The sequence below is a fragment of the Pseudomonas sp. KH_024_B2 genome (assembly GCF_057839965.1).
In genome coordinates this window covers 2,774,578-2,885,808 of sequence record NZ_CM174502.1, presented here as the reverse complement: position 1 = coordinate 2,885,808, position 111,231 = coordinate 2,774,578, and the positions used below count along the sequence as shown (strand labels likewise).

General features: G+C 58.5%; 109 protein-coding genes, 2 tRNA genes and 4 pseudogenes (2 of these 115 cut by a window edge). 57 read left to right on the top strand and 58 right to left on the bottom strand.

The window, feature by feature from the left end:
- The 4 genes and pseudogenes from AC3I0A_RS13565 to arsJ all read left to right on the top strand — a co-directional run.
- Positions 1-167, top strand: a pseudogene (locus tag AC3I0A_RS13565) (monooxygenase) (its annotated part extends 7 nt beyond the left edge of the window); the annotation flags it as partial.
- A 228-nt stretch (positions 168-395) separates the two neighbouring features.
- A complete protein-coding gene (locus AC3I0A_RS13560; RefSeq protein WP_489378344.1) occupies positions 396-752 on the top strand; it encodes a metalloregulator ArsR/SmtB family transcription factor in 357 nt (118 codons plus the stop codon).
- 69 nt (positions 753-821) lie between these two features.
- Complete coding sequence (locus tag AC3I0A_RS13555; protein WP_489378343.1) at positions 822-1,826, top strand: ArsJ-associated glyceraldehyde-3-phosphate dehydrogenase; 1,005 nt, start codon at positions 822-824, stop codon at positions 1,824-1,826.
- Between the two features lie 12 nt (positions 1,827-1,838).
- Positions 1,839-3,056 carry an organoarsenical effux MFS transporter ArsJ gene (arsJ, locus tag AC3I0A_RS13550; protein ID WP_489378342.1) on the top strand — a complete coding sequence of 406 codons (1,218 nt, stop codon included), beginning with the start codon at positions 1,839-1,841 and terminating at the stop codon, positions 3,054-3,056.
- A 24-nt stretch (positions 3,057-3,080) separates the two neighbouring features.
- Here the strand turns inward: arsJ and dsdC are convergent, their stop codons facing one another.
- The 3 genes from dsdC to AC3I0A_RS13535 all read right to left on the bottom strand — a co-directional run bounded on the left by dsdC (position 3,081) and on the right by AC3I0A_RS13535 (position 6,820).
- A complete protein-coding gene (gene dsdC / locus AC3I0A_RS13545; RefSeq protein WP_489378341.1) occupies positions 3,081-4,010 on the bottom strand; it encodes a DNA-binding transcriptional regulator DsdC in 930 nt (309 codons plus the stop codon).
- Between the two features lie 76 nt (positions 4,011-4,086).
- Positions 4,087-5,439 (bottom strand): D-serine ammonia-lyase, encoded by a 1,353-nt coding sequence (gene dsdA / locus AC3I0A_RS13540; protein WP_489378340.1) that lies wholly within the window; start codon positions 5,437-5,439, stop codon positions 4,087-4,089.
- A 37-nt stretch (positions 5,440-5,476) separates the two neighbouring features.
- Entirely contained in the window at positions 5,477-6,820 is a 1,344-nt protein-coding gene (locus AC3I0A_RS13535) for a GntT/GntP/DsdX family permease (protein ID WP_489378339.1), read from the bottom strand.
- A gap of 329 nt (positions 6,821-7,149) precedes the next feature.
- Here AC3I0A_RS13535 and AC3I0A_RS13530 point away from each other — a divergent pair, with 329 nt between their 5' ends.
- From AC3I0A_RS13530 to otnI, 6 genes are all read left to right on the top strand, one after another.
- Positions 7,150-7,854: a FadR/GntR family transcriptional regulator gene (locus tag AC3I0A_RS13530; RefSeq protein WP_489378338.1), complete on the top strand. Its 705-nt coding sequence runs from the start codon at positions 7,150-7,152 to the stop codon at positions 7,852-7,854.
- A 26-nt stretch (positions 7,855-7,880) separates the two neighbouring features.
- A complete protein-coding gene (gene ltnD / locus AC3I0A_RS13525; RefSeq protein WP_489378337.1) occupies positions 7,881-8,786 on the top strand; it encodes an L-threonate dehydrogenase in 906 nt (301 codons plus the stop codon).
- A gap of 10 nt (positions 8,787-8,796) precedes the next feature.
- On the top strand, positions 8,797-10,089 hold the full coding sequence (otnK, locus tag AC3I0A_RS13520; protein ID WP_489378336.1) for a 3-oxo-tetronate kinase: 1,293 nt from the start codon (positions 8,797-8,799) through the stop codon (positions 10,087-10,089).
- Positions 10,086-10,724 (top strand): 3-oxo-tetronate 4-phosphate decarboxylase, encoded by a 639-nt coding sequence (gene otnC, locus AC3I0A_RS13515; RefSeq protein WP_489378335.1) that lies wholly within the window; start codon positions 10,086-10,088, stop codon positions 10,722-10,724. Before otnK ends, otnC begins: the two co-directional genes overlap by 4 nt.
- Before the next feature lie 194 nt (positions 10,725-10,918).
- On the top strand, positions 10,919-12,379 hold the full coding sequence (locus AC3I0A_RS13510) for a GntT/GntP/DsdX family permease (protein ID WP_489378334.1): 1,461 nt from the start codon (positions 10,919-10,921) through the stop codon (positions 12,377-12,379).
- A gap of 116 nt (positions 12,380-12,495) precedes the next feature.
- Positions 12,496-13,278: a 2-oxo-tetronate isomerase gene (gene otnI, locus AC3I0A_RS13505; RefSeq protein WP_489378332.1), complete on the top strand. Its 783-nt coding sequence runs from the start codon at positions 12,496-12,498 to the stop codon at positions 13,276-13,278.
- Between the two features lie 4 nt (positions 13,279-13,282).
- Here the strand turns inward: otnI and AC3I0A_RS13500 are convergent, their stop codons facing one another.
- Positions 13,283-14,101 (bottom strand): DeoR/GlpR family DNA-binding transcription regulator, encoded by an 819-nt coding sequence (locus tag AC3I0A_RS13500; protein WP_489378331.1) that lies wholly within the window; start codon positions 14,099-14,101, stop codon positions 13,283-13,285.
- A 187-nt stretch (positions 14,102-14,288) separates the two neighbouring features.
- Between AC3I0A_RS13500 and AC3I0A_RS13495 the strand changes: the two genes are divergently transcribed.
- The 6 genes from AC3I0A_RS13495 to AC3I0A_RS13470 all read left to right on the top strand — a co-directional run bounded on the left by AC3I0A_RS13495 (position 14,289) and on the right by AC3I0A_RS13470 (position 19,260).
- Positions 14,289-14,693, top strand: a complete 405-nt coding sequence (locus AC3I0A_RS13495; RefSeq protein WP_489378330.1) for a VOC family protein — start codon at positions 14,289-14,291, stop codon at positions 14,691-14,693.
- Between the two features lie 448 nt (positions 14,694-15,141).
- Positions 15,142-15,924 carry a transporter substrate-binding domain-containing protein gene (locus AC3I0A_RS13490; protein ID WP_489378329.1) on the top strand — a complete coding sequence of 261 codons (783 nt, stop codon included), beginning with the start codon at positions 15,142-15,144 and terminating at the stop codon, positions 15,922-15,924.
- Positions 15,925-15,981: 57 nt separating this feature from the next.
- On the top strand, positions 15,982-16,710 hold the full coding sequence (locus AC3I0A_RS13485; protein WP_489378328.1) for an ABC transporter permease: 729 nt from the start codon (positions 15,982-15,984) through the stop codon (positions 16,708-16,710).
- A complete protein-coding gene (locus AC3I0A_RS13480) occupies positions 16,707-17,423 on the top strand; it encodes an ABC transporter permease (protein WP_489378327.1) in 717 nt (238 codons plus the stop codon). Before AC3I0A_RS13485 ends, AC3I0A_RS13480 begins: the two co-directional genes overlap by 4 nt.
- Before the next feature lie 36 nt (positions 17,424-17,459).
- Positions 17,460-18,224 (top strand): ABC transporter ATP-binding protein, encoded by a 765-nt coding sequence (locus tag AC3I0A_RS13475; protein ID WP_489378326.1) that lies wholly within the window; start codon positions 17,460-17,462, stop codon positions 18,222-18,224.
- Positions 18,225-18,360: 136 nt separating this feature from the next.
- Entirely contained in the window at positions 18,361-19,260 is a 900-nt protein-coding gene (locus AC3I0A_RS13470) for a polysaccharide deacetylase family protein (RefSeq protein ID WP_489378325.1), read from the top strand.
- A 135-nt stretch (positions 19,261-19,395) separates the two neighbouring features.
- Here the strand turns inward: AC3I0A_RS13470 and AC3I0A_RS13465 are convergent, their stop codons facing one another.
- From AC3I0A_RS13465 to AC3I0A_RS13450, 4 genes are all read right to left on the bottom strand, one after another.
- Entirely contained in the window at positions 19,396-19,878 is a 483-nt protein-coding gene (locus AC3I0A_RS13465; RefSeq protein ID WP_489378324.1) for a CBS domain-containing protein, read from the bottom strand.
- Positions 19,875-20,258: a nitrite reductase small subunit NirD gene (gene nirD, locus AC3I0A_RS13460; RefSeq protein ID WP_489378322.1), complete on the bottom strand. Its 384-nt coding sequence runs from the start codon at positions 20,256-20,258 to the stop codon at positions 19,875-19,877. Before nirD ends, AC3I0A_RS13465 begins: the two co-directional genes overlap by 4 nt.
- Positions 20,258-22,816, bottom strand: coding sequence for a nitrite reductase large subunit NirB (gene nirB / locus AC3I0A_RS13455; RefSeq protein WP_489378320.1), 2,559 nt, complete (start codon positions 22,814-22,816; stop codon positions 20,258-20,260). The genes nirD and nirB overlap by 1 nt, the downstream gene beginning before the upstream one ends.
- Positions 22,817-23,319: 503 nt before the next feature.
- Positions 23,320-24,252, bottom strand: coding sequence for a LysR family transcriptional regulator (locus tag AC3I0A_RS13450; protein ID WP_489378319.1), 933 nt, complete (start codon positions 24,250-24,252; stop codon positions 23,320-23,322).
- A gap of 127 nt (positions 24,253-24,379) precedes the next feature.
- Between AC3I0A_RS13450 and lysA the strand changes: the two genes are divergently transcribed.
- Positions 24,380-25,618: a diaminopimelate decarboxylase gene (gene lysA, locus AC3I0A_RS13445; protein ID WP_489378318.1), complete on the top strand. Its 1,239-nt coding sequence runs from the start codon at positions 24,380-24,382 to the stop codon at positions 25,616-25,618.
- A gap of 145 nt (positions 25,619-25,763) precedes the next feature.
- Here lysA and AC3I0A_RS13440 read toward each other — a convergent pair whose 3' ends face one another.
- From AC3I0A_RS13440 to ribBA, 10 genes are all read right to left on the bottom strand, one after another.
- A complete protein-coding gene (locus AC3I0A_RS13440; RefSeq protein WP_489378317.1) occupies positions 25,764-27,125 on the bottom strand; it encodes a purine-cytosine permease family protein in 1,362 nt (453 codons plus the stop codon).
- A 5-nt stretch (positions 27,126-27,130) separates the two neighbouring features.
- On the bottom strand, positions 27,131-27,805 hold the full coding sequence (locus AC3I0A_RS13435) for a cysteine hydrolase family protein (protein WP_489378316.1): 675 nt from the start codon (positions 27,803-27,805) through the stop codon (positions 27,131-27,133).
- A gap of 134 nt (positions 27,806-27,939) precedes the next feature.
- Positions 27,940-28,098 carry a hypothetical protein gene (locus AC3I0A_RS13430; protein ID WP_489378315.1) on the bottom strand — a complete coding sequence of 53 codons (159 nt, stop codon included), beginning with the start codon at positions 28,096-28,098 and terminating at the stop codon, positions 27,940-27,942.
- Positions 28,099-28,175: 77 nt separating this feature from the next.
- On the bottom strand, positions 28,176-29,219 hold the full coding sequence (locus AC3I0A_RS13425; RefSeq protein ID WP_489378313.1) for an LLM class flavin-dependent oxidoreductase: 1,044 nt from the start codon (positions 29,217-29,219) through the stop codon (positions 28,176-28,178).
- Between the two features lie 54 nt (positions 29,220-29,273).
- On the bottom strand, positions 29,274-29,759 hold the full coding sequence (locus AC3I0A_RS13420) for a flavin reductase family protein (protein ID WP_489378311.1): 486 nt from the start codon (positions 29,757-29,759) through the stop codon (positions 29,274-29,276).
- A 376-nt stretch (positions 29,760-30,135) separates the two neighbouring features.
- Positions 30,136-31,290, bottom strand: a complete 1,155-nt coding sequence (locus AC3I0A_RS13415; protein ID WP_489378310.1) for an ABC transporter ATP-binding protein — start codon at positions 31,288-31,290, stop codon at positions 30,136-30,138.
- Positions 31,291-31,307: 17 nt separating this feature from the next.
- Entirely contained in the window at positions 31,308-32,117 is an 810-nt protein-coding gene (locus AC3I0A_RS13410; RefSeq protein WP_489378309.1) for an ABC transporter permease, read from the bottom strand.
- Between the two features lie 6 nt (positions 32,118-32,123).
- Positions 32,124-33,062 (bottom strand): ABC transporter permease, encoded by a 939-nt coding sequence (locus AC3I0A_RS13405; RefSeq protein WP_489378497.1) that lies wholly within the window; start codon positions 33,060-33,062, stop codon positions 32,124-32,126.
- Positions 33,059-34,084, bottom strand: coding sequence for an ABC transporter substrate-binding protein (locus AC3I0A_RS13400; protein ID WP_489378308.1), 1,026 nt, complete (start codon positions 34,082-34,084; stop codon positions 33,059-33,061). Before AC3I0A_RS13400 ends, AC3I0A_RS13405 begins: the two co-directional genes overlap by 4 nt.
- Positions 34,085-34,399: 315 nt before the next feature.
- Positions 34,400-35,509: a bifunctional 3,4-dihydroxy-2-butanone-4-phosphate synthase/GTP cyclohydrolase II gene (gene ribBA / locus AC3I0A_RS13395; RefSeq protein WP_489378306.1), complete on the bottom strand. Its 1,110-nt coding sequence runs from the start codon at positions 35,507-35,509 to the stop codon at positions 34,400-34,402.
- Positions 35,510-35,595: 86 nt separating this feature from the next.
- On the opposite strand from ribBA, the gene AC3I0A_RS13390 reads away from it, so the two are divergent.
- The gene (locus AC3I0A_RS13390) at positions 35,596-35,889 is read left to right on the top strand and encodes a DUF1330 domain-containing protein (RefSeq protein WP_489378305.1); all 294 of its coding nucleotides are present in this window, start codon (positions 35,596-35,598) and stop codon (positions 35,887-35,889) included.
- A 15-nt stretch (positions 35,890-35,904) separates the two neighbouring features.
- Here the strand turns inward: AC3I0A_RS13390 and AC3I0A_RS13385 are convergent, their stop codons facing one another.
- The 8 genes from AC3I0A_RS13385 to AC3I0A_RS13350 form a co-directional block, all read right to left on the bottom strand.
- Entirely contained in the window at positions 35,905-36,468 is a 564-nt protein-coding gene (locus AC3I0A_RS13385) for an NUDIX hydrolase (protein WP_489378304.1), read from the bottom strand.
- 2 nt (positions 36,469-36,470) lie between these two features.
- The gene (locus AC3I0A_RS13380; protein WP_489378303.1) at positions 36,471-37,223 is read right to left on the bottom strand and encodes a GntR family transcriptional regulator; all 753 of its coding nucleotides are present in this window, start codon (positions 37,221-37,223) and stop codon (positions 36,471-36,473) included.
- 89 nt (positions 37,224-37,312) lie between these two features.
- The gene (locus AC3I0A_RS13375; RefSeq protein WP_489378302.1) at positions 37,313-37,702 is read right to left on the bottom strand and encodes a carboxymuconolactone decarboxylase family protein; all 390 of its coding nucleotides are present in this window, start codon (positions 37,700-37,702) and stop codon (positions 37,313-37,315) included.
- The gene (locus AC3I0A_RS13370; protein WP_489378301.1) at positions 37,699-39,174 is read right to left on the bottom strand and encodes an NAD-dependent succinate-semialdehyde dehydrogenase; all 1,476 of its coding nucleotides are present in this window, start codon (positions 39,172-39,174) and stop codon (positions 37,699-37,701) included. The genes AC3I0A_RS13375 and AC3I0A_RS13370 overlap by 4 nt, the downstream gene beginning before the upstream one ends.
- An 86-nt stretch (positions 39,175-39,260) precedes the next feature.
- On the bottom strand, positions 39,261-39,746 hold the full coding sequence (locus AC3I0A_RS13365) for a flavin reductase family protein (RefSeq protein ID WP_489378300.1): 486 nt from the start codon (positions 39,744-39,746) through the stop codon (positions 39,261-39,263).
- Between the two features lie 12 nt (positions 39,747-39,758).
- On the bottom strand, positions 39,759-41,240 hold the full coding sequence (locus AC3I0A_RS13360; protein ID WP_489378299.1) for an aldehyde dehydrogenase: 1,482 nt from the start codon (positions 41,238-41,240) through the stop codon (positions 39,759-39,761).
- Positions 41,237-42,070 (bottom strand): alpha/beta fold hydrolase, encoded by an 834-nt coding sequence (locus AC3I0A_RS13355; protein WP_489378298.1) that lies wholly within the window; start codon positions 42,068-42,070, stop codon positions 41,237-41,239. Before AC3I0A_RS13355 ends, AC3I0A_RS13360 begins: the two co-directional genes overlap by 4 nt.
- Before the next feature lie 25 nt (positions 42,071-42,095).
- Positions 42,096-42,686: an amino acid synthesis family protein gene (locus AC3I0A_RS13350; RefSeq protein ID WP_419115685.1), complete on the bottom strand. Its 591-nt coding sequence runs from the start codon at positions 42,684-42,686 to the stop codon at positions 42,096-42,098.
- 852 nt (positions 42,687-43,538) lie between these two features.
- Here AC3I0A_RS13350 and AC3I0A_RS13345 point away from each other — a divergent pair.
- Together AC3I0A_RS13345 and AC3I0A_RS13340 are read left to right on the top strand one after the other, a co-directional pair.
- Positions 43,539-43,612 (top strand) — tRNA-Cys (locus tag AC3I0A_RS13345).
- A 194-nt stretch (positions 43,613-43,806) separates the two neighbouring features.
- Positions 43,807-43,893 (top strand) — tRNA-Leu (locus tag AC3I0A_RS13340).
- Between the two features lie 111 nt (positions 43,894-44,004).
- On the opposite strand, the gene AC3I0A_RS13335 is transcribed toward AC3I0A_RS13340, so the two are convergent.
- On the bottom strand, positions 44,005-45,186 hold the full coding sequence (locus AC3I0A_RS13335) for a DUF4236 domain-containing protein (protein ID WP_489378297.1): 1,182 nt from the start codon (positions 45,184-45,186) through the stop codon (positions 44,005-44,007).
- A 686-nt stretch (positions 45,187-45,872) separates the two neighbouring features.
- Between AC3I0A_RS13335 and eutB the strand changes: the two are divergent.
- The 8 genes and pseudogenes from eutB to AC3I0A_RS13295 all read left to right on the top strand — a co-directional run.
- Positions 45,873-46,046: pseudogene (eutB, locus tag AC3I0A_RS13330) on the top strand (ethanolamine ammonia-lyase subunit EutB); the annotation flags it as partial.
- Between the two features lie 368 nt (positions 46,047-46,414).
- A complete protein-coding gene (locus tag AC3I0A_RS13325) occupies positions 46,415-47,857 on the top strand; it encodes a hypothetical protein (protein WP_489378295.1) in 1,443 nt (480 codons plus the stop codon).
- A 12-nt stretch (positions 47,858-47,869) separates the two neighbouring features.
- Positions 47,870-48,676: a hypothetical protein gene (locus AC3I0A_RS13320; RefSeq protein ID WP_489378294.1), complete on the top strand. Its 807-nt coding sequence runs from the start codon at positions 47,870-47,872 to the stop codon at positions 48,674-48,676.
- Between the two features lie 2 nt (positions 48,677-48,678).
- Positions 48,679-50,301: a hypothetical protein gene (locus AC3I0A_RS13315; RefSeq protein WP_489378292.1), complete on the top strand. Its 1,623-nt coding sequence runs from the start codon at positions 48,679-48,681 to the stop codon at positions 50,299-50,301.
- 10 nt (positions 50,302-50,311) lie between these two features.
- Entirely contained in the window at positions 50,312-51,397 is a 1,086-nt protein-coding gene (locus tag AC3I0A_RS13310) for a hypothetical protein (protein WP_489378291.1), read from the top strand.
- Positions 51,398-51,631: 234 nt separating this feature from the next.
- Positions 51,632-52,507 carry a DNA/RNA non-specific endonuclease gene (locus AC3I0A_RS13305; protein WP_489378289.1) on the top strand — a complete coding sequence of 292 codons (876 nt, stop codon included), beginning with the start codon at positions 51,632-51,634 and terminating at the stop codon, positions 52,505-52,507.
- 199 nt (positions 52,508-52,706) lie between these two features.
- Positions 52,707-52,874 carry a YceK/YidQ family lipoprotein gene (locus AC3I0A_RS13300; protein ID WP_489378288.1) on the top strand — a complete coding sequence of 56 codons (168 nt, stop codon included), beginning with the start codon at positions 52,707-52,709 and terminating at the stop codon, positions 52,872-52,874.
- Between the two features lie 620 nt (positions 52,875-53,494).
- Positions 53,495-53,740 carry a hypothetical protein gene (locus tag AC3I0A_RS13295; RefSeq protein ID WP_489378287.1) on the top strand — a complete coding sequence of 82 codons (246 nt, stop codon included), beginning with the start codon at positions 53,495-53,497 and terminating at the stop codon, positions 53,738-53,740.
- A gap of 103 nt (positions 53,741-53,843) precedes the next feature.
- Here AC3I0A_RS13295 and AC3I0A_RS13290 read toward each other — a convergent pair whose 3' ends face one another.
- The gene (locus AC3I0A_RS13290) at positions 53,844-54,200 is read right to left on the bottom strand and encodes a hypothetical protein (RefSeq protein ID WP_489378285.1); all 357 of its coding nucleotides are present in this window, start codon (positions 54,198-54,200) and stop codon (positions 53,844-53,846) included.
- A 252-nt stretch (positions 54,201-54,452) separates the two neighbouring features.
- Here AC3I0A_RS13290 and AC3I0A_RS13285 point away from each other — a divergent pair, with 252 nt between their 5' ends.
- The 5 genes from AC3I0A_RS13285 (at position 54,453) to AC3I0A_RS13265 (ending at position 57,991) form a co-directional block, all read left to right on the top strand.
- Positions 54,453-54,716, top strand: a complete 264-nt coding sequence (locus AC3I0A_RS13285) for a DUF1652 domain-containing protein (protein ID WP_489378284.1) — start codon at positions 54,453-54,455, stop codon at positions 54,714-54,716.
- Between the two features lie 382 nt (positions 54,717-55,098).
- Entirely contained in the window at positions 55,099-55,311 is a 213-nt protein-coding gene (locus AC3I0A_RS13280; RefSeq protein ID WP_489378282.1) for a DUF6021 family protein, read from the top strand.
- A gap of 253 nt (positions 55,312-55,564) precedes the next feature.
- Entirely contained in the window at positions 55,565-56,467 is a 903-nt protein-coding gene (locus tag AC3I0A_RS13275; protein WP_489378281.1) for a universal stress protein, read from the top strand.
- A gap of 155 nt (positions 56,468-56,622) precedes the next feature.
- The gene (locus tag AC3I0A_RS13270; protein WP_489378279.1) at positions 56,623-56,832 is read left to right on the top strand and encodes a DUF2188 domain-containing protein; all 210 of its coding nucleotides are present in this window, start codon (positions 56,623-56,625) and stop codon (positions 56,830-56,832) included.
- A gap of 808 nt (positions 56,833-57,640) precedes the next feature.
- Positions 57,641-57,991, top strand: a complete 351-nt coding sequence (locus AC3I0A_RS13265) for a hypothetical protein (protein ID WP_489378278.1) — start codon at positions 57,641-57,643, stop codon at positions 57,989-57,991.
- 149 nt (positions 57,992-58,140) lie between these two features.
- Here AC3I0A_RS13265 and AC3I0A_RS13260 read toward each other — a convergent pair whose 3' ends face one another.
- The 6 genes from AC3I0A_RS13260 to AC3I0A_RS13235 all read right to left on the bottom strand — a co-directional run bounded on the left by AC3I0A_RS13260 (position 58,141) and on the right by AC3I0A_RS13235 (position 62,733).
- On the bottom strand, positions 58,141-58,371 hold the full coding sequence (locus AC3I0A_RS13260) for a hypothetical protein (RefSeq protein WP_489378277.1): 231 nt from the start codon (positions 58,369-58,371) through the stop codon (positions 58,141-58,143).
- A gap of 122 nt (positions 58,372-58,493) precedes the next feature.
- Complete coding sequence (locus AC3I0A_RS13255) at positions 58,494-58,709, bottom strand: hypothetical protein (RefSeq protein WP_489378276.1); 216 nt, start codon at positions 58,707-58,709, stop codon at positions 58,494-58,496.
- Between the two features lie 126 nt (positions 58,710-58,835).
- Entirely contained in the window at positions 58,836-59,924 is a 1,089-nt protein-coding gene (modC, locus tag AC3I0A_RS13250; protein WP_489378275.1) for a molybdenum ABC transporter ATP-binding protein, read from the bottom strand.
- A 3-nt stretch (positions 59,925-59,927) separates the two neighbouring features.
- Entirely contained in the window at positions 59,928-60,608 is a 681-nt protein-coding gene (gene modB / locus AC3I0A_RS13245) for a molybdate ABC transporter permease subunit (RefSeq protein ID WP_489378274.1), read from the bottom strand.
- Complete coding sequence (gene modA, locus AC3I0A_RS13240) at positions 60,609-61,376, bottom strand: molybdate ABC transporter substrate-binding protein (RefSeq protein WP_489378273.1); 768 nt, start codon at positions 61,374-61,376, stop codon at positions 60,609-60,611.
- Between the two features lie 292 nt (positions 61,377-61,668).
- Positions 61,669-62,733 carry an NAD(P)H-dependent flavin oxidoreductase gene (locus AC3I0A_RS13235; protein WP_489378272.1) on the bottom strand — a complete coding sequence of 355 codons (1,065 nt, stop codon included), beginning with the start codon at positions 62,731-62,733 and terminating at the stop codon, positions 61,669-61,671.
- A 203-nt stretch (positions 62,734-62,936) separates the two neighbouring features.
- Here AC3I0A_RS13235 and AC3I0A_RS13230 point away from each other — a divergent pair, with 203 nt between their 5' ends.
- Positions 62,937-63,395 (top strand): GyrI-like domain-containing protein, encoded by a 459-nt coding sequence (locus tag AC3I0A_RS13230; protein ID WP_489378271.1) that lies wholly within the window; start codon positions 62,937-62,939, stop codon positions 63,393-63,395.
- Here AC3I0A_RS13230 and ada read toward each other — a convergent pair.
- The 5 genes and pseudogenes from ada to AC3I0A_RS13205 all read right to left on the bottom strand — a co-directional run bounded on the left by ada (position 63,377) and on the right by AC3I0A_RS13205 (position 65,839).
- Positions 63,377-64,459 carry a bifunctional DNA-binding transcriptional regulator/O6-methylguanine-DNA methyltransferase Ada gene (gene ada, locus AC3I0A_RS13225; RefSeq protein ID WP_489378269.1) on the bottom strand — a complete coding sequence of 361 codons (1,083 nt, stop codon included), beginning with the start codon at positions 64,457-64,459 and terminating at the stop codon, positions 63,377-63,379. The genes AC3I0A_RS13230 and ada overlap by 19 nt on opposite strands.
- A gap of 89 nt (positions 64,460-64,548) precedes the next feature.
- Positions 64,549-65,229, bottom strand: coding sequence for a DNA oxidative demethylase AlkB (alkB, locus tag AC3I0A_RS13220; protein WP_489378268.1), 681 nt, complete (start codon positions 65,227-65,229; stop codon positions 64,549-64,551).
- A pseudogene (locus AC3I0A_RS13215) lies at positions 65,219-65,330 on the bottom strand (2OG-Fe(II) oxygenase); the annotation flags it as partial. The gene alkB and the pseudogene AC3I0A_RS13215, both read right to left, overlap by 11 nt.
- On the bottom strand, positions 65,309-65,479 hold the full coding sequence (locus AC3I0A_RS13210; RefSeq protein WP_489378266.1) for a hypothetical protein: 171 nt from the start codon (positions 65,477-65,479) through the stop codon (positions 65,309-65,311). The pseudogene AC3I0A_RS13215 and the gene AC3I0A_RS13210, both read right to left, overlap by 22 nt.
- 57 nt (positions 65,480-65,536) lie before the next feature.
- Complete coding sequence (locus AC3I0A_RS13205) at positions 65,537-65,839, bottom strand: DUF1883 domain-containing protein (protein WP_150644638.1); 303 nt, start codon at positions 65,837-65,839, stop codon at positions 65,537-65,539.
- 209 nt (positions 65,840-66,048) lie between these two features.
- Between AC3I0A_RS13205 and AC3I0A_RS13200 the strand changes: the two genes are divergently transcribed.
- Both AC3I0A_RS13200 and AC3I0A_RS13195 read left to right on the top strand, forming a co-directional pair.
- Positions 66,049-66,399, top strand: a complete 351-nt coding sequence (locus AC3I0A_RS13200; RefSeq protein WP_489378265.1) for a hypothetical protein — start codon at positions 66,049-66,051, stop codon at positions 66,397-66,399.
- A 24-nt stretch (positions 66,400-66,423) separates the two neighbouring features.
- On the top strand, positions 66,424-66,654 hold the full coding sequence (locus tag AC3I0A_RS13195; protein ID WP_489378264.1) for a hypothetical protein: 231 nt from the start codon (positions 66,424-66,426) through the stop codon (positions 66,652-66,654).
- Positions 66,655-66,675: 21 nt separating this feature from the next.
- On the opposite strand, the gene AC3I0A_RS13190 is transcribed toward AC3I0A_RS13195, so the two are convergent.
- Together AC3I0A_RS13190 and AC3I0A_RS13185 are read right to left on the bottom strand one after the other, a co-directional pair.
- Positions 66,676-66,960: a hypothetical protein gene (locus tag AC3I0A_RS13190; RefSeq protein ID WP_489378263.1), complete on the bottom strand. Its 285-nt coding sequence runs from the start codon at positions 66,958-66,960 to the stop codon at positions 66,676-66,678.
- Between the two features lie 146 nt (positions 66,961-67,106).
- A complete protein-coding gene (locus AC3I0A_RS13185) occupies positions 67,107-67,295 on the bottom strand; it encodes a hypothetical protein (RefSeq protein ID WP_489378262.1) in 189 nt (62 codons plus the stop codon).
- A 294-nt stretch (positions 67,296-67,589) separates the two neighbouring features.
- On the opposite strand from AC3I0A_RS13185, the gene galU reads away from it, so the two are divergent.
- The gene (gene galU, locus AC3I0A_RS13180) at positions 67,590-68,429 is read left to right on the top strand and encodes a UTP--glucose-1-phosphate uridylyltransferase GalU (RefSeq protein WP_489378261.1); all 840 of its coding nucleotides are present in this window, start codon (positions 67,590-67,592) and stop codon (positions 68,427-68,429) included.
- A 127-nt stretch (positions 68,430-68,556) separates the two neighbouring features.
- On the top strand, positions 68,557-69,915 hold the full coding sequence (gene gorA / locus AC3I0A_RS13175) for a glutathione-disulfide reductase (protein ID WP_489378260.1): 1,359 nt from the start codon (positions 68,557-68,559) through the stop codon (positions 69,913-69,915).
- Here gorA and AC3I0A_RS13170 read toward each other — a convergent pair.
- A complete protein-coding gene (locus AC3I0A_RS13170; protein WP_489378259.1) occupies positions 69,912-70,937 on the bottom strand; it encodes a DNA-binding protein in 1,026 nt (341 codons plus the stop codon). The two genes, gorA and AC3I0A_RS13170, sit on opposite strands and share 4 nt — an antisense overlap.
- A gap of 291 nt (positions 70,938-71,228) precedes the next feature.
- On the opposite strand from AC3I0A_RS13170, the gene AC3I0A_RS13165 reads away from it, so the two are divergent.
- From AC3I0A_RS13165 to ahpF, 3 genes are all read left to right on the top strand, one after another.
- The gene (locus AC3I0A_RS13165) at positions 71,229-72,161 is read left to right on the top strand and encodes a site-specific integrase (protein WP_489378258.1); all 933 of its coding nucleotides are present in this window, start codon (positions 71,229-71,231) and stop codon (positions 72,159-72,161) included.
- 133 nt (positions 72,162-72,294) lie between these two features.
- Positions 72,295-72,858, top strand: coding sequence for an alkyl hydroperoxide reductase subunit C (gene ahpC, locus AC3I0A_RS13160; protein ID WP_489378257.1), 564 nt, complete (start codon positions 72,295-72,297; stop codon positions 72,856-72,858).
- A gap of 121 nt (positions 72,859-72,979) precedes the next feature.
- Positions 72,980-74,542: an alkyl hydroperoxide reductase subunit F gene (gene ahpF / locus AC3I0A_RS13155; protein ID WP_489378255.1), complete on the top strand. Its 1,563-nt coding sequence runs from the start codon at positions 72,980-72,982 to the stop codon at positions 74,540-74,542.
- Positions 74,543-74,704: 162 nt separating this feature from the next.
- Here the strand turns inward: ahpF and gloA are convergent, their stop codons facing one another.
- Positions 74,705-75,226, bottom strand: a complete 522-nt coding sequence (gloA, locus tag AC3I0A_RS13150) for a lactoylglutathione lyase (RefSeq protein ID WP_489378254.1) — start codon at positions 75,224-75,226, stop codon at positions 74,705-74,707.
- Between the two features lie 161 nt (positions 75,227-75,387).
- Here gloA and AC3I0A_RS13145 point away from each other — a divergent pair, with 161 nt between their 5' ends.
- A complete protein-coding gene (locus tag AC3I0A_RS13145; protein ID WP_489378495.1) occupies positions 75,388-75,924 on the top strand; it encodes a DUF4946 domain-containing protein in 537 nt (178 codons plus the stop codon).
- Positions 75,925-76,130: 206 nt separating this feature from the next.
- Here the strand turns inward: AC3I0A_RS13145 and AC3I0A_RS13140 are convergent, their stop codons facing one another.
- From AC3I0A_RS13140 to AC3I0A_RS13130, 3 genes are all read right to left on the bottom strand, one after another.
- The gene (locus AC3I0A_RS13140) at positions 76,131-76,493 is read right to left on the bottom strand and encodes a histone-like nucleoid-structuring protein, MvaT/MvaU family (protein ID WP_489378253.1); all 363 of its coding nucleotides are present in this window, start codon (positions 76,491-76,493) and stop codon (positions 76,131-76,133) included.
- Between the two features lie 233 nt (positions 76,494-76,726).
- Positions 76,727-78,268 (bottom strand): EAL domain-containing protein, encoded by a 1,542-nt coding sequence (locus AC3I0A_RS13135; protein ID WP_489378252.1) that lies wholly within the window; start codon positions 78,266-78,268, stop codon positions 76,727-76,729.
- Positions 78,269-78,390: 122 nt separating this feature from the next.
- On the bottom strand, positions 78,391-79,263 hold the full coding sequence (locus tag AC3I0A_RS13130; RefSeq protein WP_489378251.1) for a LysR family transcriptional regulator: 873 nt from the start codon (positions 79,261-79,263) through the stop codon (positions 78,391-78,393).
- A 78-nt stretch (positions 79,264-79,341) separates the two neighbouring features.
- Here AC3I0A_RS13130 and AC3I0A_RS13125 point away from each other — a divergent pair, with 78 nt between their 5' ends.
- Complete coding sequence (locus AC3I0A_RS13125) at positions 79,342-80,286, top strand: DMT family transporter (protein WP_489378250.1); 945 nt, start codon at positions 79,342-79,344, stop codon at positions 80,284-80,286.
- A 260-nt stretch (positions 80,287-80,546) separates the two neighbouring features.
- On the top strand, positions 80,547-81,623 hold the full coding sequence (hppD, locus tag AC3I0A_RS13120) for a 4-hydroxyphenylpyruvate dioxygenase (RefSeq protein WP_489378249.1): 1,077 nt from the start codon (positions 80,547-80,549) through the stop codon (positions 81,621-81,623).
- A 125-nt stretch (positions 81,624-81,748) separates the two neighbouring features.
- Here the strand turns inward: hppD and rarD are convergent, their stop codons facing one another.
- The 3 genes from rarD to AC3I0A_RS13105 form a co-directional block, all read right to left on the bottom strand.
- Complete coding sequence (rarD, locus tag AC3I0A_RS13115) at positions 81,749-82,630, bottom strand: EamA family transporter RarD (protein ID WP_489378248.1); 882 nt, start codon at positions 82,628-82,630, stop codon at positions 81,749-81,751.
- 254 nt (positions 82,631-82,884) lie between these two features.
- The gene (locus AC3I0A_RS13110; RefSeq protein WP_489378247.1) at positions 82,885-83,898 is read right to left on the bottom strand and encodes an aldo/keto reductase; all 1,014 of its coding nucleotides are present in this window, start codon (positions 83,896-83,898) and stop codon (positions 82,885-82,887) included.
- Positions 83,899-84,092: 194 nt separating this feature from the next.
- A complete protein-coding gene (locus tag AC3I0A_RS13105; protein ID WP_489378246.1) occupies positions 84,093-85,403 on the bottom strand; it encodes an MFS transporter in 1,311 nt (436 codons plus the stop codon).
- Positions 85,404-85,575: 172 nt separating this feature from the next.
- On the opposite strand from AC3I0A_RS13105, the gene AC3I0A_RS13100 reads away from it, so the two are divergent.
- The 3 genes from AC3I0A_RS13100 to AC3I0A_RS13090 all read left to right on the top strand — a co-directional run bounded on the left by AC3I0A_RS13100 (position 85,576) and on the right by AC3I0A_RS13090 (position 89,327).
- Positions 85,576-86,703 carry a sugar diacid recognition domain-containing protein gene (locus AC3I0A_RS13100; protein WP_489378245.1) on the top strand — a complete coding sequence of 376 codons (1,128 nt, stop codon included), beginning with the start codon at positions 85,576-85,578 and terminating at the stop codon, positions 86,701-86,703.
- 181 nt (positions 86,704-86,884) lie between these two features.
- Entirely contained in the window at positions 86,885-88,027 is a 1,143-nt protein-coding gene (locus AC3I0A_RS13095; protein ID WP_489378244.1) for a glycerate kinase, read from the top strand.
- 112 nt (positions 88,028-88,139) lie between these two features.
- Entirely contained in the window at positions 88,140-89,327 is a 1,188-nt protein-coding gene (locus tag AC3I0A_RS13090) for a pyridoxal phosphate-dependent aminotransferase (RefSeq protein ID WP_489378243.1), read from the top strand.
- A gap of 109 nt (positions 89,328-89,436) precedes the next feature.
- On the opposite strand, the pseudogene AC3I0A_RS13085 reads toward AC3I0A_RS13090, so the two are convergent.
- Positions 89,437-89,592, bottom strand: a pseudogene (locus AC3I0A_RS13085) (NAD(P)-dependent oxidoreductase); the annotation flags it as partial.
- A 443-nt stretch (positions 89,593-90,035) separates the two neighbouring features.
- On the opposite strand from AC3I0A_RS13085, the gene AC3I0A_RS13080 reads away from it, so the two are divergent.
- Positions 90,036-90,749 (top strand): MgtC/SapB family protein, encoded by a 714-nt coding sequence (locus AC3I0A_RS13080; protein WP_489378242.1) that lies wholly within the window; start codon positions 90,036-90,038, stop codon positions 90,747-90,749.
- 53 nt (positions 90,750-90,802) lie between these two features.
- Positions 90,803-91,222: a CorA family divalent cation transporter gene (locus tag AC3I0A_RS13075; protein WP_489378241.1), complete on the top strand. Its 420-nt coding sequence runs from the start codon at positions 90,803-90,805 to the stop codon at positions 91,220-91,222.
- A 227-nt stretch (positions 91,223-91,449) separates the two neighbouring features.
- Here AC3I0A_RS13075 and AC3I0A_RS13070 read toward each other — a convergent pair whose 3' ends face one another.
- The 5 genes from AC3I0A_RS13070 to AC3I0A_RS13050 all read right to left on the bottom strand — a co-directional run bounded on the left by AC3I0A_RS13070 (position 91,450) and on the right by AC3I0A_RS13050 (position 98,612).
- The gene (locus tag AC3I0A_RS13070; protein WP_489378240.1) at positions 91,450-92,376 is read right to left on the bottom strand and encodes an alpha/beta hydrolase; all 927 of its coding nucleotides are present in this window, start codon (positions 92,374-92,376) and stop codon (positions 91,450-91,452) included.
- Between the two features lie 18 nt (positions 92,377-92,394).
- Positions 92,395-93,342 (bottom strand): choline ABC transporter substrate-binding protein, encoded by a 948-nt coding sequence (locus AC3I0A_RS13065; protein WP_489378238.1) that lies wholly within the window; start codon positions 93,340-93,342, stop codon positions 92,395-92,397.
- 152 nt (positions 93,343-93,494) lie between these two features.
- Entirely contained in the window at positions 93,495-94,136 is a 642-nt protein-coding gene (locus tag AC3I0A_RS13060; protein WP_489378237.1) for a DUF1345 domain-containing protein, read from the bottom strand.
- A gap of 200 nt (positions 94,137-94,336) precedes the next feature.
- On the bottom strand, positions 94,337-97,426 hold the full coding sequence (locus AC3I0A_RS13055) for a multidrug efflux RND transporter permease subunit (protein WP_489378236.1): 3,090 nt from the start codon (positions 97,424-97,426) through the stop codon (positions 94,337-94,339).
- Positions 97,427-97,454: 28 nt separating this feature from the next.
- Positions 97,455-98,612, bottom strand: a complete 1,158-nt coding sequence (locus AC3I0A_RS13050; RefSeq protein WP_489378235.1) for an efflux RND transporter periplasmic adaptor subunit — start codon at positions 98,610-98,612, stop codon at positions 97,455-97,457.
- 294 nt (positions 98,613-98,906) lie between these two features.
- Between AC3I0A_RS13050 and AC3I0A_RS13045 the strand changes: the two genes are divergently transcribed.
- Both AC3I0A_RS13045 and AC3I0A_RS13040 read left to right on the top strand, forming a co-directional pair.
- On the top strand, positions 98,907-99,608 hold the full coding sequence (locus tag AC3I0A_RS13045) for a response regulator transcription factor (RefSeq protein ID WP_489378234.1): 702 nt from the start codon (positions 98,907-98,909) through the stop codon (positions 99,606-99,608).
- A 4-nt stretch (positions 99,609-99,612) separates the two neighbouring features.
- Positions 99,613-100,914, top strand: coding sequence for an ATP-binding protein (locus tag AC3I0A_RS13040; RefSeq protein ID WP_489378233.1), 1,302 nt, complete (start codon positions 99,613-99,615; stop codon positions 100,912-100,914).
- Between the two features lie 108 nt (positions 100,915-101,022).
- Here the strand turns inward: AC3I0A_RS13040 and pncA are convergent, their stop codons facing one another.
- Entirely contained in the window at positions 101,023-101,700 is a 678-nt protein-coding gene (pncA, locus tag AC3I0A_RS13035; protein ID WP_489378232.1) for a bifunctional nicotinamidase/pyrazinamidase, read from the bottom strand.
- A gap of 205 nt (positions 101,701-101,905) precedes the next feature.
- Here pncA and AC3I0A_RS13030 point away from each other — a divergent pair, with 205 nt between their 5' ends.
- Together AC3I0A_RS13030 and nudC are read left to right on the top strand one after the other, a co-directional pair.
- Positions 101,906-102,718, top strand: a complete 813-nt coding sequence (locus AC3I0A_RS13030; RefSeq protein WP_489378231.1) for a crotonase/enoyl-CoA hydratase family protein — start codon at positions 101,906-101,908, stop codon at positions 102,716-102,718.
- 7 nt (positions 102,719-102,725) lie between these two features.
- Complete coding sequence (gene nudC, locus AC3I0A_RS13025; RefSeq protein ID WP_489378230.1) at positions 102,726-103,556, top strand: NAD(+) diphosphatase; 831 nt, start codon at positions 102,726-102,728, stop codon at positions 103,554-103,556.
- On the opposite strand, the gene AC3I0A_RS13020 is transcribed toward nudC, so the two are convergent.
- Positions 103,524-104,303: a TSUP family transporter gene (locus AC3I0A_RS13020; RefSeq protein ID WP_489378229.1), complete on the bottom strand. Its 780-nt coding sequence runs from the start codon at positions 104,301-104,303 to the stop codon at positions 103,524-103,526. The two genes, nudC and AC3I0A_RS13020, sit on opposite strands and share 33 nt — an antisense overlap.
- A 299-nt stretch (positions 104,304-104,602) precedes the next feature.
- On the opposite strand from AC3I0A_RS13020, the gene pssA reads away from it, so the two are divergent.
- Complete coding sequence (gene pssA, locus AC3I0A_RS13015; protein WP_489378227.1) at positions 104,603-105,946, top strand: CDP-diacylglycerol--serine O-phosphatidyltransferase; 1,344 nt, start codon at positions 104,603-104,605, stop codon at positions 105,944-105,946.
- A gap of 3 nt (positions 105,947-105,949) precedes the next feature.
- Here pssA and AC3I0A_RS13010 read toward each other — a convergent pair whose 3' ends face one another.
- A complete protein-coding gene (locus AC3I0A_RS13010; protein ID WP_489378226.1) occupies positions 105,950-107,167 on the bottom strand; it encodes an MFS transporter in 1,218 nt (405 codons plus the stop codon).
- Positions 107,168-107,465: 298 nt separating this feature from the next.
- Between AC3I0A_RS13010 and AC3I0A_RS13005 the strand changes: the two genes are divergently transcribed.
- The 3 genes from AC3I0A_RS13005 to AC3I0A_RS12995 form a co-directional block, all read left to right on the top strand.
- Positions 107,466-108,482, top strand: a complete 1,017-nt coding sequence (locus AC3I0A_RS13005) for an AraC family transcriptional regulator (protein WP_489378494.1) — start codon at positions 107,466-107,468, stop codon at positions 108,480-108,482.
- Between the two features lie 317 nt (positions 108,483-108,799).
- A complete protein-coding gene (locus tag AC3I0A_RS13000) occupies positions 108,800-110,458 on the top strand; it encodes an acyl-CoA synthetase (RefSeq protein WP_489378224.1) in 1,659 nt (552 codons plus the stop codon).
- 16 nt (positions 110,459-110,474) lie between these two features.
- Positions 110,475-111,231, top strand: the 5' portion of a protein-coding gene (locus AC3I0A_RS12995) for an SDR family NAD(P)-dependent oxidoreductase (RefSeq protein ID WP_489378223.1). 11 nt of this gene lie beyond the right edge of the window; the window shows 757 of its 768 coding nt (coding positions 1-757); its start codon is at positions 110,475-110,477; its stop codon lies beyond the right edge, outside the window.

Genomic DNA, 111,231 nt, shown 5'->3' with positions numbered 1-111,231 from the left:
TGGCTCAGCGCAACGGAAAAGCCGAGCACGTGCCAGGATTGTATTTTGTAGGTTTACCGAAACAGCGCAATTTCGCTTCGGCCACGCGGAGGGGCGTCGGGCCGGATGCCTGCCACATCCTCCCCAGCCTGACGCGCTTCATCCGCAAACAGGGTGCTGTGATGTAGGCATATTGCCCGTCAGCGCCCATTCAGCGACCGATTTACTGCAGTAATAATATATGTGTTTTTTCGAATATTTATGAGGGCTCGGAATAGTGAATGCTGTGCTTTCGCCTCTTTGAGTAGCGCATTTTGGTGTGTTGCAGCGTAAATATGCGATCCATCTAACTCTTTCCTTTACCTGAAATGCGAAAAAACCTATATTCGATAAACCATATATATTGAGTCGTCATCATGGCTGACCATCTCACGCCGACCACCGTTTTCAAATGCCTGGCCGACGACAATCGGGTTCGCATGATGCTGCTGGTCACCCGCGAGGGAGAACTCTGTGTTTGTGAGTTGACCTGCGCGCTGAGTGAGAGCCAGCCCAAGGTTTCCCGTCACCTGGCCCAGTTGCGTAACTGCGGATTGCTGGCGGATCGTCGGCAAGGTCAATGGGTTTACTACCGACTGCACCCGAACCTGCCTGATTGGGTGCACGCTGTTCTGACCATCGTGCTGCAAGCCAATAAACACTGGTTGAGCCCTGACGCAAAGCGCCTCGATGAGATGGGCGACCGCCCGGAGCGTGCCGCCGCGTGCTGCTGACCGCCCTATCGGCCGGTTCGATAGCTGAAAATCGAACGCCTCCTGACAACTGATACAGAGCACAACAACATGACTATCAAAGTTGGCATCAACGGTTTTGGCCGAATCGGTCGTCTCGCCCTGCGAGCAGCCTGGAGCTGGCCAGAGTTTGAATTCGTGCAGATCAACGATCCGGCAGGCGATGCGGTCACTCATGCACATCTGCTGAACTTCGATTCGGTGCATGGTCGCTGGCACTATCAGGCCGCTGCCGAGGGTGGCTGCATGGTTATCGACGGCAAGCGGATCAAGGTCAGCGCCAACAAAGCCATTGCCGATACCGATTGGTCAGGTTGCGATCTGGTGATCGAAGCCAGCGGCAAAATGAAGACCGTTGCGGTGCTTCAGGGCTATCTGGAGCAAGGCGTGAAGCGCGTTGTGGTCAGTGCACCGGTGAAAGAGCAGGGCGCGTTGAACATCGTCATGGGGGTCAATCATCAGCTGTTCGAACCTGCGGTCCATCGCATTGTGACGGCGGCTTCGTGCACCACCAATTGCCTGGCTCCAGTGGTCAAGGTGATCCACGAGAAACTGGGGATTCGCCACGGTGCGATCACCACCATCCATGACCTGACCAACACTCAAAGTATCCTCGATCAGCCGCACAAGGATCTGCGCCGTGCCCGCGCTTCGGGGATGAGCCTGATCCCGACCAGCACCGGCTCGGCCACGGCCATCGCGGAGATTTTTCCGGAACTGCGCGGACGCCTGAATGGTCATGCCGTGCGCGTACCCTTGGCCAACGCTTCGCTGACCGATTGCGTGTTCGAGGTCGAGCGCGTCACTACCGCAGAGGAAGTGAATCAACTGCTCAAGGACGCCTCCGAAAACGAACTCAAGGACATCCTCGGCTACGAAGAGCGTCCATTGGTGTCCATCGACTATCGTACCGATCCGCGCTCATCGATCATCGACGCGCTGTCGACCATGGTCATCAATGGCACGCAGGTAAAAATCTACGCGTGGTACGACAACGAATGGGCCTATGCCAACCGTACCGTCGAACTGGCGAAAATGGTCGGGCTAGCTGATTGACAGGGAGCAATCATGAAAGTGTTGTCAGCCCTCGCTCCAGAAGTGCGGCAGTACCTGCTCGTTACCGGTAATTACTGGGCCTTCACCCTCACCGATGGTGCCTTGCGCATGTTGGTGGTGCTGCACTTTCATGCGCTGGGCTACAGCCCGCTGCACATCGCTATGCTGTTTCTGTTCTACGAACTCTTTGGCGTGATCACCAATCTGCTCGGCGGCTATCTTGGCGCTCGCCTGGGGCTGAACCGGACCATGAACATCGGTCTGGGCATCCAGGTCGCGGCGCTGCTGATGCTGACGGTGCCCTCGGCCTGGCTGACCATCCCCTGGGTGATGGGCGCTCAGGCGCTGTCGGGGATCGCCAAAGACCTGAACAAGATGAGCGCCAAAAGCTCCATCAAGCTTCTGGTGCCCGATGGGCAACAGGGCAAGCTTTACCAATGGATAGCCATCCTCACCGGTTCAAAAAATGCGCTGAAGGGGATCGGCTTCTTTCTGGGTGGTGCCTTGCTCGCGCTGATGGGATTCAAAGGCGCGGTTCTGGTCATGGCCGCAGCTCTGGCGCTGATCTGGATCGGCAGTCTGATCCTGCTGAAAAAAGACCTGGGTAAAGCGAAAGCCAAGCCAAAATTTCGCGAAATCCTCTCCAAAAGCCGGGCGATCAACATCCTTTCAGCCGCACGGATGTTTCTGTTCGGTGCCCGCGATGTCTGGTTTGTGGTGGCCTTGCCGGTTTATCTGAGTAGCGCCTTTGGCTGGGACTTCTGGATGGTCGGCGGGTTTCTTGCGGCCTGGGTGATTGGCTATGGGATCGTGCAATCGTTCGCACCACGCATCACTGGCAAGAAACGCGGGCATGTCCCTGATGGTCGTGCTGCCTTTCTCTGGGCATTGGCGCTGGCCGGTCTACCTGCCGCAATCGCTCTGGGGTTGAATACAGGGCTATCCGAACAGGTGGTTCTGCTGGGCGGGCTGATGGTTTTCGGTGCGCTGTTCGCGGTGAATTCATCGCTGCACAGTTACCTGATTGTCTCCTACGCCAAGGAAGATGGTGTGTCGCTGGACGTGGGTTTTTACTACATGTCCAACGCCATGGGGCGCTTGATCGGTACCGTCCTGTCCGGTTGGGTTTACCAGGCCTATGGGCTGACTGCTTGCCTGTGGATTTCAACCATCTTTGTGCTGTTGGCGGCATTGATTTCCATTGCCTTGCCCCGGCATATGGGGTCTTGAGGTACCGATCATTTTCGCCGGCATTTACGTACATTCATGCAGCCAGTCAATCAATACCTGGACGCGCTTGGGTAAGGGATTGCGGTGAGGGTGGACGAGGAAATAATCGTAGCGCCCGGGCTGAGTAAAACCGCCAAAGGGCAGGATCAACTCGCCTTGATCTATTCGTCGTTGCACCAGGCACTGGCGACCGATGGCTATACCGACATTATTGATCGCCGCGGTAACGCATAAGTCGGAACGATCAAAGGTCAGGCTTTTATCCGGTAGCCACGCTTGCATGCCTTGATGCCCGGCCCACAGCTGCCACTCTGCATCGTAAACGGCGTTTTCCCAGGCCAGAGCGTCGTGCAGAAGGGTGCAGGTGCGCAGGTTTTCGGGGTTCTCCAGCAAACCATGTCGATGAGCATATTGCGGGCTGCAAACGGGGGCGATGGTTTCGCTCATCAGTTTATGGCTGACCAGTCCGGGGAACTCGCCGTTGGCATACAGCAGGGCCAGGTCGATATTCTGGGTGCGGAAGTCGATGTTGTCGTTTCCGACGCGGATATCCAATGAGATGTGAGGGTAGCGTTGGTGAAAATCGGCCAGGCGTGGCACCAGCCAGCATTGAGCGGCTGAGGGACGGGAATACAGCGCGACTGAACCGGATATTTCCGAGTCGGGTGATTGTTGCAACGCCTCCGTCAACTCCTCCATGACCCCTTGCAGAATCATGAACACTCGCTCGCCCTCGACGGTGAGCCGAACCTGGCGTGTCAGGCGTTCGAACAGGCGCAGCGACAGCGCTCGCTCAAGTCTGCCAATGCGATGGCTCACGGCACTCGGTGTCAGGCAAAGTTCTTGCGCGGCCAGGGAAAAGCTCAAGTGTCGAGCCGCCACCAAAAAAGTATGCAGGTTGGCAAACTGCGCACTATTGAGTGTGGAGCCTGGTCTGGGTGGCAGATTGAGCATCAACGTAATACTCCGCAGACGGCAGTCGGTGGGTCCGTGCCGGTATTGAGCACTGGCACGGACCGACGATCAAGGATTATTGCTGTAGCAGAAACCCCCGCCCTTTAGTCAGGTAGGCGTCCATTTCTTCGGTGGGAACCATGCTGCCCCCGGTTCCCCAAACCAGATGGGTTGCGTTGGCCAGGCGAGACTCGGTCAAGTTCAGACGCTCTCGATACCCCTGCTGTTCTTGCAGAACCCTGATCAGGCCGGGAACGCCTGCCAATGCCGAGGGTTCCAGTTTGATGCCCTCGGTTGACTCCATCAGGGCCAGTAGACGGTACATTTCTTCATCGCTTACGGTGTAGTAACCATCGATCAAGCGCTGCATCGAGCGCCCGACAAAACCGGACGGCCGACCCACCGCCAGGCCATCGGCCGCCGTGGCGTTGTCGATGCCGAAATCATAGACCGAGACCGCATCATGCAGACCCGTATACACCCCCAACAACATGCAGGGTGAGTGCGTCGGCTCGGCGAAGATGCAGTGCACGGCGTCGCCAAAAATGTGTTTGAGGCCAAAGGCGACGCCTCCAGGGCCGCCACCTACACCGCACGGTAGATAAACGAACAAGGGATGCTCTTCATCAACGCTGATGCCCGCAGTCGTTAGCTGTCGCTGCAATCTTTCAGCGGCCACTGCATAGCCCAGAAAGAGGTTGACCGAGTTTTCATCGTCGACAAAATGGCAGTGCGGATCGGACTCCGATTGTTTGCGACCCTGTTCGACGGCCACGCTGTAGTCGGACGCGTACTCCAGCACGGTTACCCCACATGAACGCAGCTTGTCTTTCTTCCATTGGCGAGCGTCGGCTGACATGTGCACGGTGGCCTGAAAGCCCAGACGCGCACTCATGATGCCGATGGACAGCCCCAGATTGCCGGTGGAGCCGACGGCGATACTGTACTGACCGAAAAAATCCCGGGCTTCCTGGCTGTCCAGTTTCGCGTAGCTGTCGCCCGGTTGAATCAGGCCAGCGGCGAGCGCCAGGTCTTCGGCATGCTTGAGTACTTCGTAAATCCCGCCGCGGGCCTTGATCGATCCGGATATCGGTAGCTGATTGTCGGCCTTGAGCCACAAGGCTCCCGTTGAAGCCAGCGGGTATTGCGATGCCAAAGCCGCCTGCAATTTAGCCAGGGGCAAGATCTCGGACTCGATGATGCCGTGACTGGCAACCGTCTGAGGAAAGGCCGACATGAGGTAAGGCGCAAAACGTTCAAGCCGGGCGCTGGCGTCAGCGATATCGGCTGCGCTCAACGCCACGTCCGTCAATGCCTGTGCCGTAGGCGCGAGGGCAGGGTTGAACCAGCTCGTTTCCTTCAGGTTCACCAGTTCGGCGATCAAGGGATGGCTTTCGCACCATGTTTCGATGGTTTTATCCAGGATCATCTTGTTACTCCAGACTTTTAATTGCAGACGGACGGGCTCACACCCAATGCGACAACAGTAGTGTCATCCCCAAGGCGACGACTGATGCGAGCACGGTACCAGCGGTAAATTTTTTCAGCGCATCACTCAGGGAGACGCCCAGGTATTCCTTGACCACCCAGAAAGCCGAGTCAGTCACGGTGGTCCAGCCGATAGCGCCGGCACCGATGGCGATCACCATGAGTTCGCGGTTTTGCCCTGGCATGGTGTCCAGGATTGGCAGAATCATGCCAGCAGCGCTGACCATTGCCACGGTTGCCGAGCCCACGGCCAGGTGCATCAGGCCGGCGACGAGCCAGGCCAGGAGGATCGGATTGATGTCCCATTGCCCCAGAGTGCTGGCGAGGACTTTGCCGACGCCACTGTCAATCAGCACGCCATTGAACGCGCCACCGGCGCCGATGATCAGCAAAATGTTCGCCAGCGGGGTGAAGCAGCTCTGGGTCAAGACCTGCAGTTGCGCCATCTGCAAGCCACGGCGCAGTCCCAGCGCCCAGTAGGCAAAGATCACCGCTATCGCCAGGGCGGTCAGGGGGTTGCCGAGAAAGGCCATCAGGCTGTACAGGCTGGAGCCTTGAGGCAGGCTCATGACAGCCAACGTCTTGCCGACCATCAACAGCAGCGGCAACAGGATGGTAAACAGGGTCAGTCCCAGGCCTGGCAGCTCTCGATGCGGACTCAGGACGCAGCGCTCATCCAGAAAAGCCTGTTGGCTAGCGGGCGCAGTGCGCGAGCAGACCAGGTTGACCCAGACCGGGCCGGCGATGATGGCGGTCGGCAAGCCGACGATCAAACCGTAGAGGATGACGGTGCCGACATCGGCGCCGAGCATCTTGGTAATCGCCATGGCGGCAGGATGGGGCGGCAGCATGCAGTGCACGGTCATCAGCGAAATGGCCAGCGGTAATCCGACATACAGGATGTTGAGGCGGGTTTCCTTGGCGACGACGTAGATCAGCGGGATCAACAAGACAAACCCCACCTCGAAGAACACCGGGATGCCTACGACGAAGCCAACCAGCATCATCGCCCATGCGGCGCGCTGTTCGCCCAGGGCATTGAGCAAAGCCTGAGCGATGCGCTCGGCGCCACCTGACTCTTCGAGCATTTTGCCGAGAATACTGCCCAGACCGATGATCGCTGCGAGGAAGCCCAGAGTGCCGCCCATGCCTTTTTCAAAGGATTCGGCAATGCCCGGCAAGGGCATACCGGCCCCGGCGCCGACGACAAAACTGGCCAGCATCAAGGCCAGGAAGGAATGAACTCTGAATTTGACCACCAGCACAATGATCATCACGATCGCTGCCAGTAGTATCAGTAATAGACCCGCATTTTCTTGCATGACGACCCCTTATTATTTTATTGCCCGCATACCTCACGGTGCGAGGGATTAAGCGTCAGCGCTGAAGGGGTTTACAAAGGATGCTTTTTCAGCAAACGGTTGATCTGATATCACCTATGGCCAGTGCAACCCACCTCGGCTGTTCCGCCGTCAGATCAGTCGCGGGTTGGGGCTAACGCGTATCCAGCCGACCCTTCTCCTGTGCTTGGCTGGATCTGATGTTAAAAAATGTTATTTTAAAAAAACACTTCACATAATTCGATCATTGGAGGATTATCTGTCCAACCTGTATGACAACCTGATAACAAGACAAAAACAGGATGGCTACGATGTTCGACAAGGTCCCGACTCACGTGCTGAGCGACAGCGTCGCCCAGCAGCTGCTGGACAAGATTGAGAACGGTGTGTTCGCCACCGGCAGCAAACTGCCCAGTGAAGCCATGCTTTCAGAAGCCTTCGGCGTCAGCCGCACCGTGGTCCGCGAGGCCATTTCCCGCCTGAAGAACGAAGGCGTGCTGCAGCCCCAACAAGGGCGCGGCATCTTCGTCACAGCCAACGCCAACATCCGCCCGCTGCGTATCGATTATGCCGAAGCCAATCTCCCCGGCAGTGTGTTTCACCTGCTGGCGCTGCGGCGTGCCATCGAGGCGGAAATCGCCTCCGAGGCGGCGCTCAATCGCAGCGAAGCCGATCTGGTGCTGATAGACGAGGCGCTGGCGCGCATCGATGAAGAGGTCGATGAAGGGCTGGACGGTGTTCGCGCCGATGTGGCGTTTCACCGGGCTATCGCTCAAGCCACGGGCAATCCTTACTTTCTCAAGACCCTGGAATTCGTCAGTCAGTACCTGGAGGCAGCCACCCGCATCACCCGCACCAATGAAGCGGGCCGGGCGGATTTCTCCCATCAGGTACATGAAGAACACCAAGCGGTAGTGGCTGCCATCCGGCTGGGCGATCCGCTCGCCGCTGGCCATGCCGCCCGCGCCCATATCTACAACGCGGCCCGCCGTCTGCGCCTTGCTGGCGTGGAATAAGCCGCTGCTTTCCTCTGGAGTCCCCCATGAATAACAAGAATGTCGGTGTTGTCGGTCTGGGCGCGATGGGCCTGGGCATTGCCCGCTCGCTGTTGCGCAGCGGTTTCAATGTGCATGCCTGCGATGTGCGTGCACAGGTGACGGAGCAGTTTGCCGGCGAGGGCGGGGTGGCGTGCTCTTCGCCCGCGCACATGGCCGCTGAGTGCGACGTGATCATTACTGTGGTGGTGAATGCCGAGCAGACCGAGACCGTATTGTTTGGCGAGGGTGGTGCCGTCGCTGCGTTGCGCCCTGGCAGCCTGGTGATCGGTTGCGCCACCGTGGCCCCGACCTACGCCGTGGATCTGGGCCAGCGCCTGGCCGGGCAAGACCTGCTGTATCTGGATGCACCGATCTCCGGTGGCGCGGCCAAGGCGGCTGCCGGTGAGATGACCATGATGACCTCCGGCCCGGCCGAGGCTTATGCCAAGGCAGATGCGGTACTCGCGGGTATGGCTGGCAAGGTCTATCGCCTCGGTGATGCCCACGGCCTGGGTTCCAAGGTCAAGATCATCAATCAGCTGCTCGCCGGGGTGCACATCGCTGCCTCTGCCGAAGCCATGGCGCTGGGCCTGCGCGAAGGGGTCGATGCCGATGCGCTTTACGAAGTGATCACCCACAGCGCCGGTAATTCCTGGATGTTCGAAAACCGCGTGCCGCACATTCTCAAGGCCGACTACACGCCGTTGTCCGCGGTGGATATTTTCGTCAAGGACCTGGGGCTGGTGCTGGATACCGCCCGGGCCAGCAAATTCCCGTTGCCGCTGTCGGCCACCGCCCACCAGATGTTCATGCAGGCTTCCAGTGCAGGCTTCGGTCGCGAGGATGATTCGGCAGTGATCAAGATTTTCCCCGGCATTGAGCTGCCGACTGCCAAGACTGAGCCTGTTTGAGGAACGCCCAATGAACCCATCCACTGCACGCCCATTGCTGGGTTGCATCGCTGACGATTTCACCGGGGCCACGGACCTTGCCAACATGCTGGTGCGCGGCGGTATGCGCACCGTGCAAAGCATCGGCATTCCGAGCCGCGAGGTGGCTGCCGGGCTCGACGCCGATGCGATCGTCATTGCCCTGAAGTCGCGCACCATTCCCGTCGCCGAAGCGCTCGAACAGTCCCTCGCAGCGCTGGCCTGGCTGCGTGAGCAAGGCTGCGAGCAGATCTTCTTCAAGTATTGCTCGACGTTCGACTCCACCGCGGCCGGTAATATCGGCCAGGTCAGCGAAGCGTTGCTGGCGGCGCTGGGTAGCGACTTCACCCTGGCGTGCCCGGCGTTCCCGGAGAATGGCCGGACGATCTTTCGCGGCCACTTGTTTGTGCAGGATCAGTTGCTCAGCGAATCGGGCATGCAGCATCACCCGTTGACGCCGATGACCGATGCCAACCTGGTTCGGGTGCTGCAATCGCAGACTAGCCTGAATGTCGGCCTGTTGCGCTACGACACCATTGCCCAAGGGGCCGAGCAGGTGCGTGGGCGAATCGCCGAGCTGCGGGCTCAAGGTGTCGGCATGGCGATCGCCGATGCCTTGTCGGACCGCGATCTGTACACCCTCGGCACCGCCTGCGCCGACCTGCCGCTGTTGACCGGCGGTTCGGGGCTGGCCCTGGGCTTGCCGGAAAACTTCCGTCGCGCCGGCAAATTGCGCGACCTCGATGCCGCGAAACTCCCGGCGGTGTTCGGCGGTGAAGTGGTGTTGGCCGGTAGTGCTTCGATCGCCACCAACGGGCAAGTCGCGGCCTGGCTCGAAGCCGGCCGGCCGGCGCTGCGGATTGATCCATTGGCCCTGGCGGCGGGCGAGCCGGTCGTGGCCCAAGCCTTGGCCTTCGCCAAGGACAATGAACAGACCGTATTGATCTACGCCACCAGCACCCCGGACGAAGTGAAGGCGGTGCAACAGCAACTTGGCGTCGAACGGGCCGGTACATTGGTGGAGAACGCCTTGGGTGAGATCGCTCAGGGCCTGCGTCAGAGCGGCGTGCGACGCTTCGTCATCGCTGGCGGTGAAACCTCGGGCGCCGTGGTTCAGGCGCTGGGTGTGCAACTGCTGCAGATCGGCGCGCAGATCGATCCGGGTGTGCCGGCGACGGTCAGCAGTACTGATGAGCCTCTGGCCCTGGCACTCAAATCGGGCAACTTCGGTGGTCGCGATTTCTTCAGCAAAGCCTTGAAGCAACTGGCCGGAGGTGCGCAATGAGTAATGAAAACGCCTTGCGCGAAGAAATCTGCCAGGTTGGCCGCAGCCTTTATGAACGCGGTTACACCGTCGGCAGCGCCGGCAATATCAGCGCGCGCCTGGACGACGGCTGGCTGATCACACCAACCGACGTCTGCCTCGGCCGCCTCGATCCGGCGACCATCGCCAAGGTCAATCTGGCCGGCGAATGGGTGTCCGGTGACAAACCCTCAAAGACATTGGCGCTGCATCGCCAGGTCTACGACCGCAACCCGAACGTCGGTGGCGTGGTGCATACCCATTCCACCCATCTGGTGGCGTTGACGCTGGCAGGTGTCTGGCAGCCGGACAACATCCTGCCGCCGCTGACGCCCTATCAGGTGATGAAAGTCGGGCCTATCCCGTTGATTGGCTACCAGCGTCCCGGCTCGCCGAAGGTCGCCGAACAGGTCGCGCAACTGGCCAACAGCGTTCGCGGCGTGATGCTCGAACGGCTGGGTCCGGTGGTCTGGGAGAGTTCGGTTTCCAGGGCCAGCTACGCCCTGGAAGAACTCGAGGAAACCGCACGGCTGTGGCTGATGAGCAATCCCAAGCCCGAGCCGCTCGATCAGGCGGCGCTGGACGAGCTGCGAGAGACTTTCGGTGCGCATTGGTAGAGCGCTGATTTTTTTAAAACGATAGAACACGACAGATAGATAACGCAGGCCCTGTCCGGGAGACGCGCAGCGACTCTCGATGGCCCCGGCTTGCCTAAAAATACAATAACAAGAGGAATTTCAGGCATGACTCGCCTTCACTGTGGCATTTTCAGCAGAACCCTTTCGTTCACCCGACGTGGAGGGCTGCTGAAATGAGCCCGTTAATCCTGATGGTTACCGCAGGGCTAGGGATCGCTCTGTTGTTGTTCCTGGTGCTCAAGTACAAGTTCCAGCCCTTCGTGGCCTTGATGCTGGTGAGCATTCTGGTGGCGCTGGTGGCCGGGGTGAAACCGGCCGATCTGGTCGCCACCATCGAAGGCGGCATGGGCAAGACCCTGGGCCATATCGCGATCATCATTGCCCTGGGCGCGATGATCGGAAGGATCATCGAGCTCTCCGGTGGTGCCGAGGCGCTGGCCAAGACGCTGATTAGCCGTTTCGGCAATCGACGCACGCCGCTGGCGCTGACGATTGCCGGGTTCATGGTCGGGGTGCCGGTGTTCTTCGAGGTCGGTGTGATCATCCTGATGCCGCTGGCCTATGGTGTTGCCCGCAGTGCGCGTAAGCCGCTGCTGGTGTTCGCGCTGCCGATGTGCGCTGCCTTGTTGACCGTCCACGCCTTTCTGCCGCCACATCCGGGTGCAGTGGCCGCTGCCAGCCAGTTGGGCGCCGACCTTGGCCGGGTGCTGATGTTCGGTCTGCCGATCACCGCGTTCCTTTGCTATGTCGGCTACCGCGTGGCCGGGCGCATGACCCGTCGGGTGTACCCGATGACCGACGATATTCGTGCCGAGGTCTATGGCCCGCATGTCACCAACGAAGATCTGGCCGCCTGGTCCAATGGCAACGGCAAGAGCGCTGAGCGAGCGGCTGTGGCCGTGTCGCACATGGGCCTGGAAGAGGCCACCAGCAGCATCGTCTCGAAGTTGCCGCCGGCGCCACCACCGGGTTTCGGTATGATCGTCAGCCTGATCGCGCTACCGATCATTCTGATTCTGCTGGGGACGCTGTCCACCTCGTTGCTGCCTGCCGAATCGGTCCTGCGCGGCATCATGACCGTGCTCGGCGCGCCGCTGGTGGCGCTGCTGATCGATACCTTGCTGTGTGCCTGGTTGCTGGGTTCGCGTCGGGGCTGGAGTCGTACTCAGGTGTCCGACGTGATCGGCTCGGCCTTGCCCGGTGTGGCCATGGTGATTCTGATTGCCGGTGCCGGCGGTGTGTTCGGCAAGGTGCTGGTGGATACCGGAATCGGCGCGGTGGTCTCCGATATGCTGCGCACCACCGGTCTGCCGGTGCTCGCGCTGGGCTTCCTGTTGACCATGCTGTTGCGTGCGGTTCAGGGTTCGACCACGGTAGCGCTGGTGACTACCGCCGGCATCATCAGTCCGCTGATCGCTACCCTCGATCTCACGGCGAACCACATGGCACTGTTGTGCCTGGCCATGGGCGGTGGCGGGTTGGCCATGTCCCATATCAATGATGCCGGTTACTGGATCTTCACCAAGCTGTCCGGGCTGAACGTGGCCGACGGCTTGCGCACCTGGACGGTGTTGACCACCTTGCTCGGTACGTTGGGTTTCGGTATTACCCTGCTGATCTGGCCGTTTGTCTAACGAAACTGTAGGAGCACGGCTTGCCGGCGATGGCGTACTTGAGATCGCCATCGTCGGAACGCCGCCCGGAGCAAGCTCGGCTCCTACAAAAAAGCCATCAATCTATAGGAGCTAACATGCCTCGTTTTGCTGCCAACCTCAGCATGCTCTACCCGGAACACGAGTTTCTCGATCGCTTTGCTGCCGCGGCCGCCGATGGTTTCGAAGCGGTGGAGTACCTGTTTCCCTACGACTTCAGCGCCCAGGAACTCAAACAGCGCTTGAGCGACAACGGCCTGGTACAGGCACTGTTCAACGCGCCGCCCGGCGATTGGGCGGCGGGCGAGCGCGGCACGGTGTCATTGCCCGGCCGCGAGAGTGAATTTCGTAGCGGTTTCGATCGCGCGCTGGAGTACGCCGCGGTGCTGGGCAACTCGCGCATCCATGTGATGGCCGGGCTGCTGCCGTCGGAAAACGATCGTCCACGGCATCATGGCGTGTACCTGGAGAACCTGGCTTACGCCACCGCGCAGGCCGCCAAAACCGGCATCACGGTGCTGCTCGAACCGATCAATACGCGGGACATGCCGGGCTTTTTCCTCAATCGCCAGGATCAGGCCCAGGCCATCTGCAAGGAAGTGGGCGCCCCTAACCTGAAGGTTCAGTTCGACTGCTACCACTGCCAGATCGTCGAGGGCGATCTGGCCACTAAACTGCGCCGGGACTTCGACGGCATCGGCCATATCCAGATCGCTGGCGTGCCGGACCGGCATGAGCCGGACCTGGGAGAAGTCAACTATCCCTATCTGTTCGAGCTGATCGACCAGTTGGGATATGACGGCTGGGTCGGGTGCGAATACCGGCCGCGTGGCAACACCTCGGCCGGCTTGCAGTGGTTGCGTGACTGGAAGGCGCGCTAACGCCCTACACGCTGCTATCGGAAGGCAACAACAGTTCGACACCCTGCTTGCGGATGCTATCGGCCGCGGCAGGGGTCAGCGCATCGTCGCTGAGGATGATGTCGAACTGCTCGAGCCCGGCGATCCGGTACATGCTGAACGTGCCGTACTTCGAACTGCTGGCCACCAGCACCACTTGCGAGGCCGATTGCATCGCGACTTGCTTGACCTCCACCTTCAACGCCGAAGGCGTGGTGAGGCCGCGATGCAAATCCCAGGAACTGGTAGAGATGAAGGCGATATCGGTGACGACCTGGCGCAAGGTGGCCACCGCCAGACCGCCCACGCACGATTGATTGGAATGATCCAGCTGCCCGCCCGTGTGAATCACCGTGACATGGGGCGCATCGATCAACGCCTGGACAATCCCGAAGTCGTTGGTCACCACGGTCATGCCCGACAGCGCCTTGATGTACGGGACGATCTCCAGCGTGCTCGTCCCCGCATCCAGATAAATCGTCATATCGGCATGCAGTAACCGTGCGGCAAGCTTGGCCATCGCCTGTTTCTGCGGTAACTCGACCACCGCCTTGAATTGATGGCTGGGCTCGCTGTGGAGCTGGCTGGCAATTCGCACGCCACCGGTGACCGAGTAAGCACGGCCTTCCTGTTCAAGCAGCGCGATATCGCGGCGGATGGTCATGTGCGAACAGTCGAACATCTCCATCAACTGATGAACGCTCAGCACCTGATGCTTGCGCAACTGGCGCAGCATCAACTCACGGCGCTGCTCAGGAATCATCGGTGCGCCGCTTTCGACGGCGATGTCCTTTTGACTAGGCATTCGAGCTCCAGAATGAAGAAAACCGCCAACAAGAGAGCGGGGCAAACATAGTAGCGAATCTGCGGTAAAGGAACGAGTTGTTGCGTAGATCAAAAGATCGTCCGAACGCGGCCCGAACCTTCGGCAGCTCCTACAATGGATAGGCGCGCGCCAGGCTTGGCGTGTGAATCACGTGGAGGATTTTGTCATGCTGATTATGCCCAACCTGTTCTTCGCCGGACGTTGCGAAGAAGCGCTGAAGTTCTACGAATCCGCTGTTGGTGCCAAAATCGAATTTATATTTTATTCCAGGGAAGCCCCGCTAGGACAGCAGATGCCCGATCCGGACAGCGTCATGCATGCCCGTTTGCGTATCGGCGATAGCCAGTTATGCGCTTCCGATGGCTGCAGTGACAACAACCCGACGACGAGAATGTCGCTGTTTGTTTCGGTAAAGGATACCGACGAAGGGCAGCGGGTGTTCGATGCGTTGGCGGTCGATGGCACTGTCAGCATGCCGTGGGGTAAAACGTTCTGGGCTGAAGGTTTTGGCATGTTGGTCGATCAGTTTGGCATCGGTTGGATGGTCAATTGTGAGCTGGCTACAGCCTGATTCGACTTTTTCGGGCAAAAAAAATCCAATGTGGGAGCGAGCCTGCTCGCGATGCAGGCAGCGCGGTTTTTCAGATGTACCGCGTCGCTGCAATCGCGAGCAGGCTCGCTCCCACAGGTTTTGCATTCGACGCTTCTTTTCTTAATTTCCCCCCCATCCTAAATTGTTACCAGACGTACCTTCACAGCGCAAAACGCTGCTCCGGTAACAGCCGCGAGCACCTTCGAAAAACGCTTCGATAATTTACCTGTCGTCTTGTAAGCCCCATTCCAGAAGGCTGTCACCTTATTTAAAGACCTTTTCGAGCGTCCACTCAACGAGTTGGCCGCTTGATTGCATATGCTTGTATGTACAAGTAAGTGTGTGTGCGTAAGAGTCTTGGCGCACGCGTTCCAGTAGCAGTACTCATGCGCCACAAGCGCTCATATTGGTTTTTAGGGATTGAATAATGAAAAAAGCATTGCTGACCCTTTCTACACTGGCGTTGTGCATGGCCGCAGGCTCCGCGCTGGCCAAGGAATACAAGGTACTGCGTTTTGGCGTTGACCCTTCCTACGCACCGTTCGAGTCGAAAGCGGCCGACGGCAGCCTGGTGGGTTTCGATATCGACCTGGGCAATGCAATCTGCGCCGAGCTGAAGGTCAAGTGCAAATGGGTCGAAAGCGACTTCGACGGCATGATTCCTGGCCTCAAAGCCAATAAGTTCGACGGCGTCATCTCCTCCATGACCGTCACCCCGGCCCGCGAGAAAGCTATCGATTTCTCCAATGAGCTGTTCTCCGGTCCGACCGCGCTGGTGTTCAAGAAAGGCTCCGGCATCGACATTGCCCCGGCATCGCTCAAAGGCAAAAAAGTCGGTTACGAGCAAGGCACCATCCAGGAAGCCTACGCCAAAGCCGTACTGGACAAGGCGGGCGTCACCACCCAGGCTTATGCCAACCAGGATCAGGTCTATGCTGACTTGATCTCCGGGCGCCTCGACGCTTCGATCCAGGACATGCTGCAAGCCGAACTGGGCTTTTTGAAGTCGCCGCTAGGTGTCGATTTCGAGGTCAGCCAAGCGGTCGACAGCGAACTGCTGCCATCCAAAACTGCGGTGGGCCTTTCGAAAGGCAACACTGAGCTCAAGGCCCTCCTGGATAAAGGTATCAAAGCGATACACGACGACGGCACCTACGCCACCATCCAGAAGAAACACTTTGGCGATCTGAATCTTTACAGCGGCAAATAATGTTCTGGCGCCCATTCGCAAGATGGGCGTTTTTTTTGACTGCCAAAGGCCTGACCCATGTTCGAAAACCTGTTACTGACTCTGGGGCTTTCCTCCTTCAGCTTGAAGGGCTTCGGCCCGTTGCTGATGGAAGGCACCTGGATGACCGTCAAATTATCGATACTGTCGCTATTGTTGAGCGTACTGCTCGGCCTGCTCGGCGCCAGTGCCAAACTTTCCAGCACCCAGCTGTTGCGTGTTCCGGCGCAGCTCTACACCACGCTGATTCGCGGGGTGCCGGACCTGGTGCTGATGCTGCTGATTTTCTACAGCCTGCAAACCTGGCTGAGTACCTTTACCGACTTCATGGAATGGGAATACATCGAGATCGACCCGTTCAGCGCCGGGATCATTACCCTGGGCTTTATTTATGGCGCCTATTTCACCGAAACCTTCCGCGGCGCGATCCTCGCCGTGCCGCGCGGGCAGATGGAAGCAGCCACCGCTTACGGCTTGAGCCGCAGCCAGCGCTTTCGCTTCGTGGTGTTCCCGCAAATGATGCGCTTCGCCCTGCCGGGCATCGGCAATAACTGGATGGTGATCCTCAAGGCCACTGCACTGGTGTCGATCATCGGCCTCGCCGATCTGGTCAAGGCCGCTCAGGATGCCGGCAAAAGCACCTATCAACTGTTCTTCTTTCTGGTGATTGCAGCGCTGATTTACCTGCTGATTACCAGCGCGTCGAACGTCGTCCTGCGCTGGCTTGAGCGGCATTATGCGTCGGGTTCCCGGGAGGCTGTACGATGATCGAACTTCTACAGGATTACTGGAGGCCTTTCCTCTATAGCGACGGTTACCACATCACTGGCCTGGCCATGACCCTGTGGTTGCTCAGCGCCTCGATCTTCATCGGTTTTCTGGTGTCGATCCCGCTGTCTATCGCCCGGGTCTCACCCAGGTTTTACCTGCGCTGGCCGGTAGAGTTCTACACCTACCTGTTCCGCGGCACACCGCTCTATATCCAGCTGCTGATCTGCTACACCGGGATCTACAGCCTTGCCGCAGTGCGCGCGCAGCCGGTGCTCGATGCGTTCTTTCGCGACGCGATGAACTGCACCATCCTCGCTTTTGCCCTGAACACCTGTGCCTACACCACGGAGATTTTTGCCGGGGCGATCCGCAGCATGGCCCATGGTGAAGTCGAAGCGGCGAAAGCCTACGGCCTGACCGGCTGGAAGCTGTACGCCTACGTGATCATGCCGTCGGCCCTGCGTCGCTCGTTGCCGTACTACAGCAACGAAGTGATCCTGATGCTGCACTCGACCACCGTGGCCTTTACCGCGACCGTCCCGGACATATTGAAAGTCGCCCGTGACGCCAACTCGGCGACCTTTTTGACCTTTCAATCGTTCGGCATTACCGCGCTGATCTACCTGAGCGTCACCTTTGCGCTGGTCGGCTTGTTCCGCCTCGCCGAACGCCGTTGGCTGGCCTTCCTTGGCCCGGCTCACCAGGCCTAGCGGCTACCTGTTTTCGTCTTGAGGATGCTTGCACCCATGTACAAACTGACCATTGAAAATCTACATAAAAGCTACGGCAGCCACGAAGTGCTCAAGGGTGTCTCGCTGAAAGCCAAAACCGGTGATGTGATCAGCCTGATCGGCGCCAGCGGTTCGGGCAAGAGCACCTTTCTGCGCTGCATCAACTTTCTCGAAACACCCAACAGCGGCGCCATGAGCCTGGACGATCAGTCGATTCGCATGGTCAACGATCGGCACGGTATGCGCGTGGCCGACGCCGCCGAACTGCAACGACTGCGCACGCGTCTGGCAATGGTATTCCAGCATTTCAACCTGTGGAGCCACATGACGGTGCTGGAAAACATCACCATGGCCCCGCGTCGGGTGCTGGGTGTCAGCAAGAAAGAAGCAGAAGATCGGGGTCGACGCTATCTGGACAAGGTTGGTCTGCCGGCCCGCGTCGCCGATCAATACCCGGCGTTCCTCTCTGGCGGTCAACAACAGCGTGTGGCCATCGCCCGGGCCTTGTCCATGGAACCGGAAGTCATGCTGTTCGACGAGCCGACCTCGGCCCTCGACCCGGAACTGGTGGGCGAAGTGCTCAAGGTGATTCAGGGGCTGGCCGAAGAAGGCCGGACCATGATCATGGTCACCCACGAAATGAGCTTCGCTCGCAAAGTGTCAAACCAGGTGCTGTTTCTGCATCAGGGACTGGTCGAAGAGCAGGGCGCTCCCGAGGACGTACTGGGCAACCCCCAGAGCGAGCGGCTGCGTCAGTTCCTCAGTGGTAACCTGAAGTAAGCATCCGTACAACACCTTTTGAGTGACTGGCCAGTCACTCAAAAGGTCAGTTGTCTGCCTGGTGCAGTTGAAGCGCCCAGTGGCCATGGTATAAGGGCTGCTTCCACGCTCTATCGATCTGGACCAAGGCACATTCATGAAGCGGATCGTCACCCTTTTATCCGCGCTCGCTATCGCAGTCGGCCTCCTCGGTTGTATCAGCCAGCCAATCGCAATGACGCCGCAGACTGCGCAGCGTTTGCACGCGCAACCCCCCATCCGTTTTCTACTGACCTTCGACGACGGTCCAAGCGCGTCCGGGTTTTACAATCCGACGGTTTCCGTTCTTGACGATCTGGTCCGTAATCCGCTGCAGTCGGGCATCAAAGCGGTGTTTTTTGTGCAGACCCGTGCGACACGGGCAGGCGGTAGTGAACTCGGCCAAAAAATCATGCGCCGTGAACATGACGAAGGTCATGTGCTGGGCTTCCACACCGCCACGCCCGGGCATAGCAATCACCGATCTCTGAGCCCGGAAGAACTGGAACAGTCGCTTACAGCAGGCAGCGCGGACATTGCAGCGATCACAGGTAAGGCACCGACTCTGCTGCGTCCGCCATTCTGGAATTACGACAAGCGTACTTTCGCCGCGTATCAGCGCCATGGCCTGCAGGTGTTGCTGACCGACCTGAGCGCCAATGACGGCAAGATATGGGGCTACAACTTCAGTCTGCGCAGACGTTCCAACATGCTGCGGCAACTATCCGAGGTGCGCGAGCGGGTCGCCGCTGGAGAGCTGCCGACGGTCGATGGCGTCATTCCGGTGGTGGTGACTTTTCACGACCTCAATCGTTACACCGCCCGGCATATGCAGGAGTATCTGCAGATCCTGCTCGACAGTGCGCGCGAGACGGGCCTGGCAACCGCCGCCAGACCTTTTTACGACGACCGGACAGCGTTGCAGCGTGCCGCCATGGCCCGCACTGTCAGCGACAGTTCCGAACCCGCGCGTTTGCCCGGGTTCTGGAACTGGTGGTGGGGTGGCGACTCGCATTAGGATTCATAGGTGGCAATCGGTCTCTGTAGGAGCGAGCTTGCTCGCGATGGACGTTAACGATAACGCGTGTTTTCTGAATAAACGCGCCGCCCTTGAGTCCATCGCGAGCAAGCTCGCTCCTACAGGGAGCAATGCTCAAGCCGTCACGCTGCGACCGTATTGCTCCATCGGGATGTCAGCCCAGTCCCCGCGAATATACTGCTCCAGTTGGCGGATCAGGTCGGCCTGCTCGGCGATGGCTTCTTTAACCAGGTCGCCAATGGACAGCAGGCCCAGCAGTTGCCCATTCTCCACCACCGGCAAGTGGCGCAGGTGGCTGTCGGTCATGATGCCCATGCAGGCCTCGACGCTTTGACGCGAATCCACCGTCACCACCGGCGCGCTCATGATGTCTCTGACGGGCGTGCCGACCGAGGAGCGTCCCTGGAGCACAATCTTGCGGGCGTAGTCGCGCTCGCTGATCACGCCCACCACCTGGCCATTTTCCAGCACCGGTAAAGCCCCGATATTTTTTTCAGCCATCACTCTCAGCGCTTCCAGCACCATCTGATCCGGACCGATGGTGTGGACCTGGTTTTGCGTGGTTTTCAGTTTCAGCAGTTGGGTAATGGTCTTCATGGGGCTTGCACTCCAATTTCCACCACGTCCCCGTTCAAGCGCACCGGCCAGACCCGCAGGCTCTGTTCCGGATACTCCAGGCAGCTGCCGTCTTCGAGACGGAAGTGCTGTTTGTACAACGGCGAAGCGATCACCAGGTCACCCTTGAGACTGCCGACGATGCCTCGGCCGATGACATTGGCGCCTGACTTCGGGTCGCGGTTGTCGATGGCGTACAGGGTTTTGTCCTGGGCATCGGGCAGGTGGAACAGCGCGACCTGGACGCCATCGTGCCAGGCGACGACGCCGGAATTGGCCACCAGATCGTGACGGCTGCACAGCGTTTGCCATTGCGCGGGGCTTTCAACGGCGTTGATACGGACGACGTTTGACTGGCTCATCAGAGCACCTCCTCGGTAACGGGAATCAGCTGGAGTTCGGTGGCATGGACCGGGCGGCGCTGGCCGCGTTCCTTGACGAAGTGGATATCCGGATCGCCGCGCTCGTCGTTGACGAAGGTGCGGAAACGCTTGAGTTTTTCCGGGTCATTGACGGCGTTGGCCCATTCGCATTCGTAACGGTCGATCACCAGTTTCATCTGCGACTCAAGCTCGGCACCCAGTCCCAGGCTGTCCTCGATGATCACCTCCTTGAGGTAGTCGAGGCCGCCTTCCAGGCTCTCGCGCCAGACCGAAGTGCGCTGCAGTTTGTCGGCGGTGCGGATGTAGAACATCAGGAACCGGTCGACGTAGCGCAGCAGGGTTTCGTCATCCAGATCCGTGGCCAGCAGCTCGGCGTGCCGCGGGCGCATGCCGCCATTGCCGCAGACGTAGAGGTTCCAGCCTTTCTCGGTGGCGATCACGCCAATGTCCTTGCTCTGCGCTTCGGCGCATTCGCGGGTGCAGCCGGACACCGCCAGCTTGAATTTGTGCGGCGCGCGCAGGCCCTTGTAGCGGTTCTCCAGGAGCAGCGCCATACCGACGCTGTCCTGCACGCCGTAGCGGCACCAGGTGCTGCCGACGCAGGATTTCACCGTGCGCAACGACTTGCCGTAACCGTGGCCGGTCTCGAAGCCGGCTTCGATCAGTTCGCTCCAGATGTCCGGCAACTCATGCAGCTGGGCGCCGAACAGGTCGATGCGCTGGCCGCCGGTGATCTTGGTGTAGAGGTCATATTTCTTCGCCACGGCGCCGAGGGCGATCAGTTTGTCCGGGGTGATCTCGCCAGCGGCGATGCGCGGGATGATCGAGTAGGTGCCGTTTTTCTGCATGTTCGCCATGAAGGTGTCGTTGGTGTCCTGCAGAGAGACCAACGACGGATCCATGATTGGTTGATTCCAGCACGAAGCGAGAATCGAACCTACCGCCGGTTTGCAGATATCGCAGCCGGTGTGACCGCGGCCGTGGCGGGCCAGCAGTTCGTCGAAACTGATGATGCCTTCCACGCGCACCAGGGCGTACAGCTCCTGACGGGTATGGGCGAAGTGCTCGCACAGGCTCTTGTCGACCGCGACGCCACGGGCGCTCAGTTCGTGTTCGAACACCTGCTTGAGCAGCGCGCTGCAACCGCCGCAGCCGGTACCGGCCTTGGTCTTGCCCTTGAGCTCGCCCAGATCGGTGCAGCCGGCGTCGATCGCGCAGCACACGGCGCCCTTGGTGACGTTATGGCAGGAGCAGAGGGTGGCCGTGTCCGGCAGCGCATCGGCGCCGAGCGTCGGAGCGCCGTCCGACAGCGGCAGGATCAGACTGGACGGATCCTTGGGTAGCTTGATGCCGTTCTGTGCGTATTGGAGGAGGGTGTCGTAATAGCTGTTGTCGCCGATCAGTACTGCGCCGAGCACGTGCTTGCCGTCGGCAGAGACCACCAGGCGGCGATAGCTGGCGCTGGCTTCGTCGATGAAACGGTAGCTCTTGGCACCCGGCGTGGTCGCGTGAGCGTCGCCGATCGAACCGACATCGACGCCCAGCAGCTTGAGCTTGGTCGACATGTCGGCGCCGGTGAAGGGTTCGTAGTGTTGACCGGCCAGTTGCGCGGCAACGTTACGCGCCATGCTGTAGCCCGGCGCGACCAGGCCAAAGATGCTGCCGTTCCAGGAGGCACACTCGCCGATGGCGAAGATGTCCGGGTCGCTGGTGCGGCAATGATTGTCGACCACCACGCCGCCGCGGGTTGCCACCTCCAGCCCGGCGCTGCGGCCGACAGCGTCCTGCGGGCGGATGCCGGCGGAGAAGACGATCAGATCGGTTTCAAGGAACTCGCCATCGTTGAAGTTCATGCGATAGGCATAGTCTTCACCGATGACGATCTCCTGGGTCGCTCGCGAAAGGTGCACGCCGACACCCAAGGCCTCGATCCGTGCCCGCAGCGCCTCGCCGCCACTGGCGTCCAGTTGTACCGGCATCAGCTGCGGGGCGAATTCGACGACATGCGCTTCCAGTCCCAGGGACTTCAGCGCATTGGCCGCTTCCAGACCGAGCAGGCCGCCGCCGACCACCACACCACGGCGGGCATCGGTGGCAGCCTCGCGGATGGCGTCGAGGTCGTCCAGGGTGCGGTAGACCAACCGTGAGTTACCCTCGGCACCGGGAATTGGCGGCACGAAAGGATAGGAGCCGGTGGCCAGCACCAGACGGTCGTAAGCCTGGCGTCCGGCGCTGGTGACCACTTCCTTGCGCTCGCGGTCGATTTCCAGCACCTGCACCCCGAGATGCAGCTGTACGCCATGGCGGGCATACAGATCAGCCTCGCCGAGGGCGAGGGACTCGGCATCCCGGCCGCCGAAGTACTCGGAGAGGTGCACGCGGTCGTAGGCACGCTGACGCTCCTCACCGAACACATGCACGTGATAGTGGGCGAGGGCACCGTGCTCGATCAGTTGCTCGACACAATGATGGCCGACCATGCCGTTGCCGATGACGACCAGTGTTTCGCTTTTGATCGGGGTGACGATAGCGTTCATAGCCTTTCCTCAGTCGAAGCCGCGCCTTGGCATGGCCAGAAAAAAACCAAAAAAAAACGCCTGGAGCCGTCTAGCAGCTCCAGGCGCCTTTGCCTGGTATTCATGGATGTCTGGTGGGTGATTAACCGAGGCCGCGTTGCCTGGTTCACCTGTCCCGCGCCTCTGGAGGCTGATGGTCGGCGATGACCACATGGGACGCCCGCTAGAGAGTTCGGCGGGAATCAGTACATGTTTATCAGAGCTAAAGCAGGTTCCATGCCAGTCTCGGCGGAACCTGTTTCGATTTCGCGGAACCGTTAGCGGCGGGTGAGTTAAAGCGCTACAACGCGGCTTGTTCATGGGCTCTTGATGACACTCATCAGCTTCACTGGGTCATCGATCACCACGCAGAATTGAACCAGAAGGGTGCGGAAAAGTTGTTGGGTGCCTTTTTTGGGGCAAGCTGATGGCGAACCCGAGCTGCCGTAGGCTGAGCGGGCCTGGCGCATAGGCTGCGTGCATCGTTACGACTCTTTAACTGGCACTAGTCTCTTATCGAGTGTACTGACGAGACTTATCGCCTCATCGCTCAACGAGTTGCAGAAGGCGTCGACGAAGATAGAGGAGGGTCGATAATCAGGCCTGATCAACATAACGCGATAGGGAATGGACACGTTGATCGGCCGAATGGCCAATCCTCTGCCTGACTCCTCCACGGCGGTCAAAGGGTTGATAATCGCCACCCCCAACTTTTGCCTGACCATGGCACAGACCGATGCGGCGTTGGTTGTTTCGATGACGGTATGTCGATCGACTCCGGCCTGGCGAAAGTGCTCATCGAGCGTCTGACGATAGATATCCAGACCCGAAAAGTTGATGAAGTCGACGCCGCGAAAGTCTTCCATTACAAGGAGCGATCGGGATAGCAAAGGGTGACCCTCTGGCAGTATGCAGACCATGTCGGAACAAAAGAGCAATTGCCCTTGTGTACCTCGAGGTACATGCTCGCCCTCGGTCAATCCGAGGTCGTAACGCTGGGCGCTGAGTGACTCTTCCAGTAAGGGTGATTCCTGTGCAGCAATGCTCAAGCCAATGCCGATATGCTGTTGCTGAAAGTGCTTGCAGACCTTGGGCAACAGCGTCTGGGAAAACAACGGAAGGCAGGCGACGCTCAGTTGGCCATGTTCGAAGCGACGGATCGACTGCGCAACGCTGTTGATTCGTTCCAACCCGATGTAGGAACGTTCAACCTCTTCGAGCAGCATAATGGCCTGAGCCGTCGGTACCAACCTCCCTCCCTCTCGATCAAACAGCCGAAGGCCAGAGATACTTTCAAGCCGCGCCAATTCTCGGCTGACCGTGGGTTGGGAAGTAAATAACAAGCAGGCCGCTGCGGTGACGCTTCCCGCCTGCATGATGGCGCGGAAGACTTCGATATGCCGTATGGAAATTGCCACACCTGGCCTCCGTCAGTTGATCAAGGCCTATATCAAAACTGAATCGACTAGCAAAGAATAGATATTTTATTGAATGCTGAATGGTCGACATGATGGCTTCTCTCTTTACTTCAGATTGAACCCCTCCATGCCCAACCATTCCGTTTTCCAGCAATTAGCCGAGACTGCAAGACAGCACGGCACCCCACTCTGGTGCTATGACGCCCAGACCATCAGGGCACGCATCGACCAACTGCAAGGCTTCGATGTCATTCGATACGCGCAAAAAGCCTGCTCCAACCTGCATATTCTCCGTTTGATCCGCGAACAAGGCGTGCGGGTCGATGCCGTATCACTGGGTGAAATCGAGCGGGCGCTGCTCGCTGGATACAGCCCTTGCGGTGACCCGGCTGGCATCGTTCTGACCTGTGATCTGTTCGATGAAGCGACATTGCAACGCGTCGTCGAACTGAACATTGAGGTCAATACCGGCTCGATTGATATGCTCCGCCAATTGGGCAAACAGTCTCCAGGCCATCGCGTCTGGCTGCGGATCAATCCAGGGTTCGGCCACGGTCACAGCCGCAAGACCAATACCGGTGGTGAAAACAGCAAGCATGGAATCTGGCATGACCAGGTTCAAGAAGCGCTCGGCGTGATTCGGCAATTCGGGCTGAAGCTGGTGGGATTGCACATGCATATCGGTTCAGGTGTTGATTACGCGCACCTTGAGCAAGTGGGCTGTGCAATGGTCTCGGCGGTGAAGGCACTCGACCACGATATCGAAGCATTCTCCATCGGTGGGGGGCTTTCCACGCCTTATCGTGTGGGGGATGAGCCGGTGGATATCCAGCGTTATGCGAACGCATGGAGCCAGGCCAAACAGGACATCGAGGCATTTCTTGCTCATCCAGTACGGATGGAGATCGAGCCTGGCCGTTTCCTGGTAGCCGAGTCAGGCTATCTGGTTACCGAAGTCCGCGCGGTAAAGAAAGTTGGCAGTCGAAATTTCATTTTGGTGAATGCCGGCTTCAATGACTTGATGCGGCCAGCCCTCTATGGCGCCTATCACCACATAACCGTGCTGGACTCCCAAGGTTTCCCGGTCGATCGCCCGGAACACCTCTGTGTAGTGGGAGGTCCCCTGTGCGAATCCGGCGATATTTTCACGCAGGATGAACAGGGTGTCACACCCCGTTTGCTACCTGAAGCGCAGGTTGGAGACTTGCTGGTGATGCACGATACCGGCGCATACGGCGCCTCTATGTCATCCAACTACAACAGCCGCACACTGTTGCCGGAAGTGTTGATCGAGCAAGGGCAAGCTAAATTGATTCGGCGCCCGCAGCCATTGTCGGACTTGCTGGCCCTGGAGTTGGGGCTTTAAAAGCCAGGTCTACTGGCATTAGCCTCAGGGTCGCCCATTTGATCGCTTTGTGGCGTGAGGTCCACAGTACTTCGACTTCCATCTATTGATCGTTCCCACGCGTGGGAACGATCAATGAGCTGTGATCAACCTCTGCGTAGTGTCTTTACGACAACTCACCAACCCTTGAAACCTGCTTGCCGAGTCTCATCAGCCAGTAATAGCTAAGGGCCGGGACTACCAATCCAACGACCCAGGCCAGGTCGATGCCCCCCAGCTGCGTGGCCAGCGGACCGACGTAGAGGGTGGTGTTCATGAAGGGGATCTCGACCAAAATGGCCACGATGAAACTGGCGCAGGCGATCCAGTTGACCCGGCCGTAGATGCCGTTCATGTCGAAGATATCGTCAATCCGGTATTCGCCTTTCCTCAGCCAATAGAAGTCGACCAGATTGATCGCCGTCCAGGGGATCAGGAAATAGCTCATGAAGAAAATGAAGTTGAGGAAGAAGGCGATGAAGTCATCCTGACTGATGGTGCACAACGCCGTGGCCACCAGGCTGATGATCAGCATGAACACGCCTCTGACCCGGGGTGTGACGCGCAGGCGGGCGAAGGGTTCGATCACGGTGATGGTCGACATGAAGGCCCCATACAGGTTGAAGACGTTGATCGACACCTGGCCATAGACGATAAACGCGAACAGCAGCAGGGCGGCCGGGCCGAACAACCCGGCGACATGGCCGCCGACATTGTTGGCGAAGTCGGGAATGGCGACGCTGAGGATCGCACCGAGGATCATCATCCAGGCACCGCCGCTGACCGTCCCTGCGTAGCTGTACCAGAACACCTGGGGCATCGACGTTTTGCTCGGCAGGTAGCGTGAGTAGTCCGCTACATACGGGGCATAGGACAGTTGCCAGGTCACGGCAATGCTCACCGCCATCAGGAATTTCGCCAGCGAGAAGTCCGTCGCCGCCCATTGCACCGCCGGGATCGGCAGGCTCAGCGCGAGCAGCGTGGCGGCGATGAACACCAACAGCGAGAGGATCGACAGCAGCTTTTGCAGCCGATGAATCAGCCGGTAGCCATACAGCGCCACCACGAAGCACAACGCGCCGATCACAAAGATATTGGCGTTGCTGCCCAGCGGACTGACAGATTCCAGGGCCTGGGCGGCCAGCAAGGTGTTGCTGACGAAGAAGCCGAGGTAGATCAGCATGACGAACAGCAACGGCAGGATCGCACCGATCACCCCGAACTGCGCGCGGCTCTGGATCATTTGCGGGATGCCCAATTTCGGTCCTTGGGCCGAGTGCGAGGCCATGAAGATCGCGCCCAGCAGCGAGCCCAGAATGATCGCCAGCGCGCTCCAGAACAGATTCAGCCCGATCACCACTGGCAACACGCCTGAGGCGATGGTGGTGATGTTCATGTTGGCGCCGAACCAGATGAAAAACAGCGAGCCGGGTTTACCGTAGCGTTCGGCTTCTGGAATGAAATCGATGCTTCTTTTTTCGATGCTCATGGCGGTCACTCCTGGCACTGAAGGCTGGATTGGAAACGGATAATGGTGTTCGCCAACTCTTCGGGTTGGTGGGCGAACAGGTCCGGCTGCCCGGGGGCGCAGCAGACGAAGTGCTCACCGCGCAGCGAACGCAGGAATTGCTCGCAGGTGAACAACTCGATGGCGTACACCCAGTTGGCCATGATCAGCAGCGCAGAGTAATGCGCGGCCCAGGTGCTGGTGGTGCAGGCATCGGTGATCAGCTGGATGCGATAGCCCAGCGAAAAGGCGTCGAAAACCGTCGTCAACACACAGACATCGGTCAGCACGCCGCTGATGATCAGGGTCTCGACACCCAGGTGTTTGAGTCGTGCGTCGAGGTCAGTCTGATGGAAGCCGCTGTAGCGATGTTTATCGATGACCTGCTCGTCCGGTCGGGGCGCCAGCGCGGCAATGATTTCTACTTGAGCGGTGCCGGCCCGGTAGCTGCTCGGACCGCCATCGTCGGCCCTCGGCTCGCCGGGAGGCAGGTCGCAACCGTCTGCCTGATTGATGTGTCGGGTGTAGAGCACCGGGATAGCGCTGCGGCGGGCAGCCGTGAGCAATGCAAGGTTATGGGCGATGACCCCCTCGAGATTTTCCAGGGTGAAGCCATCTTCCTGTTGCATGTCGATGATCAAGAGCGCGTTTTTATTATTCATGAGCAAACCTGATGAAGAGCGGGGCGCAAACGGCCGCCTCGCGGACTCGATCAAATCGAGTCGAAGCAGAGTACACAGCGACAGGGTTCGCCAGGCGAAGTCCGGTCGGGGTGTGGTTCTAACTCAGGGTGTGCTCAGGTGATTGTCTGCCAGAAGCCGTTCTGCTTGGCCGACACGCAGGCGCGCAAGCGCTTGAGATGGATGTGCGAAGAGGTCGAATCGCCGCGCAAGTACGCCAGTTCAGCGCCTGGAGCAGGGGAGCTTGCAAATGGATTGAATCGACGCTTTATCATGAAAATCGACCATGACAGGCAATGCGGATCGGATACTGCCGGACCCGGGTTGATCCGGCAGTATGGGTAACCCAGGCTTACTTGAACGCAGGCACAACGTGCTTGATGAACAGCTCCAGGGATTTCTTTTTCTCGGCGTGGGGCAGGCTGTTGTCGCACCAGAAGCTGAATTCGTCGACGCCCAGTTCCTGATAGTACTTGATGCGCGGGATGATTTCCTCCGGGGTGCCGATCATTGCGGTCTTGTGCAGGCTCTCCAGTTCGAATTCCGGACGACCGGCGAATTTCTCTTCCGGGCTGGGTGCCAGGAAGCCGTTGACCGGCACTTGCTTGTTGCCGAACCAGGCATCGAAGGTGCGGTAGAACTTCGAGATCGCCTTGGCGCCGACTTTCCAGCCCTCGGGATCATCGACCGCGTGGACGTGGGTGTGGCGCAGCACCATCAATTGCGGGCGCGGCACGTCCGGGTTGTTGTCGAGGGCGGCCTGAAACTTGTTCTTCAGGTCGAGGACTTCTTCGTCGCCCTTCATCAGCGGCGTGACCATCACGTTGCAGCCGTTGGCCACGGCGAAGTTGTGCGAGTCCGGGTCGCGGGCGGCGATCCACATCGGCGGGTTCGGTTGCTGGATCGGCTTGGGCACGCTGGTGGACGTCGGAAACTTCCAGATCTCACCGTCGTGGGCGTAGTCGCCTTTCCACAAAGCACGCACCACCGGAACCATTTCCCGCAGCGCCTGGCCGCCGGAGGAGGCAGGCATGCCGCCGGCCATGCGGTCGAATTCGACCTGATAGGCACCGCGGGCCAGCCCGACTTCCATCCGGCCGTTACTGATCACGTCCAGCAGCGCGCACTCACCGGCCACCCGCAACGGATGCCAGAACGGCGCGATGATGGTGCCGGCGCCCAGGTGAATGGTGGTGGTCTTGGCAGCCAGATAGGCCAGCAGAGGCATCGGGCTTGGCGAGATGGTGTATTCCATGGCGTGGTGTTCGCCGATCCACACGGTGCTGAAGCCGCCGGCCTCGGCCATCAGGGTCAGTTCGGTCAGGTCTTCGAACAATTGGCGATGGCTGACGCTTTCGTCCCAGCGCTCCATATGCACGAATAAAGAAAATTTCATGACGCATACCTCGGATCTTTTTGTAGTTGGCCTGTCAGGCTCGGGAATTTCGGATCAGGCAAAGGCCGGCAACGCGCCCATCTTGCCGCGGCAATACACCAGCGGGCGGGACTGTTGCTGCGGCACGATCAGGTTCTTCACCGCGCCGACCATGATCGCGTGATCACCGCCTTCGTACTCACGCCACAGCTCGCATTCGATAATCGCCGTGGCATTGCTCAGCAGCGGATTACCCAGCTCGCTGAGGGTCCACTCGATACCTTGCGCCTTGTCCTTGCCTTTGCGGGCGAAGGCATAGGCTTCATTCTGCTGCTCGCCGGAAAGCAAATGAATGGCGAAGCGCTTGTTCTTGATCAGCACCGGGTAGGAGTCGGAACTGTAGTTGGGGCAGAACAGCACCAGGGCCGGATCCATGGACAACGAACTGAACGCACTGGCCGTCAGGCCGACGATTTGCCCCTCGTCATCCAGCGTGGTGATGACCGTCACACCGGAAGGAAAGGAGCCCATGACTAGTTTGTAGACGTTCGCGTCGATCATTGGATGTTCCTCGGCAAGACGGTAGCGCTGTGCGCCTTTTTTGGATGAGTTATGTGTCTGATGGTATACCGTAATACGTCATTTGCAAGTGGTTTTTGCCTTGCGCAGACGAATGATTGTTATCGGCTGGACGGTCCCTCGTAGCAGCTGGCGAAGCCTGCGTCCGGCTGCGCAGCAGTCGTAAACCCTGTGTCCACGGTTAACCTGAAACACCGCGCTGTCTGATTTCACGACCGCTTCGTGGCCGGACGCAGGCTTCGCCAGCTGCTACGAAAAGCGTTCGAACCCCAGGCTTTCCCGCATGACAATCCATCACCCACAAAAAAAGCCAACGCCCTCGTTAAAGGGCATTGGCCAGATTTGGCAGAGAAGGGGATCAGTGCGCCCCAGCGGCCTTGTTCAAATCACTCTCCGTCCACTGGGTGTAGACACAAGCATCAGCAGTCGCCCAGCGCACGCGCACCGGATCGCCGGTCTTGAGCGGCATACCGGCGGCAGAAAGGGCTTTGACGGTCATCGCCGTACCACCGGAAGTGACCACGCTGCAGGTCTGGCTTTCGCCGAGGAACAACACTTCCGTGACGTTCGCCGACACTTCGTTCCAGCCGGCGGCGAGGGGGGCGCTGGCGGCCTGCTCGACGCTCAGGGCCAGGGCTTTTTCCGGGCGCACCATCAGCAGCACATCCTGATCGGTTTGCAGGCCGGCGGTCAGACGGATCGACAGCGGCTGGCCTTCGAAGGTTGCCACGGCATTGCCCTGGGCCTTGAGCTTGAGGAAGTTCGAGTTGCCGAGGAACGAGGCGGCGAAGGCATTCGGCGGGTTCTGATACAGGTCATAGCCGCTGCCCAGGCCGACGATCTTGCCATGACTGAAGATCGCGATGCGTTGTGACAAGCGCATGGCTTCTTCCTGATCGTGGGTCACGTAGACGATGGTGATGCCCAGGCGCCGATGCAACTGGCGCAGTTCGTCCTGCAAGTCTTCACGGAGTTTTTTGTCCAGCGCGCCGAGGGGTTCGTCCATCAGCAGGATGCGCGGCTCATAGACCAGCGCCCGGGCAATCGCTACCCGTTGCTGCTGGCCGCCGGAAAGCTGCGAAGGGCGGCGATGGGCGAACTGTTCCAGTTGCACCAGCTTGAGCATCGCATCGACCCGACGTTCCCGTTCGGCGCTGGCCAGTTTGCGAATCGCCAACGGGAACGCGATGTTGTCGCGCACCGACAGATGCGGAAACAGCGAATAACGCTGGAACACCATGCCGATGTCGCGCTTGTGCGGCGGCACGTTGACCAGCGATTTGCCGTTGACCAGGATTTCGCCGCTGCTCGGGGTTTCGAAGCCGGCGAGCATCGACAGGGTGGTACTTTTGCCGGAGCCGCTGGAGCCGAGGAAGGTGAGGAATTCACCGTCCTGGATATCCAGCGAGATGTTGTCCACGGCGGCAAAGTCGCCATAGTACTTGTTCAGATTGAGCAGGCTGACCAGGGTCTTGTTGTCCTGCTGTGCGGGGTCTTTGATCACGGCACTCATTACTTACTCCCAGGCGCTCAGGCGCTGACTTCGTTGCGCCGGCGCACAGCGGCGGCGATCACCATGACCAGCACCGACAGCGCGATCAGCAGCGTCGAGGCGACGGCGATCACGGGAGTCAGGTCCTGACGCAAGGTGGTCCACATTTTGACGGGCAAGGTTTGCAGGGTCGGGCTGGCCATCATCACGCTCAGCACCACCTCATCCCACGACACCAGGAAGGCGAACAGCGCACCGGCGACCATGCCCGGGCGGATCGCCGGAAAGGTCACCTTGAACACCGCTTGCAGGCGTGAAGCGCCACAAATCACCGCGGCATCCTCGATCGACTGATCGAACAGTTTCAGCGAGTTGATGATCGAAATAATGGTGAACGGCAACGCGACGATCACATGGCTGACCACAAAGGCGAACATCGTCCCGGTGTAGCCGAGCTTGAGAAACAGCGCGTACACCGCCACGGCGATGATCACCAGCGGCACGATCATTGGCAGGGTGAACAAACCATAGAGCATCTCCCGACCGCGGAAGTGCCCACGCACCAAGGCGAAGGCGGTCGGCAAACCCAGGGCCACGGCAAAGATCGTGGTCAGGACCGCGACTTTGAGGCTGGCGAAAGCGGCGTCCATCCAGTCGGCATTGGAAAAGAACTGCTGGTACCACTTCAGCGTCCAGCCCGGCGGTGGGAACACCAGCCACTGTGAGGAGCCGAACGACAACAGCACGATGAACACGATCGGCAGCAACAGGAACAGCGCGATGACCCCGGTGGTGAGGTAAAGGCCCAGACGCATGCGCCGGCTCATGGCATTGGCGGTCAATAACATGATGGCTTACCTCGAGTTGCTGGAGCCGACCGGGGATTCCGGTTGCAGCTTCAGGTAGAAGTAGAACAGCACCAGGGTGATCACGATCAGCAAGGCTGCGCCGGCGCTGGCCAGACCCCAGTTGAGGAACGATTGCACCTGCTGGATGATGAATTCCGGCAGCATCATGTTCTGCGCACCGCCGAGCAGTGCCGGGGTGACGTAGTAGCCCAGAGACATGACGAACACCATCAAACCGCCGGAGAACAACCCCGGCCGACACAGCGGCAGGAACACCCGGAAGAAATTGCTCCATGGGCTGGCGCCGCAGATGGAACCGGCCTGCAACACCATCGGATCGATCGCTTGCATGGTCGCCTGCAGCGGCAGGACAATGAACGGAATCATGATGTAGCTCATACCGATCACCACGCCGGTCAGGTTATGCACCATCTCCAGTGGTTGATCGATGATGCCCATGGCCATCAAGGCCTTGTTGATCACCCCTGAAGCCTGCAGCAGTACCAGCCAGGAATAGGTGCGCGCCAACAGACTGGTCCACATCGACAGCAAGACGATATTCAGCATCCAGCGGCCCCAGCCACTGGGCACCAACGTGATCGCCCAGGCCAATGGGAAGCCCAACAGCAGGCTGAACACCGTGACCATTCCCGCCACCGCGAAGGTGTTGAACAACACGCGGGTGTAGGCCGAGTTGGCGAACAGTTCGGCATAGTTGTCCAACCCCGGAGTTGGCTCGAGGACCCCGCGCAACAACAGACTGATCAGTGGTGCGAAGAAGAACAGGCCGAGGAACAGCAGCGCCGGCAGCAGGTTGCTGGCGCCGCGCCAACGTTGGGTCAGTGAAGGCTTCATGGCCGCCGCCTTGCCTGGAACCGAACCGGCGACGCCAGAGGCGCCTCCGACCGGATTGGATTGACGGGACGCAGTGGCCGCCATTTTCATTTGAGCAGCCATTCGTTCCACCGTGTCGCGATGCTCGGACCATTCTTGGCCCAGTACGCGAAGTCGAGAGTGATCTGATCCTTAGCGTAGGCAGTCGGCAGGTCGGGTGCCAGTGCCGAGTCCAGGCGTTGCACGCTATCGGTATTGATCGGTGCATAAGCAGTCAGGTTCGAGAAGTCGGCCTGGCCTTTGGCAGAGGTGGAATTGGCCAGGAATTTCATGGCCGCCTCCTTGTTTTTCGAGCCTTTGGGGATGACCAGGAAATCGGCCATGACCAGGTTCTGCTTCCAGCTCACACCGACTGGTGCACCTTCCTCTTGCAGGGCATGGATCCGGCCGTTCCAGAACTGACCGAGACTGGCTTCACCGGACGCCAGCAGTTGCTGGGATTGCGCGCCGCCGCCCCACCAGACGATGTCTTTCTTGATGGTGTCGAGTTTCTTGAAGGCACGATCCAGGTCCAGCGGATAGAGCTTGTCGGCGGCGACGCCATCGGCCAGCAGGGCCAGTTCGAGTACGCCGGGGCTCGGCCATTTGTAGAGGGCGCGTTTGCCAGGGTAGGTCTTGGTGTCGAACAGCGCGGTCCAATCCTGGGGTTTGCCAGCACCGAGCTTGCCTTCGTTGTAACCGAGGACAAAGGAGAAGAAGAATGAGCCGACGCCGTGATCGGAGACGAAACGCGGGTCGAGTTTGTCGCGCTGGATGACATTGAAGTCCAGCGGTTCAAGCAAACCTTCAGCCGCTGCGCGCAAGGCGAAATCGGCTTCGACATCGACCACGTCCCACTGCACGTTGCCGCTTTCGACCATGGCCTTGAGTTTGCCGTAGTCGGTCGGGCCGTCCTGGACCACTTTGATGCCGCTGGACTTGCTGAAAGGGTCGGCCCAGGCCTGCTTTTGCGCGTCCTGGGTGGAGCCGCCCCAACTGACGAAACTCATGCTGTCAGCTGCACTGACTGCCGTGCAGGTGAGTGCCAGGAAGCCAGCAGCGAGTAACGCCGTCGCACGTTTATTCAACACCATTTTCACGCCCTCATTTGTTGTGGTTTTGAGCGGGCTGTTGAGGCCCACCTATCGGGAGCAGTAGGTCCATCACACCGGATAAAGCGTCCGGCCTATGGAATATCATATTATGGTATTCCAAACTTTTGGCAAGGGTTTCGCCTTACCGATTGTCAGTAGATGACGATATTTTGTGCATCCGCAGACCATCAGGAGTATGCAAAACCCTGTGGGAGCGAGCCTGCTCGCGATGGTCTCAAGGGCGGCGCGTTTATTCAGAAAACACGCGTTATCGTTAACGTCCATCGCGAGCAGGCTCGCACAGTAGGGTAGGCATCAGCCGGTAAACGCAATGCTCTCCACCACTTCCAGGTTGTACCCGGTCAAGCCGGCGTACTTGAGCGGTGGCCCCAGATGGCGCAGTTTGCCGACGCCGATGTCCTGCAGAATCTGCGCTCCGGTACCGACTTCAGAATAGATCCGCGACTGCGAGCGGGTGTATTGCCGAGGTGGTTGGGTCAACTGCGGGATCCGCTCAAGCAGCGCCTGGGAGGATTCGTGATTGGCCAGCACTACCACCACGCCGCGACCTGCTTCAGCGACTTTTTGCAGCGCTGCCCACAGTGTCCAGTTCGATGGCCCGGTGTATTCGGCACCGACCAGATCGCGCAGCGGGTCGATCACATGCACCCGAACCAGGGTCGGATCGTCGTGACGGATATCGCCCATGACCATGGCCATGTGCACACCGCCTTCGATCCGGTCCTCATAGGTGATCAGCCGGAAAGTACCGTGAACCGTCGGCAATTCGCGCTCGCCGATGCGGGTCACGGTGTGTTCGGTGCTGAGCCGGTAATGGATCAGATCGGCGATGGTGCCGATCTTGATGCCGTGGCGGGCCGCAAAGACCTCCAGGTCCGGTCGCCGGGCCATGGTGCCGTCATCGTTCATCACTTCAACGATCACCGAGGCTGGGGTAAAGCCGGCCAGCCGCGCCAGATCGCAACCAGCTTCGGTGTGTCCGGCGCGGGTCAGCACGCCGCCTTCCTTGGCCCGCAACGGGAAGATATGCCCCGGTTGCACCAGGTCTTGTGCGCTGGCATTGGCGGCCACGGCGGCCTCGACGGTGCGGGCGCGGTCGGCGGCGGAAATGCCGGTGGTGACTCCGGTAGCGGCTTCGATGGACACCGTAAAGGCGGTGCTAAAGACGCTGCCATTACTCGGCACCATCTGCTCCAGGCCCAGGCGCTGGCAATGTTCGTCGGTCAACGTCAGGCAGATCAGACCCCGTGCTTCGCGGGCCATGAAGCTGATTGCCTGGGCGTTGCAGCGGTCGGCGGCGAGCAGCAGGTCGCCTTCGTTTTCTCTGTCTTCATCGTCGACCAACAGGACCATCTTGCCTTGACGGTAATCTTCGATAAGTTCTTCGATGCTGTTGAAGGCCATGCTCGGGCTCTCTGTGTCGCGAATGGTTGAAGGTTTGTGTTTATGGTATACCATAATACACAGAAAACCGAAATAACGAGGTCGCAATGAAGGCTTACTGGATTGCACACGTCGATGTCACCGACCCGGATCAATACGTTCAATACACCCAGCGCGCACCGGCAGCCTTTGCACAGTTTGGCGGCAAGCTGCTGGCCCGTGGCGGGCGTTCAGAGGCAATGGAGGGCAGGGCGACGCCGCAACGCAGCGTGGTGATCGAGTTCGAGTCTTACGAGCAGGCGCTGGCATGCTACCGCTCGGCCGAATATCAGCAGGCGTGCCAGTTCCGCAAGGGCGCGGCCAAGGCTGAAGTGATCATTGTCGAAGGGTATGAAGCCTGAAGTTTAACGGGCCGGTCAGCGGATGAAGTGGACTGTGCCGCTGTCATCGTTGCCCATGTAGATGCCATAGACACCCGCCTGGTGTTCCTCGATATAGCGTTCGAGGATCTGCCGGATGGCCGGGTAGTAGATGCTGTCCCAGGGAATGTCTTCGGGCGCGAAAAAACGACAGTCGAGGGTTTCCGGGCCGTATTGGCCGGTGTCCTCTACCGCAATGGCGCGGAAGATGATGTAGACCTCGCTGATCTGCGGCACGCTGAAGATCGAGTAGGGCGAAACGATTTCCGCACGCACCCCGGTTTCTTCCCAGACTTCGCGCAGGGCTCCCTGCTCGGTGGTTTCACCACTTTCCATGAAGCCGGCGGGCAGGGTCCAGGTGCCGGGACGCGGCGGGATCGCGCGCTGGCACAGCAGGTACTTGCCATCCTGCTCGATGATGCAGCCGGCAATGATCTTCGGATTGACGTAGTGGATGTAGCCGCAACCGGGGCACATCAAGCGCTCATGGGTATCGCCCTGCGGTTGCTGGTGACTGAGGTCACCGCCACCGCATTGCGGGCAAAAGCGCGGGATGGGCATGATCAGTGACCTATGCGAGGTTCTTTGAGAACGATCGGCGAGACGATCTCACGCACCTTGCCAGTCTCGTTCTGCTTGAGCTTGAGGTAGTCCAGCGCGACCTTCGCGGCAGCGCGGACGTGATCGACCGAGGCCTGATGCGCCGCCAGTGGATCGCCGCTCTTGATCGCTTCGACGATGCGCTCCATTTCCTGGTTGCTGACGCTGCGGCGGTTTTCCTGGGACACCGACGTGGCGCGCAGGTAGCTGATGCGGGCCTGTAACTGGCGCAGCTGGGTAGCCGCGACGTGGTTGCCCGAACCTTCCAGCAGCACATCGTAGAAACTCTGTACCGAATCGAGCACTTGCTGCAACTCGCCGTCCTTGAGAGCCTCGCGGTTCTCCTCGAGGGCTTTCTCCAGGGCGCGAATATCCTTGGCCTTGGCCCGCAGGGTGAACAGCTGGACGATCAGGCCTTCGAGTACGCAACGCAGCTCGTAGATATCGCAGGCGTCTGCCAAAGTGATGATGGCGACGCTCGGGCCCTTGGCATCGGCGAATTCCACCAGGCCTTCGGATTCCAGGTGGCGCAGGGCTTCACGCACGGAGGTGCGGCTGACGCCCAGACGTTCGCATAGATCCCGCTCGACCAGACGGTCTCCCGGCAGCAGCTGGAAGTTCATGATGGCGCTTCGCAGTTTATCCAGCACGATTTCGCGCAGGGTAACGGGGTTGCGATTGACCTTGAAGCTGTCGTCAAGTGGCAGGCGTTTCATCGGGTCCGCTCTGAGTGTGGCTGTCCATGTAAAAAGAGCACCTCGATCGCATCGATCATCAGTGCTCCGCTCGGTTGAACAGCCAGTGATTAACTGGATGCCTCGGCGTCGGCTTCGGCGAATGCTTCACGGGCGAGACGGAAACTGTCTACGGCTGCGGGAACCCCGCAATAGATGCCTACCTGAAGCAGGATCTCGCGTATTTGTTCACGACTCAGACCGTTACGCAAGGCGCCGCGTACATGCAGCTTGAGCTCATGTGGCCGGTTGAGTGCCGAAATCATGGCCAAGTTTATCATGCTGCGTTCTTTAAGCGATAAGCCCTCACGGCCCCAGACATGACCCCAGCAGTACTCGGTGACCATTTCCTGCAGCGGTCGGGTGAAGTCGTCGGCGTTTTCGATCGATTTGTTCACATAGTCCTGGCCGAGCACCTGGGTGCGGATTTTCAGCCCCTGTTCATATTTCTCGCTGCTCATCGTTGTGTGCTCCCAAAGTCGTCGAGCCCGCCCATCAGGGTGTATTTGAGTTCAAGGTAATCGTCGATGCCGTATTTCGAACCTTCGCGGCCCAGGCCTGAGGATTTGATGCCGCCAAAGGGTGCGACTTCGGTTGAGATCAGCCCTTCGTTGATGCCGACCATGCCGTACTCCAGACCTTCGCTCATGCGCCAGGCACGGCCCAGATCACGGGTGTAACAATAGGCGGCGAGGCCGAACTCGGTGTCGTTGGCCATGCGCAGCGCATCGCTTTCGCTGCTGAAACGAAACACAGCGGCCAGCGGGCCGAAGGTTTCTTCGCTGGCGACTTTCATCTGCGGGGTCAGATCGGCGAGCACCGTCGGCTGGAAGAAACCATGGCCCAAAGCATGCCGTTCGCCGCCGCACAGCAGCCGGGCGCCTTTGGCCAAGGCGTCCTGCACATGGTCCTCGACCTTGGCTACCGCACGCTCGTTGATCAGCGGGCCCTGACTGACGCCAGCCGCGGAACCATCGCCGACTTTCAGTTCGCCGACACGCTCGGCGAGGCGGGCGATGAAGGCATCGTGGATACCGTCCTGCACCAGGAAACGGTTGACGCAGACACAGGTCTGGCCGGCGTTGCGGAATTTGGCGATCAACGCCCCTTCGACGGCACGCTCGAGGTCGGCATCGTCGAACACAATGAACGGCGCATTGCCGCCCAGTTCCAGCGAGACTTTCTTCAGCGTCGAGGCGCATTGGGCCATCAGCAGTTTGCCAATGGCGGTGGAACCGGTGAAGGACAGCTTGCGCACTTCGGGGCTGGCGGTCAGCTCGGCACCAATCGCCACGGCATCGCCGGTAATGACATTGAAAATCCCCGCAGGAATACCCGCCTGTTCCGCCAGCGCGGCCATGGCCAGTGCCGAGAACGGGGTTTCCGGTGCCGGTTTGACGATGCATGGGCAGCCGGCGGCCAGCGCCGGGCCAGCTTTGCGGGTGATCATCGCCGCCGGGAAATTCCACGGCGTGATGGCGGCGACGACGCCAATCGGCTCCTTGCTGACGACGATTCGCGCATCGCCCTTGTGGCTCGGAATGGTATCGCCGTAGATGCGCTTGGCTTCTTCGGCGAACCACTCGATGAAGCTCGCGGCGTAGAGGATTTCACCCTTGGCTTCGGCCAAAGGCTTGCCTTGTTCCAGGGTGAGGATCTCGGCGAGCGCGTCGGCGTTTTCCAGCATCAAGGCGTGCCAGCCCTTGAGCAGGGTGCTGCGTTCCTTGGCGGTTTTCGCCCGCCAGGCCGGCCATGCTTTGTTGGCGGCGGCGATGGCCTGCCGGGCCTGTTCGGCGCCGAGGTTGGGCACCTGGCCGATCAGTTCACCGGTGGCCGGGTTGAAAATATCCTGACAGGCGCCATCGGGCGCATCCAGCCATTGGCCGTCGATATAGGCCTGCTGGCGGAACAGTTGCAAGGCTGCTGGGCTCATGTTGGCTCCTGACAAAAAAATCTGCGCGGGTAAATGCAAGTCAGTTAAGGCGCAGTCTTTATGGACCTGCGCCCTTAAGAAATACGTCAGGACAGAGTGGGCAGCGCGCCCAGCTTGCCTCGGTAATAGACCATCGGCGTGACCGTCTGCTCGGGCAGGATCAGGTTCTTCACCGCGCCAACGATGATCGCGTGGTCGCCGCCATCGTATTCGCGCCACAGTTCGCACTCGATGATGGCCGTGGCCTCGTTGAGCAGCGGGTTGCCCAAGTCGCTGAGGTGCCATTCGATGCCTTTGGTCTTGTCCTTGCCTTTGCTGGCGAAGGCGTAGGCCAATGCCTGCTGATCCGCCGAGAGCAAATGGATCGCGAAGCGTTTGCTGTCGCGCAGGATCGGGTAGGTGTCGGAGGCGTAGTTGGGGCAGAACAGCACCAGCGCCGGGTCGATCGACAGCGCACTGAAGGCGCTGGCGGTAATACCGACGATGCCGCCCTCGGGGTCGAGGGTGGTGACCACCGTGACCCCGGAGGGGAAAGAGGCCATCACCTCTTTATAGATGCCTGGTTCGATCATTTCGGGTCATCCTCAACGCATGACAAAGGGGTCGGGCATCGGCGCCGACGAGAGGTTGATCCACACCGTTTTCAGCTCGGTATAGGCCAGCACCGAATCGATGCCGCTCTCGCGACCGTAGCCGCTGTTCTTGAAACCGCCGATCGGCGCCATGGCCGAGACGGCGCGGTAGGTGTTGACCCAGATGATCCCGGAGCGCACATCCCGCGCCAGCCGGTGGGCACGGCCCAGGTCACGGGTCCAGATGCCTGCCGCCAAGCCGAACTGCGAGTCGTTGGCGATGGCCAGCGCCTCGGCCTCGTCCTTGAAACGGATCACCGAAGCCACCGGGCCGAAGACTTCTTCCTGCATGATCTTCATCGAATTGCGGTCGCATTCGAACAGGGTCGGCTCGTAGAACCAGCCATCGCTGTCCATTTGCGGACGCTTGCCGCCCAGGCGCAAATGCGCGCCTTCGGCGATGGCGTCGGCCACCAGGCCTTCGACCACGGCCAGTTGCTGGGCGGTGGCCATCGGGCCCATTTCACTGCTGTCGTCCTGCGGGTTGCCGATGCGGATACGCTTGGCCCGTTCCACCAGTCGCGAGACGAATTCGTCGTAGATCTCGTCCTGCACCAACAGCCGTGAACCGGAGACGCAACTCTGTCCGGAAGCGGCATAGATCCCGGCGATGGCCCCGTTGATCGCGCTGTCGAGGTCGGCGTCGGCAAAAATGATGTTCGGCGATTTACCGCCCAGTTCCAGCGACAACTTGGCAAAGTTCTCGGCACTGCTGCGCACCACATGCCGAGCCGTGGCCGCGCCGCCGGTGAAGGCAATCTTGCGCACCAGCGGGTGGCGGGTGAGGGCTGCACCGGTGCTTGGGCCGTAGCCGGTGACGACGTTGACCACGCCCGGCGGAATGCCGGCTTCGAGGGCCAGACGGGCCAGCTCGAGGATGGTTGCCGAGGCATGTTCGGACGGCTTGATCACGATGGTATTGCCCGCCGCGAGGGCCGGCGCAAGTTTGATCGCGGTCAGGTACAGCGGGCTGTTCCAGGGAATGATCGCGGCGACCACACCCATGGGTTCATGCACGGTGTAAGCAAACAGGTCGGGCTTGTCCAGCGGCAGGGTGCCGCCTTCAAGCTTGTCGGCCAGGCCTGCGGTGTAATGGAAGAACTCGGGCAAGTAGCTGACCTGACCGCGGGTTTCGCGGATCAGCTTGCCGTTGTCGCGGCTTTCCAGTTGCGCCAGTTGCTCTTTGTTCTCGGCGATCAGATCACCGAGACGGCGCAGCAATTTGCCGCGGGCAGTGGCGGTCAAGCCGCGCCAGGCCGGGCTTTCGAAAGCCTTTTGCGCAGCCTGTACGGCGCGCTCGACGTCGGCTTCGTCAGCATCCGGCAGTTCGGCCCAGGCCTGGGCCAGCGCCGGATTGAGGCTTTCGAAGGTCTTGCCGGACAGGGCATCGACCCATTGCCCGTCGATGCACATCTGGAAGCGTGCGAGTGTCATGCAACGGTCCCCTTTATTTGATTTTGTCGGGCTTGCGCGGTGTTGAGGAAGTCCAGCAGCAGCTGATTGACCAGGCGCGGCGACTCTACCGGCATCATATGCCGTTGCTCGTGGAGCACGGCCACTTGCGCGCCGGGAATCCGTTCGGCCAATTGCTGGGCCATTTGTGGTGTGGAACCGGGGTCCAGCTCGCCAGTGGCGACGAGTGTCGGCACCTGAATACTCCCCAGATCCTCCGCGCGGTACATGTCCTGGGTCGCGAACAGCTCATAAGTGGTCAGGTAACCCTGCGGATCGTTACCCGCCAGTGTCTGACGCAGCGAGGCGATCTGCGCCGGATTGGCCGCTTGGTATTCGCGGCTGAACCAGCGCGACAGCGCGGCTTCGGCGTTGGCATCTGGCCCATGCTCGGCAGCCTGAGCGGTGCGGGCGATAACGCCGGCACGCTGTTCGGCGCTGCGATTGAACACGCTGTTGAGCACCACCAGGCCTTGCAGGCGCTGCGGGTAATGCAGGGCGAAAGCTCGCGCCACCAGCCCGCCCATGGAGAAGCCAATCACTGTCGTCTGAGGCAATTGCAGATGATCCAGCAGCTCCAGCAACTGGTCGGCATAGCCGAGCAGGGGCGTGCCGCTTTCCGGGCGCGGACTGGCACCATGCCCGAGCATGTCGTAGGCAATGACCCGGTAATGGGGGGCGAGACCAACGATTTGGCCACCCCACATTTCTTTATTCAGGCCCACGCCGTGGATCAATACCACGGGTTGGCCTTGGCCGGTCGCCAGATAACTGGTGCCGGCCGGGGTGAGTTCAGCGCTGAGCCGAATCATGGATCGCTCCTGCAAATCTTATGAGTTACTGGGCTTTCTCTGCGGCCAGTTCTTCCAGATCGATATAGCGGTTGCCGATGCGTGGGTGCAGGCGACCGCCGTTGGCGCAACCGAGAACGACGACAATCTCATCCGAGCGTGGCGCGTCTTCGATCTGCATTTCCAGAGTGATGTAGTGCGAACGCAGACCTTCGTCGTCCTTGTGCATCATCGGAATCTGAATCGAGGTGCCAGGGCCACCGCGTTTATTGGTGAAGCTCAAGTAGCTCTTGGCTTTCACCGCTTCGCGGTAGTGGTTGCCGAAACGCAGGGTGTGGATCACGGCGGAAGCGTGCTCGATCTCGCCATCGGCGCCGACCACAGCAGCCTTGCCATAGGCTTCGATCTTGTCTGCACCGCCAATCGTGGCCACCAGACGCTCAACCATCAAAGCCCCCAGATCGGAGCAGTTGGCACGAATTTCCGGCTTCAGGTCTTCGACAAAACCACGCCCCAGCCATGGGTTCTTGATGACAACAGCCAGGCCGACCATGGTCACCGGCTTGTCAGTAGCCTTGCCGCCTTCGATAAAGGTTTCTTCCACGTAGCTGACGATCTTGCGAATTTCGAAACTCATGAGCGACTCCGTATGAGAGAGGGAATGTGTTTGTCGTATGATGGTATACCATAATATCGTGCATGCAAGCACCAGCTGCAATTCAGCGAAAGGGCAGGCGACGGAAGGTAGGGCGGGTAGGGGGAAGCAGGGGAATGCGTTATGCGTGATTCCGCGATATGAAAGAGCCAGTTCGATGTCGGCGTGATTAGCAGGCCACATGCGCGTGGGGGCTTATCGGCTATTGCTGGCTATGCTTGTGGCGATTTCTCATATGGGAGTGACGGTTGCGGGGTTCAATCCCGGCGTCATTGCTGTGCCTTGGGCGCTCCAGCCGTGTTGTTTTTGAGCAAGCTCAAGTACCACCGGGTTGACGAACTTTTCGGGAACATCAGCTACGGTGTGTTTCTCAATCACTTCGTCGAGATGTGCGTGCATTCTAGCCGGTTGAATACAGTGCGCTGATCATCACCGCGGTCCTGGTGCTCTCGTTTGTTTCAAGCGGCGTGTCGTATTACTGCGTCGAGCGGCCGGCCTTGAGGCTTCGTCATGCCCTTATGGCTCGCACCAGGTATGGGGTGAGAGCATCAATGCGGGGCGAATCAGCGGCTTGGTGAGAGGGCGGCAGGAGTAATCCCGTTCCGGTTCGATTCAAGCCCGGGAACAGAGCCCGGAGGCTCATTGTGAGGAGAGTTAAATCTTTTAGAATTCAGGGGGTTGCCAAGTCCTTTGTTCTTCTCCATAATGCCGCCCATCGCTCAGGCACTTGGCAACAAGCGGCTTGCAGGATAAAGGTTTGGGTCGTTAGCTTGGCTTCCGTATCCGCTCCAGTTTGTATACGGTTGATGTCGTTGTATGACATCGGGCGTTTGAGGCCGAGTAGCAAAATGGTTATGCAGCGGATTGCAAATCCGCCTACGCCGGTTCGATTCCGACCTCGGCCTCCACTATAAACAGGCTCCGTAGATCACTGATTTACGGAGCTTTTTTATTTGAGCTTCAAAGCAGTATTTTGTCTCGAATTTGACGTCAGCAAACTTGCTTCACAGGGACGGGATGTATATATTTCTTCCCTTGCTGCACAAGCGCTTGAACTGCTTAATCGTTATTAAAGCGTTCCAGACCGCTTCACCGCGCTACCGCCCGAATGGCGAAACTGGTAGACGCATGGGACTTAAAATCCCCCGCTCGTAAGGGCGTGCCGGTTCGATTCCGGCTTCGGGCACCATATATATCAAGGGCTTGCGTGAGATACCTCATGCAGGCCCTTCTTGTTTTTGTTCCGCAAAAAACATTTCTGCTCCGCAATTTGGTACCTCTGGGCGGTGCTTAGGGATTGTCAGTTGCCGAAGGGGATAATGGGTTTGAAAATCCCCGTCTTGCTCATCTGCCGTCTCAGCTCAAAACGCGTAAGCGATTCAACGACATCGACTTTTGATAACTGGTTGAAATCAATCTCCTCCCAATCCTTGCGACTGATCTGAATTGAAAAAAGATATTCGTCACCGACTCGGCCTGTCGCTTTATCCGGGCGCTGTGAGTAGCCGGATAGGACGATGCTTTGTACTCGCGGTAGGGCTGCAAACGTCTCTCCTACTAGTCTGAAAGCTACGGCGTGGACGTGCGACATGTATAGCTTCTGTACAGCGGTAGCGGACATGTCTTTGAGACTAATTCGGAGCTCCCTGACTTGAAGTACTGCTGTCTGTGATGGCATTTGCTCCAACTCGGGAAGATCCACGTCGAGCAAAATACGGTGGCCATTTTCCACAATGTCGAATGAAACTGCTGTCTCACGCGGCCAGGTGATGTCTTTCAGGTTGTCTTCCAGCCAGATCTCCATGTCAGCGACGCTGTTGTATATACCAACCTCGATCAGTTGTTTTCTCGCTTGCATGAGTTGTGAAAATTTGACCTTTTCGCTCTGCCAACCGATATGCCGATTTGTGAAGTCATCCTGAGCAGCAGCGTTCACCTCGTTTAGACGTTGCATCCGCTTCTTGAATAGTTTGTCTAGAAGTGAGGGCTTTCGTGGTTGTGGGGGAGTTGGCTCGGGTTGGTCGAAAATAACAGGGACGAAAGCTGGCGCACCCATACAGTCAGGGGTATCCAGATGAATTCTGCCTAAGTCCTCAATGGACTCATTGATGTCATCGCACTTTCGTTGGATTAACTTGAGGATGACTTCTCGATTTTGCTTCTTCACCGCCTGGACAAGATGTTCAGGTAAGTCATTGCCCTGAGCATCTTTGAAATGCAGGTTGCCCGCATTGTCCACCGAACAACTCAGCGTTACTTCTATGGGCGAGGGCTTCTTGATTGCAGGAGAGCTTGAACGAGAGGGCCCCGACATTGTTTGACTGCTTGAGAAACCCATAAAACTGGTATTCAGTCGGGCGCCGCGTTTGCTGATCCCAACCGTAGCTCCTCGCGGGCCGAGCGTCCAACCCACTCCGGCCCCGCTGAGATTCATCCGAATACCAGGAGCAAGCTTGATTGACTTACGAAACCGGATCGCCATCGCGCAATGTCCTTTGCCTGTGTGGGCGTTTCTATCCGTGATAGGCGGAGTGAGCCTGTAGAAAACCGCCGAGCGTTTTTAAGGATTACGAGAGTATTGCGTACAAGCTACATATGCGCACGGCCTATCACAAAAAAAGAAAAACCTGCTCCGCAACGCCTTCTCCAGTGGCTGGTAGCACGGGCTGTCAGAGAGTCTTTCAGATAGCGTTTGTGTTGAATATCGCCTCGTTAACCACTTTAATCAATGGTTTACGAGCGAAATCTAACGTAAACCCTTGTTTGTTTCTGGCCCGCAATTTTTAGAGTTAGTCCGCAATTCACTTTGTTGGCGATATTTTCCCCGCCTTTTCCTGTTCTGACTTTCAAAACTGCTCTGAAACGTTTTCACCCAGCCTGGGTCGATTGCTGCCCTTGGTGACAGGCAGGAATCGGCCAAAAAAATCTCTCAGATGTGTCTACAAAACCAGAGGCAATTCAGTTTCACCATGATCAGCAAACCCACAGTTTGCGTTGCAGTGCCCATTCGGACAGACCTAGAGTTTGCTCCACCTCATCCAGTGTCGGTTCCCCCAAGTGCAGGATGGCAATGATGGCACGCCGAGCCTGATCCAGCAGGCTAACCTCGGTGTCGATGTCACCCAGTTGACGGATCGCGTTCTTGATCAGCATCAGCATCAGATCGACGGCGTCGACCAGCAGACATGCGAAACCTGCGCCTACGCTGTGGCCCGGCACTTCGATCCGTTTCCGGTCAACACAGTGGTCGGCTTTATCGGCCCCGAGTATCTCTACAACGGCAAGCAGATCATTCACGCAGGCTTGGAAGAACACTTCTGCGGCAAGCTGCTGGGCGTTCCCAGCCGAGCCCCGTCCCCGAGCACAAGGCTCTACTGAAAAATATCCCTGTAAGTGACTCGCGGGCACCGTCCTCCACGACTAGCCTCTGACATAGCATTTGGCTACTGAAAAGGTTCCGCATTGATGATTCTCTGCGCGGGGGGCTCAGTGTCGGGGTATTGGAGTCAGTGATGGTGACGTGCTCATACCTCTGACTAGGGCGGAAGCAAATCAAAGTTAGGCTAAGCGAAATCGACGCGTCTGAAAGTGCTCAGCCTTCCGGGCAAAAAGCAAATCGAGTTCCCAGTAATTCAGTCTTCACAAAAATGTGACCTTGGTCCAATAAAGCAATCACCATTTAGGCGAAATAATTAAAAGGATTAAGTCTCATGGGTTTTATGACGAAAATCTTTGGCTGGATGCTGGTCTCCAGAAGGAAGGAGTCACCCCCAAACCATCCTGAGCTGAATCCACTTGACCTCGAAGAGCTTAAAACTGAACTTGGTGTTGAGCACCAGGCCCGCCGCCTTGGTGAGGTTGGGTTGCCCCGGCCGACTGACACTGCGCTGTCGGGGCCGGAGAACAGGATCGTGCAACGCCTGGAAGAGGCTCGACGCGATCACCTTAACTGGGCCACGAGCCGGTTAAAAAACATACAAATCAAGATGCATAACTGTGACATCACCAAGACCTTCAATCGGGCCATGGAAGCAGCCAACGAGTTCGAGCGTACAGCCAATAGCCGGCTTTCCGATTATGAGGCGAACATCGGTCGACTCAAGACTGCCGCTATGGAGCGTGAAGAAGAGCTTCGCGTATTCAAACTCAACAACAATCTTACGCAAGCGGCCAATGTCACCTCTGGCTGGAGAACCTTTTCGTTTATCTTCCTGAGCTTGCTAATCGTCGTTGTCGAAGGCGCGCTGAACGCCAGCTTCTTTGCAAAGAGCCTTGATGGCGGTTTGATTCAGGGGTTTGGCTATGCATTCGTCCTTGCCCTGATGAACGTGCTGTTTGCGCTGGCGCTGGGGCGTATCGGGGTGCCCAACAAGAACCACATAAATCATGCGCGGCGCGTGATTGGATACATGTCCATCCTGCTCTCTATCAGCCTGATGGTCACGATGGGCTTGCTCATCGCCCACTTCCGGGACAGCCTTTCCCAAGGGCTTGAAAATACTGGGGTCGATCCAGGGGTCATTGCTCTCCAAACCTTGATCAACAACACGTTTGGCCTGAGCGACATCTACTCGTGGATGCTGTTTGCCTTCAGCGTGTTTTTTGGGCTGATCAGCCTCGCAGAAGGGTACTACTGGCAAGACGCCTATCCAGGGTATGGCCGGGTTCAGCACGCCGCTGATAAGGCGGTTGTGGATTATGAAGAGAGCATCGCAGAGGTTAGGGAGTTGCTGGAGCAACTGAAGAACGAGCATCTGGAGGCGTTGGAAACCAGTCTGGATGATGCGCGAAGCTCTGTTCTTGGTTACAAAGAGCAGATTCATGAGAAACGCTCCACCCGCCATCGCCTACAGCAATTCTTGCACAAGGCGGAAAACATGCTGGATGCATTGATTGCCATCTTCAGAACGGACAACACACTGCACCGCAGAAACAGGGTTGCTGAGGTTCCCGTCTACTTTGCCAGCAGAGTGAAGTTCCAGGAGATTGAGTTCCCTGATTTTGACACCACAGACGATGAGAAATCCCTGAAGAAGCAAGAGCTGATGCTGGCGAGGCTACTGAATAACGTAGAGCAGATCCGCGCCGGCATTCAGTCATCATTCGATCAGAAGTTCGATCAGCTCAAGCCTATTCGCGAACAGCTCAGGTAAGGACACGATCCCATGGCTCGACTCAGCAAGGCCACTCGCAAGAAAAAAAGGTATGAACTGTTTGCCGCTCTTGGCTTGGGCTCGCTCCTGATTGTCGCGCTGACCGGCGCCGGTTATCTGTTCATGAATCGGGATCAGGCGCCTGACAAAATGACCCTGTGTCCCGCCGCCGGGCCTCTTGGACATTATGTCGTGCTGGTTGATAACACTGACACCTACAATTTCATGCAGCGCCAAGCCTTTCTGGAGCGGCTGAAGTCTCTGGCTGAAGACAAGGTGCCAGAAGGCAATCTTCTGTCTGTCTATGTCCTTGGGTCGGACTTCACCGCCAATGCGACCCCCGTATTTGAAAAGTGCAATCCGGGGGTGGGGAAGGACAAGTCGGATATAACGGCCAACCTGCAGCGGATCAAGCGGCGTTTCGAAGACGACTTCGAGAAGCCAATTGTCAACCTGGCGGAAACCGTGCTGATCGAGAAATCCTCAGACCGCTCGCCGATCTTTGAGATGCTGCAGATCGCCTCCATCAATGGCTTCAGGGCCAAGAACATCAAGGGCGAGCGCGTTCTGATCATTTTCTCGGACATGCTGCCAAACACGCAGGAATTCAGCATGTTCAAGGGAATTCCTGAGATCAAGGGCTTTCTTGACTCGAACTATGGCAGAAAGTCCCAGACCGATCTTGACGGGGTGAAGGTCGAGGTCAACTACCTGCTGAACTACCCGAAATTGCAAACGCGAAACCAACTTGGATTCTGGGAGGCGTTCTTCGAGAAAGCTGGCGCCCGCATCGTCTCTGTCAGAACCCTGGAAGGTTGATCATGGAAAAGAGCATAAAGATTTCGCTGAAAGCACTTTTCATGGTGACCTGCCTGCTTAAGGTCGGCAGCTCGGGCATTGGCTGGTACTTCAATCAAGCCTGGGTATTTGGCCTTGTGCTGCCATTGACGTTCATGGTCGCGTACATCTTTATCGGCTACAACTACCGCGAGCGGGAGATCTCAGAGGAGAAGTTCGCTGACTCCTGCTACTACCTCGGCTTCATTTTCACCATTGTCTCGATCATTTTCAGCCTGCTCGACATTCCCAACATCGGAAATGACATGACCAACATCGCCGTTCGCTTCGGCGCAGCGATGGCCAGTACTGTGTTTGGTCTGTTTGTGCGCGTTGTGCTGGTGAGCTTCCGGCCCAATGCCGAGGATGCTTTGCGCAGTGTGGAGGATGTGGTGGTGGAAGCATCCCGAAAGCTGACCGATGAATTCGATAACGCCTTCGATAATCTTCAAGACTTCAGGGGCAAGGTCAGTACTGCGGCCAAAGAGACGGTGGCGCTGGTCAACACGCAGTTTGAATCCCTAACCGAGCACAACACTGCCAAGATGAATACGTTCTTTGAGGAAATGACGCGTCTTAATCGAGAATCGTTGCTTTCGATTGTTCAGGACATTCGGACGTCCGCCCTTGGGCTGGAGCGGATGGTCAACGAGTACGAGGGCTCAATCCGGGGAACCATCACCAGGATTGATAGCTCGGTGGAAGGCTTCTCTCATCAGTTACTCGGCAGACTGGAGACGGTTGAGTTCCCGGATGACATCTTCACCCGCAAGCTGGAGCCCCCAATCACTAGCCTCAGTGGCAGCACTGATAATGTCACTGAAGGGGTCAAGAAAGTATCGAATGATGTACTGAAGGCTGCCAAGGCTGTCGAAAAAACGGTTGGCCAGATCAACCTCAAGGCGGAGAGCCTGACCCAGACACTTGACGCCGTTCACCAGATCGCCATCCAGCAGGGACAACTCGCCAACCTGCTGAAGACTCAACAGGACAATATGACCACCCAGCTGCAGACGCAGCAGGAAAGCTTGTCCAGTCAGATACGCTCCCAACAGGAAGGCATTTCGCATAGTGTTCGCACGCAAACGCAGGAGCTTGCGGCAGTCTCTAAAGCTTTTGGCACGTTCGATACGTCTATGGAGAAACTGATCGAAAAGCTGTCGGCCAATGGAGCGTTTTCAGCAAACCTGGCAAGCAAGGTTGATCAGGCGAATAGTAGCAATGCTGACCTGGCGCAAACCCTGCAAGAATCCCTGGCGTCTCTCACTAAGTCATTTTCCCATGCCGGCGAGCGTAACGAGCAGGTGGCCAATGATATCCGTAAATCTCAGCAGGCGAGCTACGATGCCGATGCCAGGATTGCCAGACTTGCCGAGGTTACTGAGCGATTCATATCGCAAGGGCTGAAGCGATTTGAGCAGCTCGATAAGCTAGGGCAGATGAATGACCGTCTGGAACACCTGGAAGCGAAACAAGCTGTGAAGTCAGCAGCCATTTCGTTGTCGACTTCGACCGGTGGGCATCCAAACCTCGGTTCAGTTGATGTGTCAGCCATGCATGATGCTTGGGCTGTTGGCGCTCCAAAGCATAGCCAAAAACCGGATTAAGCGAAAACCCATGTCAGCCAAAAATGATCAGGTTTTCCAGCTTTCCCTAACGGAAATCGCTTTCATGATTTCCTTTATTCTCTTGTTCCTGCTGGGCGTTCAACTCTTCAAGACGGTCACCGAGAACAAGAAACTGCGTGAGCAACTCTCCTCAATGGAAGGAATTGAGCAAAAGACGGCCGACCTGAAAAGCGCTACCAGTGCCTTGGCAGAGGCGATAGCGGCTAACTCCAAGGCAAATCCTGAAGAGGTCATCAGCAAGTTGGTGGCCGACAGCGTTGCCAAAGCCGAGGCCACAAGGCTCAAGAAGCTGCTGGAAGAGCAGGGCAAGAAAATCACGGCCCTGGACGAAATCCAGAAAGCAGTGGAGCAGGTTCCTTCCGATCAGAAGGATGAAAAGATCAAGGAGGAAATCCAGCAATCCTTGTTGCTAGCATCGAAGGTAAAGAAACAGGCCGAAGAGCTGTTTAAGGAGGAAGGTGGTGATCAGCCGAAAGATCCAGCCTCCATTGCTGAGAAGGCTGTAGCGTCAATGCGGCATATGAGCGAGATCACGAAGCTGCTAAAGCCTGGAGAGAGTAAGCCTGATCTTCTCGGCCAAAAGGCAGCCGACAAGGTGGCCGAACTCATTAAGCAAGCGAAAGAGCATGCCGCCCTGATGGCAAACGGGAAGAGTCCTGAGGCCGTGAAGAAGGAGAATGCCGACTTCAGGGGGCAGATCGCCTTCTTGCAGAACAAGCTCAGCGCCAAGGGAGGTATGGATTTCCCGCCGTGCTGGGCGGATGAGCAGACCGGTAAGATCCAGATGCTGTTTGCGGTGGAGCTTCGTGAGAATGATTTGTCCGTTGAGCGGGCCTGGCCTGCCAGTCGGGAGGCAGATGCATTGGGACTACCGAACATTCAGGCAGTGCTTGCCAAGCCGGTTACCAGCTATCAGCAATTCATTCGTGACACGCAGGCGATTGCCGACCTCAGTCGCAGCCTTAACTGCCGTCATTACGTCAGGCTCAAGAGTACGATTGCCGATGCCGTGCAGTCGGATAGACGGCGCCTGATGATTGAGGACAGCTTCTACAAATTCGAGGTCCGCCGCTAACCCCCACGATGCGGTTGTTTTGCATTCCGGCGAAGGCCCGCACTGTCCCTTCTACACGGTTCAACAGCAAGAGACAGCCTTCGTGTTCGGGGCTGACCGAACCAGCATCGATTGTGTGATCAAGGATATCGAAAACATGCTCGCCGCAACATAACCAGAAACCGCTTTCACTCAAGCCCCGTGATTTGGGGCTTTGCCATAAGTCCCCCTCAATCTGATTCGAAGATTTTAAGCATGAACCTACGCAAAATTGCAGTGGGGCTGTCAGCCCTTGTTTTGTTCTCGACGGGTGCGGCAGAAGCTCGCAACCTGCTGGACTTCATCAAAATGCCCAGCCAGCATGAGGAGCAAGGGTACCGTTCTGACTCAATCAGTCAGAACGTGGCGATTGATCTCTATTCAAGCAAACAGAAACAGGCATCGTTCGATGGGTGTGCAGACCTGTTCCCGGCAGCCAAGCCGATCAACATGGCCAGTGTGCCTGCAACGATGAAGCCCTTGGCTCTGTGTTCCGACAACTTTGCGGTGCTGTACTCGCAAACCAGCAAGACTCCGTTGATTGTGGTGGAGCGCCTTAATTCAGCCCAGCTACAGGATGCCAAGGGTGAGGAACGAACCAATCAGTTCTATCCGGACCCACGCATTCCCAAGAGCGGGCGGGCAGAGTTGAGCGACTACCGTGACCAACATCCGGCAGTGGATCGTGGACATCAGTCTCCGGCAGCAAATGCACCGAATCCGCATGCAATGGCCCAGTCCTTTGCGCTTTCGAACATGGTGCCGCAAGACCCAACCAATAACCGGAAGATCTGGAGCAAGGTCGAGTCTGATGTCAGAAAGTTCGCGAAGCGAGCCGATGGCGATGTCTTTGTCTTTACCGGACCACTCTTTGACGCTGGCCATACCACCATTGGCGACAACAAGGTCTGGGTACCTAGCCGCCTGTTCAAGCTGGTCTACGACGCTTCGTCTAAGCGTGCATGGGCCTATGTGCTACCCAACGCGGAAACCCGCATTGAGAGGCCAATGGACTATGAGACTTTCGTGAAGACCACGGGACTCAACCTGCTGGAAAATCTACCGGTCTCCGGTTCAGTGGTTCGCTCTTGATCTTCGAGAGTCCATGTCCCTGAAGGGAGTGTTGAGTCCTCATGGTCACATCAAGCCCGACACAGGCCGGTTTTTTTTACTGGTGCTGGTGCTTCGAGGGTGAATTGGCCCTGCCTTCATAGACAATTTCGAATGTCTGCTAGTTGCCGATTGTGTTGAAATAGTCTGCTTCGGTTTCCACGGCAGAAAAGCTATGCGAATGGACTACGACTACCCGTGCCCCTACAAGGGCATCCGTTTAGATTGGTGGCTGGTAGGCACATCCAAAGGAAAGCTTCTGCCTTTCTTGATTATCGATGCACCGTTTTCATTGGTGGTCGACATGGTGTTTTTCCCCTTCGAATATCAGTACAGCTGCAACCTTTGATCTGATGCCGGAGTTCGTCCGCATCGGGGCGTGAGCTGCGCGAGGAGCTACTTCTGGCATTGCCTGCGCCGGCGTGCTCAGTGGCTGGTCTGATTACAAGTCAGGCTGCAGATCACACTCCGATGCGCCCTCGCTGGTTAAGGCTAGATTTCCTGTGGACATGGCTGCACCTGGCCAAGAATCGACTACAGTTATCTGGTCATCGATAGGGAGATCAAATATGCAGTGCCTAATCTGTAACGCTGACGCCAAGGCTGTTCATTCGCCTGGAAACTGGTCGCAGGTCAAGTGTCCAGCCGGGTGCGGACACTTCAGGATATCCGGGAACCTGGTTGCGAGAATGATGGCAAAGGATGAGACCTTTGACATCGAGCGCACAAGGCGTTGGTTGGCGATGGCTCGGAACACTGAGTCAGTGCCTTTGATGTCGAGATACGATTACAGCGTTTCCTTGTTGCATGGCGAGACTGAAGTGGCAGTCGCCCGCTTGCCGAGGCGTTCAGTACAGTAGCAGACCTTCCCGCATCCCTCGGTACGCCGGTTTTGGCCGGGGTGGCGTGATTGTTGGTTGTGGTTAATGCTTAAGAGTGGGCAAATCACTGGATATCCGGGAGAGCGAAATGGCACCTGTAGACAGGCCGCAGCCAATTAATTACGTCCACCCAAACGGCAGAGAGGCGATGATTGATTTCGAATGGGGGGATTCAGGCGATCCGATCCCGAAAGGGCTTCGTATTACCGTGAAATACTCCGAGGACAATATTCAGAATCTTCATGAAAAAGCGACTTACAAGAGCTTCGAAGATGCCAAAAGCCAAGGGGTCAAATTGGCCACCAATATGATTGAGCAGGCCGACCGAATCTAGGCTTTTCGGGCTGCCAAGGTCTTCAGCGTGGCTGGAAGGCCTTGGCAGGCTTAGCGAATGTCGGGATGGCCCAACCCGACGCGGCAGCTTTGGCCGCAGGGTGCTAGTGATGGGATAACGCGCGAATCTTCGAAAATGTCTCGCTATCAGTGGTGGCAAGAAAGCAGCGGCCATCCTTGAGTTTCGCGTAGAAGGTTATTTCTTTTTCCTTGCTGCTTAATAACAAACCTGCAACTAGTCCAACCGGCCCTAATAGCAAGGCTCCGGCCAGACCCCATCGAATAGCACTTCCCTTCTTATTGACGACTTCTTCGATTGCCGTTTCCAGGGTTTCTATTTTTGAGCAGGGTATTTTTAGTTCGCGAGAGGGTTTTAACGGGGATTTCAGAGTGAATGATCCGGCCTGAAATTCAGCATCCCCTGCCGGAAAGTCACCGGATATCACCGTTATTCTCGACATGATGTTCTCTTCATTGAAGTGGTTTTATGTCCGCTGGTTACTGGGCTCCAAGGATCCCTGTGACGTCAATCGACTTGCGACAAAAGGTGAGGCCGACGGTCACCCGGGTTGAGTGATGCGGCACACATAACCTCGCATGTATCGGCCAGCTTCGCCACCGGTCACCTGATCGCTCAAGAAAGCTCATGTTGATCTAAGTTGAGTGAGGTTCATCCGACAAAAAAATCAAAAAATGTGAATGGGACAAGCTAGATGATCTCCACACTGGAACTTCGTCATCTCATTGAATCAGCCTTCCTGCCTCTGTCCTGTAGCTGCAGAATCGACCCTGACGGGTTTCTGAGTGTTCAAATTTTTGAGCGTGATTCTGGTCGGGTTGACCTCTTGGTTACGGGCATCTCCATTGCGGGTCTGGTCAGTAGCCGCGCAATATGCAACCTCGTTTCGGAGCTGCGGGTGGAGCTCAAAGCCAGCCAGGACCGACTTCATGTTCAGCCAATCAGTAAGGCTGGCTGATCCCTGGCGGCCAGGCCCGGCGCGCTGCTTCATCTGTGGTAATTCTCTTGCGCGCATATTCGCCCTGGGCGACTGGGAGGATCTCCATTGTCCCGATTGCGGTGACTGCCGCCTATCCAGGGCGCTTCTCAATCTGATGACGCTTCAAGGGCTGACGTTTGACGTTGTTCGAACCCAGGGGTGGATTGCGCACCGCCGTTTGTGTGACCCCATCCCTACAATACTATTGGACAACGCTATCTTTCCTCGCCCAGCGTCATGACTCCCCGGACATTGCGCCGCGTTTTTTTAATGGCCATTCGTCAGGCATTTTGCACTATGAAACCCGAGCGGTTTCTAAGGGGTAGGGCCAGATACTCTGAGCCGCGACCAAGAGGTGCCTATGGCTAGCAATTCAGGTCCCACCCACGACCCACGACCCTCTGAGCCACCATCCGCCGAAGACGAGTTGGGTTTTGATCCCGATTCGCCGGACGTCTCCGACCCTCAAGTCGATCCTATAGGCCCTGCCAAAATTCCCGGAAAGGATCACGGCGCTGATGGGCAGAGGCCCGTGCCAAAGCCCTATGATCCGCTCCGTGATTTGAAAAGGTAATTCTTGCGCTCGTCTGCGGATGAAGACTGCCCACATCAAGCCCGGCGCCGAGTCGGGCTTTTTCTTGCGCTATGAAAAGGTCTACTGCATCTCCAGCAGCCTTAGGCAGGTCTGTAAACTGGTAAGCCGGTAATGCTGGCGTATATTGATAGTGTCGATCCAGGTAGTTGAGGCGATAAGAAATCGTCAATGGTGGGACAAGCGAGAGTACTGGGGGAGCTAGCGGATAACCCAGAACGTTTGGAGGTGCCACATGAGGCAGTATCAACGACTCTTTCTGATAGCAGGTCCAACCATGCGTCACTCGCCGGCGATGGAGCGGGCAATCGCACTGGCCGAAGCCACAGGCGCAGCGCTGCATATTGCGGTGTTCATCGAAGACTTCGACCTTATGCGGTTAATGCGCAACAGTGAACAACTTCGTGAGAGTTGCCGGCAAGAGAACCAGCAGTGGCTGACGGATGAGGCCGAACTCATGCGCGGGAAGGGCATCACTGTGACCACCGAAGTCGTTGTGACCCGCGACCCGTTGCAAGCGATCCTTGAGCATGTGGCTGAAAAGCAGCCGGACCTGATTATCAAGGACGTACACCATGAATCAGCGCTCAAACGCGTATTCACTACCCCTTTGGATTGGCAGTTGTTGCGCGAATGTCCGACCGCTGTACATCTGGTCAGCGAAGTCAGGTGTCCGCTTCCTCGGGTGATAGTGGCGGCGGTCGATCCATCGCATCCAGAGGGTCAGATCAGCGGAATCAACGACAGCATCATTCAGGCGGCGAACGAATTGGCGGCGCAATGTAATGCCGAGTTGCACATGCTGTATGCCTATGAACTGACACATACACATTTCTCTGATGCAGGTGCTGGCGCAGTGACGATGCCAGGCTTCGGCAACGACGTGCGCCGGTCGCTTGAAAAGTGCTTCGTTGCCTTGGCTGGACGCTACGGTGTGCCAACTGAGCGACAACACTTCATTGCCGGGCCGCCAACCAAAGCGATGGCCGACTTTGCGACTCATACTCGAGCCGATGTGTTCGTCATGGGAAATACCCATCACCGAGGAGTGGACAAGTTGGTTGGCAGTACCACGGAGCATGTTCTGAATCAGGTGCCCTGCAGCGTTTTGGCCATCAAGGGAGAAGCGGATCAATGAATGAAAAAACCGCCACGAGCGCAGCCGGCGATCCTGGCGGTTTTTCCGTATAGGCCGTTCGTCAATTTTTACCTGAATCGAGCATCAATGGGGCAGGTGAGGTGTAAGGTGATTCGGGCAATCTTTGATTATCTCTGTCGATAGGGAGGTGACTTATGAGCGCTCCGATGCTTGCCAGGTTTCAAATCAATGGTTATGAGTTGATCAGCGTAAACAGCGGCCCCTGGAGGGTCTGTACGCGAAGTGACCGGCTCGCGTCCTTCGGCACCAGGGAAGAAGCCTTGGCTTATGCGGCCTCTTTACCCTCTTGTAAAATCAGGCCGAAGAAAAAGTCGGCAAATGTCAAAAAACACGATCTTCAATAGCGTTGCCAGCCTTGGTCATGCCGGCGGGCGGTTATCGCCTGACGTCATAAAGCCAGGACAAAATGTTATTAGACCAGCAGGGTGGGCTTTGTTAAAAAATAATGACCCGGCTCCCATCTTGAAGGAAACAGGTTGAGGTGAGAGCGGGCGGCAATACCTCCATTTATCTAAATGGAAAAAGCCCAACATTGAGCTGGGCAACGATCAATGAGTCTGATGCCGACCTTCGGGATAATCGCTGCGCATCTGGCCAACTGCTCGCGCACCTGTGCAAAGGGCTCATTGATCCCTCTCTTTTCCTTCCTGCAAGTTCTGCGCTGTCGACGCGCCTTCCTCTGTGACCGGATATCCTGCCAGGTCATTGGTCGGGCTTTCCCTTTACGACTCCAATGCTCCATATTTCCAGCTAGTCTCAACCCCGTTGATGATCAGTATTTCCCAGGCAATCGGGCGCTTGCTGGTATTGATCAGTAGTCAGAGGGGTAGTCATAAATGAGTGACGCTTACATTGAGGACGATGGTGACGAGTTTCCGATTAATGATCACCTGTGTTGTGGCCAGGTACCCTACAAGGTTGATTTCAAAGGTGCGACAATCGCCAGGTCACCAGGCAAGCCCAAGCGGCCCATGTCGCGAGGTATTGGCAAGACAAAGTTTCTCCCCAAACCAATCCACCCGAAGAATACGTAGTTGAGATGCAGAGCAGACACGCCTCGCCATGTGCGGGGCTTTTTCATTTATGGGGCCCGGAAATCCGAAAGTCACATCCGCCGGTGATACAGTCGCCTTTTCAGAATGAGGGAAGGTGATGCGGATTTTGATAGGGGCTCTTGCGATGGCCTTGCTGGCAGGGTGCATGACGCCCGCGATGAACGAGGCTCGGTCAAAGAGTCCATACAGAACGCTTTCTTCGAACAAGCCGGAAAAAGTCGTGGCCCAGTGTGTCCAGTTTGCGTGGCAGGATGAATCGGTATTTGGTGTCGATGCGGGGGCATTCATGCAGCCGGGCGAGCCCGGTGGTTATACGGTCTATACCACCAGGGCGGCGTATTTTGTCGATGTGCAGAGCGTTGCATCGGGCACGACAGTCAACTATTACGTGGCATCGGACAGTTGGGTCGCCAAGCGCCGACTTGCCGCTCTGGCAACCTGCCTATAACCCCTTAAACGAAAGGCCTGGGTGAAGTGTCTCACTCAAGCCTTCTGGGGTTTTTCACAAGCGATCGATTTTGTCTGCGTCACGTTGACTCCTTTCGTCTCATGCTGCGCCCATCACCGTGGATACAAGCCTGCCTTGTATTCCCATAGCTATCTGAATCGAGGAAGAGGAGGCTCGACAGGTTTCAACGACGTGAGGGCATTTCTAATGAGCGGGGTATCGGTCTCTATCTCCTTGAGACGGTCTCGTATCCTGAGCGCCGTGGGATGGCCACCTTGATGGTCGACCCAGTCTGCAATTTCCTTGCAGGCAGCTGCCAGTCGGACCTGACGCGAGTCGAGGAGTACCAGTAGTGTGGTGATGGACTCTTTTTCGGACATTTGGAACACCTCCGTTGAAAGAGGGAATCTGACAGGACGCAGCAAAAGAGGAGCGAGCCGATGGAGCTGATCCTTCAGCTGAAATCAGTATAGACCCGGTATGAGTACGGTATCGGTCAGCGCTAACAGGATGACACGCGCTGGCTGACCGCATTCAGGCGCCGGCATTCGCGCTTGGCTTCTTCCTCGCGATCATAACCGTCGCCGATAAAACCGCCTGTGCGGGTATCGGTGATCCGGTACCAGTCGGTTGCTGGAACGAGGTGAGACGCCTCTCCCGCTCTGCGGCCCAGGATGATGATCTTGTTGCAGCGCTTCACAACGAAAATGTCTTCCATGGCGTCACCGCTCTGGTTTGTCTCAGATCAACTATAGAAGCTGGTTTGAATCGTGCAAAAAATGCGCTGAACGGTCCAGCGCATGAAGCGCCATGGACCGCGAGCCGCTGTGCTCGTGCCCGATTGTCAAGCCAGTACCGCCACCGCCTTGATCTGTGCCCAGAGTTGCTGGCCGGCGTGCAGGTGCAACTGATCCCGAGAGTAACGGGTAATCCGCGCCAGCAACGCGGTGCCCGCCGCATCGAGGCGTACCAGCACATGGGCAGCGTTATCGGCGCAGACTTCGCTGATCACTGTGACTGGCAAGCGATTGAGGATGCTGCTGTGTTCGGCGTCTTGCAGGCTCAGGCTGACGTCGCGAGCCTGGACTTTGAACCGCAGGGTCTTTGCGTTGGCCAATGGAGAATGTGCGACCCGAACGCTCAGCACACTGTCCGGCAGCTGCAGGGTCAAGAGCTGATAGTGGGCGTCGTAAGCGTTGACCTTGCCTTCGATCACCACACCGGCATCGTCTCCCAGTGCCATCGGCAGGTCGAGCCGAGCCAGGGTTTCGCCGATAGGCGCACTGGCCAGGGCTTTACCTTCGCTGAGCAGCACGATGTGATCAGCCAGGCGCGCAACTTCATCCTGTGAATGGGTGACGTACAGCACCGGGATATCCAGCTCGTCATGCAGGCGCTCGAGGTAGGGCAGGATTTCGTTTTTACGTTGGCTATCCAGCGCCGCCAACGGCTCATCCATCAGCAATAGCCTGGGGCTGGTCAACAACGCGCGCGCGATGCCGATACGTTGACGCTCACCCCCCGACAGGTTCTGTGGATGGCGATCGAGCAAGTGGCCGATCCCCAGCAGTTCGGTGGCATGGGTCATGTCGACACGCCGTTGTTGGCGTGGAATGCGCCGCAGGCCGAATTCGAGGTTGGCCAGCACCGACAGATGGGGAAACAGGCTGGCCTCTTGAAAGACGTAGCCGAGTGCTCGTTTATGGGGAGCGACGAAAAGTTTTTTGCTGCTGTCTTGCCAGACCTCGTCGTTGATCTGGATAAAGCCTTGTTCGGCTTTTTCAAGTCCGGCGATACAGCGCAAGCAGGTGGTCTTGCCCGAGCCGGAATGCCCATACAGCGCGGTGACGCCGCGCCCCGGCAGTTGCAGGTCGAGATCCAGCGAGAAACCGGGATAGCTCAGTTGCAGACGAGCGTGAATCAACGAAGTCATCAATCAGCTCCAGCCGGCTTGGGTTTTGCGGCTCGAGTAGAGCGCGAGCAGTATCAGGAACGAGAACACCAGCATGGCGCCTGCCAGCCAGTGGGCCTGCAGATATTCCATGGATTCGACGTGGTCGTAGATCTGTACCGAGACCACGCGGGTTTTCTCGGGGATATTGCCGCCGATCATCAGTACCACGCCGAACTCGCCGACAGTATGGGCAAAGCCGAGGATCGCCGCGGTGATAAAGCCTGGCCTGGCCAATGGCAGGATCACGCTGAAAAAAGTGTCCCAAGGGTTGGCGCGCAACGTCGCGGCGACTTCCAGTGGGCGGGTACCGATGGCTGAAAATGCGTTCTGCAACGGTTGCACGACAAAGGGCATTGAATAGATGACCGAGCCGATCACCAGGCCGCTGAAGCTGAAGGTCAAAGTGCCCAGCCCGAGAAACTGGCTGAACTGACCGACAAACCCGTGAGGGCCGAGGGCGAGCAGCAAGTAGAAGCCGATCACCGTCGGCGGCAGCACCAGGGGCAGGGCGACGATCGCACCGATCGGCCCACGCAGCCATGAGCGGGTGCGTGACAGCCATAACGCAATCGGAGTGCCGATGATCAACAGGATCACCGTGACCAGGGACGCCAGTTTCAGGGTCAGCCAAATGGCGGAGACATCGGCACTCGATAGCGGCATTTAGAGTTGGTAACCGTAGGATTTGATGACGGCTGCGGCTTTCGGACCTTTGAGGTAGTCAACCAGTGCCTTGGCGGCCGGGTTGTCCTTGCCTTTGTTGAGGATCACCGCGTCTTGTTTGATCGGGTCGTGCAGGGCGGCCGGAACGATCCAGGCAGAGCCGCTGGTGACTTTGCCGTCTTTATAGATCTGCGACAAGGCGACAAACCCCAATTCGGCGTTGCCAGTGGAGACGAACTGATAGGCCTGGGTGATGTTCTGGCCTTCGACGATCTTGGTTTTGACCTTGTCCGTCAGGTCCATTTTAGCCAACACCTGAGTGGCAGCGAGGCCATAAGGTGCAGCCTTCGGGTTGGCGATGGACAGATGCTGATACTGGTTGTCGCTGAGCACTTTGCCCTTGGCATCGACGTAACCGTCCTTGGCCGACCACAGTGCGAGGGTACCGATGGCGTAGGTAAAGCGTGAACCCTTGACGGTGTCGCCTTCGGTTTCGAGTTTCTGTGGGGTGGTGTCATCGGCGGATAGCAACACCTCGAATGGCGCGCCATTCTTGATCTGGGTATAGAACTGGCCAGTGGCACCAAAGGCGGCGACCAGCTTGTGACCGGTGTCCTTTTCGAAGTCGGCGGCGATCGCCTGAATCGGTGCGGTGAAGTTGGCCGCGACCGCCACCTGGACTTCATCGGCCTGAGCCGATCCGAATGCGCAGACTGCAAGCAGGGATGCCAGGCAGGTGGGGGCGAAACGTGGGACACGAATAGTCATGTAGCGGCTCCGTTGGGTCGTGGTAGGCGGTTTGTTGTTGGAAGTGGACTGCGCCGTGGCGCAGAACCCTGTGGGAGCGAGCTTGCTCGCGATGGACTCAAGGGCGACGCGTTTATTCAGAAAATACGCGTTATCGTTAACGTCCATCGCGAGCAAGCTCGCTCCCACAGGTTCTTCATCGCTATATAGTTGAATATATAGCGAGTCGACCGCGAACGGAACTGGAGATATTGAACCAGGGATCAAATAGAGAAGGCCGCGATCTGGATCACGGCCTTTTGCTTGTTAATGCTTAATGCGCGGTCAATTTAGCCAGGGCCTGGGCGGCCAGGAGTCTGGTCAACTCGGCTGTCGGCAGTTCAACGCCCAGACGCAGAGCCTGTCCGGACCAGAGGGTGCTGAAGTCAGCTTCGTCTTTGGCGCGTAGCGGCATCAAGGCCCCGCCTGCGAGCGGGAAGGCCGGTGCCGCTGCGCTGATCGGGCCGATCTCGCGCATGATCCGGTTGAGAATCCCTCGCGCCGGGCGGCCGGTGAAGACATTGGTCAGTGCCGTCTCGCTCTCTTTGGCGGTGCGCAATGCCTTGTGGTGAGACGGTGTCACTTTTGCTTCTGGTGTGAACAAATAGGCCGTGCCCAACAGGACTGCCGAAGCGCCTAACGAGAAGGCCGCGACGATTCCACGAGCATCGCCGATCCCTCCGGCGGCAATCACCGGAAGATTCACGGCGTCGACGATCTGTGGAACCAGGGCCATGGTGCCGACCTGACTGGACAGATCATCGCTGAGAAACATCCCGCGATGTCCGCCGGCTTCATAGCCCATGGCGATGATCGCGTCGCAACCGTGCTGCTCCAGCCAGATGGCTTCATCGACAGTGGTCGCCGAGGAAAGGATCTTTGCGCCGGTCGCCTTGACGCGGTCCAGCAGCGACTTTTCAGGCAGGCCGAAGTGAAAGCTGACCACTTCCGGGCGGAACTCTTCGACCACTTCGCAGGCGGCGTTATCGAACGGCGCACGGTTGGAGACGGGCGTGGGCGCATCGAAATCGGCACCGAGCTCGCGGTAGTAGGGCTCCAGCAGGTTCTTCCATTCACGCTCGCGAGCTGCGTCGGCGGCCGGTGGTTGATGGCAGAAGAAATTCACGTTCAGCGGGCGTTGACTGTGTTGGCGGATAACCTTCAACTCCTCGCGCAGCTGCTCGATGCTAAACATTGCAGCAGGCAAGGAACCCAGGGCTCCGGCATTGCTGGCGGCGATGACCATGGCGGATCCGGTCGCACCGGCCATGGGCGCTTGAATGATCGGCAGTTCGATGCCGAGCAGGTCAAGAATGCGGGTATCAGGCCATTGGCTCATGTTGTGTGCTTCTCCGGCGTCAAAAAATAAGGACGGCAACAGAGCGTTTGTATCAGGAGTGACTAGCCCAAGGCCAGTCGTCTTTCAGCCTGGCTATGGATTGCTGCCGTTGAACAATAGAAGCTGCACCGCGTTTGCTCGCCGGTTAGTTGCGAGGTCGGGTTATAGTGGATGGGAATCGTTAATCAGGGAGTTTTTGCTCGATGGAAGTCAAACAGCTGCAAGTGTCACCTTTTACTGTGTCGGGCCTGCGGGTGCGTACGCTCAACAACAACGAACAACAGGTAGGTACCGCGAAGATCGGTCCGATGTGGGGACGTTTTTTTGCCGAGGGGTTGTTCGACAAGATTGCCCACAAGCAACCGGAATCACTGATTTATGGCGTGTACTCCCACTATGAGTCCGATGCCTCGGGCCAGTTCGATGTCACCGCGGGGGTTGCAGTGACAGCTCCAGCGCCCGGGTTCGAAACCATCGAGGTGCAAGGCGGCCAATACCTGGTCTTCAGCGCCAAGGGCCCCATGCCAGGTTGTGTGATTGAGGCCTGGGGACATATCTGGGCTTATTTCAGCGAACATCCGCAGACCCGGCGCAAGTTCACCACCGACTTCGAGGCCTATACCGGCCCCGACAGCGTAGCGGTTTATATCGGGATTTTTTGAGCCTGGGTTTCACGCTCCAGCAACTGGCGTTTGCGCTCGACACCCCAGCGATAGCCCGAAAGGTTGCCGTCGCTGCGGACCACCCGATGGCAGGGGATCGCCACCGCCAGGCTGTTGGCGCCGCAGGCCTGAGCCACCGCGCGGAATGATTTCGGTGCGCCGATGCGTTGAGCGATTTCGGCGTAGCTGGCGGTGCTGCCGGCCGGAATCTTGCGCAACGCCATCCACACTCGTTGTTGAAAAGCCGTGCCGCGCAAGTCCAGAGGCAAATCCAGGCCGATGGCTGGCGCTTCGATAAAACCCACTACCTTGGCGATCAGTTGCTCGAAGTCATGATCGGCGCCAATCAGATTGCCCCGGGGGAATTTGTCCTGCAGATCATGGACGAGGGTGTCGGGATCGTCTCCCAACAGAATCGCGCAGACCCCGCGATCGCTTTGTGCGACTAATATCGCACCCAGCGAGCATTGGCCAACGGCAAAACGGATGTCGGCGTTCAGCCCGCCGGCGCGGTAGTCGCCGGGTTTCATGCCGAGCAGGTTATCGGCTGACTCGTAGAAGCGACTGTTGGAATTGAAGCCGGCGTCATACAAGGCGTCCGTCACCGAGTTGCCATCCACGAGCCGCTCACGGACTTTGCGCGAGCGGTGACCCGTGGCATAGCCCTTGGGCGTCAGGCCGGTGATCGCTTTGAAGACCCGGTGAAAATGAAAGGAACTCATACCCGCCACCTCTGCCAATTCTTTCAGGCTGGGCAGGGTTTCGGCGGATTCAATCTGGCGACAGGCCGTTGCGACCAGCGCCGAGTGCTGCGCCGTGACATCAGTCTGATCTGCCGCCGCGCGTTTGCTCGGACGATAACCGGCGGCTTGTGCTTGTTCGGCGGTGTCGAAGAATTCGACGTTTTCAGGCTTGGGCAGACGGGCCAGGCTGCTGGGTCGGCAATAAATTCCTGTGGTTTTCACCGCATAGACAAACTGACCGTCCGCGCGCGGATCTCGTGCCAGCACCGCTGACCAGCGTGGGTCGTTCTCTGTCGTGGCTTTTGCATGGGCGGATGTCATGTCGTTCGACTCGTTTACCGGTTCAGGTCAGCTTAGCGAGCAAGAAGGGCGAGAGCACTCCGGGTCTTGCGGTCAAACTCCGATCGGGTTCAGTCAGCGGTGCGAAAAGTGAAGTTGATGCGTTGGGCGCCAAGCTGCGCGTGCTGGCCGTCCTTCAACGGCAGTATGCCGTGATAACGCAATCGATCCACGCCGCCCCAGACCACGATGTCTCCATGAAACAGCGGCACCCGTTGGCTTTTATCGCTACGTTCATGACCACCGAACAGGAACATCGCCGGCAATCCAAGGGACACCGAAACGATCGGCGCACCGTAGGAGCGTTCGTTTTTGTCCTGATGCAAGGACATCCTGGCCCCAGGCACGTAGCAGTTGATCAGGCAGGAATCCGGCATGAAGTCGCGAAATCCTGCTTGCCGTGCTGCTGCCTGAGCCAGCTCAAGGAACACGGCTGGCATTTCGGGCCATGGCTGGCCGGTTTGCGGGTCGAGGCGGGTGTAGCGGTAGCCGGTTCGATCAGTGGTCCAGCCGAGCGTACCGCAACTGCTCAAGCCGACCGACATGGTAAAGCCGCCGGGGGTGACCATTTGCCGAAACGGCGCAGCCAGCAGAACCCGTTCGAGCGCGGGTAACAACCGCTCTATCCATGGCAGGGCAAACCCCCTGAGCACGAAGGATTGTTCGCCGATCCGCTGGGTTTTGGCGGGTTGTCGAACGTCCGCGTCGGCAAACAGATCAAGGGTTGTCGGGCTCATGTCATCACTGTGCATCGTGAAATATGACCCCCTGGCGTATGCCGTTTACCGGTGTGCAGGCGACTCACGTCATGATGCAAGGTAACTCTATGCCTTACAGCGCCTTGCTCACGTTGATATCGCTGATGATGTCGTCGGTCTGGCCATGAATCACCGCCAGTGCGGCTTTGGCCTCTTCCACTGTGCCGGACTCAAGCTGGGCAAATTCGAAACGACGCTCGCCATTGAGTTTGTATTTGATGACGTACTTGGTCGTTTGGGTCACGGTCGTTCCTGTTCTTCTTTCAGTTTCTTTTAGTCGTGGGGCAGCGCGGGCCGGGTTTCAGCGCAATTTCGAGCTGGACCGGCGGATGATCTTGATCGAGTGGGTCAGGGTCGGTTTGCGGGTCACGCTGATGGCCCGGTTGTTGACCGTGTCGATGGTGATGTTCCAGAAACCGGTGCTGGGTGCAGTGATCTTCGCCGGGAACTTGTCGAACGCGCCGCCGTGATAGGTATGACGACCGCCATTTTTGAAACTGCGAAAATTGGCGTCGTTCATCAATCGGATGTTGCAAACCTGGGAGCATTCGATGACGACGATATCGTCTTCGTTGAGGTGCTCGCGCTGGTGGATAAATTTCATGGGCGCCTCCAGAAGGGCTTTTTCTACAAAATCAAAACGATAGCATGGGCAATCGTGCAGTTTATCAGCCCTGAGGGGTTATTATCCGGCTGACGCGGACGGCTCTGACAATTAAAAACAGTTATTCGGGATTTTATGAGAGATAAAACCCTGCGTCCCGGAGAAAAACAGCATTTGCGCTGTCCGAGCGTCTTTATTGGAGGTCTTGTATGAAGTGGGCTGTGTGGGTTCTGCCCTTGGCTATGAGTGGGTGCGCGTCGGTCTCGCAGATCGAGCAGACGCCACCCACCATGAGTGTCATCTCAGGGAAAAAACCGCAGGAGTACGCCAAATGTGTGATCGACAAGCTGGCCGGTAGCCGTGGTGCCTTGCAGATCGAGCCACATAAGGACCGCGTGAGGGTTATCGTCCCGCAAAAGCTTTCTTCGGGACCGGCCGCAGTGTTCGATATTGAAGAGCGCTCCAGCGGCAGCAGCATCAAGCTTTTTGAGCGGATGTCCAATATGCCGGTACGACCTTGGGATGTGCGCAATGCGGCCACGGAGTGTATCTCCGGCTGATTGTTATTTTTGGGGGGGGCAGTGATGAAGCGTGAACAGGTCAGGGAGAAGCATGCCGAGGGGAGTATTTCGGCAACCCATGTGATTCAGAATCCGGCCAATCCGGGGGAGTGGATTGTGTTTTTCAAGAAAAGCGCAGGGCGCAGCTTTTTCCTGGTGGATGACGGTGACGAAGTCGAGTCATTCGGGCGGCTGGACGATCTGATCGAGACTATTCGTGGACTCGGGATCAAATTCGCGGAAATTCATATGTGATCACCCCGAAGGGTCACACGCTTACTTGCAGACCACCACCACGCTGCGGCTCTTGAAGTTGCCGACATTGGCACCCAGGGTTTTTTCACTTTCCTCGAGTGAAGGCGTACCGTCGGTACCAATGATGTTGTAGCCGGTGCCGGCGCATGAGGCTTCGGCTTTTTCATAGCAAGCAGCCCACGAGTTGACCTCTCCGGAACAGTCGATGGCCAGTCCTTGTTGGCCGTTGTTCAGATATTTCTTTTCGGCGGTGGCGCAGCCGTTGAGAGTCGCCAGTATCGCGCTGATTAGCAGAATTCGTTTCATCTCGTTTATCGTCGTCAAAGTGTTGAGGTAGAGCTGGCCGGGCGTGACGAGAGATTATAGCCAAAGGCCATTGGGGTACAGACCAACGCCGCAAAGTCCTGCGCACAGCACAGCACAGCCCTGCGCAAAGGCAGGGCCTGGCTATCTCAGGGTTTGGCGTTACGTCGCCGGGCAGGGGGCGCCGGTTGGTCCTGTAGTACCTCTGCCACTTCAATGGCCAGCGCTTCTGTCGGGAAAGGCCCTGCCACGTTTTCGCCGCCTACACTGTCTACCCACCATTGGCCATCTTTTGCCTGATTGATCAGGTAACCGTTCACACTTTTTGCTGCCGACATCAATCTGCCTCGTTGGCTGGGTCAAACGCGCAATGATAGCGCTAAATGGGCGTTGGAAGTGCAACTGCCGGACGGGTCACTGGGGTCGTGGGGAAGTCGCATCCCCTTTGAAAGCGGGGCTTGGCGTTGAGACGGTGATTTACTGGAGGCTCGATATATAAGATGCTGCGGAACTATCGCGCCTAATATTTCTCTATGATGGCATCGGTTAGCCCGCGTGGGGGCATTGTAAGGTGCCCGCCGCCTGATTAGACTGCGCCAAAATTCGTACGTACAGCCCTTTCAAGGACTCATATGATCAAGAAATGCTTGTTCCCAGCAGCCGGTTACGGTACTCGCTTCCTGCCAGCGACCAAGGCCATGCCTAAAGAAATGCTGCCAGTGGTGAACAAGCCACTGATCCAGTACGGCGTAGAAGAAGCGCTGGACGCTGGCTTGACAGAAATCTCCATTGTGACCGGTCGTGGCAAACGCGCCCTGGAAGACCACTTCGACATCAGCTACGAACTGGAAAACCAGATCAAGGGCACCGACAAGGAAAAGTACCTGGTCGGCATCCGTAAGCTGCTCGACGAGTGCTCGTTCTCCTACACTCGCCAGACAGAAATGAAGGGCCTGGGCCACGCGATTCTGACCGGTCGTCCACTGATCGGTGACGAACCGTTCGCGGTAGTGCTGGCGGACGACTTGTGCGTCAACCTGGAAGGCGACGGTGTGCTGACCCAGATGGTCAAACTGTACAAACAGTACCGTTGCACCATCGTGGCGATCCAGGAAGTCGACCCGCAGGAAACCCACAAATACGGCGTGATCGCCGGCGATTTGATCGGTGATGACCTGTATCGCGTACGTAACATGGTCGAGAAGCCAAAACCTGAAGATGCCCCGTCCAACCTGGCGATCATCGGTCGTTACATCCTGACCCCGGACATCTTCAAGTTGATCGAAGCAACCGAGCCGGGCAAAGGCGGCGAGATCCAGATCACTGACGCCCTGATGAAGCAGGCTCAGGACGGTTGCGTGATTGCCTATAAGTTCAAAGGCACGCGTTTCGACTGCGGTGGTGCTGAAGGCTACATCGAAGCAACCAACTTCTGCTTCGAACACTTCTACAAGACGGGCAAGGCTTACTGATAGCGCTTCACCGTCCTGTTCTGAAAAGCCACCTTCGGGTGGCTTTTCCATTTTCCGGCCTCATATAGCTCGCAGCTGCCCAAAAAAGCCGCAACGGTTATGCTTGTGGCCTGCCGAGGAGATTGAAATGGCCTACGATTTTGACCTTTATGTGATTGGTGCCGGTTCCGGCGGTGTTCGTGCTGCGCGTTTCGCCGCCGGCTTTGGTGCGAAAGTGGCCGTGGCCGAAAGCCGCTACCTGGGTGGCACCTGTGTGAACGTCGGCTGCGTGCCGAAGAAATTGCTGGTCTACGGCGCACACTTCGCCGAAGACTTCGAGCAGTCTTCCGGTTTCGGCTGGACCTTGGGCGAGGCGAAATTCGATTGGGCGACGCTGATCGCCAACAAGGATCGCGAGATCAATCGCCTGAACGGCATCTATCGCAACCTGCTGGTCAACAGCGGTGTGACCTTGCATGAAGGTCACGCCAAAATCGTCGATCCACATCAGGTCGAGATCAATGGCGCGCGTTACACCGCTAAAAACATTCTGATTGCTACCGGCGGCTGGCCGCAGATTCCGGAAATTCCGGGGCACGAGCACGCGATCAGTTCCAATCAGGCGTTCTTCCTCAAAGAGCTGCCCAAGCGCGTTCTGGTGGTGGGCGGCGGTTATATCGCGGTCGAGTTTGCCGGGATCTTCCATGGCCTGGGTGCAGACACCACGCTGTTGTATCGCGGTGACCTGTTCCTGCGCGGCTTCGATGGTGCGGTGCGCAAGCATTTGCAGGAAGAGCTGAGCAAGCGCGGCCTGGGCCTGCAGTTCAATGCCGACATCGAACGCATCGACAAGCAGGCCGACGGCAGTCTGAAAGTAACCCTGAAAGACGGTCGCGAGCTGGAGGCGGATTGTGTGTTCTACGCCACTGGCCGGCGTCCGATGCTGGACAATCTGGGGCTGGAAAACACCGGCGTAAAACTCGACAAGAAAGGCTTCGTCGAGGTCGACGAGCAGTACCAGACTGCCGAGCCGTCGATCCTGGCCCTTGGCGATGTGATCGGTCGGGTTCAGTTGACGCCAGTCGCTCTGGCCGAAGGCATGGCCGTTGCGCGTCGCTTGTTCAAGCCTGAGCAGTATCGTGCGGTGGATTACAAAATGATCCCGACGGCGGTGTTCAGCCTGCCGAATATCGGCACTGTCGGTTTGACCGAAGAAGAGGCTCGCGAAGCCGGGCACGATGTGGTGATTTTCGAAAGCCGCTTCCGGCCAATGAAGCTGACGATGACCGAGTGTCAGGAGCGCACGCTGATGAAGCTGGTGGTCGACGCCAAGACCGACAAGGTGCTGGGTTGCCACATGGTCGGACCGGAAGCGGGTGAAATCGTCCAGGGGCTGGCCATTGCCTTGAAGGCAGGCGCGACCAAGCGCGATTTCGACGAAACCATCGGTGTGCATCCGACGGCTGCCGAAGAGTTCGTCACCATGCGCACGCCGACGGCCAGTTAATCGTCTTTAGCAGGCTCTGAGGCGCGTCCCGCATCTGGCGCTGTGATCATGGCGGACGCCAGATGCAGGGCCTCTAAACTTGCTTCGACTTTTGCCAGTGAAAGTTCCAGCTCCCTATGGCTCTGGGCTTGCTCGTCGACAGTGTGCTTGAGTGCCTGGCTTTCCAGTAGGGCGACGCGCAAGCGTTCCTGGAGGAGGGTGCGCTCACTGTCGGCGCGACTTGAATGCTCCAGCAGCTGTTGATGGCGGTCGTTGATCTGCTTGAGTTGTTCCTGGATCAGGCTCAGCTCTCTAAGGGTGCCGCGGTTCTCGGTCAACAGGCGTTCATTGTCGCGGTTCAGCTGGGTGATCTCGTCCTGGCGCACCAGCGCACTCTGCTGTGCCTGGCGCAACTCCATTTGAACCTGCTGCAACTGACCTTCATGGCGACGTTGTTCTTGCTCGCGCTGTTCCTTGATAGCGTTGCGGTAATGTTCCAGCGCATCGCGGGCGTGCAGGTGCTTTTCTTCCAGTGAGCGAATCTGCTCATCCTTGTCTTGCAAGCGTAATTCGAAGTCGCTCAATGCCTGGTTCAGTCCGGCGTTGCGGGTTTGCTCGGTCTGCAGCATCGAGCGGGTGCTCTGCAATGCAGCGGTTTCATTGGCGAGCGCTACGTGTTGAATCTCGAGTTGTTGCTTGAGCTGAGCCAGGGTGTTCATGGCTTCAGCCAGTTGCGCTTCCAGCACTTTTCTTTGCGATTCGAATCGCGCTTCAGCGCGATCGATCGGTTCCTGCGCCTGTTCCTTGAGGCGTTGCGCCAGGCGCGAAACCAGGCCCGTCAGCTCATCGTCGATCTGCTCTTGCGGGGCGCCCAGGCGTTCGTCGCCGTCGTCCAGTTCCTTCAGATAACGATGAATCGTGGTCTTCGACCCGGTATTGCCCATCTCGATACGTACCGCATCGATGCTCGGATGCTCGCCGCGGGCGAGGATCGCCAGGCGTGCTGTTTGTACTACCGCTTTATTTACGCCGCCGCGAGCCATGTGTTCTCCTACGATTTCGTACTGTGGTATGTACTATGTATATATGTACTATATCATGGGTATTCTAAAGTTAAGGATTTGTATTTTAGACATGGGATATACTGGTATTACCCCGTGCGATGGCTATTCTGAGGTATTTATCGCTCTATTTCCGTACACGACACCCCTGTGGGAGCGAGCTTGCTCGCGAAAAAACCTGAGAGCGCCGAGGTGCATCTGGCTTCCCGCGTTATCGTTAACGACCATCGCGAGCAAGCTCGCTCCCACACAGGATCACCGCAGGTCATTCCCATGAGCGATCTGGATCGTTATCTGCACGCGGCAACCCGCGAGAACACCCGACGCAGCTACCGGGCGGCCATCGAGCATTTCGAAGTCAGTTGGGGCGGGTTTCTGCCGGCAACCAGCGACAGCGTGGCGCGTTACCTCGTCGCGCACGCGGGCGTGCTGTCGATCAACACGCTGAAGCTGCGGCTGTCGGCACTGGCGCAGTGGCATAACAGTCAGGGCTTTGCCGATCCCACCAAGGCGCCGGTGGTGCGCAAGGTCTTCAAGGGTATTCGCGCCTTGCACCCGGTCCAGGAAAAGCAGGCCGAACCGTTGCAGCTTGGGCATCTGGAGCAAGTCATCAGCTGTCTCGATCAAGAAGCACTGCAAGCTTTGGCTGATGGCGATCAACCGAAGCTGCTGCGAGCCAGGCGCGACGCCGCGCTGATCCTGCTGGGTTTCTGGCGCGGCTTTCGTAGCGATGAGTTGTGTCGGGTACAGATCGAGCATGTGCAGGCAATCGCCGGCTCGGGCATTACGCTGTACCTGCCGCGCAGCAAAAGTGACCGCGACAACCTGGGCAAGACGTATCAAACCCCGGCGCTGCAGCGCTTGTGTCCGGTGCAGGCTTACATCGAATGGATCAATGCCGCCGCATTGGTGCGCGGCCCGGTGTTTCGCGGGATCGATCGTTGGGGCAATTTGAGCGAAGAGGGTCTGCACGCCAATAGCGTAATTCCGCTGTTGCGTCAGGCATTGCAGCGAGCCGGGATTCCCGCCGATCAGTACACCAGTCACTCGCTGCGCCGGGGCTTCGCCACCTGGGCGCACCGCAGCGGCTGGGACCTGAAGTCATTGATGAGCTATGTCGGCTGGAAGGATATGAAGTCGGCCATGCGCTATGTCGAAGCCAGCCCGTTTCTCGGGATGACCCAAATCGCTGAGAAGCCTATCTAACGTTTTCTTCTATCAATACAGGTACTAATAGCCAAAGCCAATCGGCAGCATCAGCTTTGCCAATGAGCCATCAGTGGTTTGAGTGGGTAGGATTCACCCCATCAACTTTACAACCACTGACGGAGAGTCACCGATGCCTATCATCAACAGCCAAGTTAAACCGTTCAAAGCTACTGCCTACAAAAATGGCGACTTCGTACAAGTGTCGGACGCTGACCTGAAAGGCAAATGGTCTGTGGTGTTCTTCTACCCGGCCGACTTCACCTTCGTTTGCCCGACCGAACTTGAAGACCTGGCTGACAACTACGCCGAGTTCGAAAAGCTGGGCGTCGAGATCTACAGCGTTTCCACCGATACGCACTTTGCCCATGCTGCCTGGCACAACACTTCGCCAGCCATTGGCAAAATCCAGTACACCATGATCGGCGACCCCACTCACGCCATCTCCCGCAACTTCGACGTGCTTATCGAAGAAGTCGGTCTGGCTGACCGTGGCACTTTCGTGATCAACCCTGAAGGGCAGATCAAAATCGTTGAACTGAACGACGGCGGTGTTGGTCGTGACGCTTCCGAGCTGCTGCGCAAGATCAAGGCTGCCCAGTATGTCGCCGCTCACCCAGGCCAGGTTTGCCCAGCCAAGTGGAAAGAAGGCGAGGCCACTCTGGCTCCGTCCCTGGATTTGGTCGGCAAGATCTAAGTCTGTGAATAGCAATACCAAGGCGGACATCCGCACCTAAGTAAGCTGCACCGCCCTCAAAAACGCCCGGGCGAGATTCGCTCGGGCGTTTTTTTTACGAATTCAAAAGGAAATCGCCCGTATGTTGGACGCCAATCTTAAAGCCCAGTTGAAGTCATACCTGGAACGGGTCACCCAGCCGATCGAGATCGTCGCCTCCCTCGACGACGGTGCGAAATCCCGGGAAATGCTCGCGTTACTCAAAGACGTTGCCAGTCTTTCTACCCAGATTACCTTGCTCGACAACGGTGACGATGCGCGGAAACCATCGTTCTCGATCAACCGCCCGGGTGCCGATATCAGCCTGCGTTTCGCCGGCATCCCGATGGGCCACGAATTCACTTCGCTGGTGCTGGCGTTGTTGCAAGTCGGCGGCCACCCCTCGAAGGCCAGTAGTGAGGTGATCGAACAGATCCGCTCGCTCAAAGGCGAGTTCAACTTCGAGACGTATTTCTCGCTGTCGTGCCAGAACTGTCCGGACGTGGTCCAGGCGCTGAACCTGATGGCCGTGCTTAACCCGAACATCCGCCATGTGGCCATCGACGGCGCGCTGTTCCAGGACGAAGTCAATGATCGTCAGATCATGGCGGTGCCAAGCGTTTACCTGAACGGAATCAACTTCGGCCAGGGCCGCATGGGCCTGGAAGAAATCCTCGGCAAGATCGACACCAGCGGCATCGAGCGTCAGGCCGAAAAAATCAGTGCCAAAGACGCCTTTGACGTGCTGGTTGTCGGCGGTGGCCCGGCCGGTGCTTCGGCGGCGATCTACGCGGCACGTAAAGGCATTCGCACCGGTGTCGCTGCCGAGCGTTTTGGTGGGCAGGTGCTGGACACTATGGCCATCGAGAACTTCATCTCGGTCCAGGAAACCGAAGGACCGAAACTGGCCGTGGCCCTGGAAGAGCACGTCAAACAATACGACGTCGACATCATGAACCTGCAGCGCGCCGACAAGTTGGTGCCGGGCAGGAACGGCGAATTGCACGAAATCAAATTCGCCAGCGGTGCTTCGCTCAAAGCCAGGACCGTGATCCTCGCGACGGGTGCCAGGTGGCGTGAAATGAACGTTCCGGGTGAGCAGCAATACCGCAATCGCGGCGTTGCCTACTGCCCACACTGCGACGGTCCACTGTTCAAAGGCAAGCGTGTAGCGGTGATCGGCGGCGGTAACTCCGGCGTCGAGGCGGCCATCGATCTGGCCGGTATCGTGGCGCACGTCACGTTACTGGAGTTCGATGTTCAATTGCGCGCTGATGCGGTGTTGCAGCGCAAGTTGCGTAGCCTGCCGAACGTGACCGTGATCACGAGTGCACAAACCACTGAAGTGACCGGCGACGGGCAGAAGGTCAACGGCTTGCGCTACAAGGATCGGCAGTCAGGCGAAGTGTTGAGTGTCGAGCTGGAAGGGATCTTCGTGCAGATCGGTTTGCTGCCCAATACCGATTGGCTCAAAGGCACCATCGAGCTGTCGCCTCGCGGTGAGATCATTGTCGATGCCCGTGGCGAGACTTCAATGCCTGGCGTATTCGCTGCCGGTGACGTGACCACGGTGCCGTACAAACAGATCGTGATCGCAGTGGGCGAGGGCGCCAAGGCATCGCTCAGTGCGTTCGATCATTTGATTCGTACGTCTGCTCCCGCTTAAACCGATGCCGTAAAAACAAAACCCCATGAGCGATCATGGATCGTTCCCACGCTCTGCGTGGGAATGCCTCACTGGACGCTCTGCGTCCGCTTTGGCTGTGACGCGGAGCGTCACGGGATGCATTCCCACGCGGAGCGTGGGAACGATCATTGCCTACATCACCTACATCGCCGTCGGTTGAATGATTTCAACCCAGTACGCATCCGGGTCCTTGATGAAGGCCAGGCTCTTCATGCGACCGTCGCTCAGGCGTTTCTGGAAGTCCACACCCAGCGCTTCAAAGCGCTCGCACGCGGCGCGGATATCCGGTACCGAGATGCAGATATGGCCGAAGCCTCGTGGGTCGGTATTGCCGTTGTGGTAGGCAAAATCTGCGTCGTTCTCGGTGCCGTGGTTGTGGGTCAGTTCGAGAATGCCGGGAATCGACTTCATCCACTCGGTACGCGCGGCAGCATCGGCCGGGATCTGTGCTTTATCGACCAGGGCCAGGAAATACAGGCTGAATTCGGCTTCCGGGAAGTCGCGTTTCTCCACCAGGGAGAAACCCAGGATGCGGGTGTAGAAGTCCAGCGACCTGGTGATGTCTTTCACACGCAACATGGTGTGGTTGAAGACGAACTTCTGGGTAGCGGCGTCAGGTTGGGCGGTTACGCCCGGGAAAGTGCTCAGTTCGTGCAGGCTCATGGGCCCTCCGGAGAAAAGTTAAGGCAAGCGGCGTGGCTTGCGCGCAGTGGACTTAATGATACGCAAGGGTGCGGGCAGCGCCAAACCAAAAGCATCCGCCTATTGCCTGCTGGCGTTGTGGGCCCCAGACTTTATCGTTCGACCTGCGAGTGCTTATTGCAATGATCCGACCCTATATATCCCTATTCGTTTTGCCAGGCCTGCTGTTCGCCAGTGCCGGTGTTCAGGCTGCCGATCCGGTTGTTACATGGCCCGGTGGTTGGGAAGTGGAGGCGTTGCCGCAAGACCGCGCAACGGCTGAATCGCCGTCCAGAGTATCCCGGCAACGAGCGGTCAAGAACGATCAAGGCGGGACCCCGGTCATGGTCATGGAGTTGACCATGACTCAGGTTGAGTCCGGGCATGAGGTCAATTTGCAAAGCGTGTTACTGGAGATGCGCAAGTCAGTGCAGAAGGATTTCGCTGCAGGTGGCTATCAAAGTGTTTGTAACAAAATTCACTCAAGCACATTGAGTCGGCTGTCGGCGCTTGAGACCACTTGCACCATCACGCAGAACGGCCGGCATGTCCTGTCTCAAACACTAGTCGCTGCGGTTGATGCCGATAAAGCTTATGTTCTTTCCTATGCAGGGCAAGCGCAGGCTTATGCGGCGAGCCAGGACGAGATACTCGCGACCCGAACCAGCCTGAAACTTTAGTTGTTCTCGGGGATTTTGCGCCGGGACCTGTTGTTAACTAGTCGAGGGGATTAAGTACAAAGTTGTGGGGCGGGTCGGGATCGGCACGTCGGCATGTTCGGTATTTCCCAGTCGTTTCTAACCGGATCGGCGATTATCGTTACATTAATGCTTGCCATAAACGAAAAGACCCTGCATAGGCAGGGTCTTTTATGTAGCGCTATCGCTTAAGCTCGCAGCCAGGACTCGACGGTAGCAGCACCGTACTGTTCCTTCCAGGCTTTCAAACCACGGTGATTGCCGCCCTTGGTTTCAATCAGTTCCCCGGTATGCGGGTTGTGATAGACCTTGACCACGCGGGCCCTGCGCGTTTTCGGAGCGGCCACCAGCAGGCCGGACTTACTTGAGTTCGGATCGAGAATGGCGATGATGTCGCGCAGGCTCTTGCCGTAGGTTTTCATCAGGCCCTGGAGCTTTTCTTCGAATTCGATTTCTTTCTTGAGCCCGGCGTCATTCTTCAGCGATTCCAGCTGCGCGAGCTGTTCTTGAAGGGCCTTTTCGGCTGCACGAAATTCAGCGAGTCTGGACAATATCTTTACTCCAATAGTGTATTTGGCTGATACCAACCGCAAACAAAGCTATAAGCCAAGAGCCTTGGGGCGACTCGGTGATAATGGCTCTCCTGCAATCCTGCGCAGGCAGGAAAAATTGTAGTAGTTAATGCGCTCAGAGTAAATCATGTCTTTTCTTTATGTGACGGACAAGAACGTCTGGTGCAATTGGGCGCAGGCATTTTCAGTGGACTATGGAAAAACATCACTACTTAATGATGATTTAGTGCGTGGATGAATTCATCTCCAGGCAGGGGTCGTCCGAATAGATAACCTTGCAGGAAGTCCACACCTTGTGCCGCGAGATAGTCGCGCTGTTCAGGTGTTTCGACCCCTTCGGCAACGATGCCCAGATCGAGCTTGCCGGACAGTTCGATGATGCTGTCGAGTATATGTCGGGACAGTGCGTCGACACCGATCATCGCCACAAAACTCTGGTCGATTTTCAGGTAGTCCACATTGAATTGGCGTAAATAACCCAGGCTCGAGTGGCCGGTGCCGAAGTCGTCGATAGCGATCATGACACCCAGTCCATGCAGGTGTTCGAAGAGCTGGCGGGCGATGTCCGTTGGCTCGATCAACTCGCGCTCGGTCAGTTCCAGTACGAGGGTGATTTTTCCCGGTGGGAATGCACCGAGAAATTCCCGGCAATCTTCAACGAGTTCAAGGTCGCGGCAGTGGCTGGCGGTGATATTGATGCCGATATGGAAACCGTCAATCATCGACTGGGCATGGGGTGCAAGCACCGCAGCAGTTTGTCGCATCAGCGAGCGGGTCATCGGGACGATCAATCCGCAATGCTCGGCAAACGGGATAAACAGATCCGGGCGCACCAGACCTTCTTTTGGGTGTTCCCAGCGCATCAATACTTCGATGCCTGCCCATTGGCTGTTATCGCCGCGAACCACCGGCTGGAACCAGGGAATGAACTCAGTCGCCTCCAATGCACGTTGCAATTCAACACTGGGCGACGATGAGCGCTTCTGTATCCAATGGCTGATGGTTGCCAGGATTGCACCGAAGAAGATCAACAAGCTGAACAGCGCCGGGTACCTGGCCTTCATATAGCGCCAGACCTCTCCGTCGGGCATACCGGCATCGACGCTGTAGGCGTAGCGGGAGGACTGGCGATGGTGGGGTGCTACGGAAAAAACCGGCAGGCTTGAGTCACGAACCTGACCATCGGCAGACAGCCAGTTGGGCCCGACCTGCAGCACAAGGTCTGTATAGCGGCTGATCAAACGCAGTGCGTTGGTCAGGTGATATCCGTCGATGGTGGCGAGAACGGCCTGATTGCCTTCGCTCAGTCGATAGACCAGCAGAGCGGTATTGGGTGTGACGGGATTGCCGCTCATGAGCCACAGTTTCCCTTCGACATAATCTCCAGGGTCGAGCACCGCAACATAGCTGCTGCCAAACAGGGAGCTGCAATAGTTGCTGTTATTCCAGATCAGGTTGGTAGAGCGAACGAAAGGGCGGCGGGTTACTTGCTCACGCAGTGCAAGTTGCGTGTCGTTATCACAGGGCTGCCCTGCGAGCGGAAGAATCTTGCGCGCTGCCTGGGCAGTATTGTCGAGCATCAGGTCGAACTGGCGCACGGCTTCTTCGGCGGTTTGTGCGGTGGCCTGTTCCAGTGTGCGTTCGGCTTGCAGGTACAGGATGGCGAACCCGAGCACTATAGGCAGCGCTGCGCTCAACAGGGTTATTGCATACCGGGTCGCCCGTTTCCTTGGGCCTTTGACAGTCAATGGCATTGGCGAAACCTGTAACGGGACAAGAATGATAGGGCTCTCAAATGCGGGCAGGGCAACGACTTTCCTCCCAAGAAGAGTTCATGTACCGAGCATGATAGAGGGTGGTTGCGGTTTGCGCTTTTTCATTGGTAATTGAGGCTCAAGGCCAACTTGATGAACGCCAGAGTGGCCGGCGATGACTGCCGTCGATCCAGTACCGCCAGGCCCACCTGGCGCTTGACCTGAGGCGACAGGGTTTTTTTCACGTAGCGACCGTCTGCGCAGGCCGGTAACGATAACTCGGCGACGATGGTCAAGCCGTCGCCGCGGCTGACGGCCTCCAGGGTGCTGAGCAACTGCGAGCTTCGATAACGAATGTCCGGTGTCAATCCGGCTGCGGTGAAGATCCTCGAAACCAGTTCTGAAGAACCGGCCTGCGTGAGAATGAACGGGTCGTTGCACAACTCGTGCAAGGTCACGCGGTCTTTCGCTGCCAGGGCATGAGCAGCAGGGATCAACGCGACCATTTGGTCTTCGACCAAGGCAAAGGTATCGAAGCGCTCTTCAGGCAACACCACAAAACCGATATCGATCCGCCGCTCTTCGAGCCACTGGACGACCTGGAGATCCGGACCTTCGTCGATGTGCACCTCAATCCCCGGATGGGCCGCGCGGTAGTGCTGCAAAATCAAAGGCAACAGCTTCATCGATGAGGTCGGCCCGAAGGAACCGATGCGCAACGTGCCACGCTTCATGCCGCGCGCATCGGCGGCTTCCTGCTGCAGGGTGTTGGCCAGCCCCAGCATGGCTCGGGCGCGCAACAACAGCTGTTGGCCGATATCACTCGGCTCGACCCGGGACTGATGCCTTCTGAACAACTCGACGCCGAGCTCTTGCTCCAGGGATTTGATGGCGTGGGACACCGCCGACTGGGTAATCCCCAGGCGGGTCGCGGCGCTGGTAAAACCGCGCAGTTCGGCGACCAGTGAAAAGATCTCGAGTTGGGTCAGTGTCATGAGTTTTTGCTCATTTTACGATGATCAAGTATTAGGCGAAGAATAGGCCATGTCCACGCCTTCGCGCCCGAGTGCCTTATGAAAACTGAAGTAGAAGCGGTATCGATCGACTCCGATTTACCGGTTTACCTGAAACTGGCCGCTGTCACGATGATCTGGGGCGGGACCTTTGTCGCCGGACGATTGCTGGCCGATACGCTCAACCCGTTGCTGGCGGCGAGTATGCGTTTTCTGCTGGCCAGTCTGGCGTTGCTCTTGTTCATGGCGCTGGCGCGTATTCCCTTGGCGCGGCCCAGCCTGAAGCAATGGTTGCAGCTGGCTGTGCTGGGATTCTTCGGAATTTTTTTCTATAACCTGTGTTTCTTCTACGGGTTGCATTACATCAACGCCTCGCGCGCTTCGTTGATCGTCGCGTTGAACCCGGCAGCCATCGCCCTGGCGTCCTGGTTACTGTTCAAGGAGCGCTTGAGTCGGGCGAAAGTCATTGGCATCACGATTTGCCTGGCAGGGGCGGGCTTGGTGATCGTCAGTCGAAATCAGCAACTGTTCGACGGCGCTGCGAATGCCTGGATCGGCGACCTGCTGATTCTCGGCTGCGTGTTCGGCTGGGGAATCTACTCGCTGTATTCCAAAGGCCTGAACCAGGCATTGGGGTCGCTGCAAACCGTGACCTGGTCGATTCTGCTGGGCACGGTGATGCTCTGGGTGACCAGCGCCGTGCGCGGCGAGCTGAGCATCGAAGCCTTGGCGAGCCTCGATCCCGGGCAGTTTTTCAGTCTGTTGTATCTGGGGGTGCTGGGTTCGGCGCTGGCCTACATTTGGTACTACGACGGTATCCGGAAAATCGGCGCAACCCGCTCCGGAGTGTTCATCGCCCTCAATCCGCTGACCGCGGTCATCCTCGGCGCGCTGTTGCTGGGCGAGCAACTGACGCTGCCAATGTATGTGGGCGGCGGGTTGATTCTGGGAGGTCTCTATCTGTGCAACAAAGCCCTTGCGCCGGCGTCAAAAAAGGGGATTTGATACAGAATGCGGACAAACCTATTTACGCTGTGTAGAATCGGTTTACGCATATAAGAATAAGTCTTCTGGCAGCAGAAGCCTCGCCCGTACGAGAATGGGTCGACATGAAGCTACTAGGGTTCCAACTGATTTTCGGTGATTTCCTCGCCCGCAGTGTGCGGGGGATCTCCTGCGCGCCACCCGCGGCTTTCAGCATTGATAGCAACTAACGATCCGTTAATTCCAGCTGTTAATTCTAAAAGCATGATGAGGCGCCAACCATGGCAGATCTATACGAAAACCCAATGGGCCTGATGGGCTTTGAATTCATCGAATTCGCATCGCCTACACCCAACACCCTTGAACCGATCTTCGAGATCATGGGTTTCAGCAAAGTCGCGACCCATCGTTCCAAGGCCGTGCACCTGTATCGTCAGGGCAATATCAACCTGATCCTCAACAACGAACCTCACAGCGTCGCTTCGTATTTCGCGGCCGAACATGGTCCGTCAGTCTGCGGCATGGCGTTTCGGGTCAAGAACGCCCAGCAGGCGTTTGCCCGTGCTCAGGAACTTGGCGCCCAGCCGATTCACATCGAGACCGGCCCGATGGAACTGAACCTGCCGGCGATCAAAGGCATCGGCGGCGCGCCGCTGTACCTGATCGACCGTTTCGGCGAAGGCAGTTCGATCTACGACATCGACTTCGTGTTCATCGAAGGCGTTGACCGCAACCCGGTCGGCGCAGGCCTGAAAATCATCGATCACCTGACCCACAACGTGTATCGCGGTCGCATGGCCTACTGGGCCAACTTCTACGAGAAGCTGTTCAACTTCCGCGAGATCCGTTACTTCGACATCAAGGGCGAATACACCGGCCTGACCTCCAAGGCCATGACCGCACCGGATGGCATGATCAAGATCCCGCTGAACGAAGAATCGTCCAAGGGCGCAGGTCAGATTGAAGAGTTCCTGATGCAGTTCAACGGCGAGGGCATTCAGCACGTTGCCTTCCTGACCGACGACCTGCTCAAGACCTGGGATCACCTGAAGAAAATCGGCATGCGCTTCATGACCGCGCCACCGGAAACCTACTACGAGATGCTCGAAGGCCGTTTGCCGAACCATGGCGAACCGGTCGAAGAGCTGAAATCGCGGGGGATTCTGCTGGACGGCTCGTCCGAATCGGGCGACAAGCGCCTGCTGCTGCAAATCTTCTCGGAAACCTTGATGGGCCCGGTGTTCTTCGAATTCATCCAGCGTAAAGGCGACGATGGCTTCGGCGAAGGCAACTTCAAGGCACTGTTCGAATCCATCGAACGTGACCAGGTTCGCCGTGGTGTGCTTGCCACCGAGTAATCCGATTCACCGATAAAAAATTGTGGGAGCGAGCTTGCTCGCGAAGGCGTCGTATCAGGCAACTTAATTGTGACTGATACACCGCTTTCGCGAGCAAGCTCGCTCCCACATTGTTTTATGTGCCCTCAAGGTCGGCGATGCCGCACCAGATGCTTGAACCCTTCGAAAACCAGCACCACCACCGCCATCCAGATCGGAATATAGGTCAGCCATTCCCCCGGGCCGATGCTTTCTCCCAACAGCAACGCGACGCCCAGCAGCAGCACCGGTTCGACGTAACTGAGCAGCCCGAACAGGCTGAAGGCCAACAGCCGGCTGGCGATGATGTAGCTCACCAGTGCCGAGGCGCTGATCAGCCCAAGCAACGGGATCAGCAAGTACAGCCACGGATGTTGTCCGACCACGCCGAAGCCTTGCTCACCGCTTTGCACGAACCACAGCGCTACCGGCAGCAGCAGGCTCATGTCGAGCCACAGCCCGCCCAGATTGTCCGTGGCCAGGCGTCGGCGCAGTATGAAATAGATCGGATAACCGATGGCCACCAGCAGAGTCGCCCAGGAAAAGCTGCCGACCTGGTACAGCTCGTTGATAACCCCGAGCAAGGCGAAGAACACCGCAACTTTGCGCAGGTACGAAAGACGTTCGCCATAGACGATCCGGCCGGTCAGGACCATGGTCAGCGGCAGCAGGAAATAGCCCAGGGAAACATCCAGGCTATGCCCGTTCAGCGGTGCCCACATAAACAGCCAGAGTTGTGCCCCGACCAGCGCCGAAGAGACCAAAAGCCCCACTATCAGGGCAGGTTGGCCGAACAGGCGTTTGACCAGTGCGAGCACGTGCCTCCATTCCCCCGAGGCGAACATGAAGACGGTCATGCATGGCACGGTCAACAGCATCCGCCAGCCAAAAATCTCGACCCCGCTCAGAGGCGAAAGCAGCGAAGTGTAGAAATACATGACGGCGAACAGCACTGATGACAGAACCGATAGAGCAATACCTTTTGACACACTGTCCTCGCGTGACTGGAATTGAACGTGAAACGGACGCAAAGGATACGTGGTTTTGGAGCTAAATATTGGATCAACACAGGCCGGCTAATGTGGGAGCGAGCTTGCTCGCGATGGCGGTTTCACATACAACATTGATGTTGGTTGGTAGACCGCTATCGCGAGCAAGCTCGCTCCCACATTTTGACCGCTGCGCCTACAAATTTTGTGATCGACACTACCCTCTGTGGGAGCGAGCTTGCTCGCGATAAATCTCAAGCAGTACGCGGTTTACGTCCCGAAACAAAATGGCTGACATCGTTGTAACCCGGGGTAGAAGCGTGCCCCGGTGTTACCAGTGAGTCGATAAAGGCTTCGTCTTCGGCAGTGATCTTCACCGCCAATGCCTTGGTGTAGGCATCCCACTGTGCTTCGGTACGCGGCCCGACGATGGCCGAGCTGACGGCTGTGTTGTTCAGCACCCAGGCGATGGCGAATTCGACGATACCGACGCCGCGATCCTGGGTGTATTGCTGGATCTGCTGGGCTATGCGCAGGGATTCGACCCGCCATTCGGTTTCCAGAATGCGCTTGTCCTGGCGACCGGCGCGGCTGTTGACGTCCGGTGTGACGTCCGGCGCGTATTTGCCGCTGAGCACGCCACGGGCCAGCGGGCTGTAGGGCACCACGCCGAGACCGTAGGCGTTGGCGGCGGTGATCTGTTCCGACTCGGCCTGGCGGTTGACGATGTTGTACAGCGGCTGGCTGATCACCGGCCGGTCGACCCCGAGTTTATCCGCCACGCGAATCACTTCAGCGATGCGCCAGCCGCGGTAGTTCGACAGGCCCCAGTAGCGAATTTTGCCCTGACGAATCAGATCGCCAATCGCCGACACTGTGACTTCCAACGGCGTGTTGTGGTCTTCGCGGTGCAGGTAATAGATGTCGAGATAATCGGTGCCCAAGCGCGTCAAGCTGGCGTCGATGCCGTTGAAAAGATGCTTGCGGCTCAAGCCACTGCGATTCGGTACACCGTCCACCGGGCCGAAGCCGACCTTGGACGCGACGACCCACTCCTGGCGGCGGCTGGCAATCGCTTCGCCGACGATCTCCTCGGAACGTCCGTTGGTGTAGACGTCCGCCGTATCGATGAAGATGATGCCCTGATCCCAGGCCTTGTCGATGATCCGCAGGGAATCCTCGGAGCTGGTCTGTTCGCCGAACATCATGGTGCCCAGGGGCAGGGCGGACACTTGCAGACCCGAATGACCCAGCGTGCGGTAGCTCATGACGAAATCCTTTTACCAGTGGGAAAGGCTCAATCAAATACCAGAACGACGGCGCGGATCAATCTGATTTATCGAACACCTCAAATCAAATGTGGGAGCGAGCTTGCTCGCGAAGGCGATTTTACATCCAACATTGATGTTGGCTGATAGACCGCTATCGCGAGCAAGCTCGCTCCCACACTCGATTGGCGTGATCAGACCCGCAATGTACGTGTCATACGCAGCGCCAGCAGGCTACCAGTGACGATCACCCCGGCCAGCAGGTACAGCGCGGCATCGGTCGAACCGGTGCTGTCCTTGACCCAGCCAACCAGGTACGGGCTGAGGAAACCGGCCATCTGGCCCATGGAGTTGATCAGCGCCAGACCGCCAGCCGCAGCACCGGCGCTGAGCATTGCAGTGGGCACCGGCCAGAACATCGGCAGACCGGTGAGGGCGCCCATGGTGGCGATACTCAGGCCGAGGATAGCGATGGCCGGATGCGCGGCGAAGTTGACGGCGATCAGCAGACCGACCGCGCCCATCAGCATCGGCACCACCAAATGCCAGCGCCGCTCTTGGTGCAGATCGGCGGAGCGGCCGACCATCAGCATGAACACTGCGGCCAGCAGGTACGGAATCGCACTGATCCAGCCAATCACCAGATTGTCGCTGAACCCCAGATTCTTGATGATCGATGGCAGCCAGAAGTTGATCGCATAAACGCCACTCTGGATGCAGAAGTAAATCAGGCCGAACGCCCAGATCGCCGGGTTCTTGAACACTGCCAGCAGCGAATCGGTCGCGGTTTTCGGCTTGTTGGCCAGATCGATGGCGTGATCGGCCTCAAGCACCGAACGCTCGTCAGGCGTCAGCCATTTTGCGTTGGCGAAGCTGTCGCTGAGCAGGAAAAACGCCAGCGCGCCGAGAATCACCGTCGGGATGCCTTGCAGCAGGAACATCCACTGCCAGCCGGCCAAGCCGCCTTGACCCGCTGCGAAATGGTGGAGAATCCAGCCGGAGAACGGGCTGCCAAGCAGGCCGGACACCGGGATCGCCGACATGAACAGCGCCATGATCCGGCCGCGGCGGAAGGTCGGGAACCACTGCGAGAGGTACAGCACCACACCGGGGAAGAACCCGGCTTCAGCCGCACCGGTAAACAGTCGCAGGGTGTAGAACTCTGTTGGTGTGGTGACGAACAACAGGCAGGTCGAGAGCATGCCCCAGGTGATCATCATCAGCGCGATCCAGCGCCGTGGACCGAATTTCGTCAACGCCAGGTTGCTCGGTACGCCGCACAGCACGTAACCGATAAAAAAGATCCCGGCACCGAGGCCGTACACGGTTTCGCTGAACTTCAGCGCGTCGAGCATCTGCAGCTTGGCAAATCCAACGTTGACCCGGTCGAGGTAGTTGAACAGGTAGCAGATGAAAATGAAGGGAATCAGGCGCAGGGTGATGCGTTTGTAGACGGCGTTTTTATCGTCAGCGGTGACCAGGGTGGCGGCGGCGCTCTGTGACATGGCGGCTCTCTCTTTATTATGATTTTTTGCGATGCGAGGGTAACGTTGATCGCCCCGAGAGTCTCGGTCACCCCGGTGCTCCTGTCTTTGTGCCTGAGCACAGGGTTTGCGGGCTTGCGCTGTGCCGGGGAACAATCACTAATAAGAAACTGCCTTCAAGGATCTCGCTGCTATGTTCGAACTGGATCATGACCTGGCGCAGGATATCGTCGACCGGGCGATGGCGATCCTGCCCTATAACGTCAATGTCATGGACAACCAGGGCCTGATTCTGGGCAGCGGTGAGCCGGAGCGGGTCAACACCCGCCACGAAGGTGCGCAGCTGGTGCTGGCCAATGGGCGTGTCGTGGAAATCGATGAGCAGACCGCCAAACACCTCAAAGGCGTGCAGCCGGGGATCAATCTGCCGCTGTTCCTCGACCAGCGGCTGATCGGTGTGTTGGGCATCACCGGAGAGCCGGATCAGCTGCGAACCTACGCCGAACTGGTGCGCATGACCGCCGAAATGCTCGTCGGCCAACGCAATCAGCAGGACGAACAGCAATGGCGTCGCCAGCGTTGCGATGACCTGCTCGCCTTGTTGCTCAGCGAGGCCGGAGATTCGCCACGCTTGATCGACGAGGCGCAGCAACTGGGGCTTAAGCCGCAATTACCGCGCATTCCTTACCTCTTCGAGTTGGGACTGGAACATGCCCCCGGGCAGACCGTTGAGGCCTTGAGTGCCTGGTTGACCTCGCGTTATCCCGACAGCTGGTGTGTGAGTTCGGCCAAATCTTCGTTGCTGTGGTGCCGTCCGGTGACGCAGACAATCGAAAATGAGCGACTGCTGGAAAAACTCGACGCTCAGGGCTGGAACATACTGCGCATAGCGGTTGGCGGTCAGGCCGATGGCTTGCAAGGCTTGCGCCGCTGTTATCGGCGGGTCGGTGATCTGCTGGCTTATGGGCGGGATGTATTGCCACAGAGCCGCTTGTTGACGCTGAACCGCTATCGCCTGCCAGTGATGCTCTGGCGTCATCGCAACGATGATGCACTGGACGAGCTGCTCAACCCATTGCGCAAGGTCATCGCCAAGGACAGCAACGGCCAGTTGCTGGCGACCCTGCGCAGCTGGTGTGAACACGACGGCCAGAGCCAGGCCTGCGCCGACGCCTTGGGTATTCACCGCAACAGTTTGCGCTACCGGATGGAGCGGATTGCCGAACTGAGCGGTGTCGATCCGTTGCGGCTGGATGGGATGCTGGCGTTGTATCTGGGGGTGCAGCTCTTGCCGCAGACTGATGCTCCCGCCACCCCTTAGACTCGGCTTGCCGGTGATGGCGATCTCAAGGACGCCATCGCCGGCAAGCCGTGCTCCTACAGCAATGGAGGCGACGGCTTTGTGACAATGAACAACAAACCCGATCTCAACTTGTGCAGCCGACCGGCGTCATTGTTGATGCCAACTGGCAGCATGGCTCCATTGGAACTGGAGAACTCACATGAAAATCATCATCGCCCCCGATTCGTTCAAGGACAGCCTGAGTGCCATTGGTGTGGCCGATGCCATCGCCCTCGGGCTGGCCGAGGTCTGGCCGGATGCACACCTGGTCAAGTGCCCGATGGCGGACGGTGGCGAAGGTACAGTCGAGGCGATTCTCGCCGCCTGTGATGGCGAGTTGCGCAGCACCCAGGTACAGGGTCCGTCAGGTATCGCGGTGGATGCCCGTTGGGGCTGGTTGCCGCAGAGCCATACCGCGATCATCGAAATGGCCGAGGCCAGCGGTTTGCAGCTGGTTGCGGTCGGCCAGCGCGATGCCTGTTCCAGCAGCACTTATGGCACCGGTCAGTTGATTGGCGCGGCGCTCGATGCCGGTGCGCAGCGGATCATTCTGGCGATCGGCGGCAGTGCCTCCAACGATGGCGGCGCCGGTGCGATGCAGGCCTTGGGCGTGCGCTTGCTCGACGAACAAGGGCAACCGTTGAGCGGTGGTGGTCTGGCGCTGAAAGCGCTGGCCCGGATCGATCTGGAAGGAATCGACCCGCGTCTGGCCCAGGTCCGTTTCGAAATCGCTGCGGACGTCAACAATCCTCTCTGCGGTCCCCACGGCGCCTCAGCGATTTTTGGTCCGCAGAAAGGTGCCTCGCCTGAACAGGTGCAGCAACTGGACCAGGCCCTCGGGCACTTCGCCGATCACTGCGCTCGAGTGCTGGGCAAGGACCTGCGTGACGAACCCGGCAGTGGCGCCGCTGGAGGGCTCGGATTTGCCGCCAAGGCCTTCTTGAACGCGCAGTTCCGTCCAGGCGTGGAAGTGGTGGCGGAACTGGTCGGGCTGGCAGCAGCCGTATACGGCGCCGCCCTGGTGATCACCGGCGAGGGCCGCTTCGATGCCCAGACCTTGCGTGGCAAAACCCCCTTTGGTGTCGCGCGGATAGCCAAACAGCAAGGGGTGCCGGTGATTGTGATCGCCGGCACCTTGGGTGACGGTTACGAACAGATGTACGCCCATGGCGTCGATGCCGCCTTCGCCTTGCCGTCAGGGCCGATGAGTCTTGCGCAGGCGTGCGCCAACGCACCGCAATTGCTGCGCGAGCGGGCAGGGGATATTGCGCGGGTGTGGCGGTTGGCGGTTCGGCGGGGCTGAGTGCGGCCAGCCATGAACTGTCGCGATTGGCGGTGGATTTGCATGCAATGGTGGCGCGTTTCGTGATTTAAGTTAGGGTTTAGGCTGGAGTTCGCGCAACTAGGAGATTGAAATGCGCTATTCAGCCTTGACCCAACGAATTACCGGCGACGGAGCAGCGGCCTGGCAGATTCACTACCGAGCACTGGAATTGATAGAGCAGGGCGTCGACGTGCTGCTGCTGTCAGTCGGTGACCCGGACTTTGACACCCCCAAACCGATTGTCCAGGCTGCCATCGACAGCCTGCTGGCCGGCGATACCCATTACTCGGAGGTGCGCGGCAATCGCTCGCTGCGCGACAGCATCGCCCTGCGCCATAGCCGACGCAGCGGCCAGGCGGTTGAACCGGATCATGTGGTGGTCATGCCCGGCGCGCAATGTGCAGTGTATTCAGTGGTGCAATGCCTGCTTGACCCGGGCGACGAGGTGATCGTTGCTGAACCGATGTATGTGACTTACGAGGGTGTGTTCGGCGCCTGCGGGGCCAAGGTGATTCCGGTGGCCGTGTGTTCGGAGAATGGTTTTCGGGTTGATCCGGCCGACGTCGCTGCGCTGATCACCCCCAGGACCCGGGCCATGTTGCTCAACAGTCCGAACAATCCCTCGGGTGCAGTGTTGTCGTTGCCGATCTGGCAGGCTTTGGCGCAGTTGTGCATCGAGCATGACCTGTGGCTGATCAGCGATGAGGTGTACAGCGACCTGTTGTTTGAGGGCAAGCACATCAGCCCGGCCAGTCTGCCGGGCATGGCCGAGCGTACGGCGACCCTCAACAGTCTGTCCAAATCCCATGCCATGAGTGGCTGGCGGGTAGGGTGGGTGATCGGCCCCAAGCCTCTGACCGAACACTTGATCCATCTGTCGCTGTGCATGCTGTTCGGCTTGCCGGATTTCGTGCAGAAGGCCGCTGAAGTCGCCCTTGATGCCGATTTGCCGGAGCTTGCGCAGATGCGTGACGAGTATCGCCGGCGTCGCGATCTGGTCTGCGCCAGTCTGGACGATTGCCCGGGCCTCAATGCCGTGAAACCCGACGGCGGGATGTTCGTCATGGTCGATATTCGCGAAACCGGCCTCGGCGCCCAGGCATTCGCCGAGCGCTTGCTGGAGGGCTACGGCGTGTCGGTACTGGCCGGCGAGGCATTCGGCCCCAGTGCGGCGGGGCATATCCGGATTGGCCTGGTGGTGGACCAGAAACGCCTGGCCGAGGCGTGTCGGCGGATCGTGCGCTGTGCGGCGGATTTGCTGGAGCAACGGCCAGGCTGAATATCTTGTTGTCAGTGCTGGCCTCATCGCGAGCAAGCTCGCTCCCACATTAGATCTTCAGCGAACCCTTAATTTGTGTACGACTGCAATCCAGTGTGTGCGAGCCTGCTCGCGATAGCGCTTCGATCAGCGCGGCTTCATTGACCACCTTGCCCCGGGATATGTTGATGAAGATGCTTTGCGCACGCATCAGCGCAAATTCCCTGGCGCCGATCAGGCCTTCGGTCTCGGCCGTCAGCGGCAACGTCAGGCAGATGAAGTCAGCGCCGACGCAGTTGAGTGGCCAAGACCATGTAACTGCAAAAAAGGGCAGTGCATGACTAGACCTGCGATTTAGTGCCCAGAACTGGAGAAGCAAAACGCCCCCTGGTTTTGTTTGACTTCTGCGTTTAAAGGATTTACCTTCGCCCCGCTTTTTTAGTCCACATAGGAGACCAGTCTTGGACAGTTGCCCCAGTCGATCACGACAGGCTAAAGCGGCGAGCTAGTTCAGCAGAGTCCCTTCTCTGCCACTGTCTTGCCGTATTACGGCGGATAGTGGTATTTCGTTCCCTACCTGGGATTCGAGCCTCCATTTCCCCCCTGAGCTTTCCCCAACGCATGCATGCGAGTGCTTAAGCGCGTTTGTGGGTTTTCGCTCATGCCTATCGCGATCCATCCCCGTAACTCTGTTCGCTCAGCGAACAATCGTCGGTATGGAAGTGAATTATGGATTGGAAAGTCTTTTTTCTGCGCGTGACCGTCGCGCTCGCTCTAGGTGCCCTGGTGGGTGCCGAACGTCAACTGCGCCAGCGCCTGGCCGGATTGCGTACCAATGCTCTGGTTTCAACCGGCGCGGCATTGTTCGTCATGGTGTCGCTGCTCACCTCGCAGGGCGACAACTCCGGCGCCGCACGAATCGCCGCGCAAGTCGTTTCCGGAATTGGTTTTCTTGGCGCTGGCGTGATCATGCGCGAGGGTTTCAATGTGCGCGGTCTCAATACCGCAGCCACTCTCTGGTGCTCTGCTGCGATAGGCATTCTGTCAGGCATGGGGCATATGTTAGAGGCCGCCATCGGCACTCTGGTGGTGCTCTGCGCCAACATCCTGTTGCGCGAAGCCGCTCAGCGCATAAACCGCCAGGGCGCAGCCGCAGCCGTGGAAGTCGACCAGCGTTTCACCTTCAACATCGTCTGCCGGGCCGAGGACGAAGTGCATGTGCGCACCCTGGTTCTGCATGGTTTGAGCGGTAGCGCTCTACGCTTGCAATCACTGCACAGTGAAGACCTGGCCAACCCGGACAAGCTCGAAGTGCGCGCTGAACTGGTTGGCACGCCTGCAAGCCCAGCCCAACTGGAGCAGTTGGCTAGCCGGGTGAGCCTGGAAAAAGGTGTGAGCTCCGTACGTTGGCAGTTGCTCAACAGCAATCAGCAAGACGAATAATCACTCTGCCGATACACGTATCACCTTCGGCTTTAGCACTCACCGGAGACACTATGAACTCATTCGCCGGTCTTTCTATTTTCCCCTCTCGTCGAGACGAACCCAGGAGCTTGAACCTCAGTGGAGAGGTAGATAACGTAACCGAAGCGGATTTGCAGGGTTTGGTAAATGAGCTCACCGCCGACGTTGCCGGAGTCAAGGAGCATGCCTATTTCGAACACGAGAAGGTACGGTACCTGCAAAACGCCGTGACGAACATTCTCAACATAAAACAGAACCAAATCGTCAAAGTGTTCACCATCATTACGGCAGTCTTCCTGCCACCCACACTGGTCGGCACGTTCTACGGCATGAACTTCGCGGTGATGCCAGAGCTTTCGTGGGAGCACGGCTTTATCTACTCGATGGGACTAACACTTTCGGCTGCGGTTCTTCCACTGGTTTACATCAAGCGCAAGGGGTGGTTGCGGTAATTGAAAGTGCTCACAGGGGGCGAGGGATTCGATCTCCCTCGACGAGCAGACAGGTGATTGATTCATTGTTATGGACCGCTGAAACCGGTTTCATTTTTGTTCAAAAAGAGTGTGCAAAAGAATTTGAGTTGAGCGGGTGTTTGCGTGGTAGCTGAGGGCCTCTTCGCGGTCGATCAGTCAGCGAGCCCCTATGAAAGAAATTTCTCGGCCGTTCACAAAACCTGTGATCACCCAAGAAATTTGCGTAAATACCCGAACAGTGCTTCATAAAGCTCATCGACTTCAACGGCAAGACCCCGCGCCCGCAGACAGCCATGAACCAACCCCAGGCCTTGATACAGCAAAGCAGGCGTGGCAGCAGCATTCAGCCGTTCGCCGAAACACACACCGTCATCGCGCAGAGGATCGAACTGCGCCACCGCGATAAACGCCGGTGGCAGACGGCTGAAGTCGTTCGCCAATAACGGCATGGCATAGGGCGAACGCTGCGTCGGACCCGGTAGATACAGCGCGTGATAGCAATCCAGATCACGGGTGCTGAGCAACGGCGCATCCGCGCATTGACTGCGTGACGGCAAACTCGCATTGCCGCCCAGCCCTGGATAGATCAATACCTGCGCGGTCGGTAACGGTTCATCGGCATCGCGTAACGCCAGGCACATTGCGGCAGCGAGATTGCCGCCGGCGCTGTCTCCGACCACTACTCGCCGTTTCAGGTCCAGCTGAAACGGGCAGTCGCCACTTTCCAGCGCCCGCCACACCGCCAGACAATCATTGAATCCAGCGGGGAACGGATGCTCCGGGGCCAGCCGATAATCCACCGCCAGCACCAGTACTTGCAGATGAGCTGCCAGTTCGGCGGTGATAAAGTCGTGGGAGTCCAGATCGCCGACTACCCAGCCGCCGCCGTGCAAGTAGACGATGCTTGGCCAGCCATCGGCCGGCATCGCAGTGGTCGGGTAGCAAGCGCGCACCGGTACGTCATTCACGCGCAAGTCCGTCACTGCCAACCCCGCAGGCCGGGGCGGGGTGAACGCCCGGCACATGCGGCTATAAGCTTCGCGTAGTCCTTTAATACTGCTGTCCAGTCTATTGAAACTCAAGGTTTTATCGACGAAGGCCGAGAGTTCAGGAGAGAGCGGGTAATCGGTCATACGGGCACTCAGTAGGCGTCAAGGTTTCAAACTGCCCTGTACGGTCGCAACGCCATCCTTGCCATCCACACTGGTCACACCTGCCAGCCAGCGTTGCAGATCCTCCGGGTGTTCGCGCAGCCATTGACGGGCGACGTCCTGGGGCGTCTTGCGGGCCATGATCGGCACCATCAACTGGCTTTCCTGAGCCGCGGTGAAGGTCAGGTTCTCCAGCAGGCGGTTGACGTTCGGGCAGCGCTCGGCGTAATCCGCAGCGGTCACCGTGGAGACTGTCGCAGCACCTTCATTGGGCCCATAAACGTCTTCGCTGCCGGTCAGATAGGTCATCTTCATGTTGATGTTCATCGGGTGCGGAGTCCAGCCGACGAACACCACGAACTCCTTGCGATTCACCGCCCGCTGGACGGCGGCAAGCATCCCGGCTTCACCGGACTCGATCAGTTTGAAACCGCCGAGGCCAAAGTGATTGGTCTCGATCATGGTCTTGATCGTGGTATTGGCGCCGCTGCCGGGCTCGATGCCATAGATCTTGCCGCCCAACTGGTCTTTGAATCTGGCGATATCGGCGAAGGTTTTCAGCCCGGCGGCTGCGACATAGTCGGGCACCGCGAGGGTTGCCTGGGCGTCGGCCAGGCTGGGTTTATCCATGACCTTGAGCTGTTTGGCGGCGATAAAGGGCGCGATGTTCTGGTCCATCGCCGGTTTCCAGTAACCGAGGAAGATGTCCAGGCGCTTGTCACGAATGCCGGCGAAGATGATTTGCTGCACGGCGCTGGTCTGTTTGCTTTCGTAGCCGAGACCGTTGAGCAGGACGTCGGCCATGCCGCTGGTGGCGATCACGTCGGTCCAGTTGACCACGCCCATGCGCACGGTCTTACAGGACGGCGCTTCGTTGGCCATGACGCTGGTGGTTAGCAGTGCAGTGCCGGAGAGAATCAACAGATAACGGTTGAACAGTCTTTTCATGTGAGAAGTCTCGCTCGGCAGGTCGTTTATTGTGAGGTTCGGTGTCTTCTTGCACCGTGCCCGCCACATTACGCAGCCCATCAGGCGCTGAAGTGCTCTGCGGCGACAGGATTTAGCACTGGGGCGACCATGATGGCCTTGCGCCCATAAACTCAGCCAAACAACCCCGCTGCGATATTGATCGAGAACCCGAGAATGGCGGTGTTGAACACAAACCCGATCAACGACTGCGCCAGCACAGTTTTGCGCAGCCCCCCCGTGGCGACCCCGACATCCGCGGTTTGCACTGCGACGCCGATGGTGAAGGAGAAATACAGGAAGTCCCAATAGTCGGGATTCACCTCGCCCTCGGCAAAACGCAACGCCGGTTCCTTGCCACTCCAGGTGTAATAGAGCCTGGCGTAATGCACGCTGAAGATCACCCCGGTCAGCAGCCATGAGCCGATCACCGTCAGCCCGGTGAAACCGTAGCGCAGGAGTTTGTGGGTGGTGTCCAGGTCTGTGCTGCCGGCCAGTTCGAAAGTAATGGCGGCGAGGCTGGCAATCGCCGCGATGCACACCACCAGCAACACCAGTCCGGCATTTTCGTCTTCGATTTCGGCGAGTCGTTTCACGTCATCGGCCCGTGAGCGCACGGTGAGCCAGGACATCAGTACCAGGTAAGTCCAGACTCCGGCGTTCCAGCCAATGAGGATTTTGCTGATAACCGAATCGGCCGGCGCCAGAACACCGACCGCCAAGCCCAGCAGGGCAGCGGCGGACAGGCGCGGGTGGGTGCGGGCGAGGTGGGGCATGGGGGCTCATTTGTGGTAAGGCCTAAGAGCACCATAGCGTAGCCCGTCCCATTGTGGCGAGGGAGCTTGCTCCCGCTGGGGCGCGAAGCGGCCCTAAAACCGGCAATCGCGGTTGTTCAGATAGAACGCATCAGCCGATTTTACGACCGCTGCGCGGCCGAGCGGGAGCAAGCTCCCTCGCCACAGGGGTTGTGTTCGGCTTAGGATTTACGCTTGACCACCTTCATCACCACCACAAAAAACACCGGCACGAACACCACCGCCAGCGTTGCGGTAATCATCCCGCCGATCACCCCGGTGCCGATGGCTTGTTGGCTGGCGGAGCTGGCGCCGGTGGCAATCGCCAGCGGCACCACGCCAAGGATGAACGCCAGCGAGGTCATGACAATCGGTCGCAGCCGCAGGCGTGCGGCTTGCACCGTAGCGTCGATCAGGTCGTGGCCTTCGTCGTACAGGCTCTTGGCGAATTCGATGATGAGGATCGCGTTCTTCGCCGACAGACCGATGATGGTGATCAACCCGACCTTGAAGAACACGTCGTTGGGCATCCCCCGCAGCGTCACGGCCAATACCGCACCGAGTACGCCCAGCGGTACCACCAGCAATACCGAAGTGGGAATCGACCAACTTTCGTAGAGTGCCGCCAGGCACAGAAACACGATCAGCAGCGACAGCCCGAGCAGCATCGGTGCCTGGGCGCCGGAGAGGCGTTCCTGCAACGACAGTCCGGTCCATTCCTGACCCAGGCCCGCCGGCAGTTGCGCCACCAGCCGCTGGATTTCTTCCATCGCCTCGCCGGTGCTGTGGCCGGGCGCCGGTTCGCCGGAAATGCTGATGGCCGGGTAGCCGTTATAGCGGGTCAACTGCGCCGGTCCCTGAGTCCAGCTGGCCTGGACGAAGGCCGACAACGGCACCATTTTTTCGGCATTGTTACGCACGTGGATACTCAGCAAGTCGGCCACCTGACTGCGTTGATCGCCTTCAGCCTGCACCACCACCCGTTGCATCCGGCCCTGATTGGGGAAGTCGTTGATATAAGCCGAACCCACGGCGGTGGACAGCACATTGCCAATATCGGCAAAGGCGATGCCCAAGGCATTGGCTTGCTTGCGGTCGACTTCCAGTTGCACCTGCGGCGCTTCAGCCAAGGCACTTTCCCGGACGTTGGCGAGGACCGGACTTTTCCCGGCCGCAGCCAGCAGTTCGGTGCGCGCTTGCATCAGCGCGGCATGGCCGACGCCACCGCGGTCTTGCAGGCGAAACTCGAAGCCGCTGGAAGTGCCAAGGCCGTCCACTGGCGGCGGCAGTACCGCAAAAGCCACCGCGTCCTTGATCTGGCTGAGGGCGATGTTGGCCCGGTCCGCAATGGAGGCGGCGGAATCGTCGCTGCCGCGATCCGACCAATCCTTGAGCGTAGTGAAGGCCAGCGCCGCGTTCTGCCCGGCGCCGGAGAAACTGAAGCCGAGGATCACCGTGCTGTCGCCCACTCCGGGCTCGCTGGCGTTGTGCGCTTCGATCTGCTCCACCACCTGCACTGTGCGGTTCTTGCTCGCACCCGGCGGCAGCTGGATGTCGGTGATGGTGTAGCCCTGGTCTTCCACCGGCAGGAACGAAGAGGGCAGGCGACTGAAACACAGCCCCAGGCCGATCAGCAGTACGCCGTAGATCAATAGATAACGACCGGTGCGTTTCAGCGCATAGGCCACGCCGCGTTGATAGCCGTCGCTCAGTTGCTCGAAACCCCGGTTGAACCAGCCGAAGAATCCGCCCCTGGCGTGATGCTCGCCCTTGGCGATCGGCTTGAGCAGGGTTGCGCAGAGCGCCGGGGTCAAGGTCAGCGCGAGAAACGCCGAGAACAAAATCGAAGTGGCCATCGACAACGAGAACTGCTGGTAGATCACCCCCACCGAACCCGGCATGAACGCCATCGGGATAAACACCGCCACCAGCACCAGAGTGATGCCGATGATCGCTCCGGTGATCTGTTTCATCGCCTTGCGCGTGGCATCCTTGGGCGACAACCCTTCGGTGGCCATGATCCGTTCGACGTTCTCTACGACCACGATGGCATCGTCCACCAGGATGCCGATGGCCAGTACCATGCCGAACATGGTCAGCACGTTGATCGAGAAACCCAGCGCCAGCATGGTTGCAAAGGCGCCCATCAGCGCCACCGGCACCACCAGGGTCGGGATCAGCGTATAGCGGATGTTTTGCAGGAACAGGAACATCACCGCAAACACCAGCAACATCGCTTCGCCCAGGGTGTAGACCACTTTGGTGATCGAGACTTTGACGAAGGGCGAGATGTCGTAGGGGATCTTGTATTCCACACCGACCGGGAAATACCGCGCCAGATCATCCATCTTCGCCCGCACCAGGGTCGCGGTACTCAGGGCGTTGGCCCCCGGTGACAATTGCACGCTGATAGCGGTCGACGGCTTGCCGTTCAGACGGGTGGAAAACTGGTATTCCTGGCTGCCGATCTCGACCCGGGCAACATCGCCGACGCGCACGCTCGAGCCGTCGGGATTGGCCCGCAGCACGATGTCGGCGAATTCTTCAGGCGTCGACAACTGGCCCTTGACCAGCACCGTCGCGGTGATTTCCTGGGTCGAGCGAGTCGGTAGATCGCCGATGCTGCCGGCCGAAACCTGGGCATTCTGGGCGGCAATGGCCGCGTTGACGTCGGCCGGGGTCAGGTTGAAGCCGATCAGTTTCTGCGGATCGATCCAGATTCGCATGGCCCGCTCGGCGCCATACAACTGCGCCTTGCCGACGCCGTCGATACGACGGATCTCGTTCATGACGTTGCGCGCCAGGTAATCGCTGAGCGCCACGTTGTCGAATTTGCCGTCACTGGAGGTCAGGGTAATCAGCAACAGGAAACCGGCCGAGACCTTCTCCACTTGCAAGCCTTGTTGGGTCACCGCTTGTGGCAGGCGCGGCTCTACCGCCTTGAGGCGGTTTTGCACGTCGACCTGGGCCATCTCCGGATGGGTGCCGGGCTGGAAGGTCGCGGTGATGGTGGCGCTGCCGAGGCTGCTCTGGGATTCGAAATACAGCAGGTTGTCTGCGCCGTTGAGCTCCTGCTCGATCAGGCTGACCACGCTTTCGTCAACGGTTTGCGCCGAGGCGCCGGGGTAGGTGGCGTAGATTTCCACTTTCGGCGGCGCGACGCTGGGGTATTGCGCTATCGGTAATTGCGGGATGGCCAGGGCACCGGCCAGCAGGATGAACAGCGCGACCACCCAGGCGAAGATCGGGCGGTCGATAAAGAATTGCGGCATGGGAGGTTAGTCCTGGGATCTGTTGTAGCTACTGGCCAGAAGCCTGGGCGAGTGGAAGTGGGGTTTCGTCGATCTGCACTTTCTCGCCAGGGCGAGCATGCTGCAGGCCTTCGGTGACAATGCGGTCGCCCGGTTTCAGGCCGTCGGTGACGATCCAGCGGTCCTTCTGCTCCTGACCAAGCTGCACCGGTTGCTGGCTGATCCGCTGTTCGGCGTCCAGCAGCAGGACCTGAGCGATACCGGCGCTGTCACGCAGGATGGCCCGTTGCGGCACGCTGATGCCTTGCGGGTTGACCGCCTGCTCCAGACGCACACGAATGAAACTGCCGGGCAGCAGATCGAGATCAGGGTTGGGGAATTCGCTGCGCAGGATGATCTGGCCGGTGCTCGGTTCCACGCTGATGTCGGTAAACAGCAATTTGCCCGGCAGTGGATAAGGACTGCCGTCGTCCTGAATCAGGGTGGCGCGGGCCTGATCCTGGCCGACCTGCTGCAACTGCCCGGCGCGCAAAGCCCGGCGCAAGTCGTTCAGTTCGCGGCTGCTCTGGGTCAGATCGGCGTGGATCGGGTCCAGTTGCTGGATCACCGCCAATGGCGTGGTTTCATTCTGCCCGACCAGTGCGCCTTCGGTGACCAGTGCCCGACCGATGCGTCCGGATATTGGCGCAGTGACCGTGGCATAGCCCAGATTCAGCCTGGCCCGTTGTACCGCGGCCTGATTGGCCGCTACATCGGCAGCCGTCTGCCGGACGCTGGCCCTCGCGTTGTCATAGTCCTGACCGCTGATGGCGTTGCCCTCGACCAACTGGCTGTAACGCTGTTCTTGCAAGCGCGCCTGGAACGCATTGGCCTCAGCCTTGCGCAGGCTGGCCTGGGCACTGTCGAGGTCGGCCTTGAACGGCGCCGGATCGATGCGAAACAGCACCTCGCCTTTTTTGACGTCAGTGCCTTCATGGAAGGTGCGTTGCAGCACGACGCCGGCGACTCGGGCACGGACTTCGGCAATTCGTGGCGCGGCGATCCGTCCGCTCAATTCGCTGCTGATGGACAGTGACCGGGCTTCAATGGTCTCGATGCGAACCGTGGCCAGAGGCGCCTGTTCTTCGGCAGTCGAGGCCTTGTCACAAGCGCCCAGCGTCAACACCAGTGCAATCAGGCTGAGCTTGGCAAGCAGATTCTTTGACATGTAATACCCCAATAATGACCCCCAGCATCCTACGGGGAGCGGGCGAGGGTAGCGGTGAAGTTTTGTAGGCGCTATGTGAAATTGTGTAAGGATTTTATTCAGGCACGCATGAGGACGTATATCCTTGGTGGCTTGATTCCTTTTGTGACTGTTATTCCGCCATCGCGAGCAAGCTCGCTCCCACAAGGGATCTCATGTGGACACAGATTCTGTGAACACCACCGACCTACTGTGGGAGCGAGCTTGCTCGCGATGGCGGCTTATCAGATGCCACAGTACTTTCTGGAAACACCCATGCCCAACATCCTCCTGGTCGAAGACGACACCGCGCTATCCGAACTGATTGCCAGCTACCTGGAACGCAACGGCTATCAGGTCAGTGTGCTCAGCCGCGGCGACCACGTGCGTGAGCGTGCGCGAGTCAATCCGCCAGATCTGGTGATTCTCGACCTGATGCTGCCCGGTCTCGACGGCTTGCAAGTCTGCCGCCTGCTGCGGGCCGATTCGGCGACGTTGCCGATCCTGATGCTGACCGCCCGCGACGACAGTCACGATCAAGTGCTGGGTCTGGAAACGGGCGCCGACGATTACGTCACCAAACCTTGTGAACCGCGTGTCCTGCTGGCGCGGGTGCGGACCTTGTTGCGCCGCAGCAGCCTCAGTGAGCCGCAAACGGCGAGCGACCGGATCCTGATGGGCAACCTGTGCATCGACTTGTCGGAGCGCACCGTGAGCTGGCGCGAGCAACCGGTGGAGCTGTCCAGCGGCGAGTACAACCTGCTGGTGGTGCTCGCCCGACACGCCGGTGAAGTCCTGAGCCGCGACCAGATCCTGCAACGCCTGCGCGGCATCGAGTTCAATGGCACCGACCGCTCGGTGGACGTGGCCATCTCCAAGCTGCGGCGCAAGTTCGACGATCACGCCGGCGAAGCACGCAAAATCAAAACCGTGTGGGGCAAGGGCTACCTGTTCAGCCGTTCCGAGTGGGAATGCTGAGCCGATGCTGAGAATCCTGATTCGGCTGTACCTGATCACCATCGTCACCTTCAGCGCGGCGACTTACCTGATCCCGGACCTGGTGATCAAGGTCTTCCACGAGCGCTTTGTGAACTACAACCTCGACCAGTCCCGTGGTCTGCAAAACCTGATCGTCAAACAGTTTCACGCAGTGCCCGCTGAGCAATGGCCTGCCCTGGCGGCCGAAATGGACCAGGAGTTCGAGCCGTTGCGCGTCGAACTGGTGCGCAATGACGACCCGGACTTCAGCGACTACGAAACCGAACGTTTGCAACGCGGCGAGAAGGTCATCCGCATGGGCGACTGGGCCTGGCGCACGCTGGCGGTTGCGCCGCTGGATGAACAGATGGCGGTGAAACTGGTGGTGCCGCCAGACCCGACGGACGTCGATTGGCTGTACTGGAGCATCAACGTACTGATCGGTGCGGCATTGCTGGCATGCCTGCTGATCTGGCTGCGCCCGCACTGGCGTGATCTGGAGCGCTTGAGAAGCACCGCCGAGCGCTTCGGCAAGGGCCATTTGAGCGAGCGCACGCAGATTTCCCCCAGCTCGAACATCGGCAGCCTGGCCCATGTGTTCGACACCATGGCCGGCGACATCGAAAACCTGCTCAATCAGCAACGGGACCTGCTCAATGCCGTCTCCCACGAACTGCGCACACCGCTGACCCGGCTCGATTTCGGCCTGGCACTGGCGCTGTCCGACGACTTGCCGGCGGCCAGCCGCGAACGTTTACAGGGCCTGGTCGCGCATATTCGCGAGCTGGACGAACTGGTGCTGGAGTTGCTGTCCTACAGTCGCCTGCAAAATCCGGCGCAGGTGCCGGAGCGGGTGCAGGTGTCCCTCGATGAGTTCATCGATAGCATTCTGGGCAGCGTCGATGAAGAGCTCGAATCCCCCGATATCGTGATCGATGTGTTGCTGCACGGCATGCTCGAACGCTTCACCCTCGACCCGCGGCTGACCGCTCGGGCGATACAAAATCTGCTGCGCAATGCCATGCGCTACTGCGAGCGGCGGATTCAGGTGGGCGTCAAGGTGTGCCCCAAGGGCTGCGAAATCTGGGTCGATGACGATGGTATCGGTATTCCCGACGACGAGCGTGAACGGGTCTTCGAACCCTTCTATCGACTGGACCGCAGCCGCGACCGCGCCACCGGTGGCTTCGGTCTGGGCCTGGCCATCAGCCGCCGGGCACTGGAAGCCCAGGGCGGCACGTTGACGGTCCAGGCATCACCGCTGGGCGGGGCGCGGTTCAGGTTGTGGTTGCCTGTGGCTGGGTGATCCTGAACGGCTTGTAGGAGCGAGCTTGCTCGCGATGGGCTCAAGGTCGACGCGTTTATTCAGTAAACACGCGTTATCGTTAACGTCCATCGCGAGCAAGCTCGGCTCCTACAAAAACGCCGACGCCTTCTCCACATCGTTCGCCGTAATCAACCGCACGCCAGCCGCCTGCATTCGCTGCATGGCTTCTGCCAGCGAGCCGTCCATATCAATTGCCCGGCAGGCATCGACCACCACAAAGGTATTGAACCCGGCCGCCCGGGCATCCAGTGCCGAATACATCACACAAAAATCCAGCGCCAGTCCGACCAGATAGACCGTGTCGATCCCGCGCTCTTTCAGATAACCGGCAAGCCCGGTGGTGGTTTTGTGATCGGCTTCGACAAAGGCCGAATAGCTGTCGATGTCAGGATTGCAGCCTTTGCGGATGATCAGTTGCGCGTGGGGCAGATTCAAATCGGCGTGAAGCTCGGCACCGTGGGTGGCTTGTACGCAATGATCGGGCCAGAGGGTTTGCGCACCGTAAGGCAGCTGGACGCTGTCATAAGGCTTGTGTCCCGGGTGGCTGGAGGCGAACGAAGCGTGCCCGGCCGGATGCCAGTCCTGAGCGATGACCACTTGTTTGAAGTGGCTGGCGATGCGATTGATCAGCGCAACAATCACATCGCCCCCAGGGACGGCCAATTGGCCGCCGGGAATAAAGTCGTTTTGCATATCAATGACGAGCAGCGCACTGCGGTTGCAGGTTGTACCCAGTGGTGTCCATTGAATCGAGTTAGTTGTCATGCCGGATTCCTCCCTGGAAGTAAGGTGCCAAGCATAGTAGCAACTTTGCTCAAACACATATCCCCCTGTAGCAGCCTGGCGGCAGCTGCTACGGGGGGCGTATTGGCTCATCAGTCCCGCATTTGGCCGATGCACTGCCTTACTGCCAACCGCGATGCCTTGTTATAGTTCGGCCCTCATTTCCAGCCCGGTAAGGATCACTGCCATGCCTGAATACCAAGCCTTTCGCGTCGAACTGGCGGACAACATCGCCCATGTGCAGATCAACCGTCCGGAAAAGATCAACTCGATGAACGCGGTGTTCTGGAGTGAAATCATCGAGATTTTCCAGTGGATCGACGACACCGATGAAGTCCGGGTGGTGGTGCTCAGTGGCGTCGGCAAACACTTCTCGTCCGGTATCGACCTGATGATGCTGGCCTCGGTGGCCAATGAACTGGGCAAGGACGTCGGCCGTAACGCGCGCCTGCTGCGACGCAAGATCCTGCAACTGCAAGCCTCGTTCAATGCCGTCGACAACTGCCGCAAGCCGGTGCTTGCAGCGATTCAGGGCTATTGCCTGGGCGGCGCCATCGACCTGATCGCTGCCTGCGACATGCGTTACGCCGCCGAAGACGCGCAGTTCTCGATCAAGGAAATCGACATGGGCATGGCTGCCGACGTCGGTACCTTGCAACGTTTGCCAAGGATCATTGGTGACGGCATGCTGCGTGAACTGGCTTACACCGGGCGTATCATGGGAGCTGAAGAAGCGCGTAGCATTGGCCTGGTCAACCGCACCTATGCGGATGCGGCCAGCCTGCTCGATGGCGTGATGGGCATCGCCCGGGAAATTGCCGCAAAATCGCCGATTGCGATTGCCGGGACTAAAGAGATGATCAGCTACATGCGCGATCACAGCATTAACGATGGCCTGGAATACATCGCCACCTGGAACGCCGCCATGCTGCAATCCACCGATTTACGGGTGGCCGTGGCCGCGCAGATGAGCAAGCAGAAACCCGAATTTCTGGATTGATAACAAAATGACTTCACGCTGGACCACCGCAGTACTCGATACCGACGCTCTCGGCGGCTGGGCAGTGGCTCGCAGCCGCGACGGTTTTTTGTTCGATGACAACGGCGCGCTGTTCCCACGGGAATGGCTGAAACGTCAGGAACTGTCGATTCTGGCTGAACATGGTATCGGCCATCTGGACGGCGAGCCGGTTTATCTGCTGGAACTCCACAGCTCATCCGAGGTGCCGGGTTGCCGCTGGCAAGGTCTGCGAGCGTTCATGCTCGAGGGCGATCACACCGTCTACAAAGTGCTCGGTTATGCTGCGCAAATCGGCACTTGGGCTCGTGAACATCGCTACTGCGGCAACTGCGGCCAGGCGATGCAGCAAATTCCACGGGAGCGGGCGATGTTCTGCGAACCGTGCGACCTGCGGCATTACCCGCGTATTTCGCCGAGCATGATCGTCCTGATCACCCGCGGCGACGAAGTGTTGCTGGCGCGCTCGCCGCGTTTCGTTCCCGGGGTCTACAGCACCCTGGCCGGGTTCGCCGAGCCTGGCGAGTCGGCCGAGGATTGCCTGATTCGAGAAGTGCGCGAGGAAGTGCGGATCGAGGTCAGGAACATCCAGTACATGGGCAGTCAGTGCTGGCCGTTCCCGCACTCGATGATGCTCGGTTTCCATGCCGAATACGCCGGCGGCGAGATCGTGCCGCAGGAGGACGAAATCGAAGATGCGCAGTGGTTCAATATCCACGAGTTGCCGCCGTTGCCGGCGTCACGCTCGATTGCCCGCTACCTCATCGACCTCTACGTGGCGCGTCGTTTAGGCCACGCTGAACCAGTGTTGCCAGGCTAGGCGCACCGTCAGCCCGAGCACTACGGTGATGAACACCGGGCGAATGAACTTCGCACCGCCACTAATGGCGGTGCGCGCACCGAAGAAGGCGCCGACCATCACCGACATACCCATGCTCAGGCCGATGATCCAGTCCACCTGACCGGAAAACACGAACACCGACAGCGCCGCGATATTACTGACGAAGTTCATGCTGCGCGCCACGCCACTGGCCTTGACCAGATCGATGGGGTACAGCAGCAGGCTGCTGACGGTCCAGAACGCTCCGGTGCCCGGGCCCGCCACACCGTCGTAGAAACCGAGGCTGAAGCCCTGGCTCGACTGCCACTTCTTTTTGATCGGTGCGTCGCTGTCCAGCGGCGCTTTTGGCGTCCCGCCAAACAACAGGTATACACCACAGGCAAAGACGATCACCGGGAGCATTTTGTTCAGCCACTCGGCAGGCAAATAATGCGCGACGATTGCGCCAACCACAGCCCCCACCAAGGTCCCGACTATTGCGTGCATCCACTGGCGCGGATGGAACAGCTTGCGTCGGTAGAAGGTGAAACTGGCGGTGGCCGAGCCGAAACTGGCGCTGAGCTTGTTGGTGCCCAACACCAGGTGCGGCGGCAAACCGGCGGTAAGCAGGGCCGGGGTGGTGAGCAAACCACCACCGCCGGCGATGGCATCGATAAAGCCGGCAATGAAGGCAACAACGGCAAGAATGGCGAGGGTGGTGAGGTCTACGCTGAGTTCGAAAGGCATGGGATCGACTTATACGGCGGGGCGCAGAAGAGGCTGCGCGAAAGGTCGGTATCTTACTCATATGTGTCACTTGCAGCGACCGTTGTAGAGCATTCGCGGGCTTTTGTGGCGAGGGAGCTTGCTCCCGCTCGGCTGCGCAGCAGCCGCAAATCCGGCTTATGCGTTTTACCTGACAAAACGCGTTTGGCGATTTGGGACCGCTTCGCGGTCCAGCGGGAGCAAGCTCCCTCGCCACAAGACCCGGGCGAACGCATGGTGTAAGCTCGTCTGCTCTTCGGATTCGACCTTTTGCGAGCCTTATGCCGTCGCTTTTCAAACGTTCCCTGCTGCCAAAACTGCGCAGTTTCCCGCTGACCGCCGATGCCGTCACCATCCTCTCTGGCGCTGCTGAATTTCGCCGCTGCCTGCTGGAGAAAATCGCCCAGGCCACGCAGCGTATCTATATCGTCGCGCTCTACCTGCAACAGGATGAAGCCGGCCAGGAAATCCTCGATGCGTTGCACGCCGCCAAAGCCGCCCGGCCTACGCTTGACGTAGTAGTCGTAGTCGACTGGTTGCGCGCCCAACGAGGGCTGATTGGTGCCGGCAAGCAGCCGGGCAATTCGGCCTGGTATCAAGAGCAGACCCGCACCCACGCCAGCGAAGTGCCGGTGTACGGCGTGCCGGTGCAGACCCGCGAGCTGTTCGGCGTGTTGCACCTCAAGGGCTTCGTGATCGATGACTGCGTGATTTACAGCGGCGCGAGTCTGAATAACGTCTACCTGCACAAGTTCGACAAGTACCGTTTCGATCGCTATCACCTGCTGCGCAACAGTGCATTGGCGGACTCGATGCAGCACCTTGTCGAGCACGGGCTGATCGCTTCCAGGGCCGTGCACCGGCTCGACCTGCCGAACCTGCCGAGCACCCGCAGCCTGCGCGGTGACATCGGTGATCTGCGCAGCCGCCTGAAGCACGCGACTTACGACACCACGTCCGGCAGTCTCAACAAGGGTGGCTTGTCGGTCAGTCCGCTGCTCGGGGTCGGCAAGAACAACCCGTTGAGCCGGGTGATCTGCGAGTTGATCGCCAGCGCTCAGCAGCAACTGACCATCTGCACGCCGTATTTCAACCTGCCGCTGGCCGTGACCCGGGAAATCAACCGGGCGCTGGCACGGGGGGTGAACATCGACATCATCGTCGGCGACAAGACCGCCAACGACTTCTACATCCCGCCGAGCGAGCCGTTCAAGATCATCGCTGCGCTTCCGTATCTCTACGAAATCAGCCTGCGACGTTTCGCCAAACGCCATCAGCGAATGATCGACAGCGGCCAGTTGAACCTGCACCTGTGGCGCGACGGCGACAACACCTATCACCTCAAGGGCATGTGGATCGATCAGCGTTATACCTTGTTGACCGGCAATAACCTGAACCCGCGAGCGTTTCGCCTGGATCTGGAAAACGCCTTGCTGATCGATGATCCGAAAAACGAGCTGATGGCACCGCGTGAGGCTGAGTTGGCGGAGATTTTCCGTAACACCAGCCGTATCGAGGGTTATCAGCAACTGGATACCTTGGTGGAGTACCCGGCGGCTGTCGCCAAGTTCTTGCGCCGGGTCAGCCGGGTGCGGATCGAGCGACTGCTCTATCGCATTCTGTAAGGCTTAGCTTGCCTGCGGCCGAATGTGTTTGGCGGCAGGCCAGCCAGCGACCAACAGCAGCAATGCAGCCGCTACCAGATAGGGCAAGCGCGGTTCTACCGCGTAGATCAACGTGCCGGCGAGCGGGCCGATAACCACCCCAAAACCTTGGGCGGCGCCAATGGAGCCGGCGGTAGCGCCTTGCTCCGAGGCCTCCACGGCATTCGCGGCGAGGGCTGCGAAAGACGGAAAGATCCAGCCCATGCCGGAGGCCGAAACGAAGAAGCACGCCCACAACGTCCATGCCGTGTCAGCCAGCATGCTGCCGGCAAAACCGCTCGCGGCGATGACGGCACCGACGCGGATCATCTTCAGCGGCGGCCATTCCAGTTTGCGCACCACCAACTGCGAGCAAATCAGCGCCAGACCCACCATGGTCAGGGCGATACCGGCTGTCTGCGCGGCATCGGCCGGGCCCATGCCGAGTTTATCGAGGGCATAGAAACCGACGGTGATCTGCGCGATGGACACGCACAGCATGGCAACAAAGGCCACCGCCAGCGGCCGACGCAAGCGTGGATCGCCGAGGTGCACGGCTTTCGGTGGTTGCTTGAGGTGCAGTTCCTGACCTTTGAGCTTGAACAGCAGCACCAGGAACGCCAACAGCGGCAGCACGGCCATGGCATAAAACGGCAGGCTCAGACTTTGCCGGGCCAGTAACGCTGCGATTGCCGGACCCAGCACCAGCCCGCAGGCGTTCGCTGCACCCAGCGACGCCATCGCGCGGGCACGGTGCTGCGGCTCGATATTGTCGGCAATCAACGCATAGCCGCCGACCGGAATCGCCGCGTAGAACACGCCGATCAGACCACGGCCGAGCATCAACCCGATGAATGCCAGCAGCGCCGATGGCAGCAGCTGCAGCGAGGCGTCGATAAACACGCACAACGCCCAATAGGCCAGGGTGAAACCACCGGTGCCGATCAACAAGACGCGGCGCCGTCCGAGACGATCGCTGGCCTGGCCCCATGGACGCGCGAGCACCATCCAGATCACCCCGGAGACCGTCACCGCAGCGCCGGCCTGCCAGGTGGCAAGCCCAAGCACACGGGCGATGGGCCCGATCAATGAAACGAAGGCCATCATCGCCATGGTGCAGGCCATGTTGGCGATCAGCAGCGGACGCAGGTTAAAGGTGCTGGTTGTCAGCGACACATCGGTGGTGGCCGTCGAGTTGGGCATGGGCAAGTCTTCCGTGAACATTGAGCGTCTGTGAACGTTATAGCTATGACGGGGGAAGGCACAGGTTTATTAGCGCATGAATAGGGGGGTATTGATCGTTTGCTCGTTCCCGTTGTGTCAGGCACACCGCACACTCAGGTTTTACGACTGCTTCGCAGCCGATCGCGGGCAAGCCACGCTCCCACACTGGATCTATGTCGGGCACGCATTGTGTGTTCAACCAAAGGAGGCTGGCTTTTTGGCTGCCACTGCCTAAGATGGCCGACACTCGTACAAGAACAAGGCAGTGCAACAGCCAATGTCGGAAAAAGACACCATCTCCATCCAGCTCGTGCGCGAAGCGCTGTTGCAGAGCTGTGCGTCGGGCCCTGCGACGGATGAAGTACTGAACAAGGTCGGTATAGATCCGACGTTGCTCGATCGACCGCAAGCGCGTGTCCCGGCCACCTCCTATGCGCGTCTGTGGCGGCTGCTGGCCCGGCGTCTGGACGATGAGTTCTTCGGCATGGACCCGCGCAAGCTCAAGTCCGGCAGCCTGGAGTTTCTCTGTCGCTCGTCGATGGCGCAATTGACCCTGGCAGCGGGGCTGGAGTCGGGGTTGCGGTTTCTGTCGCTGATGTTCGAGCGCATGCCGGCGCAGCTTGTTCATCAGCAGAGCCTGGCGGAAATCGTCCTGCTGGAGGATGACAAGGATCCGCGTCGGGCCTTCACCTATTTCACCTACTGGATGATCGTGCACGGTGTCGCCTGCTGGCTGGCGGGGCGGCGAATTACGATTCTGGCCATTGAACTGCGTTGCCCGGAGCCGGACTTTTGCGACGACTACAAGGTGATGTTTTCCGAGAACCTGCGCTTTGACCGGCCGCGAACGCGGATGATTTTTTCGGCAGATTGTCTGGATCTGCCGATCAAGCGCAGCACTGAGGAACTCAAGCGTTTTCTGGCCCATGCGCCGGCCAATATCCTGGTCAAATACCGTGACCCGGAGAGCCTCGCCAGCCGGATCAAGAACGATCTGCGCCAGTTACCCGCCGAACACTGGCCGGAAACCGACAGCCTGGCGCAACGCCTGTGCATGTCGGCCTCGACCTTGCGCCGGCGCCTCGCCGAAGAAGGTCAGACCTACCAAGGGCTCAAGGACAGCGTGCGCAAGGAGCTGGCGATTGTCTGGCTGGCCGAGCCGCAGATCAGCTTCGCCGAAATTGCCACGCGGTTGGGGTTTGCCGATGCCAGCTCGTTCTACAAGGCGTTTCGCAAGTGGTCGGGGTCCAATCCGGGGCATTACCGGAGTTTGATTTTGAATGAGGCGGGGTAGGGCTAGGCTCTGCGACGCGACAGATGACCACTGTGGCGAGGGAGCTTGCTCCCGCTCGATCGCGAAGCGGTCGCAAAACCTGCTGATGCGGTCTTTCTGACAGAGCGCGGTCGCATACTTTGGGGCTGCTGCGCAGCCCAGCGGGAGCAAGCTCCCTCGCCACATGGTGTTTGCATCCTTTTCTTGGCCAAACCAGTCAACCAACTTGAAAGCTTTGACCATTGCCCCGCACCCCGCACGGAGCCAGTATTTCCTCGATTTTTATGTTGTTCTGACCTCCCCAAAAAACAGAAAACAAAAGACCGAGGGATTTGGTGATGCGCGATTACTTGTCTGCTACTGCACAGTTTGATTATCAACACACTGTCGATGCTGCCCTGAAGGGCACTCTGGCGGGACTCAATGCTTGCGTCGAATGCTGCGACCGGCACGCATTGCCCGGTCGAATTGCATTGTTCTGGGAAGGCCGCGACGGCGCCAGTGCGACCTATACCTTCAGCGAGCTGCAGGAAAAATCCGCACGCTTCGCCAATTTCCTGCTGGCCCAAGGCGTCAAGAAGGGCGACAAAGTCGCGGGCCTGTTGCCGCGTAACGTCGAACTGCTGATCACGGTCTTCGCCACCTGGCGCATCGGCGCGGTTTATCAGCCGCTGTTTACCGCCTTCGGCCCCAAGGCCATCGAACATCGTCTGAACAGCTCAGGCGCGGCGCTGGTGGTGACTGACGCGGCGAACCGCTCCAAGCTCACTGAAGTGGCCGACTGCCCGACCATCGTCACCGTTGGCGGCCCTAAAGGGCAGGGCATCGTCCGCGGCGACTTCAGCTTCTGGGCCGAACAGGCCAATTATTCGGCCGACTGCGAGCCCGTCCTGCTGGGCGGCGACGATCCGTTCCTGCTGATGTTCACCTCGGGCACCACCGGTCCGTCCAAGGCGCTGGCCGTGCCGCTCAAGGCGATTGTCGCGTTCCAGAGCTACACCCGTGACGCGGTGGACCTGCGCCCGGAAGACGCGTTCTGGAACGTCGCCGATCCGGGTTGGGCCTATGGTATCTATTTCGGCGTCACCGGCCCGTTGTCCATGGGCCATCCGATCACCTTCTACGATGGCCCGTTCACTCTGGAAAGCACCTGCCGGGTGATCAACAAGTACGGCATCACCAACCTGACCGGTTCGCCGACCGCCTATCGCTTGCTGATCGCCGCTGGTGACGAGTTCGCCCGCTCGATCAAGGGCAGGCTGCGTATCGTCAGCAGCGCCGGTGAGCCGCTGAACCCGGAAGTAATCCGCTGGTTCGCCGACAACCTCGGCGTGGTTATCCACGACCATTACGGTCAGACCGAACTGGGCATGGTGCTGTGCAATCACCACGGCCTGGAGCATCCGGTGCATGTCGGTTCGGCCGGTTTCGCCTCACCGGGGCACCGGATTGTGGTGCTCGATGATAACTATCAAGAGTTGCCGGCCGGACAGCCGGGCATTCTCGCCATCGACCGCACGCAGTCACCGATGTGCTGGTTTGCCGGCTACGAAGGCGCGCCGACCAAAGCCTTTGTCGGCGATTACTACCTCAGCGGCGATACCGTGGAGCTGAACCCGGACGGCAGCATCAGCTTCGTTGGCCGCAGTGATGACGTGATCACCACTTCGGGCTATCGGGTCGGTCCGTTCGACGTGGAAAGCGCACTGATCGAGCACCCGGCGGTGATTGAAGCTGCGGTGGTCGGCAAGCCCGATCCAGAGCGCACCGAGCTGGTCAAAGCCTTCGTCGTGCTCAGCTCGCAATACCGCGCCGCGCCGGAGCTTGCCGAAGAGCTGCGCCAGCATGTGCGCAAGCGTCTGGCAGCGCACTCGTATCCCCGTGAAATCGAATTTGTCAGCGAACTGCCGAAAACCCCAAGCGGCAAGTTGCAGCGCTTTATCTTGCGCAACCAGGAAATCGCCAAGGCTCAAGAGGCCGCGGCTCACAAGGTTTGAACCGAAGGAAACAATGATGCAGATCGAAAACAAGATTTTTCTGGTCAGCGGCGGCGCGTCCGGTTTGGGCGCTGCGACGGCTGAAATGCTGGTAGCCGCCGGTGCCAAAGTCATGCTGGTGGACATGAACGCCGACGCGGTGGCCGCCCAGGCGCAAAAGCTCGGCGCCAATGCGCAGAGCGTGGTGGCCGATATCAGCCAGGAAGCCGCCGCCGAAGCGGCGGTCAAGGCCACGCTCGCAGCCTTTGGCGGGCTGCATGGGCTGGTCAACTGCGCGGGCGTGGTTCGCGGCGAGAAGATTCTCGGCAAGAACGGCCCCCATGCGCTGGCCAGTTTCAGCCAGGTGATCAACGTCAACCTGATCGGCAGCTTCAACCTGCTGCGTCTGGCGGCCGCGGTCATTGCCGAAGGTGAAGCCGATGCTGGCGGTGAGCGCGGTGTGATCATCAATACCGCCTCGGCCGCTGCCTTCGACGGTCAGATCGGCCAGGCAGCCTATGCCGCTTCCAAAGGCGCGATCGCCAGCCTGACGTTGCCCGCTGCCCGTGAACTGGCGCGCTACGGTATTCGGGTGATGACCATCGCTCCAGGCATCTTCGAAACGCCGATGATGGCCGGCATGACCCAGGAAGTCCGCGACTCTCTGGCCGCCGGCGTACCCTTTCCGCCACGCCTCGGCAAACCGGCAGAGTACGCTGCGCTGGTTAGGCATATTATTGAGAACAGCATGCTCAACGGCGAGGTGATCCGTCTCGACGGCGCCTTGCGCATGG

What these genes read in the sequence shown, in the direction of transcription:
- AC3I0A_RS13030 (WP_489378231.1), top strand. Translation starts at nt 101,906, where the DNA reads ATGCCTGAATACCAAGCCTTTCGCGTCGAACTGGCGGACAACATCGCC.
- AC3I0A_RS13075 (WP_489378241.1), top strand. Translation starts at nt 90,803, where the DNA reads ATGAACTCATTCGCCGGTCTTTCTATTTTCCCCTCTCGTCGAGACGAA.
- AC3I0A_RS13255 (WP_489378276.1), bottom strand. Translation starts at nt 58,709, where the DNA reads ATGGAAGACATTTTCGTTGTGAAGCGCTGCAACAAGATCATCATCCTG.
- AC3I0A_RS13290 (WP_489378285.1), bottom strand. Translation starts at nt 54,200, where the DNA reads ATGTCGAGAATAACGGTGATATCCGGTGACTTTCCGGCAGGGGATGCT.
- AC3I0A_RS13145 (WP_489378495.1), top strand. Translation starts at nt 75,388, where the DNA reads ATGATCCGACCCTATATATCCCTATTCGTTTTGCCAGGCCTGCTGTTC.
- AC3I0A_RS13310 (WP_489378291.1), top strand. Translation starts at nt 50,312, where the DNA reads ATGTCAGCCAAAAATGATCAGGTTTTCCAGCTTTCCCTAACGGAAATC.
- ltnD (WP_489378337.1), top strand. Translation starts at nt 7,881, where the DNA reads ATGAATAACAAGAATGTCGGTGTTGTCGGTCTGGGCGCGATGGGCCTG.
- AC3I0A_RS13190 (WP_489378263.1), bottom strand. Translation starts at nt 66,960, where the DNA reads ATGAAACGAATTCTGCTAATCAGCGCGATACTGGCGACTCTCAACGGC.
- AC3I0A_RS13130 (WP_489378251.1), bottom strand. Translation starts at nt 79,263, where the DNA reads ATGACACTGACCCAACTCGAGATCTTTTCACTGGTCGCCGAACTGCGC.
- AC3I0A_RS13385 (WP_489378304.1), bottom strand. Translation starts at nt 36,468, where the DNA reads ATGCCCATCCCGCGCTTTTGCCCGCAATGCGGTGGCGGTGACCTCAGT.
- pncA (WP_489378232.1), bottom strand. Translation starts at nt 101,700, where the DNA reads ATGACAACTAACTCGATTCAATGGACACCACTGGGTACAACCTGCAAC.
- AC3I0A_RS13480 (WP_489378327.1), top strand. Translation starts at nt 16,707, where the DNA reads ATGATCGAACTTCTACAGGATTACTGGAGGCCTTTCCTCTATAGCGAC.
- ahpF (WP_489378255.1), top strand. Translation starts at nt 72,980, where the DNA reads ATGTTGGACGCCAATCTTAAAGCCCAGTTGAAGTCATACCTGGAACGG.
- gloA (WP_489378254.1), bottom strand. Translation starts at nt 75,226, where the DNA reads ATGAGCCTGCACGAACTGAGCACTTTCCCGGGCGTAACCGCCCAACCT.
- AC3I0A_RS13080 (WP_489378242.1), top strand. Translation starts at nt 90,036, where the DNA reads ATGGATTGGAAAGTCTTTTTTCTGCGCGTGACCGTCGCGCTCGCTCTA.
- lysA (WP_489378318.1), top strand. Translation starts at nt 24,380, where the DNA reads ATGCCCAACCATTCCGTTTTCCAGCAATTAGCCGAGACTGCAAGACAG.
- AC3I0A_RS13000 (WP_489378224.1), top strand. Translation starts at nt 108,800, where the DNA reads ATGCGCGATTACTTGTCTGCTACTGCACAGTTTGATTATCAACACACT.
- AC3I0A_RS13235 (WP_489378272.1), bottom strand. Translation starts at nt 62,733, where the DNA reads ATGAGCCAATGGCCTGATACCCGCATTCTTGACCTGCTCGGCATCGAA.
- AC3I0A_RS13065 (WP_489378238.1), bottom strand. Translation starts at nt 93,342, where the DNA reads ATGAAAAGACTGTTCAACCGTTATCTGTTGATTCTCTCCGGCACTGCA.
- AC3I0A_RS13535 (WP_489378339.1), bottom strand. Translation starts at nt 6,820, where the DNA reads ATGCAAGAAAATGCGGGTCTATTACTGATACTACTGGCAGCGATCGTG.
- AC3I0A_RS13090 (WP_489378243.1), top strand. Translation starts at nt 88,140, where the DNA reads ATGCGCTATTCAGCCTTGACCCAACGAATTACCGGCGACGGAGCAGCG.
- AC3I0A_RS13430 (WP_489378315.1), bottom strand. Translation starts at nt 28,098, where the DNA reads ATGATAAAGCGTCGATTCAATCCATTTGCAAGCTCCCCTGCTCCAGGC.
- pssA (WP_489378227.1), top strand. Translation starts at nt 104,603, where the DNA reads ATGCCGTCGCTTTTCAAACGTTCCCTGCTGCCAAAACTGCGCAGTTTC.
- modC (WP_489378275.1), bottom strand. Translation starts at nt 59,924, where the DNA reads ATGACTTCGTTGATTCACGCTCGTCTGCAACTGAGCTATCCCGGTTTC.
- AC3I0A_RS13280 (WP_489378282.1), top strand. Translation starts at nt 55,099, where the DNA reads ATGGCTAGCAATTCAGGTCCCACCCACGACCCACGACCCTCTGAGCCA.
- AC3I0A_RS13420 (WP_489378311.1), bottom strand. Translation starts at nt 29,759, where the DNA reads ATGATCGACGCGAACGTCTACAAACTAGTCATGGGCTCCTTTCCTTCC.
- AC3I0A_RS13200 (WP_489378265.1), top strand. Translation starts at nt 66,049, where the DNA reads ATGAAGTGGGCTGTGTGGGTTCTGCCCTTGGCTATGAGTGGGTGCGCG.
- AC3I0A_RS13415 (WP_489378310.1), bottom strand. Translation starts at nt 31,290, where the DNA reads ATGAGTGCCGTGATCAAAGACCCCGCACAGCAGGACAACAAGACCCTG.
- nudC (WP_489378230.1), top strand. Translation starts at nt 102,726, where the DNA reads ATGACTTCACGCTGGACCACCGCAGTACTCGATACCGACGCTCTCGGC.
- AC3I0A_RS13205 (WP_150644638.1), bottom strand. Translation starts at nt 65,839, where the DNA reads ATGAAATTTATCCACCAGCGCGAGCACCTCAACGAAGACGATATCGTC.
- otnI (WP_489378332.1), top strand. Translation starts at nt 12,496, where the DNA reads ATGCCTCGTTTTGCTGCCAACCTCAGCATGCTCTACCCGGAACACGAG.
- ada (WP_489378269.1), bottom strand. Translation starts at nt 64,459, where the DNA reads ATGACATCCGCCCATGCAAAAGCCACGACAGAGAACGACCCACGCTGG.
- AC3I0A_RS13050 (WP_489378235.1), bottom strand. Translation starts at nt 98,612, where the DNA reads ATGTCAAAGAATCTGCTTGCCAAGCTCAGCCTGATTGCACTGGTGTTG.
- nirD (WP_489378322.1), bottom strand. Translation starts at nt 20,258, where the DNA reads ATGAGCCAGTCAAACGTCGTCCGTATCAACGCCGTTGAAAGCCCCGCG.
- AC3I0A_RS13500 (WP_489378331.1), bottom strand. Translation starts at nt 14,101, where the DNA reads ATGCCTAGTCAAAAGGACATCGCCGTCGAAAGCGGCGCACCGATGATT.
- AC3I0A_RS13475 (WP_489378326.1), top strand. Translation starts at nt 17,460, where the DNA reads ATGTACAAACTGACCATTGAAAATCTACATAAAAGCTACGGCAGCCAC.
- AC3I0A_RS13390 (WP_489378305.1), top strand. Translation starts at nt 35,596, where the DNA reads ATGAAGGCTTACTGGATTGCACACGTCGATGTCACCGACCCGGATCAA.
- dsdA (WP_489378340.1), bottom strand. Translation starts at nt 5,439, where the DNA reads ATGATCCTGGATAAAACCATCGAAACATGGTGCGAAAGCCATCCCTTG.
- AC3I0A_RS13040 (WP_489378233.1), top strand. Translation starts at nt 99,613, where the DNA reads ATGCTGAGAATCCTGATTCGGCTGTACCTGATCACCATCGTCACCTTC.
- AC3I0A_RS13560 (WP_489378344.1), top strand. Translation starts at nt 396, where the DNA reads ATGGCTGACCATCTCACGCCGACCACCGTTTTCAAATGCCTGGCCGAC.
- AC3I0A_RS13125 (WP_489378250.1), top strand. Translation starts at nt 79,342, where the DNA reads ATGAAAACTGAAGTAGAAGCGGTATCGATCGACTCCGATTTACCGGTT.
- AC3I0A_RS13060 (WP_489378237.1), bottom strand. Translation starts at nt 94,136, where the DNA reads ATGCCCCACCTCGCCCGCACCCACCCGCGCCTGTCCGCCGCTGCCCTG.
- AC3I0A_RS13465 (WP_489378324.1), bottom strand. Translation starts at nt 19,878, where the DNA reads ATGAAGACCATTACCCAACTGCTGAAACTGAAAACCACGCAAAACCAG.
- AC3I0A_RS13195 (WP_489378264.1), top strand. Translation starts at nt 66,424, where the DNA reads ATGAAGCGTGAACAGGTCAGGGAGAAGCATGCCGAGGGGAGTATTTCG.
- AC3I0A_RS13105 (WP_489378246.1), bottom strand. Translation starts at nt 85,403, where the DNA reads ATGTCACAGAGCGCCGCCGCCACCCTGGTCACCGCTGACGATAAAAAC.
- hppD (WP_489378249.1), top strand. Translation starts at nt 80,547, where the DNA reads ATGGCAGATCTATACGAAAACCCAATGGGCCTGATGGGCTTTGAATTC.
- gorA (WP_489378260.1), top strand. Translation starts at nt 68,557, where the DNA reads ATGGCCTACGATTTTGACCTTTATGTGATTGGTGCCGGTTCCGGCGGT.
- galU (WP_489378261.1), top strand. Translation starts at nt 67,590, where the DNA reads ATGATCAAGAAATGCTTGTTCCCAGCAGCCGGTTACGGTACTCGCTTC.
- AC3I0A_RS13425 (WP_489378313.1), bottom strand. Translation starts at nt 29,219, where the DNA reads ATGAAATTTTCTTTATTCGTGCATATGGAGCGCTGGGACGAAAGCGTC.
- modA (WP_489378273.1), bottom strand. Translation starts at nt 61,376, where the DNA reads ATGACTATTCGTGTCCCACGTTTCGCCCCCACCTGCCTGGCATCCCTG.
- ahpC (WP_489378257.1), top strand. Translation starts at nt 72,295, where the DNA reads ATGCCTATCATCAACAGCCAAGTTAAACCGTTCAAAGCTACTGCCTAC.
- AC3I0A_RS13365 (WP_489378300.1), bottom strand. Translation starts at nt 39,746, where the DNA reads ATGATCGAACCAGGCATCTATAAAGAGGTGATGGCCTCTTTCCCCTCC.
- AC3I0A_RS13320 (WP_489378294.1), top strand. Translation starts at nt 47,870, where the DNA reads ATGGCTCGACTCAGCAAGGCCACTCGCAAGAAAAAAAGGTATGAACTG.
- AC3I0A_RS13555 (WP_489378343.1), top strand. Translation starts at nt 822, where the DNA reads ATGACTATCAAAGTTGGCATCAACGGTTTTGGCCGAATCGGTCGTCTC.
- AC3I0A_RS13260 (WP_489378277.1), bottom strand. Translation starts at nt 58,371, where the DNA reads ATGTCCGAAAAAGAGTCCATCACCACACTACTGGTACTCCTCGACTCG.
- AC3I0A_RS13350 (WP_419115685.1), bottom strand. Translation starts at nt 42,686, where the DNA reads ATGAGTTTCGAAATTCGCAAGATCGTCAGCTACGTGGAAGAAACCTTT.
- AC3I0A_RS13295 (WP_489378287.1), top strand. Translation starts at nt 53,495, where the DNA reads ATGGCACCTGTAGACAGGCCGCAGCCAATTAATTACGTCCACCCAAAC.
- AC3I0A_RS13490 (WP_489378329.1), top strand. Translation starts at nt 15,142, where the DNA reads ATGAAAAAAGCATTGCTGACCCTTTCTACACTGGCGTTGTGCATGGCC.
- AC3I0A_RS13110 (WP_489378247.1), bottom strand. Translation starts at nt 83,898, where the DNA reads ATGAGCTACCGCACGCTGGGTCATTCGGGTCTGCAAGTGTCCGCCCTG.
- AC3I0A_RS13375 (WP_489378302.1), bottom strand. Translation starts at nt 37,702, where the DNA reads ATGAGCAGCGAGAAATATGAACAGGGGCTGAAAATCCGCACCCAGGTG.
- AC3I0A_RS13380 (WP_489378303.1), bottom strand. Translation starts at nt 37,223, where the DNA reads ATGAAACGCCTGCCACTTGACGACAGCTTCAAGGTCAATCGCAACCCC.
- modB (WP_489378274.1), bottom strand. Translation starts at nt 60,608, where the DNA reads ATGCCGCTATCGAGTGCCGATGTCTCCGCCATTTGGCTGACCCTGAAA.
- AC3I0A_RS13440 (WP_489378317.1), bottom strand. Translation starts at nt 27,125, where the DNA reads ATGAGCATCGAAAAAAGAAGCATCGATTTCATTCCAGAAGCCGAACGC.
- AC3I0A_RS13005 (WP_489378494.1), top strand. Translation starts at nt 107,466, where the DNA reads ATGTCGGAAAAAGACACCATCTCCATCCAGCTCGTGCGCGAAGCGCTG.
- AC3I0A_RS13510 (WP_489378334.1), top strand. Translation starts at nt 10,919, where the DNA reads ATGAGCCCGTTAATCCTGATGGTTACCGCAGGGCTAGGGATCGCTCTG.
- AC3I0A_RS13355 (WP_489378298.1), bottom strand. Translation starts at nt 42,070, where the DNA reads ATGATTCGGCTCAGCGCTGAACTCACCCCGGCCGGCACCAGTTATCTG.
- AC3I0A_RS13315 (WP_489378292.1), top strand. Translation starts at nt 48,679, where the DNA reads ATGGAAAAGAGCATAAAGATTTCGCTGAAAGCACTTTTCATGGTGACC.
- AC3I0A_RS13270 (WP_489378279.1), top strand. Translation starts at nt 56,623, where the DNA reads ATGAGCGCTCCGATGCTTGCCAGGTTTCAAATCAATGGTTATGAGTTG.
- AC3I0A_RS13485 (WP_489378328.1), top strand. Translation starts at nt 15,982, where the DNA reads ATGTTCGAAAACCTGTTACTGACTCTGGGGCTTTCCTCCTTCAGCTTG.
- AC3I0A_RS13470 (WP_489378325.1), top strand. Translation starts at nt 18,361, where the DNA reads ATGAAGCGGATCGTCACCCTTTTATCCGCGCTCGCTATCGCAGTCGGC.
- AC3I0A_RS13410 (WP_489378309.1), bottom strand. Translation starts at nt 32,117, where the DNA reads ATGTTATTGACCGCCAATGCCATGAGCCGGCGCATGCGTCTGGGCCTT.
- arsJ (WP_489378342.1), top strand. Translation starts at nt 1,839, where the DNA reads ATGAAAGTGTTGTCAGCCCTCGCTCCAGAAGTGCGGCAGTACCTGCTC.
- AC3I0A_RS13185 (WP_489378262.1), bottom strand. Translation starts at nt 67,295, where the DNA reads ATGTCGGCAGCAAAAAGTGTGAACGGTTACCTGATCAATCAGGCAAAA.
- AC3I0A_RS13230 (WP_489378271.1), top strand. Translation starts at nt 62,937, where the DNA reads ATGGAAGTCAAACAGCTGCAAGTGTCACCTTTTACTGTGTCGGGCCTG.
- AC3I0A_RS13300 (WP_489378288.1), top strand. Translation starts at nt 52,707, where the DNA reads ATGGACTACGACTACCCGTGCCCCTACAAGGGCATCCGTTTAGATTGG.
- alkB (WP_489378268.1), bottom strand. Translation starts at nt 65,229, where the DNA reads ATGCACAGTGATGACATGAGCCCGACAACCCTTGATCTGTTTGCCGAC.
- AC3I0A_RS13305 (WP_489378289.1), top strand. Translation starts at nt 51,632, where the DNA reads ATGAACCTACGCAAAATTGCAGTGGGGCTGTCAGCCCTTGTTTTGTTC.
- AC3I0A_RS13400 (WP_489378308.1), bottom strand. Translation starts at nt 34,084, where the DNA reads ATGGTGTTGAATAAACGTGCGACGGCGTTACTCGCTGCTGGCTTCCTG.
- AC3I0A_RS13275 (WP_489378281.1), top strand. Translation starts at nt 55,565, where the DNA reads ATGAGGCAGTATCAACGACTCTTTCTGATAGCAGGTCCAACCATGCGT.
- AC3I0A_RS13020 (WP_489378229.1), bottom strand. Translation starts at nt 104,303, where the DNA reads ATGCCTTTCGAACTCAGCGTAGACCTCACCACCCTCGCCATTCTTGCC.
- AC3I0A_RS13010 (WP_489378226.1), bottom strand. Translation starts at nt 107,167, where the DNA reads ATGCCCAACTCGACGGCCACCACCGATGTGTCGCTGACAACCAGCACC.
- AC3I0A_RS13285 (WP_489378284.1), top strand. Translation starts at nt 54,453, where the DNA reads ATGATCTCCACACTGGAACTTCGTCATCTCATTGAATCAGCCTTCCTG.
- ribBA (WP_489378306.1), bottom strand. Translation starts at nt 35,509, where the DNA reads ATGGCCTTCAACAGCATCGAAGAACTTATCGAAGATTACCGTCAAGGC.
- AC3I0A_RS13170 (WP_489378259.1), bottom strand. Translation starts at nt 70,937, where the DNA reads ATGGCTCGCGGCGGCGTAAATAAAGCGGTAGTACAAACAGCACGCCTG.
- otnC (WP_489378335.1), top strand. Translation starts at nt 10,086, where the DNA reads ATGAGTAATGAAAACGCCTTGCGCGAAGAAATCTGCCAGGTTGGCCGC.
- AC3I0A_RS13055 (WP_489378236.1), bottom strand. Translation starts at nt 97,426, where the DNA reads ATGCCGCAATTCTTTATCGACCGCCCGATCTTCGCCTGGGTGGTCGCG.
- AC3I0A_RS13165 (WP_489378258.1), top strand. Translation starts at nt 71,229, where the DNA reads ATGAGCGATCTGGATCGTTATCTGCACGCGGCAACCCGCGAGAACACC.
- AC3I0A_RS13070 (WP_489378240.1), bottom strand. Translation starts at nt 92,376, where the DNA reads ATGACCGATTACCCGCTCTCTCCTGAACTCTCGGCCTTCGTCGATAAA.
- AC3I0A_RS13370 (WP_489378301.1), bottom strand. Translation starts at nt 39,174, where the DNA reads ATGAGCCCAGCAGCCTTGCAACTGTTCCGCCAGCAGGCCTATATCGAC.
- AC3I0A_RS13045 (WP_489378234.1), top strand. Translation starts at nt 98,907, where the DNA reads ATGCCCAACATCCTCCTGGTCGAAGACGACACCGCGCTATCCGAACTG.
- dsdC (WP_489378341.1), bottom strand. Translation starts at nt 4,010, where the DNA reads ATGCTCAATCTGCCACCCAGACCAGGCTCCACACTCAATAGTGCGCAG.
- AC3I0A_RS13495 (WP_489378330.1), top strand. Translation starts at nt 14,289, where the DNA reads ATGCTGATTATGCCCAACCTGTTCTTCGCCGGACGTTGCGAAGAAGCG.
- AC3I0A_RS13265 (WP_489378278.1), top strand. Translation starts at nt 57,641, where the DNA reads ATGCGGATTTTGATAGGGGCTCTTGCGATGGCCTTGCTGGCAGGGTGC.
- AC3I0A_RS13335 (WP_489378297.1), bottom strand. Translation starts at nt 45,186, where the DNA reads ATGGCGATCCGGTTTCGTAAGTCAATCAAGCTTGCTCCTGGTATTCGG.
- AC3I0A_RS13435 (WP_489378316.1), bottom strand. Translation starts at nt 27,805, where the DNA reads ATGAATAATAAAAACGCGCTCTTGATCATCGACATGCAACAGGAAGAT.
- AC3I0A_RS13530 (WP_489378338.1), top strand. Translation starts at nt 7,150, where the DNA reads ATGTTCGACAAGGTCCCGACTCACGTGCTGAGCGACAGCGTCGCCCAG.
- AC3I0A_RS13405 (WP_489378497.1), bottom strand. Translation starts at nt 33,062, where the DNA reads ATGAAAATGGCGGCCACTGCGTCCCGTCAATCCAATCCGGTCGGAGGC.
- AC3I0A_RS13360 (WP_489378299.1), bottom strand. Translation starts at nt 41,240, where the DNA reads ATGACACTCGCACGCTTCCAGATGTGCATCGACGGGCAATGGGTCGAT.
- AC3I0A_RS13095 (WP_489378244.1), top strand. Translation starts at nt 86,885, where the DNA reads ATGAAAATCATCATCGCCCCCGATTCGTTCAAGGACAGCCTGAGTGCC.
- otnK (WP_489378336.1), top strand. Translation starts at nt 8,797, where the DNA reads ATGAACCCATCCACTGCACGCCCATTGCTGGGTTGCATCGCTGACGAT.
- AC3I0A_RS13135 (WP_489378252.1), bottom strand. Translation starts at nt 78,268, where the DNA reads ATGCCATTGACTGTCAAAGGCCCAAGGAAACGGGCGACCCGGTATGCA.
- nirB (WP_489378320.1), bottom strand. Translation starts at nt 22,816, where the DNA reads ATGAACGCTATCGTCACCCCGATCAAAAGCGAAACACTGGTCGTCATC.
- AC3I0A_RS13325 (WP_489378295.1), top strand. Translation starts at nt 46,415, where the DNA reads ATGGGTTTTATGACGAAAATCTTTGGCTGGATGCTGGTCTCCAGAAGG.
- AC3I0A_RS13100 (WP_489378245.1), top strand. Translation starts at nt 85,576, where the DNA reads ATGTTCGAACTGGATCATGACCTGGCGCAGGATATCGTCGACCGGGCG.